96 protein-coding genes, 10 tRNA genes, 1 other RNA gene and 3 pseudogenes (1 of these 110 running past the window's edge) are annotated in these 113,970 nt (G+C 71.4%); 54 read left to right on the top strand and 56 right to left on the bottom strand.

Features of this window, described 5'->3' with window-relative positions; genetic code table 11:
• Positions 1–143 precede the first annotated feature (143 nt).
• Positions 144–998 carry a hypothetical protein gene (locus ABZV34_RS11020; protein ID WP_356273477.1) on the bottom strand — a complete coding sequence of 285 codons (855 nt, stop codon included), beginning with the start codon at positions 996–998 and terminating at the stop codon, positions 144–146.
• A gap of 233 nt (positions 999–1,231) precedes the next feature.
• Here ABZV34_RS11020 and ABZV34_RS11025 point away from each other — a divergent pair, with 233 nt between their 5' ends.
• Positions 1,232–1,687 (top strand): ATP-binding protein, encoded by a 456-nt coding sequence (locus tag ABZV34_RS11025; RefSeq protein WP_356273479.1) that lies wholly within the window; start codon positions 1,232–1,234, stop codon positions 1,685–1,687.
• Here the strand turns inward: ABZV34_RS11025 and ABZV34_RS11030 are convergent.
• From ABZV34_RS11030 to ABZV34_RS11045, 4 genes are all read right to left on the bottom strand, one after another.
• The gene (locus ABZV34_RS11030; RefSeq protein ID WP_356273481.1) at positions 1,650–2,954 is read right to left on the bottom strand and encodes an MFS transporter; all 1,305 of its coding nucleotides are present in this window, start codon (positions 2,952–2,954) and stop codon (positions 1,650–1,652) included. The two genes, ABZV34_RS11025 and ABZV34_RS11030, sit on opposite strands and share 38 nt — an antisense overlap.
• Before the next feature lie 220 nt (positions 2,955–3,174).
• The gene (locus ABZV34_RS11035) at positions 3,175–4,548 is read right to left on the bottom strand and encodes a PLP-dependent aminotransferase family protein (protein ID WP_356273483.1); all 1,374 of its coding nucleotides are present in this window, start codon (positions 4,546–4,548) and stop codon (positions 3,175–3,177) included.
• Between the two features lie 161 nt (positions 4,549–4,709).
• Entirely contained in the window at positions 4,710–6,161 is a 1,452-nt protein-coding gene (locus tag ABZV34_RS11040) for an aminopeptidase P family protein (RefSeq protein ID WP_356273681.1), read from the bottom strand.
• A 230-nt stretch (positions 6,162–6,391) separates the two neighbouring features.
• Positions 6,392–7,963: a PP2C family protein-serine/threonine phosphatase gene (locus ABZV34_RS11045; protein ID WP_356273683.1), complete on the bottom strand. Its 1,572-nt coding sequence runs from the start codon at positions 7,961–7,963 to the stop codon at positions 6,392–6,394.
• Between the two features lie 482 nt (positions 7,964–8,445).
• Here ABZV34_RS11045 and ABZV34_RS11050 point away from each other — a divergent pair, with 482 nt between their 5' ends.
• Positions 8,446–9,111 carry a bifunctional DNA primase/polymerase gene (locus ABZV34_RS11050; RefSeq protein WP_356273485.1) on the top strand — a complete coding sequence of 222 codons (666 nt, stop codon included), beginning with the start codon at positions 8,446–8,448 and terminating at the stop codon, positions 9,109–9,111.
• Between the two features lie 56 nt (positions 9,112–9,167).
• Positions 9,168–9,767 (top strand): hypothetical protein, encoded by a 600-nt coding sequence (locus ABZV34_RS11055; protein WP_356273487.1) that lies wholly within the window; start codon positions 9,168–9,170, stop codon positions 9,765–9,767.
• Between the two features lie 252 nt (positions 9,768–10,019).
• Here the strand turns inward: ABZV34_RS11055 and ABZV34_RS11060 are convergent, their stop codons facing one another.
• The 3 genes from ABZV34_RS11060 to ABZV34_RS11070 form a co-directional block, all read right to left on the bottom strand.
• A complete protein-coding gene (locus ABZV34_RS11060) occupies positions 10,020–10,985 on the bottom strand; it encodes a DUF5926 family protein (RefSeq protein ID WP_356273489.1) in 966 nt (321 codons plus the stop codon).
• A gap of 126 nt (positions 10,986–11,111) precedes the next feature.
• A complete protein-coding gene (locus tag ABZV34_RS11065; RefSeq protein ID WP_356273491.1) occupies positions 11,112–11,750 on the bottom strand; it encodes an ATP-binding protein in 639 nt (212 codons plus the stop codon).
• A 116-nt stretch (positions 11,751–11,866) separates the two neighbouring features.
• Positions 11,867–12,676: a glycerophosphodiester phosphodiesterase gene (locus tag ABZV34_RS11070; RefSeq protein ID WP_356273493.1), complete on the bottom strand. Its 810-nt coding sequence runs from the start codon at positions 12,674–12,676 to the stop codon at positions 11,867–11,869.
• Between the two features lie 267 nt (positions 12,677–12,943).
• Between ABZV34_RS11070 and ABZV34_RS11075 the strand changes: the two genes are divergently transcribed.
• Positions 12,944–14,455, top strand: coding sequence for a trypsin-like peptidase domain-containing protein (locus ABZV34_RS11075; RefSeq protein ID WP_356273495.1), 1,512 nt, complete (start codon positions 12,944–12,946; stop codon positions 14,453–14,455).
• A gap of 44 nt (positions 14,456–14,499) precedes the next feature.
• A tRNA-Ser gene (locus tag ABZV34_RS11080) sits at positions 14,500–14,590 on the top strand.
• 276 nt (positions 14,591–14,866) lie between these two features.
• Here the strand turns inward: ABZV34_RS11080 and ABZV34_RS11085 are convergent.
• Positions 14,867–15,232 (bottom strand): hypothetical protein, encoded by a 366-nt coding sequence (locus ABZV34_RS11085; protein ID WP_356273497.1) that lies wholly within the window; start codon positions 15,230–15,232, stop codon positions 14,867–14,869.
• A 353-nt stretch (positions 15,233–15,585) separates the two neighbouring features.
• Here ABZV34_RS11085 and ABZV34_RS11090 point away from each other — a divergent pair.
• A tRNA-Ser gene (locus ABZV34_RS11090) sits at positions 15,586–15,675 on the top strand.
• Between the two features lie 131 nt (positions 15,676–15,806).
• Here the strand turns inward: ABZV34_RS11090 and ABZV34_RS11095 are convergent.
• Positions 15,807–16,199 carry a hypothetical protein gene (locus tag ABZV34_RS11095; protein ID WP_356273498.1) on the bottom strand — a complete coding sequence of 131 codons (393 nt, stop codon included), beginning with the start codon at positions 16,197–16,199 and terminating at the stop codon, positions 15,807–15,809.
• A gap of 240 nt (positions 16,200–16,439) precedes the next feature.
• Between ABZV34_RS11095 and ABZV34_RS11100 the strand changes: the two genes are divergently transcribed.
• On the top strand, positions 16,440–16,931 hold the full coding sequence (locus ABZV34_RS11100; RefSeq protein ID WP_356273685.1) for a DUF2975 domain-containing protein: 492 nt from the start codon (positions 16,440–16,442) through the stop codon (positions 16,929–16,931).
• Positions 16,931–17,164, top strand: a complete 234-nt coding sequence (locus ABZV34_RS11105) for a helix-turn-helix transcriptional regulator (RefSeq protein ID WP_356273500.1) — start codon at positions 16,931–16,933, stop codon at positions 17,162–17,164. The genes ABZV34_RS11100 and ABZV34_RS11105 overlap by 1 nt, the downstream gene beginning before the upstream one ends.
• Positions 17,165–17,221: 57 nt before the next feature.
• Here the strand turns inward: ABZV34_RS11105 and ABZV34_RS11110 are convergent, their stop codons facing one another.
• A complete protein-coding gene (locus ABZV34_RS11110; protein ID WP_356273502.1) occupies positions 17,222–18,109 on the bottom strand; it encodes a bifunctional DNA primase/polymerase in 888 nt (295 codons plus the stop codon).
• A 372-nt stretch (positions 18,110–18,481) separates the two neighbouring features.
• Here ABZV34_RS11110 and ABZV34_RS11115 point away from each other — a divergent pair, with 372 nt between their 5' ends.
• The 8 genes from ABZV34_RS11115 (at position 18,482) to ABZV34_RS11150 (ending at position 26,599) form a co-directional block, all read left to right on the top strand.
• On the top strand, positions 18,482–18,787 hold the full coding sequence (locus ABZV34_RS11115) for a hypothetical protein (protein ID WP_356273504.1): 306 nt from the start codon (positions 18,482–18,484) through the stop codon (positions 18,785–18,787).
• A 329-nt stretch (positions 18,788–19,116) separates the two neighbouring features.
• Positions 19,117–20,280: an acyl-CoA dehydrogenase family protein gene (locus ABZV34_RS11120; RefSeq protein WP_356273506.1), complete on the top strand. Its 1,164-nt coding sequence runs from the start codon at positions 19,117–19,119 to the stop codon at positions 20,278–20,280.
• Positions 20,277–21,194: an OB-fold domain-containing protein gene (locus tag ABZV34_RS11125; RefSeq protein WP_356273508.1), complete on the top strand. Its 918-nt coding sequence runs from the start codon at positions 20,277–20,279 to the stop codon at positions 21,192–21,194. The genes ABZV34_RS11120 and ABZV34_RS11125 overlap by 4 nt, the downstream gene beginning before the upstream one ends.
• A 1-nt stretch (position 21,195) precedes the next feature.
• Entirely contained in the window at positions 21,196–22,269 is a 1,074-nt protein-coding gene (locus tag ABZV34_RS11130; protein WP_356273510.1) for an acyl-CoA dehydrogenase family protein, read from the top strand.
• Between the two features lie 149 nt (positions 22,270–22,418).
• Positions 22,419–22,796, top strand: coding sequence for an acyl dehydratase (locus tag ABZV34_RS11135; protein WP_356273687.1), 378 nt, complete (start codon positions 22,419–22,421; stop codon positions 22,794–22,796).
• On the top strand, positions 22,793–23,983 hold the full coding sequence (locus tag ABZV34_RS11140) for a lipid-transfer protein (protein ID WP_356273512.1): 1,191 nt from the start codon (positions 22,793–22,795) through the stop codon (positions 23,981–23,983). Before ABZV34_RS11135 ends, ABZV34_RS11140 begins: the two co-directional genes overlap by 4 nt.
• Before the next feature lie 196 nt (positions 23,984–24,179).
• Positions 24,180–24,743: a SigE family RNA polymerase sigma factor gene (locus ABZV34_RS11145; protein WP_356273514.1), complete on the top strand. Its 564-nt coding sequence runs from the start codon at positions 24,180–24,182 to the stop codon at positions 24,741–24,743.
• A 179-nt stretch (positions 24,744–24,922) separates the two neighbouring features.
• Positions 24,923–26,599: a long-chain fatty acid--CoA ligase gene (locus tag ABZV34_RS11150; protein ID WP_356273516.1), complete on the top strand. Its 1,677-nt coding sequence runs from the start codon at positions 24,923–24,925 to the stop codon at positions 26,597–26,599.
• A 142-nt stretch (positions 26,600–26,741) separates the two neighbouring features.
• Here the strand turns inward: ABZV34_RS11150 and ABZV34_RS11155 are convergent, their stop codons facing one another.
• Positions 26,742–30,893 carry a PAS domain-containing protein gene (locus tag ABZV34_RS11155; RefSeq protein ID WP_356273518.1) on the bottom strand — a complete coding sequence of 1,384 codons (4,152 nt, stop codon included), beginning with the start codon at positions 30,891–30,893 and terminating at the stop codon, positions 26,742–26,744.
• A gap of 286 nt (positions 30,894–31,179) precedes the next feature.
• On the bottom strand, positions 31,180–31,668 hold the full coding sequence (locus ABZV34_RS11160; protein WP_356273520.1) for an SSI family serine proteinase inhibitor: 489 nt from the start codon (positions 31,666–31,668) through the stop codon (positions 31,180–31,182).
• A 391-nt stretch (positions 31,669–32,059) separates the two neighbouring features.
• Here ABZV34_RS11160 and ABZV34_RS11165 point away from each other — a divergent pair.
• Together ABZV34_RS11165 and ABZV34_RS11170 are read left to right on the top strand one after the other, a co-directional pair.
• Positions 32,060–32,150: transfer RNA gene (locus ABZV34_RS11165), tRNA-Ser, on the top strand.
• A 192-nt stretch (positions 32,151–32,342) separates the two neighbouring features.
• Positions 32,343–32,415 (top strand) — tRNA-Arg (locus ABZV34_RS11170).
• A 77-nt stretch (positions 32,416–32,492) separates the two neighbouring features.
• Here ABZV34_RS11170 and ABZV34_RS11175 read toward each other — a convergent pair.
• Positions 32,493–32,852: pseudogene (locus tag ABZV34_RS11175) on the bottom strand (tyrosine-type recombinase/integrase); the annotation flags it as partial.
• 121 nt (positions 32,853–32,973) lie between these two features.
• Here ABZV34_RS11175 and ABZV34_RS11180 point away from each other — a divergent pair.
• The 3 genes from ABZV34_RS11180 to ABZV34_RS11190 all read left to right on the top strand — a co-directional run bounded on the left by ABZV34_RS11180 (position 32,974) and on the right by ABZV34_RS11190 (position 35,059).
• Positions 32,974–33,507 (top strand): SigE family RNA polymerase sigma factor, encoded by a 534-nt coding sequence (locus ABZV34_RS11180; protein WP_356273522.1) that lies wholly within the window; start codon positions 32,974–32,976, stop codon positions 33,505–33,507.
• 9 nt (positions 33,508–33,516) lie between these two features.
• A complete protein-coding gene (locus ABZV34_RS11185; RefSeq protein WP_356273524.1) occupies positions 33,517–34,350 on the top strand; it encodes a hypothetical protein in 834 nt (277 codons plus the stop codon).
• A 415-nt stretch (positions 34,351–34,765) separates the two neighbouring features.
• On the top strand, positions 34,766–35,059 hold the full coding sequence (locus ABZV34_RS11190; protein WP_356273526.1) for a hypothetical protein: 294 nt from the start codon (positions 34,766–34,768) through the stop codon (positions 35,057–35,059).
• Between the two features lie 54 nt (positions 35,060–35,113).
• On the opposite strand, the pseudogene ABZV34_RS11195 reads toward ABZV34_RS11190, so the two are convergent.
• From ABZV34_RS11195 to ABZV34_RS11210, 4 genes and pseudogenes are all read right to left on the bottom strand, one after another.
• A pseudogene (locus ABZV34_RS11195) lies at positions 35,114–35,356 on the bottom strand (tyrosine-type recombinase/integrase); the annotation flags it as partial.
• 346 nt (positions 35,357–35,702) lie between these two features.
• Positions 35,703–38,261 carry a hypothetical protein gene (locus ABZV34_RS11200; RefSeq protein WP_356273528.1) on the bottom strand — a complete coding sequence of 853 codons (2,559 nt, stop codon included), beginning with the start codon at positions 38,259–38,261 and terminating at the stop codon, positions 35,703–35,705.
• 390 nt (positions 38,262–38,651) lie between these two features.
• Positions 38,652–40,724, bottom strand: coding sequence for a PA14 domain-containing protein (locus tag ABZV34_RS11205; RefSeq protein WP_356273530.1), 2,073 nt, complete (start codon positions 40,722–40,724; stop codon positions 38,652–38,654).
• Positions 40,725–40,953: 229 nt separating this feature from the next.
• Positions 40,954–41,367 (bottom strand): DUF1398 family protein, encoded by a 414-nt coding sequence (locus ABZV34_RS11210; protein ID WP_356273532.1) that lies wholly within the window; start codon positions 41,365–41,367, stop codon positions 40,954–40,956.
• A 97-nt stretch (positions 41,368–41,464) separates the two neighbouring features.
• Here ABZV34_RS11210 and ABZV34_RS11215 point away from each other — a divergent pair, with 97 nt between their 5' ends.
• From ABZV34_RS11215 to ABZV34_RS11255, 9 genes are all read left to right on the top strand, one after another.
• Positions 41,465–41,980, top strand: coding sequence for a MarR family winged helix-turn-helix transcriptional regulator (locus ABZV34_RS11215; RefSeq protein ID WP_356273534.1), 516 nt, complete (start codon positions 41,465–41,467; stop codon positions 41,978–41,980).
• Between the two features lie 199 nt (positions 41,981–42,179).
• Positions 42,180–43,070: a Bro-N domain-containing protein gene (locus tag ABZV34_RS11220; protein WP_356273536.1), complete on the top strand. Its 891-nt coding sequence runs from the start codon at positions 42,180–42,182 to the stop codon at positions 43,068–43,070.
• 45 nt (positions 43,071–43,115) lie between these two features.
• Positions 43,116–43,988, top strand: a complete 873-nt coding sequence (locus ABZV34_RS11225) for a DUF2797 domain-containing protein (protein ID WP_356273538.1) — start codon at positions 43,116–43,118, stop codon at positions 43,986–43,988.
• Between the two features lie 162 nt (positions 43,989–44,150).
• Positions 44,151–45,089 carry an amidohydrolase family protein gene (locus ABZV34_RS11230; RefSeq protein WP_356273540.1) on the top strand — a complete coding sequence of 313 codons (939 nt, stop codon included), beginning with the start codon at positions 44,151–44,153 and terminating at the stop codon, positions 45,087–45,089.
• A 98-nt stretch (positions 45,090–45,187) separates the two neighbouring features.
• On the top strand, positions 45,188–45,928 hold the full coding sequence (locus tag ABZV34_RS11235; protein WP_356273542.1) for a response regulator transcription factor: 741 nt from the start codon (positions 45,188–45,190) through the stop codon (positions 45,926–45,928).
• Positions 45,925–47,604: a HAMP domain-containing sensor histidine kinase gene (locus tag ABZV34_RS11240; protein ID WP_356273544.1), complete on the top strand. Its 1,680-nt coding sequence runs from the start codon at positions 45,925–45,927 to the stop codon at positions 47,602–47,604. The genes ABZV34_RS11235 and ABZV34_RS11240 overlap by 4 nt, the downstream gene beginning before the upstream one ends.
• Positions 47,605–47,618: 14 nt before the next feature.
• Positions 47,619–49,157, top strand: a complete 1,539-nt coding sequence (locus ABZV34_RS11245) for a bifunctional glycosyltransferase family 2/GtrA family protein (protein ID WP_356273546.1) — start codon at positions 47,619–47,621, stop codon at positions 49,155–49,157.
• Positions 49,154–51,478 carry a glycosyltransferase family 39 protein gene (locus ABZV34_RS11250; RefSeq protein WP_356273548.1) on the top strand — a complete coding sequence of 775 codons (2,325 nt, stop codon included), beginning with the start codon at positions 49,154–49,156 and terminating at the stop codon, positions 51,476–51,478. The genes ABZV34_RS11245 and ABZV34_RS11250 overlap by 4 nt, the downstream gene beginning before the upstream one ends.
• Positions 51,479–51,747: 269 nt before the next feature.
• A complete protein-coding gene (locus ABZV34_RS11255) occupies positions 51,748–52,533 on the top strand; it encodes a TetR/AcrR family transcriptional regulator (protein ID WP_356273549.1) in 786 nt (261 codons plus the stop codon).
• 75 nt (positions 52,534–52,608) lie between these two features.
• On the opposite strand, the gene ABZV34_RS11260 is transcribed toward ABZV34_RS11255, so the two are convergent.
• The 4 genes from ABZV34_RS11260 to ABZV34_RS11275 form a co-directional block, all read right to left on the bottom strand.
• Positions 52,609–53,079, bottom strand: coding sequence for a PPOX class F420-dependent oxidoreductase (locus tag ABZV34_RS11260; protein WP_356273551.1), 471 nt, complete (start codon positions 53,077–53,079; stop codon positions 52,609–52,611).
• A gap of 58 nt (positions 53,080–53,137) precedes the next feature.
• Positions 53,138–53,959: a YceI family protein gene (locus tag ABZV34_RS11265; RefSeq protein WP_356273553.1), complete on the bottom strand. Its 822-nt coding sequence runs from the start codon at positions 53,957–53,959 to the stop codon at positions 53,138–53,140.
• Between the two features lie 90 nt (positions 53,960–54,049).
• On the bottom strand, positions 54,050–56,569 hold the full coding sequence (locus ABZV34_RS11270; RefSeq protein WP_356273555.1) for an MFS transporter: 2,520 nt from the start codon (positions 56,567–56,569) through the stop codon (positions 54,050–54,052).
• A gap of 28 nt (positions 56,570–56,597) precedes the next feature.
• Complete coding sequence (locus tag ABZV34_RS11275) at positions 56,598–57,107, bottom strand: MarR family transcriptional regulator (RefSeq protein ID WP_356273557.1); 510 nt, start codon at positions 57,105–57,107, stop codon at positions 56,598–56,600.
• A gap of 225 nt (positions 57,108–57,332) precedes the next feature.
• Between ABZV34_RS11275 and ABZV34_RS11280 the strand changes: the two genes are divergently transcribed.
• Complete coding sequence (locus tag ABZV34_RS11280; protein ID WP_153289730.1) at positions 57,333–57,533, top strand: hypothetical protein; 201 nt, start codon at positions 57,333–57,335, stop codon at positions 57,531–57,533.
• A gap of 24 nt (positions 57,534–57,557) precedes the next feature.
• On the opposite strand, the gene ABZV34_RS11285 is transcribed toward ABZV34_RS11280, so the two are convergent.
• From ABZV34_RS11285 to ABZV34_RS11325, 9 genes are all read right to left on the bottom strand, one after another.
• Entirely contained in the window at positions 57,558–57,848 is a 291-nt protein-coding gene (locus tag ABZV34_RS11285; RefSeq protein ID WP_356273559.1) for a hypothetical protein, read from the bottom strand.
• A 562-nt stretch (positions 57,849–58,410) separates the two neighbouring features.
• A complete protein-coding gene (locus ABZV34_RS11290; RefSeq protein WP_356273561.1) occupies positions 58,411–59,340 on the bottom strand; it encodes an RNA polymerase sigma factor SigF in 930 nt (309 codons plus the stop codon).
• A 244-nt stretch (positions 59,341–59,584) separates the two neighbouring features.
• Positions 59,585–60,547: an RNA polymerase sigma factor SigF gene (locus tag ABZV34_RS11295; RefSeq protein WP_356273563.1), complete on the bottom strand. Its 963-nt coding sequence runs from the start codon at positions 60,545–60,547 to the stop codon at positions 59,585–59,587.
• 234 nt (positions 60,548–60,781) lie between these two features.
• The gene (locus ABZV34_RS11300) at positions 60,782–61,075 is read right to left on the bottom strand and encodes a Dabb family protein (RefSeq protein ID WP_356273564.1); all 294 of its coding nucleotides are present in this window, start codon (positions 61,073–61,075) and stop codon (positions 60,782–60,784) included.
• A gap of 34 nt (positions 61,076–61,109) precedes the next feature.
• Positions 61,110–61,289, bottom strand: coding sequence for a hypothetical protein (locus tag ABZV34_RS11305; protein WP_356273566.1), 180 nt, complete (start codon positions 61,287–61,289; stop codon positions 61,110–61,112).
• Between the two features lie 348 nt (positions 61,290–61,637).
• Positions 61,638–61,722: transfer RNA gene (locus ABZV34_RS11310), tRNA-Ser, on the bottom strand.
• 63 nt (positions 61,723–61,785) lie between these two features.
• A complete protein-coding gene (gene tadA / locus ABZV34_RS11315; RefSeq protein WP_356273689.1) occupies positions 61,786–62,217 on the bottom strand; it encodes a tRNA adenosine(34) deaminase TadA in 432 nt (143 codons plus the stop codon).
• A gap of 82 nt (positions 62,218–62,299) precedes the next feature.
• A complete protein-coding gene (locus tag ABZV34_RS11320) occupies positions 62,300–62,851 on the bottom strand; it encodes a hypothetical protein (RefSeq protein ID WP_356273568.1) in 552 nt (183 codons plus the stop codon).
• Positions 62,852–63,091: 240 nt separating this feature from the next.
• Positions 63,092–63,331 (bottom strand): hypothetical protein, encoded by a 240-nt coding sequence (locus ABZV34_RS11325; RefSeq protein WP_356273691.1) that lies wholly within the window; start codon positions 63,329–63,331, stop codon positions 63,092–63,094.
• A 132-nt stretch (positions 63,332–63,463) separates the two neighbouring features.
• On the opposite strand from ABZV34_RS11325, the gene upp reads away from it, so the two are divergent.
• The gene (gene upp / locus ABZV34_RS11330; RefSeq protein WP_356273570.1) at positions 63,464–64,099 is read left to right on the top strand and encodes a uracil phosphoribosyltransferase; all 636 of its coding nucleotides are present in this window, start codon (positions 63,464–63,466) and stop codon (positions 64,097–64,099) included.
• Between the two features lie 157 nt (positions 64,100–64,256).
• Here the strand turns inward: upp and ABZV34_RS11335 are convergent, their stop codons facing one another.
• A complete protein-coding gene (locus ABZV34_RS11335; protein WP_356273572.1) occupies positions 64,257–64,922 on the bottom strand; it encodes a LytR C-terminal domain-containing protein in 666 nt (221 codons plus the stop codon).
• A 122-nt stretch (positions 64,923–65,044) separates the two neighbouring features.
• Positions 65,045–65,341, bottom strand: a complete 297-nt coding sequence (locus ABZV34_RS11340; protein ID WP_003955420.1) for a type II toxin-antitoxin system VapB family antitoxin — start codon at positions 65,339–65,341, stop codon at positions 65,045–65,047.
• A 162-nt stretch (positions 65,342–65,503) separates the two neighbouring features.
• Between ABZV34_RS11340 and ABZV34_RS11345 the strand changes: the two genes are divergently transcribed.
• On the top strand, positions 65,504–67,147 hold the full coding sequence (locus ABZV34_RS11345) for a helicase HerA-like domain-containing protein (protein ID WP_356273574.1): 1,644 nt from the start codon (positions 65,504–65,506) through the stop codon (positions 67,145–67,147).
• Positions 67,148–67,273: 126 nt separating this feature from the next.
• On the opposite strand, the gene ABZV34_RS11350 is transcribed toward ABZV34_RS11345, so the two are convergent.
• The 4 genes from ABZV34_RS11350 to ABZV34_RS11365 all read right to left on the bottom strand — a co-directional run bounded on the left by ABZV34_RS11350 (position 67,274) and on the right by ABZV34_RS11365 (position 69,572).
• Positions 67,274–67,453, bottom strand: a complete 180-nt coding sequence (locus ABZV34_RS11350; RefSeq protein WP_356273576.1) for a hypothetical protein — start codon at positions 67,451–67,453, stop codon at positions 67,274–67,276.
• A 51-nt stretch (positions 67,454–67,504) separates the two neighbouring features.
• On the bottom strand, positions 67,505–67,867 hold the full coding sequence (locus ABZV34_RS11355) for a hypothetical protein (RefSeq protein ID WP_356273577.1): 363 nt from the start codon (positions 67,865–67,867) through the stop codon (positions 67,505–67,507).
• 329 nt (positions 67,868–68,196) lie between these two features.
• On the bottom strand, positions 68,197–68,775 hold the full coding sequence (locus tag ABZV34_RS11360) for an HhH-GPD-type base excision DNA repair protein (RefSeq protein ID WP_356273579.1): 579 nt from the start codon (positions 68,773–68,775) through the stop codon (positions 68,197–68,199).
• Positions 68,776–68,843: 68 nt separating this feature from the next.
• Positions 68,844–69,572 carry a siderophore-interacting protein gene (locus ABZV34_RS11365; RefSeq protein ID WP_356273581.1) on the bottom strand — a complete coding sequence of 243 codons (729 nt, stop codon included), beginning with the start codon at positions 69,570–69,572 and terminating at the stop codon, positions 68,844–68,846.
• A 71-nt stretch (positions 69,573–69,643) separates the two neighbouring features.
• On the opposite strand from ABZV34_RS11365, the gene ABZV34_RS11370 reads away from it, so the two are divergent.
• Both ABZV34_RS11370 and ABZV34_RS11375 read left to right on the top strand, forming a co-directional pair.
• Positions 69,644–72,532, top strand: a complete 2,889-nt coding sequence (locus tag ABZV34_RS11370; RefSeq protein ID WP_356273583.1) for a GNAT family N-acetyltransferase — start codon at positions 69,644–69,646, stop codon at positions 72,530–72,532.
• Between the two features lie 80 nt (positions 72,533–72,612).
• The gene (locus ABZV34_RS11375) at positions 72,613–74,574 is read left to right on the top strand and encodes a copper resistance protein CopC (RefSeq protein ID WP_356273585.1); all 1,962 of its coding nucleotides are present in this window, start codon (positions 72,613–72,615) and stop codon (positions 74,572–74,574) included.
• Positions 74,575–74,589: 15 nt separating this feature from the next.
• On the opposite strand, the gene ABZV34_RS11380 is transcribed toward ABZV34_RS11375, so the two are convergent.
• Complete coding sequence (locus tag ABZV34_RS11380) at positions 74,590–75,954, bottom strand: aminotransferase class I/II-fold pyridoxal phosphate-dependent enzyme (RefSeq protein ID WP_356273587.1); 1,365 nt, start codon at positions 75,952–75,954, stop codon at positions 74,590–74,592.
• A gap of 111 nt (positions 75,955–76,065) precedes the next feature.
• Here ABZV34_RS11380 and ABZV34_RS11385 point away from each other — a divergent pair, with 111 nt between their 5' ends.
• The gene (locus ABZV34_RS11385) at positions 76,066–76,284 is read left to right on the top strand and encodes an acyl carrier protein (RefSeq protein WP_168528911.1); all 219 of its coding nucleotides are present in this window, start codon (positions 76,066–76,068) and stop codon (positions 76,282–76,284) included.
• 7 nt (positions 76,285–76,291) lie between these two features.
• Positions 76,292–77,512, top strand: coding sequence for a beta-ketoacyl-[acyl-carrier-protein] synthase family protein (locus tag ABZV34_RS11390; protein ID WP_356273589.1), 1,221 nt, complete (start codon positions 76,292–76,294; stop codon positions 77,510–77,512).
• Here the strand turns inward: ABZV34_RS11390 and ABZV34_RS11395 are convergent.
• The 4 genes from ABZV34_RS11395 to ABZV34_RS11410 form a co-directional block, all read right to left on the bottom strand.
• Positions 77,441–78,358, bottom strand: a complete 918-nt coding sequence (locus ABZV34_RS11395; RefSeq protein ID WP_356273591.1) for an SDR family NAD(P)-dependent oxidoreductase — start codon at positions 78,356–78,358, stop codon at positions 77,441–77,443. The genes ABZV34_RS11390 and ABZV34_RS11395 overlap by 72 nt on opposite strands.
• Complete coding sequence (locus tag ABZV34_RS11400) at positions 78,355–79,728, bottom strand: wax ester/triacylglycerol synthase domain-containing protein (protein ID WP_356273593.1); 1,374 nt, start codon at positions 79,726–79,728, stop codon at positions 78,355–78,357. Before ABZV34_RS11400 ends, ABZV34_RS11395 begins: the two co-directional genes overlap by 4 nt.
• A gap of 149 nt (positions 79,729–79,877) precedes the next feature.
• Entirely contained in the window at positions 79,878–80,273 is a 396-nt protein-coding gene (locus ABZV34_RS11405; protein ID WP_356273595.1) for a hypothetical protein, read from the bottom strand.
• 315 nt (positions 80,274–80,588) lie between these two features.
• A complete protein-coding gene (locus ABZV34_RS11410) occupies positions 80,589–82,010 on the bottom strand; it encodes a DUF234 domain-containing protein (RefSeq protein WP_356273597.1) in 1,422 nt (473 codons plus the stop codon).
• Between the two features lie 1,409 nt (positions 82,011–83,419).
• Between ABZV34_RS11410 and ABZV34_RS11415 the strand changes: the two genes are divergently transcribed.
• Both ABZV34_RS11415 and ABZV34_RS11420 read left to right on the top strand, forming a co-directional pair.
• Positions 83,420–83,857: a DUF6228 family protein gene (locus ABZV34_RS11415; RefSeq protein WP_356273599.1), complete on the top strand. Its 438-nt coding sequence runs from the start codon at positions 83,420–83,422 to the stop codon at positions 83,855–83,857.
• Between the two features lie 62 nt (positions 83,858–83,919).
• Positions 83,920–84,255 (top strand): annotated as a pseudogene (locus ABZV34_RS11420) (hypothetical protein); the annotation flags it as partial.
• Here ABZV34_RS11420 and ABZV34_RS11425 read toward each other — a convergent pair.
• Positions 84,226–84,313 (bottom strand) — tRNA-Ser (locus ABZV34_RS11425). The pseudogene ABZV34_RS11420 and the gene ABZV34_RS11425 overlap by 30 nt on opposite strands.
• 71 nt (positions 84,314–84,384) lie before the next feature.
• On the opposite strand from ABZV34_RS11425, the gene ffs reads away from it, so the two are divergent.
• From ffs to ABZV34_RS11455, 6 genes are all read left to right on the top strand, one after another.
• An RNA gene (gene ffs, locus ABZV34_RS11430) (signal recognition particle sRNA small type) lies at positions 84,385–84,483 on the top strand.
• Between the two features lie 116 nt (positions 84,484–84,599).
• Positions 84,600–86,924: a DNA polymerase III subunit gamma and tau gene (locus tag ABZV34_RS11435; RefSeq protein WP_356273601.1), complete on the top strand. Its 2,325-nt coding sequence runs from the start codon at positions 84,600–84,602 to the stop codon at positions 86,922–86,924.
• Between the two features lie 126 nt (positions 86,925–87,050).
• Positions 87,051–88,331, top strand: coding sequence for a phosphoribosylamine--glycine ligase (gene purD / locus ABZV34_RS11440; RefSeq protein ID WP_356273603.1), 1,281 nt, complete (start codon positions 87,051–87,053; stop codon positions 88,329–88,331).
• Between the two features lie 309 nt (positions 88,332–88,640).
• Positions 88,641–90,539, top strand: a complete 1,899-nt coding sequence (locus ABZV34_RS11445; protein ID WP_356273693.1) for a hypothetical protein — start codon at positions 88,641–88,643, stop codon at positions 90,537–90,539.
• A gap of 257 nt (positions 90,540–90,796) precedes the next feature.
• Entirely contained in the window at positions 90,797–92,305 is a 1,509-nt protein-coding gene (locus tag ABZV34_RS11450) for a N,N-dimethylformamidase beta subunit family domain-containing protein (RefSeq protein WP_356273605.1), read from the top strand.
• 134 nt (positions 92,306–92,439) lie between these two features.
• Complete coding sequence (locus ABZV34_RS11455) at positions 92,440–93,339, top strand: phosphoribosylaminoimidazolesuccinocarboxamide synthase (protein WP_356273607.1); 900 nt, start codon at positions 92,440–92,442, stop codon at positions 93,337–93,339.
• Positions 93,340–93,397: 58 nt separating this feature from the next.
• Here ABZV34_RS11455 and ABZV34_RS11460 read toward each other — a convergent pair.
• The 8 genes from ABZV34_RS11460 to ABZV34_RS11495 all read right to left on the bottom strand — a co-directional run bounded on the left by ABZV34_RS11460 (position 93,398) and on the right by ABZV34_RS11495 (position 98,367).
• Positions 93,398–93,473, bottom strand: a tRNA-Gly gene (locus ABZV34_RS11460).
• Positions 93,474–93,495: 22 nt separating this feature from the next.
• The gene (locus ABZV34_RS11465; protein WP_356273609.1) at positions 93,496–94,152 is read right to left on the bottom strand and encodes a response regulator transcription factor; all 657 of its coding nucleotides are present in this window, start codon (positions 94,150–94,152) and stop codon (positions 93,496–93,498) included.
• On the bottom strand, positions 94,149–95,525 hold the full coding sequence (locus ABZV34_RS11470) for a histidine kinase (protein ID WP_356273611.1): 1,377 nt from the start codon (positions 95,523–95,525) through the stop codon (positions 94,149–94,151). The genes ABZV34_RS11465 and ABZV34_RS11470 overlap by 4 nt, the downstream gene beginning before the upstream one ends.
• Positions 95,526–95,547: 22 nt before the next feature.
• On the bottom strand, positions 95,548–96,348 hold the full coding sequence (locus tag ABZV34_RS11475) for an ABC transporter permease (protein ID WP_356273613.1): 801 nt from the start codon (positions 96,346–96,348) through the stop codon (positions 95,548–95,550).
• Positions 96,345–97,349 carry an ABC transporter ATP-binding protein gene (locus tag ABZV34_RS11480; protein ID WP_356273615.1) on the bottom strand — a complete coding sequence of 335 codons (1,005 nt, stop codon included), beginning with the start codon at positions 97,347–97,349 and terminating at the stop codon, positions 96,345–96,347. The genes ABZV34_RS11475 and ABZV34_RS11480 overlap by 4 nt, the downstream gene beginning before the upstream one ends.
• Before the next feature lie 319 nt (positions 97,350–97,668).
• Positions 97,669–97,744 (bottom strand) — tRNA-Gly (locus tag ABZV34_RS11485).
• A 67-nt stretch (positions 97,745–97,811) separates the two neighbouring features.
• A tRNA-Gly gene (locus ABZV34_RS11490) sits at positions 97,812–97,883 on the bottom strand.
• Between the two features lie 166 nt (positions 97,884–98,049).
• The gene (locus tag ABZV34_RS11495) at positions 98,050–98,367 is read right to left on the bottom strand and encodes an Lsr2 family protein (RefSeq protein ID WP_356273617.1); all 318 of its coding nucleotides are present in this window, start codon (positions 98,365–98,367) and stop codon (positions 98,050–98,052) included.
• A 361-nt stretch (positions 98,368–98,728) separates the two neighbouring features.
• On the opposite strand from ABZV34_RS11495, the gene purS reads away from it, so the two are divergent.
• The 7 genes from purS (at position 98,729) to purM (ending at position 106,517) form a co-directional block, all read left to right on the top strand.
• Positions 98,729–98,995, top strand: a complete 267-nt coding sequence (gene purS, locus ABZV34_RS11500) for a phosphoribosylformylglycinamidine synthase subunit PurS (RefSeq protein WP_153289764.1) — start codon at positions 98,729–98,731, stop codon at positions 98,993–98,995.
• Positions 98,992–99,672, top strand: coding sequence for a phosphoribosylformylglycinamidine synthase subunit PurQ (gene purQ, locus ABZV34_RS11505; RefSeq protein WP_356273619.1), 681 nt, complete (start codon positions 98,992–98,994; stop codon positions 99,670–99,672). The genes purS and purQ overlap by 4 nt, the downstream gene beginning before the upstream one ends.
• Positions 99,669–101,945, top strand: coding sequence for a phosphoribosylformylglycinamidine synthase subunit PurL (gene purL, locus ABZV34_RS11510; protein WP_356273621.1), 2,277 nt, complete (start codon positions 99,669–99,671; stop codon positions 101,943–101,945). The genes purQ and purL overlap by 4 nt, the downstream gene beginning before the upstream one ends.
• A 119-nt stretch (positions 101,946–102,064) precedes the next feature.
• Positions 102,065–102,898 carry a sterol carrier family protein gene (locus ABZV34_RS11515; RefSeq protein WP_356273623.1) on the top strand — a complete coding sequence of 278 codons (834 nt, stop codon included), beginning with the start codon at positions 102,065–102,067 and terminating at the stop codon, positions 102,896–102,898.
• 95 nt (positions 102,899–102,993) lie between these two features.
• Positions 102,994–103,785: an META domain-containing protein gene (locus tag ABZV34_RS11520; RefSeq protein WP_356273625.1), complete on the top strand. Its 792-nt coding sequence runs from the start codon at positions 102,994–102,996 to the stop codon at positions 103,783–103,785.
• Between the two features lie 61 nt (positions 103,786–103,846).
• Positions 103,847–105,373, top strand: coding sequence for an amidophosphoribosyltransferase (gene purF / locus ABZV34_RS11525; RefSeq protein ID WP_356273626.1), 1,527 nt, complete (start codon positions 103,847–103,849; stop codon positions 105,371–105,373).
• 43 nt (positions 105,374–105,416) lie between these two features.
• Positions 105,417–106,517: a phosphoribosylformylglycinamidine cyclo-ligase gene (gene purM / locus ABZV34_RS11530; protein WP_356273628.1), complete on the top strand. Its 1,101-nt coding sequence runs from the start codon at positions 105,417–105,419 to the stop codon at positions 106,515–106,517.
• Positions 106,518–106,721: 204 nt separating this feature from the next.
• Here purM and ABZV34_RS11535 read toward each other — a convergent pair whose 3' ends face one another.
• Positions 106,722–106,976, bottom strand: a complete 255-nt coding sequence (locus ABZV34_RS11535; protein WP_037615441.1) for a DUF3073 domain-containing protein — start codon at positions 106,974–106,976, stop codon at positions 106,722–106,724.
• 323 nt (positions 106,977–107,299) lie between these two features.
• Complete coding sequence (locus ABZV34_RS11540; protein WP_356273630.1) at positions 107,300–108,388, bottom strand: Glu/Leu/Phe/Val dehydrogenase dimerization domain-containing protein; 1,089 nt, start codon at positions 108,386–108,388, stop codon at positions 107,300–107,302.
• Between the two features lie 245 nt (positions 108,389–108,633).
• Here ABZV34_RS11540 and ABZV34_RS11545 point away from each other — a divergent pair, with 245 nt between their 5' ends.
• Both ABZV34_RS11545 and bldC read left to right on the top strand, forming a co-directional pair.
• On the top strand, positions 108,634–109,482 hold the full coding sequence (locus ABZV34_RS11545; protein WP_356273632.1) for a hypothetical protein: 849 nt from the start codon (positions 108,634–108,636) through the stop codon (positions 109,480–109,482).
• 646 nt (positions 109,483–110,128) lie between these two features.
• Complete coding sequence (gene bldC, locus ABZV34_RS11550; protein WP_003949541.1) at positions 110,129–110,335, top strand: developmental transcriptional regulator BldC; 207 nt, start codon at positions 110,129–110,131, stop codon at positions 110,333–110,335.
• Between the two features lie 527 nt (positions 110,336–110,862).
• On the opposite strand, the gene ABZV34_RS11555 is transcribed toward bldC, so the two are convergent.
• The 3 genes from ABZV34_RS11555 to hrpA form a co-directional block, all read right to left on the bottom strand.
• On the bottom strand, positions 110,863–111,051 hold the full coding sequence (locus ABZV34_RS11555) for a DUF6274 family protein (RefSeq protein WP_356273634.1): 189 nt from the start codon (positions 111,049–111,051) through the stop codon (positions 110,863–110,865).
• 203 nt (positions 111,052–111,254) lie between these two features.
• Positions 111,255–111,329 (bottom strand) — tRNA-Asp (locus ABZV34_RS11560).
• 93 nt (positions 111,330–111,422) lie between these two features.
• Positions 111,423–113,970, bottom strand: the 3' portion of a protein-coding gene (gene hrpA / locus ABZV34_RS11565) for an ATP-dependent RNA helicase HrpA (protein ID WP_356273636.1). 1,421 nt of this gene lie beyond the right edge of the window; 2,548 of the gene's 3,969 nt are visible here — the last part of the coding sequence; its start codon lies off the right edge, out of view; its stop codon occupies positions 111,423–111,425.

A 113,970-nucleotide genomic window follows, 5' to 3' on the forward strand; every position in this document is an offset into this window, starting at 1 on the left:
CACTCAACACCCCATGTCTACTGTGGTTGGGGGGGGGTGCGCTCCCCCCCCGCGGGGGGGGGCGGCGCGGGGGGGGGCGGCGCCCGCCCCCCCCCCCCCCCCCCCCCCGCGGCCCCTTCGTGATCGTGAAGCGGTGCGTCGTGTCAGGCAGCGAGGACGAGAGCGGTGGAGCGTGGCGGTCCGCGCCGGACGACGGAGTGCTGAAGAGTGATGGTGCGCGGCTTGCGCGCGGCGCGCGGCGCTGTGCGCGGAGTGCGCGGTGCCGCGCCCGAAGTCCCCGGGAGTCCTGCCCGCAGGGCGCGTACGAGCGCGAGCGCGGCGCGCAACGACCGTACGAGCGCGCCTTCCGCGACCCCGTGCGCGGACAGCCGCATGAGCCGCAGCAGCGCCATGTCGCCGTGGCGCAGGACCCATCCGGCGGCGACGGCCGCGAGGAGGTGGCCGAGCAGCATCGGCAGTGAGGGCAGCAACCCCATGGAGGAGCCCGCGGTGGACGACATGGCGTCCGCGGGGTGATGCGCGGACATCGACGGCATCGACGGCATCGACGACATGGGCATGGACCGCGTCAGGTCCGTGTCGAGCCGCGCGTCGGCCAGGATCCTCTGGGCCTGGGCGGGGCTGATCGCCGCCGCGGTCGTGCCGCACACGATGCGGGCGGCGCGCTGGACGAGTGACGCGTCGGTCATCGGCATGGAGCCGGAGCCCGTTGCCATGGAACCGGACACGCCGAGTCCGAAGAGCGTGTGCAGCGCGGTCTGCCCCACGGCGAGTACCGCCGCGATGCCCGGCAGCGCCCGCTCGCGTCCCGCCAGGGGGGCGGCGACGGCGAAGACGGCGAGGAAGCCCGCGCCCAGGGTCCACAGCGGGACGGTCGTGCAGGAGGCGATTCCATGACCGGCCGCGGCCAGCACGACGCAGACCGCGGCGAACACCGCGGCCCGCAGAATCCGGAGCTCTTGTCCGGAGCGCGCCCTGCGTGAGTGGGGGGCAGTCATGGCCGGCCCATCATCGCACTGGCCGACCCCGCACCCCACGGCAGGTCCGCAAGGTGACGTCACGCGAGGTACCGATGCGAATCGGACCATATGGGTGAAACTGTCCCCACATACACCCTCCCTGACGCGCACGCATCCGCCGTATGGGCGGCATCACGTCATCCGGGCGATTGCACACGGGTACTCGCGGTAATACGTAACGGTATGTCGAGTCGCGGCCTGGAGGCTGGAGCATGAGCATCTGGTGGTCACTCCATCTGCGGCGCGAGGCTGCGAGCGTTCCGCTCGCCCGACGGCTGCTGCTCGGCACGATGGAGACGGCGGGCGTCGACCCCGACATCTCGTACGACCTCTCCGTCGCGCTCACGGAGGCCTGCGCCAACGCCGTCGAGCACGGCGGCGACACCGCGCACGGCGCGGCCACCGAGGCCTACCGGGTCACCGCCTACCTCGACGGCGAGAAGTGCCGCATCGAAGTCGCCGACTCCGGCCCGGGATTCCCCTCCGGACGCGCCCGCCCCCCGCTCCGCCCGGCCCGCGCCGACGCCGAGCACGGCCGGGGGCTGTGCCTGATCCAGGAGCTCGCCGACCACGTCAGGTTCGACAACGAGCCGGGGCGGGGCGGCGCGGTGGTCAGCTTCGACAAGGTCCTCAAGTGGCGGGAAGACGCGCCTTTGATGGCTGTGTGACCGGGCGGTTCTCCGCGACGACGGCTGTCCCGGAATCCCTGCCCCGCGCACGGCCGCGTCCCGTGTCCCCGTCCGCCGTGCGCGTGGCGGCCCACCGCGCCGCCGGCCCGGTCCCGTACGACGCGCCCAGCATCAGGACCCCGAGCAGCAGCCATCCCGGCGTTCCCCAGCCGACCAGCAGGGCCGTCAGGACCAGCGGACCCATGGTGCGGGCCACCGTGACGCCGGTGCCGAAGAATCCCTGGTACTCGCCCACGCGGTCGGCCGGGGCGAGGTCGAGCCCCAGTTGCCAGGAGCCCGCCGACTGCTGCATCTCGGCGACGACCTGGAGCACCGCGCCCGCCACGAGGATCCCGGCCGCGATCCACGGCGGGGCGCCGGACGACAGGGCGAACACCGCGCAGGACGCGAGCATGACGAGCCCCGAGCGGCGGATCGCGCGCGTGGCCGAGGCGAGGCCGGTGACACCGCGGGCCGTCCGCACCTGGAAGACCATCACCACGACGGTGTTGAGGACGAACAGCGCGGAGACCAGCCAGGCGGGCGCCGAGGTCCGCTCCGTGATCCACAACGGGACGCCCAGACTGAGCAGCGGCATCCGCAGCAGCAGCACGGTGTTCAGCAGGGTGACGAGGACGTAGGGGCGGTCGCGCAGGACCCCGGTCCCGTGCCGTCGCGTCACACCGGCCGCCGGCGGGGAGGGCAGCCGCAGCAGCAGTGCCGCACAGAGCAGGAAGCTCGCCGCGTCCAGCGCGAACACCCCGAGATACGCGGCCCGTGTCCCGGCGTGCAGGGCGAGTCCGCCGAGGCCCGCGCCCACGGCCAGACCGGCGTTGAGCGTCGACTGGAGGTGCGCGAGCAGCCCGGTCCGCTCCCCGGCGGGGACCAGGCCGGCGAGCAGCGCCTGCCGCGCCGCCGCCAGCCCCGACTGCGCGGCGGCGTACGCGCAGGCCGCCGCGACGAAGGGAACGAAACCGCGTACGACGAGGAAGGAGGCCACCGCGAGCCCGGTCGCGAGCGCCAGCAGCACCGCCGTGCCGCGCGGCCCGCGCCGGTCCGCGAGGCGTCCCAGCGGCACTCCCACCAGGGAGCCGACCGCCCATGCCAGGGTCAGCCCGAGCCCCACGCGCGCGGGGGCGAGGCCGACGACGTGCGTGAAGTAGAGCGCCGAGGTCACGTAATAGGCGCCGTCGCCGACGGAGTTGGCCAACTGCGCCAGGGCGAGGACGCGCCGGGGGCCCGCGGGCGGGACGAGGGGGTTCGTCATGACAGCGACCCTAGAAGCAGGGTGGACCCCTGGGCAGGCCCAATCGCCGCGCCGATTCATGACCCAATCGCTCACCCTCGCGGCCCGCGCGGGAAGGGGGTTGACCTCTGTGCGGCGAAGCCGGGTGCGCCGAGAGACACAACCGCGTCTTCCCGGGAGAGCGCCGCGCCTTCTCCGGGGCGGAGCCCGCCACCTTCTCCCGGACAGCCCCGCCCGCCGCTCAAGTCCCCTCCAGCACCCGCCCCAACACCTCCAGCGCTTCCGGGTACGCCCGCTCCCGTGGCGTCCCGTACCCCACGACCAGCCCTTGCGGCCGACCCGCCCCGGGCGTGTGCCAGTGGTCCCCGAGCCGCCCCACCGCGAGCCCCAGCGCCTGCGCCCGTGCCACCGCCTCCGCCTCGTCGGCGACCTCCACCAGCGCGTGCAGTCCGGCCGCGATTCCGCGCACGCTCCGGGATGCGCCGAGCCGGTCCAGGAGCTGGTCCCTGCGCCGCCGGTAGCGGAGGCGACAGGCGCGCACATGGCGGTCGTACGCGTGACCGCTGATCATCTCGGCCAGCGCCAACTGGCCGATGACCTCGGTGTGATGGTCACTGTGCAGCTTCGCGTCCGTCACCACGTCGACCAGGTGCGGCGGCAGGACCATCCAGCCGAGCCGCAGCGCCGGTCCGAGCGTCTTGGAGGCCGTGCCGAGATACGCGACCTGGCCCGGTGCCATCCCCTGGAGGGCGCCCACGGGCTGCCGGTCGTAGCGGAACTCCCCGTCGTAGTCGTCCTCGACGATCAGCGCGCCGTGTGCGCGGGCCCAGTCGGTGAGAGCCCGGCGGCGTCCCGGATGCAGGGTGACCCCGGTCGGGTACTGGTGCGCGGGCGTGACGACGGCCGCACCGGCCCCGGTCGCCGCCAACTCCTCGGCGCGGGCACCCCGTTCGTCGACCGGCAACGGAATCACCGTTCCGCCGCCCCGCCGCACCACGTCCCGGTGGAAGGGCAGCCCCGGGTCCTCCATCGCGACCACTGCGCCGCCCAGCACGCGGGTGAGGAGCGCGAGCCCCTGCACGTACCCCGAAGTGATCACGATCCGCTCGGGCGGCGCGATCACCCCCCGGGCCCTCCCCAGATAGCCGGACAGTGCCGTGCGCAGTTCGATCCGGCCGCGCGGATCCCCGTAGCCGTACGCGGAGGAGGGCGCCGTCGCGATCGCGCGGCGCAGCGCCCGCAGCCAGGCGGCGGCCGGGAACGAGCCGACGTCCGGGCTGCCCGGCCGCAGATCGAGACGAGGGGCACGCGCGCGTGCCGCTCCCTCGGAAGCCTCAGGAGAGGTGGCCGGCAACAGCGCCACCTCGGTGCCCGATCCCTGCCGCGCCGTCAGATACCCCTCGGCGACCAGTTGGTCGTACGCGCCCTTCGCGGTGCCGCGTGAGATGCCCAGCCCGGCCGCCAGCCGCCGGGTCGCGGGCAGCCGGGTACCCGGCGCGAGCCGTCCCTCGCGCACCGCGTCGCGCAGCGCGCGTTCGAGCCCCGCCCGCCGGCCCGCCGCCACGTCCGGCTCCAGATGCAGATCCACACCGACACCGGACCAGAAGTCGTCCATGGAACCGGCCCCTCCTCCTGAGTACCGCGCCCGAAGCGAGCGCGCAGGCCGCGCGGCCGCCGACCGCGGAAGTACGCCGTCAGGCCGGGTGGGACCCGGTCACCCCCGCGAACCGGAAACGGCCGGGCACCCGTGGGGGTACCCGGCCGTCCTGTTCCGGATCAGCCCTTCAGCGCGGCCATCCACGCCTCGACCTCGTCGGAGCGCCGCGGCAGTCCGTCCGACAGGTTCCGGTTGCCGTCCCGCGTGACCAGGATGTCGTCCTCGATGCGGACGCCGATGCCGCGGTACTCCTCGGGGACGGTCAGATCGTCGGCCTGGAAGTACAGACCCGGTTCGACGGTCAGGCACATGCCCGGCTCCAGCGTGCCCTCCACGTACGTCTCGGTCCGCGCGGCCGCGCAGTCGTGGACGTCCATGCCGAGCATGTGGCCGGTGCCGTGCAGGGTCCAGCGACGCTGCAGACCGAGTTCCAGGACCCGCTCGACCGGGCCCTCGACCAGACCCCACTCGACGATCTTCTCGGCCAGCACACGCTGCGCCGCGTCGTGGAAGTCGCGGTACTTGGCGCCGGGCTGCACGGCCGCGATACCGGCCTCCTGGGCCTCGTACACGGCGTCGTAGATCTTCTTCTGGATCTCGGTGTACGTGCCGTCGACCGGCAGCGTGCGCGTGACGTCGGCGGTGTAGAGGGTGTGCGTCTCGACGCCCGCGTCCAGCAGGAGCAGGTCGCCGGAGCGGACCGGTCCGTCGTTGCGCACCCAGTGCAGCGTGCAGGCGTGCGGACCGGCGGCGCAGATGGAGCCGTAGCCGATGTCGTTGCCCTCGACGCGGGCGCGCAGGAAGAAGGTGCCCTCGATGTAGCGCTCGCTGGTCGCCTCGGCCTTGTCCAGGATCCTCACGACGTCCTCGAAGCCGCGGACCGTCGAGTCGACGGCCTTCTGCAGCTCGCCGGCCTCGAACTCGTCCTTGACCAGCCGCGCCTCGGAGAGGAAGACCCGCAGCTCCTCGTCGCGCTCGGCGGTGACCTTGTCGGTCAGGGCCGTCTCGACGCCGGCGTCGTAGCCGCGCACGACGCGGACGGGACCGGTGGCCTCCTTCAGCGCCGCGGTCAGTTCGCGGACGTCCGACGCCGGGATGCCGTACAACTGCTCGGCCTCGGTGAGGGAGTGGCGGCGGCCGACCCACAGTTCGCCCTGGCCGGACAGCCAGAACTCGCCGTTCTCCCGGTCGGAGCGCGGCAGCAGGTAGATCGTCGACTTGTGGCCCTCCGACGCCGGCTCCATGACCAGGACGCCGTCCTCGGTCAGGTTGCCGGTCAGGTACGCGTACTCGACCGAGGCTCGGAAGGGGTACTCCGTGTCGTTCGACCGGGTCTTCAGGTTGCCCGCGGGGACCACCAGCCGGTCGCCCGGGAAACGCGCGGAGAGTGCGGCACGGCGGGCCGCGGTGTACTCGGCCTGCGCGATCGGCTCCAGGCCGCGCAGCTCGGTGTCGGCCCAGCCGGACTTCATGCTCTCGGCGAGTTCATCGGACACGCCCGGGTACAGGCTGTTCTTGCGCTGCTTGATCGGCTCTTCTTCGACCGCTTCGTCAGCGGCATCGTCGAGCACGGCTTCCGGGGTCTCCGGGTTGAGCGCCTCCGACACGGTCTGCCTCCTTGATACGACTCTGGACCGGTTCCATCGTACGGTCGTACGGGAGCGGGCCCGGGGCCGGAACGGCTTTACGCCGCGAGCTCACCGCGTGTGCCGGGGAACTCACCGCGTGTGCGGGACGAGGCGCCGCGCGCCCGCACACCGCGGTCCGCGCAGCGGTCACACACCGTGGTCCCGCGCCACGGTCACTCGAAGCGGGCCGCCAGCAGCACCACGTCCTCGTCGCTGCCGCCTCCCGGCCCGGGTCTCTTCGGGCCGACAGGCACCCCGGCGCCGGCGGCCCCGGACCCGCACTCGTCCGGGAGCACGGTCCGCAGGACATGGTCGGCGATGGCGCCGGGGTCCTCGCGCAGCGACCTCGGCACGCTCGCCGCCGCCGCGTGCAGCCGGGCGAAGGCACGGTCCATGGGGTCGCCGGTGCGGTGCAGCAGGCCGTCGGTGTAGAGCAGCACGGTCTCACCGGGCTCGGCGGTCAGTTCGACACTCGGCGCCTCCCAGCAGGCGAGCATCCCCAGTGGTGCGGAGAGTGAGGTCTCCACGAACTCCGTGCGCCGCGCGCCGATGAGCAGCGGCGGGCTGTGACCGGCTCCGGCGAGGGTGATCCTGCGCAGCGCGGGCTCGCAGTAGGCGAAGAGGGCGGTCGCGGAGCGGGCGGGCTCGGTCAGCCGCAGCAGCAGTTCGAGGTCGGACAGGACGGCGACCGGGTCCTCGCCCTCCATCACGGCGTACGCCCGCAGGGACGCCCGCAGCCGGCCCATCGCGGCGATCGCGCTGGGTCCGGACCCGGTGACGGACCCGACCGAGAGGCCGAGCGCGGCGTCGGGCAGGGGCAGCGCGTCGTACCAGTCGCCGCCGCCGCGCGGACCCGTGCGATGACGGGCGGCCAGCTGGATGCCGGGGACCCGGGGAAGCCGTGGGGGAAGCAGCTCCTCGGAGACGGTCGCCACGCACGCGCGGGTGCGCTCCAGTTCCACCAGCCGGGCCAGGTGCTCGCTCGCGTACCGGGCGTAGAGGCCGACGAGGTGGCGCCGGCGCTCCCCCGGTTCGGCGGGCTCGTCGTAGAGCCATACGGCGGCGCCCAGCCGGCCCGTCGTCCTGGTGGACAGCGGCACCGTGTAGCTCGCGGCGTAGCCGAGCCGGGCGGCCACCTCGCGGTGGCGGGGGTCGAGGCCGTCCTCGGAGAGCAGATCGGGCTGCGCGATCTCGGCATCGCCGCCGGGCAGGCCGTCCAGGATCCGCCCGTACGACATGGAGCTGCGGGGAATGGTCTCGATGTGGCCGAGATCGGCGCGCCCCAGACCGAGGCCGACGGTGGTGTCCGGGCCGAGTCCGTCGCCGGGCTCCAGGACGACGAGACCACGCCGCGCGCCCACGAGGGAGGCTCCGGCGCGCAGCAGTTCCTGCAGTGCCTCGCTGAGCGCCGCGGTGCGCGCCAGGCGCTCGGTGAGTTCGTGGAGCGTCGTGAGATCGGAGACCCAGCCGGCGAGACGGTCCTGGAGGACGAGCCCGGGGCCGGTGGCCGGGGCGGCCGGAGTGGCCGAAGTGGCGCCCGGGGCGGAGGATGTAGGCGCGACAGTGTGTGCGGGAGCGGGAACCGTTGAATCGATTCCGGCCACTTTCGGAAGGTGAGGGGCGTTCATGGCGTCCGGCTTTCCGACCTGTGCGTATTGCTCAATAGCATCGCAAACCCCCATGTCGTTCTGCGCCGCTGGCAGAGTCTCCACATGTACACGCACTCGTGAGGGGATGTCCAGCATTGTCCTGCTGGGATTCCTGGTGTCCATGAGACCCTCGGTAACCCTTGCGGGAAAGCAAAGTTGGCTTAAAACTGACTCGGGTAACACGTTATTGAGGTCGACTGGCCTCGTTCGACGGAGCGTCACAGCGGTCGTGGTGGGTACGTACTCGGTGAAGGCCAGGGGCGGTTGGTATCCGCTCGGAACCTGGAATCGGACCCGGGCGTCTTAACTACCGATGACCGTGCCCCATCCTCCCGTGGCGGAGGCGGCAAGCAATACGCGGGACAGCAAAACGCCAGGCGCCGCCACCCCACGCCATGCCCGTGCTTCAGACAGACGCAGTACGGACGCGGACGCAGCCAATGCTCGGCCCAGATGGGTTCCCCTTGCCGTGCGCGAGGGTGTGATGCGCCAGCAGGTACGCACAGTGAAGTGATCGACACATGACGTGATGTGATCCACGGTGTTGCCAGGCGTGCAACGGAAAGGAACGAGCGCTCATGCGCGAGATCCTCGGAAGGCGACGCAGGCTCCTGTCCAGGCGGAACAACGGGAGGCCTGAGATGCTCAGCGCGGCCCTGACCTTCGCGGCCGATTGGCACTGGCCCGTACTCCCGGGTGTGGCACCGGACCCGCAGGGGCGTGCCCGCTGCGGCTGTCCGGACCCGGAGTGCACGGTGCCCGGTGCCCACCCCTTCGACCCCGGCCTCCTCGCGGCCACCGCCGACGAGCGCATGGTGCGCTGGTGGTGGACCAACCGGCCGTCGGCACCCATCGTGCTGGCCACCGGAGGCAGGGCGCCCTGCGCGGTGAGCCTGCCCGCCCCCGCGGCGGCTCGCGCGCTCGACGCGCTCGACCGCCAGGGCATGCGCCTCGGCCCGGTCGTCGCGGCCCCCACGCGGTGGGCGATCCTCGTCGCGCCGTACTCCATGGAGCAGCTCGGCGAGCTGCTCTACGCCAAGGACTTCGTACCGGGTTCCCTGCGCTTCCACGGCGAGGGCGGTTACATCGCGCTGCCCCCGTCCGAGACCGCCCAGGGAGGGATCCGCTGGGAGCGGGCCCCGCTGCCCGGCTCGGCGGCGCCCTGGGTGCCCGGGGTGGAGGCCGTGGTGGACGCCGTGGTGGAGGCGCTCACTCGTACGGGTGTGAGCGCGCCCGAGTTGTAGGGCGCTCCGGCGCGCGGCGAGCCGCGCGCCCACCCCGGCTCGTTATCTTCCGCGGTATGCAGCGTCATCTTGGCCGACACAGAGACTCCTTGCCGCTGCGCGGCGGGCCGGGCCCCCGAAGCGTTCGGCTGGGGGCGTTGACCGCTGCCGTGGCGTTCATCGTCGCTCTGCCGCTGACCGTGGCGTCCGCGGGGCCCGTCGGGGACGAGGGTCCCGCGGTCGTCCGTACCTCCGGGCGCGTCGACGAGAAGGGGCGTGCGCCCGGCTCCGGGGGCCGCCCCGCGTCCGCGCCTCGGCTGCCGGGGCTGGGCCTGGGCCTGGCGACCGCCGCCCGGTGCGGCCCCGAACTCTCCTCGCCGGACGGCATCGAGGCGCAGACCTGTGTCCTGACCCGGGGGGCGGACACCTGGGCGCGCACGTACTACCGCAACGCGACCGGCGACGAGCTGAGCTCCGTACTGAGCCTCATGGGGCCCGCCGGCCGCACCGTGCAGATGAGGTGCGTGGTGGACGCGGAGGACGATCCGGGAGCGTGCGAGACGCCCAGGGAGCGCACGGCGGGCGGGGCGGGGGCCTACACGGCGGTCGCGGAGTTCGCGAAGGGCGCCGGTGACGGGCCGCTGCTGCTGCGCTCGGGCAGCAGTACGGGTTCGTAGCAACTTGCCTCTGTGGCAAGGGCGTTGAACGTCGTACGAGGTTCCGGGCATGAAAAAGACCCGGTTGCTGGCGACGGGGGATGCACCAGCAACCGGGCTACTCGAACGGTAACAAGAGATCGGCGGTTCGCAAATTCGATCTCGGCTATTCGGACACGGATTCCGCTGTCACAACCGGGAGTTGTGACAGGGGTCACCTGTCCCTCAAGGGCCTGGCCCGGCTGACCGGTCGGTCAGTGCCGCGACCGGGGATCAGCTCAGCGTGACCTGTCGGTTGGTGAGTCCGCCGCGTGCCCGGCGTTCGTCCGGGGTGAGCGGTGCGTCCGAGGCCAGGGCGGTCGCCAGGCGTTCGGCGAATTCGGCCGCCGGCTTCTCGACGTCGTCGGCCGTGACACCGCTCGGCAGGTCCCAGACCGGCACCGTGAGTCCGTGCGCGCGGAAGGAGCCGACCAGCCGGGTGCCCTCGCCGAGACTCGACCGGCCGGCCGCGTGCAGCCGCGCGAGCGCGTCCAGAAGCTGTTCCTCGGGGTGCGGCATGACCCAGCGCAGGTGGTTCTTGTCGGGGGTCTCGCACCAGTACGCGGCGTCGACGCCGGAGAGCCTCACGGTGGGGATGGCGGCGGCGTTGGCCCGCTCCAGGGAGGCGGCCACATCCGGCGTCGAGTTCTCCGCGTCCGGGACCCAGAACTCGAAGCCCGTGTGCACAACTGGCTCGAAGGCACCTTCGGGGTCGAGCAGTTCCTGCAGACGCGGGCCGTCGGCCGGGGCGCGGCGGCCCGGGACCGGCGTGCCGGGCTCCGCCGTGAGGGCGCGCCGCAGGGTGTCGGCGAGGTCGCGGCTGATGTCGCCGGACGCCGTGTCGTTCTGCAGGCCGAGCAGGACCGAGCCGTCGTCGCGGCGCAGCGCGGGCCAGGCCATCGGCAGAACGGTGGCGAGCGTCACCGAGGGGACGTCCTCGGGGAGGCTCTCCTTGAGCTTCAGCTCGACGGTCGCGGCGGGCACCAGCTCGCGCAGCGCGACCCAGTCGCCCTCGCTGGGCAGGCCCTCGAAGGGGCGCTGCACCAGTTCGGTCACCGCGTGCGCGGCCGCCCGGCCGTGGCAGGCCTTGTAGCGGCGGCCGCTGCCGCAGGGGCAGGGCTCGCGAGCGCCGACAACCGGGATTTCCCCGTCTTGCAGCTGAGGCCGCTGGGCCTTCGTCTGGGGTCGCTTCTTGGCCATCGTGGGTGTCTCCCGATCACGGCTCGACTCGTACGGGCGCGAGCCTAGCCGCTCGTGCGACGGCCGAAGGGACCCTGTGGACAACGCCGACCACCGCACCGGGTCCTTCCGGAGGAACGGGGGTTTTCAGTCGAGGTCGTCGAAGGCGTCCGCGAAGTCCAGCTCGGGTATCGCGGACACGGCCGGTGACGCGACGCGCGTAGCGAAGTCGTCGCGCCGGTGCCCGGTGGTCGTGTCGGTGACGTCCTCCTGGACGACGACCCACACCGTGACCTCCCCGCGGGTGTCGTCGCGGACGCCCCAGTCCTTCGCCAGCGCCGTGATGATGTTCAGCCCGCGGCCGCCGTGTGCCGTGACCGAGGGGGTGGCCGGTACCGGGCGGGTGGGACCGCCGCCGTCCGTCACCTCGACGGTGAGCCTTCCGGAGGCGTCGACGCGCCACGCGGCCCGCACGTCGCCGTCGCCCGACAAGGCGTCGCCGAGTGGCCTGCCGTGCCGGCACGCGTTGCTCAGCAGTTCGGAAAGGATCAGTACGGCGTCGTCGACGACCGATTCCGCCATTCCGCCCGTGCGCAGCTGATCCCGCATCCGACGTCTTGCCTTCCCTACGCCCGCAGGGCCATGGGGAACGGCCATGCTCGACGACGTGGGCACTTCCCGTGCCACCACCAACGCCACCCCCGAGACCTCCTTTGCCCCACGCCACGGTGTGGATGCCCCACCGGACTGGACCGGAAACCGGCCAATCCACGTCTGCTGACGCACTCGTAACGATCGAATACGGAACGAACGCGCCGGTGCACTCCCTGTCACCGAATGGCTGGATTTCGACGGCGGTTTCGGGGGTTCGATCAGTGACTTCCGGAGTGGCGCGCGCGAGGTCAGCGGCCGAGCTGGCGCAGGACCGCGCGCGGGCGGTTGGTGATGATGGCGTCAATGCCCAGTTCAACGCAGAGGTCGACGTCCTCGGGCTCGTTCACCGTCCAGACGTGCACCTGGTGCCCGGCTCGTTTCAGCCGTTCGATGTAGCCGGGGTGGCTGCGTACGATCCGCATCGAAGGGCCCGCGATCCGGACACCCGCGGGCAGCCGTCCGTCGCGCAGCCGGGGTGAGATGAACTGCAGCAGATAGACCGTCGGCATGGTCGGGGACGAGGACCGGACGCGGTGCAGGGAGCGGGCGGAGAAGCTCATGACACGGACGGGCGAGGTCGTGGCGCTCTCCGGGGAGTCCAGCCCGAAACGCTTCAGGAGCAGCAGCAGCCGGTCCTCGACCTGCCCGGCCCAGCGGGTGGGGTGCTTGGTCTCGATGGCCAGCTCCACCCGGCGGCCCGCGTCCGCGACGAGTTCGAGCAGTCGCTCCAGGGTGAGGACGGACGTGTCCTGCGGGTCCCCGGGGCCGTACTCCCAGTCGGGGGACTCGTCGCGGTTCCTCCAGACGCCGAAGTCCAGCGCGGCCAGATCGGCGAGCTCCAGGGCGGAGACCGCCCCGCGGCCGTTGGACGTACGGTTGACGCGACGGTCGTGGACGCAGACGAGGTGTCCGTCCGCCGTCAGCCGTACATCGCACTCGAGGGCGTCGGCACCGTCCTCGATCGCCTTCTTGTAAGCGGCCAGGGTGTGCTCGGGGGCCTCTTCGGAGGCCCCGCGATGGGCGACGACCTGGATCGGGTGCTGTCGTGCGTGGGTCACCGCGTCATGGTGCCACCGCTGCGGGGTGTCCGCCGGGTCGGATACGCCACAAATGAACCCATTGCGCCAGAAAAGACCTATGTAAAGAATAGACCTGGACCCACAGCCACCGCTTATGGTGCTCTGACGTCCTGTGGGAAAAGCTGACGGCGTACAAAAAGCACATGCACACCAGCACAGCTGCATCGCGCCGGACGCGTCGACAAGCATGAGCGAGCGTGACCGAGTGCGACCGAGAACAACAGCCGTGGATCGAGGAGAAGAGCTGTGAGCACCGAGAACGAGGGCACCGCAGTACCCCCGGCCCCGTCCGCACCTCCCGTGCCGGTGGAAACTCCCGCTGCTTCCGCGCAGAACGCTGCGCCCGAAGGGGGCGCGCCGACCGCTCAGATCCCGTCGGTGCCTCCGGGCGCCCCCGGCGCGCCGGGGCAGACACCGGCGTACGCGTCGATGAGCGCCGGGACGCCCGACCCGTACGGGCACGGCGCGGGGACTCCCGGTGCGCCGGGCTACGGTTCCGGGACCCCAGGGGCCGTCCCCGCGGCCGAGGCGGGCTGGCCGCCCCCGCCGCCCGCCACCCCCGCGTACGCGGACGGTGGCGGCGCCGGTGCCGGCGGGTGGGGTTCCACCTACGGGCAGCCCGCGCCGAAGCCGAAGAACGGGCGGGGCGGCCTGGTCGCCGCCATCCTGGTGGCCGCGCTCGTCGCGGGCGGAGTCGGCGGCGGTATCGGCTACTCGCTGGCCAAGGGCAACGACGGCTCCGGCGGCTCGACGACGGTCTCCGCCCCGAGCAACAGCGGCGACGTCAAGCGCGCCTCGGGCACGGTCGCGGGCGTGGCGGCCAAGGCGCTGCCGAGCACCGTCACCATCGAGGCCGAGAGCACCAACGGCGAGGGCGGCACCGGCACGGGCTTCGTCTTCGACAAGCAGGGCCACATCCTCACCAACAACCACGTCGTGGCGGACGCGGTCGACGGCGGCAAGCTCACCGCGACCTTCCCCGACGGCAAGAAGTACGACGCCGAGGTGGTCGGCCACGCCCAGGGTTACGACGTCGCGGTCATCAAGCTCAAGAACGCGCCGTCCGACCTCCAGCCGCTCGCCCTCGGCAACTCCGACAAGGTGGCCGTCGGCGACTCGACGATCGCGATCGGCGCCCCCTTCGGCCTGTCCAACACGGTGACCACGGGCATCATCAGCGCCAAGAACCGCCCGGTGGCCTCCAGCGACGGCAGCTCCAGCAGCAAGGCCTCCTACATGAGCGCCCTGCAGACGGACGCCTCGATCAACCCGGGCAACTCCGGTGGCCCGCTCCTGGACGCCCAGGGCTCCGTCATCGGCATCAACTCCGCGATCCAGTCGACGAGCGGCGGCGGTCTGGGCGGCAGCAGCCAGTCCGGTTCCATCGGTCTCGGCTTCGCGATCCCGATCAACCAGGCGAAGAACGTCGCCCAGCAGCTCATCAAGACCGGCAAGCCGGTCTACCCGGTGATCGGTGCGTCCGTCTCCCTGGAGGAGGGCACCAGCGGCGCGAAGATCACCGAGCAGGGCGCGAGCGGCTCCGCGGCGGTGACCTCCGGCGGCCCCGCCGCCAAGGCCGGTCTCAAGCCCGGCGACGTCATCACCAAGCTCGACGACCAGGTGATCGACAGCGGTCCGACCCTCATCGGCGAGATCTGGACCCACCAGCCCGGCGACACCGTCAAGCTCACGTACACGCGCGACGGCAAGGTCCGCACGACCGACGTCACCCTGGGCCAGCGCGACGGCGACAGCTGACCGGTCGGTCTTGTCCCCGCGCCACCGGTAGACGTGGGCGGCGCGGGGTGGGTTGCCCGAGCGGCCTGAGGGAACGGTCCTGAAAACCGTGAGGACGTCAAAGCGTCCCCGTGAGTCCGGGTCTCGCTCACTCCGCGGGTCATGGACGTGCTGGTCAGAAGGGGTGCCCCTCACTGAGGGGCACCCCTTCTGCGTGGGCCCCCTATCACCTTGATCCGGCCTTGTCGCGTTGTGGATCAGTGCGCGTGGAGCAGGCGTGGACCACCATTGCGAGACAAACAACAGGTCAGCACCCGGTCGGAGGATCGGCGCTGCCGTGGGCCAGGGGGCGCAGCGCGCTGTGACGTGGGAGACGACGAGCCCCCGCCCTGCGGCTCGTTCCGGGGGCGGGGGCTTCGGGTGCTCGTGTGATCAGGTGTTCTTCGTCCTGGAGCCGGATCCTCCCGGCTCCTTGGGCGCCCAGCTGGGAGCGTGGGTGGCGTCCTTGAAATCGGTCGACTTCATCAGAACCCGCCAGTCCTCCTTGCCCGCGTCGCCATCGAGCCGAACGGTGAACTCCTTGACCTGGCGGGTGTCATGGAAGTACAGGACCACGACTTGGCGTTCTGAGCCGCCGTCATAGAAATCGCCTGTCACTCCGCCACGGGCGCCGGCACCGAAGCCCTTGATCCAGCGCTCGGCGGTCTTCCCGGCGTCCGTCTCGCCGCTGTCGCTGGTCGCCAGCTTGCGGAGTTCATCCGTTGTGCCGTCGGCGATGTCCCACGCGAGCTTCTGCACCACCAGCCCGTTGGCCAGGAGGATGGAGGGGCGGATGTGCAGGTTCCCAGTTCGCCGGTTTCGAGCGGCATCGGAACCGCAGCACCTGCGTGAAAGACGGAGACGGCACCCCTTCTCAGCAGGTGGGGTGACGCCTCGGTGGCCGCAGGCAGGCTTGCTGATCCATGCCGACGAGACCGCCACAGCCCTGGGCTCGCCCGCGTTGGCCTGGGGCCGCGGGGCGGGCACTGATGATCGGCGCAGTAGGCATGGGGCGTGGAACAGAGCCGGTGGACCCGGTGTGGACCACGGCCGCTGTGAAACGCTCGGAGCCGGTACGCTGTACCCGCTCCGCCCCTGGTGGGCGGCGTAGAGGTGGGTTGCCCGAGCGGCCTAAGGGAACGGTCTTGAAAACCGTCGTGGCAGCGATGTCACCGTGGGTTCAAATCCCACACCCACCGCCAGCGGAAACGGACCCTGACCAGGTACATCGGTCAGGGTCCGTTCTCGTGCCAGGCGTCCGCCGGCGCCCGTGACTCCCCGCTGTTTCCCGACGGAACGGGCACGGAACGAGCACGGTAGGGGCACGTTGCCTTCAGCCGGCCGCGATCGTGCAGTACTCGGAGGGGACGGAGGCAAGTTCGCACACGGCAGCGTCCTGCTCGCCTTCGGTTCGGTGTTGTTGAAGGTACGCCGCTGTCGCCCGCGTCCCGGCGCCGAAACAGGTCGGATTCTGCACCACGATCAGGCTGAGGATCTTCACCTTGGTCGACTCCATCGCCCAACTTGCCGCAACGGAGTCGGAGTACTCGGCATCACGGGACTCCCGTTGCCTGTGCTTCCGGAACTGGTCAGCCCGCTTCTCGAAGTCCTGGTCGGCCTGCTCGCACGTCGCCGACCGCTCGGACGCGCCGTCGTGTCGCATCGCCCCGACGGCATAGCCGCCCGACGCGAGGGTGATTGCTCCTGCGCTGACCAGCGCGATCATCGAACGCTTCATGGCCGGGGATGGTATATGCCCAGGTGGGACGACTTGCCTCCGGCGCTCGTCGGCCTGCGGTCGACGACGTCGAGAGGTGTTCTGATCTCCGGCGCATCGTGCCATGCCACGGGAGGGGGCGGCGGCATCCCGGCATGGTGCGAAACCGCCGCCCGCCCTTCGTCCGACCCTTGCCTTGCCTATCGATATTCGATAGATTTCCATCGTAGCTCGATGGAAGGACAGGACATGGGAAAGCTGGCAGTGCGCGCGCTGCGCGCCGTGCTCGCAGTGGTGCTCACCGGCACCGTGTTCGTGCAGGCATTGATGGTGTGGGCGCTTGTCAGCGGGAGTGACCCGGAGGACGGGTCGCTCCCGCTGACCCCGCTGCGCGTGATCACGATCCTGGGCATCGGGGCGGCCCAGGTCGCCCTGGTCTGTGTATGGCGACTGGTAACGATGGTGCGACGCGGAACCGTGTTCTCTCCCGCCGCCTTCCGGTACGTGGACGTCATCATCGGCGCGATCGTCGCGGCTGCTCTCGTGTGGTTGGCGGTCACGGCCCTGAACGCGCCCGGCCAGCGGGACGATCCGGGCGTCACCCTCATCATGGGCGGGATTGCCGTGGCCATCCTGGGAGTCGCGCTCATCGTGCTCGTGCTGCGGATGCTGCTCGCCCAGGCTGTCGCCCGCGACGTCGAAGCGGCGCAGATGCAGGCCGAGTTGGACGAGGTGATCTGATGGCGATCGCCGTCGACATCGACGTGATGCTGGCCAGGCGGAAGATGTCCGTGGGCGAACTCGCGGAACGCGTGGGGATCACGCCCGCCAACCTGGCGGTACTCAAGAACGGCCGCGCCAAGGCGGTGCGTTTCGCGACGCTCGCCGCGCTCTGCGAGGTGCTCAAGTGCCAGCCGGGCGACCTGCTTCGCTGGGAGGCCGAGGACACCGCGGGCGAATGCGCCGAGTCCTAGACGTGACGTTCGCCGAAAGGGCAGCACCCCGGGGAAGCGTGACCCCTGGAGCGCGCCTCAGTTCCGGGGGAGCCCGGGTTGCCGGAACGACATGCGGGACGCCGACGCGATCGTCGAGCGGGCCTCGTGTGCGGTGAGGCCGGTGCGGACGGCGGCCTCCACGAGGGCGGGGGCCAGGTCGGGACCGATGCCGTTCTCGTAGGCGCGGCAAGCGGCCCAGAACAGGCGGGTGTTGCGCTGGCCCGCGTGGGCGGCGAGGACGAACTGGATCAGCCCCTCGCCCTGATGGCCGGTTGTGGGAGGCGTGCGGTGGCGCGTACGGGGTGGGGGCGTGAGCAGGCGCAGAAGTTCACCCGGGCAGGGCGCGGGCGCGAGGTGGGCGGTGCCCGGAGCCGTGCCGTACACACCGTGTTCGGTGCGTGAGCCGGGGCCGACCAGGTAGCCGCCGGCGCCGCGGATGTCGATGCCGGGAGCCAGCCGGCTCGCCGAGTTGGGGACGACCACGTCCGGTGGCCCGGTCAGCCAGAGGTGGCGGCCGCCGCTCGGGGTCACGACGACGACGGTGTCGGGGATGGTGAACAGGTGGCGCAGGGCCAGTTCGCGCAGCGCGGTCGAGGAGTCCGTACCGGCCTTGGTGTCGAGGTCGATGCCGATGAGGCGGTGCGGGTCGAGGCCGCAGGCGATGCCGTAGCCGGTGGACCAGGGGGCGGCGGCGAAGAGCGCGCGGATGCGTCGGGGGTCGGTGGAGGCGTCGTACACGCCGTGCCCGAAGCGGCCGCACTCGCCGTGGCAGGGCGGGGTCGTCGGGTCGGGGTCGGCGCGGTGGGGTGAGCGCAGGGCCGGGAGTTTCGTACGGGACAGCGGGATCACCGCGAGGCCGCGCTCGGCGGCGGACAGGGCATGGGCCAGGGCCACGGTCGTGGCCTGCCGGTCGATGGTGGCCATGACTCCATGTTCGTACGAGTGTTCGAAAAAGGGAAGAGTGCGCCGACCGGGAACCGCGGAGCGGGGACTCTGGGTGGCCTGGGGTGGAAATGTGACGAAACGCTTCATCCCTTGCGGCGCCCGGTTTCGAGTCGTCCGATCCCTGCTGAGCTGCGGCTTTGGTCTCACGAAGAGGGTTTATCGACTTGTCCTCACGCTTGAGGGGGAATCACGGCTTCCGGGGTGGTTCGCCGGGGATTCGGTGGGCAACTCTGGACTCGCGACGTCGTGAACGGCGACGGGGCGGTCGGCCGGCCACCTCGGAGCAGGCCGTATCCCCCGTACCGCCCGGCTCACCGCCGGTCCGTACATCCGGTTCATGGAGGAACTCACATGGCAAGCATCCGTACCGCCCGCGTTCTCGCCGCCGTCTCGGCCCTGCCCCTCGCCGCCGCCCTGTTCGCGGGTGTCGCGGCGGCGGACAACGGCGCGATCTCGGACAACGGATCGAACGCGGGTGTGGCGACCGTCAGCGGCAGCGGGGTCGGACGCGACAACAGCGGAAACTCCTCGACCACGCAGCAGCAGGCGGTGGGCTCCGGTGCCTCGAACCAGAGCAATACCGCGCAGGTGAACGGCTCCGCGTTCACAGCCATCAATCAGTCGCCCACCGTCGTCCACTTCACCAAGCTCTGGTGAGCGCCGGCTGATGAGCCCCTGTCGGGCTCATCGGTCCGGCCTCCCCTCGCGGGGGCGTGCTTCCTGGGGTCGTGACGCGTCTGCGCGACGGTGCTTCGGTGCCGTCGCGCAGACGTTTCCGCGTTCCCGCGCGCGTCCCGTCACCTCCCGGCCCGTCGCCACCCGTCACCTCCCGGCCCGTCGCGCGCGGGCGTCCCGCATGGACGACGCGCGTATGGCGGACGTTTCCCGCGGGCGTGCGCGGCCCCCTCCGCCGACCTTGACAGCCCACCGTATCTGACGGACAGTCAGAAACCCCTGTCCGTACGAGGTCCGGGAGGGCCGCCGCCGTGCACCTCGCCCCCACCGAGCGCCAGCGACGGCTGCGCGCCGAGCTGCGCGCGTACTTCCGGGACCTGATGCCCGACGGGCCCCCGCCCGCCCGTGAGCCCGACCGGCAGCGCGCGCTGCTGCGCCGCATCGGTGCCGACGGACTGCTCGGCATCGGCTGGCCGGCCGCGTACGGGGGACAAGGGCGCGGCGCCGACGAGCAGTTCGTGTTCTTCGACGAGGCGTACCGGGCCGGCGCACCGGTGTCGATGGTCACGCTGAACACGGTCGGTCCGACGCTCATCAAGTACGGCAACGAGGAGCAGAAGGAGTACTTCCTGCCGCGCATCCTGAGTGGCGACCTCGTCTTCGCGATCGGCTACTCGGAGCCCTCGGCCGGAACGGACCTGGCCGCGCTGCGCACCCGGGCGCAGCGGGACGGCACGGACTTCCTGGTCCACGGGCAGAAGATCTTCACCTCCAACGCCCAGCACGCCGACTGGATCTGGCTCGCCTGCCGCACGGACCCCGACGCTCCCCGGCACCGGGGCATCTCCATCCTCCTCGTCCCCACGGACGACCCCGGGTTCTCCTGGACTCCGATCGAGACGGTCGGCGGCCTGACCACCACGGCCACGTACTACGACGGCATCCGCGTCCCCGCCTCCCGTCTCGTCGGCGAGGAGGACCGCGGCTGGCAGCTGATCACCAACCAGCTCAACCACGAGCGCGTCGCCCTCGCCGCCATCGGCATGCAGGCCGAGGACTTCTACGCGGCCGCGCTGGAAGCGGCGCGCACACCCGATCCAGTGACGGGGCGGCGTCGTGTTGACGAGCCCTGGGTGCGTTCGCGGCTGGCCGAGGCGCATGCGCGGCTCGCGGCATCGCGCCTGCTCAACTGGCGTCTGGTGGCGGATGTGGGGGCCGGCCGCCTGGCGCCCGGCGACGCGGGCGGAGTGAAGGTCGCGGGAACGGAATCGGCCGTCGAGACGTATCGCATATGTCAGCACATCGTGGGTGCCGACGCGCTCGTGCGTTCCGGTTCACCGGGGGTGTTCGGGGACGGCGAGCTGGAGCGGATGAACAGGGCGGCGCAGATCAACACGTTCGGGGGCGGGGTGAGCGAGGTGCAGCGGGAGATCGTGGCGACCATGCGGCTGGGGATGACGAGGGGGCGGCGGTGAGCGGCGGACCGGCCGGGCCGACGGCGTGGCTCAAGGAGTACGAGGGCCGGGTGGCCACCGTCGCGGCCGTCGGCAGGGACCCGGTCAACCGGCCGATGATCCGGCACTGGTGCGAGGCGATGGACGACACCAATCCGGCGTACGAGGGACCCGACGCCATCGCGCCGCCCACGATGCTCCAGGCGTGGACGATGGGGGGCCTCTCCGGACAGGTGAGGCGCGCGGGACCGTTCGACGACCTGCTCGGACTGCTCGACGACGCCGGGTGCACCTCGGTGGTCGCCACCGACTGCGAGCAGGAGTACCTGCGGCCGCTGCGGCCCGGGGACGAGATCACCTACGACACCGTCATCGAATCGGTCTCCGAGCGTAAGACGACCCGGCTCGGCGCGGGGTACTTCGTCACGACCCGGATGGAGGTGCGGTCGGCCGGCGAGCTCGTGGGCACGCACCGCTTCCGGATCCTCAAGTACGCCCCGGCGCGGGACAGGCCGAGGAGCGCCCGACCACGGCCGGTCGTGGGCCGGGACAACGCCGGGTTCTGGGAGGGCGTGAGCCGGCACGAGCTGCTGATCCAGCGGTGCGCCGCCTGCGGGACGCTGCGCCTTCCCTGGCTGCCGGGGTGCGGCGCCTGCGGCTGCCTGGAGTGGGACACCGTCGCGGCGGGCGGTGAGGGGACCGTCTACTCGTACGTCGTCATGCACCACCCGCACTTCCCGGCCTTCGATCCTCCCTACGCGGTCGGTCTGATCGAGCTGTCCGAGGGCGTGCGGATCGTGAGCAACGTGACGGGAGTGCCGTACGACAAGGTGCGGATCGGGATGCCGGTGCGGCTGGAGTTCGAGCGGTACGACGAGGAGGTGGTCCTGCCGGTCTTCCGGGCCGGGGGCGGCACCGAGGGGGGTGGGCGCTGACATGGACTTCACGCCCACGCAGGAGCAGGCGGCGGCTCGCGACCTGGCCGCCCGGATCTTCGGGGACCTCGCCACGCACGAGCGGCTGTCCGCCGCCGGGACCGGCAGCGACGCCGAGTTGTGGAAGGCGCTGTGCGCGGCCGGGCTGATGGGCGCCGTGGCGGAGACCGGGCTCCTCGGTCTGGTGCTCCTTCTGGAGGAGCAGGGGCGGACCACGGCCCAGGTGCCGTTCGCGGCGAGCTGTGTGTACGGACTGCTGGCGGTGGCGGCGCACGGTTCGCCGCAGCAGCGGGAGCGGCTGCTGCCCGGGATCGGGGACGGGACGGTGGTGGTGTGCGGCGCGGTCTCCTCGCCGTCCCCGGTCCGCGCGACGGATTCGGGGCGGTTGAGCGGCACCGTCCCGGTGGTGCCGTGGTTGCGGGACGCCACCCATGTGCTCGTCGCCGACGACCGGCGCCGGCTGTGGCTGGTGCGGACCGTCGAGGCGCGGTGCGAGCCGGTCGAACTGACGGCGCCCTGGTCGGCGGGACGGCTCACTCTCGACGGCGCGCCGGGCGAGCGGCTGGGTGAGGGGCTCGGCGCGGGGACGGTGCGGGAGCGGGACAGGCACGCCGAGGGCGTCCACACGGACGTGCTCGCCACCGCCCGGACCGCCTTCGCCGGGCTGCAGGCCGGAGTGTGCGCGGGGTCGCTGGCGCGCGCGGTGGAGCACACCAACACGCGCGAGCAGTTCGGGCGCCCGCTCGCCACCAATCAAGCGGTGCAACTCAGGGCGGCCGACGCGTACTTGGACACCGAGGCGATCCGGGTGACGGCGTACGAGGCGGCCTGGCGGCGTGACGAGGGGCTGCCCTACGTGACGCACGCCCTGACGGCCGCCTGGTGGGCCTCCGAGGCGGGGCGACGGGTCGTGCACACGGGCCAGCATCTGCACGGCGGCACCGGAGCCGATCTGGAGCACCCCGTGCACCGGCACTTCCTGTGGGGCCGGCAGCTGGACGCCCACCTGGGATGCGGGGACGAAGTGCTGCAGGAACTGGGGGAGTTGCTCGTACGAGGCGAGGGAGGGACATGACGGCCGACGAGGACGCGCCGAGGACGGAGCGCGCCGACGATCCACCGAGGGCGAAGCCCGGTGACGAACCGCCGGCGACCAAGCCCGGTGACGAACTGGCGGCGACCAAGCTCGGTGACGTATCGCCGGCGACCAGGCCCGGTGACGAACTGGCGCCGCTGGAGATCGAGGTCACGCGCACGCTGATCGTGGCCGGCGCCCTCGCCTCGCGGGACTACCAGGACGTGCACCACGACCCGGAGCTGGCGCGGCGGAAGGGGTCCCCCGACATCTTCATGAACATCCTGACCACCAACGGCCTGGTCGGCAGGTACATCACGGACCATTTCGGACCGCACGCCGTCCTGCGTAAGGTCGTCATCCGGCTCGGAGCGCCCAACTACCCGGGAGACATCATGGTGTTGACCGGCACGGTCGAGGAGGTCTCGGGCGGCACGGCGACGGTCCGGGTCGTCGGGGCGAACGGCATCGGCAGGCATGTGACCGCGACGGTGACGGTCACCCTCCCGGCCGGGGGCGCGGCATGAGCGTACGGACGAGGGACCGCCTCGGCGGACGGGCGGCGATCGTCGGGATCGGGGCCACCGAGTTCTCCAAGGACTCCGGGCGCAGCGAGCTGCGGCTCGCCGTGGAGGCGGTGCGGGCGGCGCTCGACGACGCGGGTCTGACGCCCGCGGACGTGGACGGGATGGTGACGTTCACGATGGACACCAGTCCGGAGATCACCGTCGCCCAGGCGGCCGGGATCGGAGAGCTGTCCTTCTTCTCGCGGATCCACTACGGGGGCGGCGCGGCCTGTGCGACCGTCCAGCAGGCGGCGCTCGCGGTGGCGGCGGGCGTGGCCGAGGTGGTGGTCTGCTACCGGGCGTTCAACGAACGGTCGGGACGGAGATTCGGTGCCGGGGTGCGGCAGCGGGATCCGTCGGCCGAGGGGGTGGCGCTCGGCTGGGCCCTCCCGTTCGGGCTGCTCACCCCGGCCTCCTGGGTGGCGATGGCGGCCCAGCGGTATCTGCACACGTACGGGCTGACGCCCGACGCCTTCGGCCCGGTCGCGGTGGTGGACCGGAAGTACGCGGCGACGAACCCGGCGGCGTACTTCCACGGCAGACCGATCACCCTCGCCGAGCACGCCGCCTCGCGGTGGATCGTGGAGCCGCTGAGACTGCTGGACTGCTGCCAGGAGACGGACGGCGGCCAGGCGCTGGTGGTCACCTCGGTGGAGAGGGCCCGGGATCTGCCGCGCCCGCCCGCGGTGATCACGGCGGCCGCCCAGGGCGCCGGCCGGGCACAGGAGCAGATGACGAGCTTCTACCGGGACGATCTGACCGGGCTGCCGGAGATGGGAGTGGTGGCCCGGCAGCTGTGGCGGACCTCGGGGCTGACCCCCGCGGACATCGACGTGGCGATCCTGTACGACCACTTCACGCCGTTCGTGCTCATGCAGCTGGAGGAGTTCGGGTTCTGCGGACCGGGGGAGGCCGCGGAGTTCGTCGCCGCGGAGAGCCTGCCGCTGAACACCCACGGAGGGCAGCTCGGGGAGGCGTATCTGCACGGGATGAACGGGGTCGCGGAAGCGGTACGGCAGCTGCGGGGCACGTCCGTGAACCAGATACGGGGTGCCCGCCGCACCCTGGTCACCGCGGGTACCGGGGTTCCCACCTCGGGGCTGATCCTGGGGACGGACGGGGAGGAACGGGCGCCCGGGGTCCCGTGAGGACACTCCGGGCGCCTGTGCGGCGGCCGCCGTGCCACCGCCGTACGGGTCTCTCAGGGGTGAACCCTCAGGGTGTGGGTGCCGCTCGTCCACCCTCAGGAGGTGGAGCGGGCCCCCCTCCTACAACCTGAGGGGGACATCGCTTCGGGACCTCCGGCCGATCCGAAGGAGTAGGGGTCACTCCTAGCGTGGAGTCATGACCACACCCGTCTGCACCAGCGGTGCGAACGTCGCGACGCGGACCTTCCCGTACCCGTCGCACCCGTCCTACCCGTCGTTCGCGTCGTACATGAAGGCCCGTCAGCCGGTGCTGCTGCGTACCGCCCGGTCGCTGACCCCCAACCCGATCGACGCGGAGGACCTGCTGCAGACCGCGCTGACCAAGACGTATGTCGCGTGGGAGCGGATCGAGGACCACCGGGCACTCGACGGTTACGTACGGCGGGCGCTGCTGAACACGCGTACGTCGCAGTGGCGCAAGCGCAAGGTCGACGAGTTCGTGTGCGACGAACTGCCGGAGCCCGAGGGGGTGCCGGCCGGGGATCCCGCCGAGCAGCAGGCGCTGCGCGACGCGATGTGGCGCGCGATCATGAAGCTGCCGACGCGGCAGCGGGCCATGGTCGTCCTGCGGTACTACGAGGATCTGAGCGAGGCACAGACGGCGGAGGTGCTCGGCGTCTCCATCGGGACGGTGAAGTCGGCCGTGTCGCGGGCGCTGGGCAAGCTGCGCGAGGATCCCGAACTGGAGCCCGTGCGCTGACTCCGGACCGGTGCTCCCTGGCCCCCGCGGTCAGCTCCCTCCGGCACCCCCTCCGCGGTCCCTACTACCGTCCCTTCCACGGCCGTCCGACCCCCGTGACTTGATCGATCACCCGGACCTAGTGACATACCGAGCGGTATGTGCGCAGAATCAGCGCAACCCTTACCACCGCGTAGGCAATGTCGCCCCGGGAGGACGCCGTGCTGAGCACGATGCAGGACGTACCACTGCTGATCTCGAGGATCCTGACCCACGGGTCGGCCATCCACGGCACATCACAGGTGATCACCTGGACGGGTGAGGGAGAGCCGCAGCGCCGTTCCTACGCCGGGATCGGTGCCCGCGCGGCCCAACTGGCGCACGCGCTGCGCGAGGACCTCGCCGTCGCGGACGACGACCGTGTCGCCACCCTGATGTGGAACAACGCCGAACACGTAGAGGCGTACTTCGCGATCCCCTCCATGGGCGCGGTCCTGCACACCCTCAACCTCCGCCTGCCCGCCGAGCAGTTGGTGTTCATCGTCCAGCACGCCGCCGACCGCGTGATCATCGCCAACGGCTCCCTGCTGCCCCTGCTCGCCCCCCTGCTCCCCCAGCTGCCGACGGTGGAGCACGTCGTCGTGTCGGGTCCCGGCGACCGCACGCTGCTCGCCGGAGCGAGCGTGCGGGTGCACGAGTACGAGGAGCTCATCGCCGGGAAGCCGACCAGGTACGACTGGCCCGAGCTGGACGAACGCGCCGCCGCGGCCATGTGCTACACCTCCGGCACGACCGGCGACCCCAAGGGCGTCGTCTACTCCCACCGCTCGATCTACCTGCACTCCATGCAGGTCAACATGACCCAGTCGATGGGCCTCACCGACCAGGACACCTCCCTCGTCGTGGTCCCGCAGTTCCACGTCAACGCCTGGGGGCTGCCGCACGCCACGTTCATGTCCGGCGTGAACCTCCTCATGCCGGATCGATTCCTCCAGCCCGCGCCGCTCGCCGAGATGATCGAGGCCGAGCGGCCGACGCATGCCGCGGCCGTCCCCACCATCTGGCAGGGACTGCTCGGCGAACTGCACGCCAAGCCCCGGGACGTCTCCTCCCTCACCCAGGTCACGATAGGCGGGTCGGCCTGTCCGCCCTCGCTCATGGAGGCCTTCGACAAACTGGGGATGCGGGTCTGCCACGCCTGGGGCATGACGGAGACGTCCCCGCTGGGCACCGTCGCCCGGCCGCCGGCCCATGCCGTGGGCACCGAGCGGGAGTTCGCCTACCGCCTCACCCAGGGCCGGTTCCCCGCCGGTGTCGAGGCCCGTCTCACCGGTCCCGGCGGTGAACGGCTGCCCTGGGACGGCGAGTCCGCGGGTGAGCTGGAGGTGCGCGGCCCGTGGATCGCCGGCGCCTACTACGGCGGCCAGGGCACCGAGCCCCTCCGGCCCGCCGACAAGTTCAGCGAGGACGGCTGGCTCAAGACCGGTGACGTCGGCACCATCAGCCACGACGGCTTCCTGACCCTCACCGACCGCGCCAAGGACGTCATCAAGTCGGGCGGCGAGTGGATCTCGTCGGTCGACCTGGAGAACGCGCTGATGTCCCACCCGGACGTCACCGAGGCCGCCGTCGTCGCCGTCCCCGACGACAAGTGGGGCGAGCGCCCCCTCGCCACCGTCGTCCTCAGGGAGGGCTCCACCGCCGACTTCGCGACACTGCGCGCCTTCCTCGCCGCCGAGGGCCGGATCGCCAAGTGGCAGCTCCCCGAGCGCTGGACGATCATCGGGGCGGTCCCCAAGACGAGCGTCGGCAAGTTCGACAAGAAGGTGCTGCGCAGGCAGTACGCCGAGGGCGTGCTGGACGTGACCAGGCTCTGACCCCCGTACGCCGGGCGGACGCCTCCACGGCTCCCCGCCCGGCCTACGCACTGGTCGTCACCGTACGGACGCGGCGGCCCTGTACGAACGCGGCGGCCCCCACGGAGCCCGGAGCCAGGAGCTCGGAGCCGGGCGCGCGGGGTCAGTTGGTGCCGATCCGTGCCAGCAGGTCGACGATCCGGTCCTGTACCTCGGCGCTGGTCGAACGCTCGGCGAGGAACAGCACCGTCTCCCCCGCGGCGAGCCGCGGCAGTTCGGCCTGGTCGACGGCGGCGGTGTAGACGACGAGCGGGGTGCGGTTCAACTGCCCGTTCGCCCGCAGCCAGTCGACGATTCCGGCACGCCGGCGCCGTACCTGCATCAGATCCATCACGACCAGGTTCGGCCGCAGCTGCGAGGCCAGCGTCACCGCGTCCTCGTCCGTGGACGCCCGCGCGACCTGCATGCCGCGCCGCTCCAGGGTCGAGGTCAGCGCGAGCGCGATCTCCGCGTGCTCCTCGATGAGCAGCACACGCGGCGGGTGCTGCTCGGAGTCCCGGGGCGCCAGCGCCTTCAGGAGTACGGCGGGATCGGCGCCGTACGCCGCCTCGCGCGTCGCCTGCCCGAGCCCCGCCGTCACCAGCACCGGCACCTCGGCGGCCACGGCGGCCTGGCGCAGTGACTGGAGTGCCGTGCGGGTGATCGGACCGGTCAGCGGGTCGACGAAGAGCGCGGCCGGGAACGCGGCGATCTGCGCGTCGACCTCCTCGCGCGAGTGCACGATGACGGGCCGGTACCCGCGGTCGCTGAGCGCCTGCTGGGTCGTCACGTCCGGTGCGGGCCACACGAGCAGCCGGCGCGGGTTGTCCAGCGGCTCGGGCGGCAGCTCGTCGTCCACGGGCCGCGGGTGCGGCTGGTCGGCGACCTCTACGGCGCCGCCGGGACCGTCCAGCGGCTCGGGGCCCTCGTCGGCGTTCTTGTCAGGGGCTCCTATGGCGTACGAACGTCCGGCACCGTCGGTGGCGCCGGGCAGCCGGGCCCCGGGGGCCTGACCGGCCGACGGGTGCGCACGGGCGGCGGTCTCCGGGCGCTCGACGACGGGCTGCGGGGGCGTGCCGAGCTTGCGGCGGCGGCCGGAGCCGTTCGTCTGGTGCGGGGGAGGCGTGGCGGACTGTGCCTGCGCCGGCGATCCGTTCGCGGCGGCCTGGCGGGCGAACGGGACACCCTGCCCCAGCGTCCGCACACTGATCGCCCGGCCCTGCGTCGAGTTGGGGTCGACGGGCGCGGCGGCCTCGGCGGGCAGCGGCTGGGCGATCCGTGCCTGCGCCTGAGGCTGGGGTCGCAGCGGGGGCTGGGCCTGGGGCTGCGCGGGCAGTTCGGGCGGGAGAGGGCTGCCCGGTCCGGGGCTCTCCGGCCGGGGCTGCGGCCGGGGGGCGGCCCCGGCCGGAGGTACGGGGGCCCCGGCACCGGAGGTGTCCTCGGTGTTCGGGGCCGGCCAGGCCTGGGGAGCTGCGGGCACGGCGGCAGCGGCGGGCCGGGCCTGCGCGGGGAACCCCGGCACAGGGGGCGACTGCGCCGGAACGCCGCCTTGCGCGGGTGCGCCCACCGGACCGGGCGGGACGGCACCGCGCTGGACCTGAGCGGGCTGGACCGGCGTCGGCCGGACCTGGGGCGCCGGGAGCGCACCGGGCAGGAGCGCATGCGGCGGGATCGTGCCCGGCTGAGCCGGAGCCTGCTGTGCGCGGCGCCGGCCCGACGGTCCGGAGACGGGGTGCGGCTGGGGCGGGGTGTGCTCGTCGGACGAGCCGGCGGACATCACGTCGTGACGGCCTGCGTCGCCGCCCTGCTCCAGGAGCCGCTGCTGGGCGAGTTGGGCCTGCTGGGCCTGCTCGGCCTGGATGTACTCGGGTGAGCGGTCCGCGTCCGCGGGCGGGAGCGCGAACACGGGACGGGCACCGGTCTCCTGGGCGGCCGCGGCGCGTTCGGCCGCGGCGGCCAGCGCGCGTCGGCGCCGCGCGCCGGCCTCCGTACCGGAACCCTCGGCGGACCCGCCGGCCTCGCGAAGCCCCTGGCCGCCCGGAGTGTTCGGGGCGCCGGCGGCCACGGGCAGCGCGGGCGGCAGCGCGTGCTGTTCGCCGTCGCGCCGGGCACGCCGCCCGGACGACCCGGACCCGGACGGCACAGGCACTCCCCGCGGAGGCACCGTCCCGCCCAGCCCCGTACCCACGGCCGCGGTCCCCGCCCCGTACTCGCCCGCCATGACGACCGCGCCCTCGGAGACGGCCTCGGTCTCGCCGTCACCCGCGTCCTCGACGGCACTCGGCTGCCCGCGCCGGCGGCCGGTACCACCGGAGCCGTCGTCACCGGAGAGCTCGGCGCCCGAGCCCTGCGCGGGCACGGACGCCTCGCCGGTGTCCTGCTCGCCGGCCGCGCGCCGACGGCGCCGTCCGGTGGGTGCGACCGCGCCGCTCTCGGGCGCGACCGGCTCCGCGGCCGCGACCTCGCTCTCCAGGAAGGCGTCCACGGAGGACCGGCGGGCCCGCCGCCTGCCGCCACCCTGGTGCGAGGCCTGCTCGGGCAGCGCGACCTCGGCGCCGGTGGAGGCCGGGGCCTCGAGCTGCGGCATCGCCGTGACGGGGGCCACGACCGACCCGGCGCCGGTGCCGATGGGCACTTCCAGCACGAACGCGCTGCCGCTCATGCCGGGCACCTCGTGCGTCTGCAGCACACCGCCGTGCGCGCGCACGATCCCGCGCACGATCGGCTCGTGCACCGGGTCTCCCCCGGCGTACGGCCCGCGCACCTCGATCCGTACGACCTCGCCGCGCTGCGCCGCCGCGACCACGACGGTGTTGTCCATGTAGCCGCCCGCGGAGACCGGCGTGTTGCCGGTCGCGTCGACGCCCGCGACGTCCGCGACGAGATGCGCGAGGGCCCTCGCCAGCAGCCCGGCGTCGACCTGGGCCTCGATGGGCGGCGCGTGCACGGCGAACTGCACACGCCCGGGCCCGATCAGTTCGACGGCGCCGTCGACACCGGCCGCGACGACCGCGTCGAGCATCACGTTCGTACGGACGATCTGCTCGGCGCCGGAGTCGAGCCGCTGGTAGCCGAGCACGTTGTCGACCAGCGTCGTGATCCGCGAGTAGCCGGCGGCGAGGTGGTGCAGGACCTGGTTGGCCTCGGGCCACAGTTGACCGGCGTCGTCGGCGGCGAGCTTCGACAGCTCGCCGCGCAGCTGGTCGAGCGGCCCGCGCAGGGACTGCCCGAGCACGGCGAGCAGCTGGTCGTGCCGGGCGGCCAGCGCCTCGTAGCGGTCCTTCTCGCGTTCACCGAGTGCCGCGTACCGGTCGTCGCCCGCGGCGAGTTCCTCCTCGTGCCGCTCGCGCAGCTCGGCCAGCTCGGCCTCGTGCTGTTCGCGCAGCGCGTCGAGTTCCCCGGCGTGCTCCTCACCGAGCCGCTGGAGCTCCTCGGCGTGGAGGGTGGCCTCGGTGTCCTTCTCCTCGACGAGGGTGTCGTACGGCCGGCGGTCGGTGAAGGTCATCACGGCGCCGACGAGCTGGTCCCCGTCCCGGACCGGTGCGGTCGTGAGGTCGACCGGAACCTTGTTCCCGGACTTGGACCACAGCACCTGCCCGCGCACCCGGTGCTTGCGCCCGGAGCGCAGGGTGTCGGCGAGCGGGGACTCCTCGTACGCGAAGGTCTCGCCGTCGGCGCGCGAGTGCAGGATGAGGGAGTGCAGGTCCTGGCCGCCGAGGTCGCTGGCCCGGTATCCGAGGATCTGGGCGGCCGCCGGATTGACCAGGACGACCCGCCCGTCCGTGTCCGTCCCGACGACGCCCTCGGCCGCGGCCCGCAGGATCATCTCGGTCTGACGTTGTGAGCGCGCGAGTTCGGCCTCGGTGTCGACGGTGCCCGACAGGTCGCGTACGACGAGCATGAGCAGTTCGTCGGCGGTGTAGCCGTGGCTGTCGTAGGCCTGCTGGCCGTCCTCGAGGTTCGCGCTGGTGACCTCGACCGGGAACTCGCTGCCGTCGGTCCGCCGCGCGACCATCCGGGTCGGCTTGGTCCGCCCGCGCTCGTCGATGGTGTCGGGCCTGCGCATGGACCCGGGGATCAGCCGCGAGTCGAACTGCGGAAGCAGATCGAGCAGTCCCCGTCCCACCAGCGCGGTGCCCGGGGCCTCGAAGGCCTCCAGGGCGATGGTGTTGGCGTTGACGACGGTCCCATTGGCGTTGACCAGCACCAACGCGTCGGGCAGCGCGTCCAGTATGGCTGCGAGGCGAGCAGCGCCTCGGGATGGCCTGCTGCTCACGAGACGCTTCCTCCCTGTTACCGCACCTTGCCGACCGCGAGGGCCATCTTGCCAACCTGCCCGCAGCGTGTCACGCGAGGGAGTCTACGGGCAGAGGTTCCCCTCGCGATGCCGGATGAGAGGGAGGTCGCACGCAGAACCGACGCGGATGAGACGCAGAACCTGTGAGCGTGCGTGTCGCCTTCCCCTCCGGACCATGATCCCGCTGCGCCCCCCGCCGGGCGCCGGTACGGGCCGGCAGTGGCCACCGCGCCACCGCCCGCCGGTGTCCGGCAGCGGCACCGCGTCACTGGGCGCCGGTGTCCGGCAGCAGCGGCACCAGGGCGTCCCAGCGGGCGATCTGGCATCCGTCGGCGCGGTCGAACCGGGCGTCGACGGGCCGGCCGGCCCAGGTCCCGGTCACATGGGCGGTGGCCGGTCCCCCGTAGAGCATCGTGCAGATCGTGCCGGGCGCGACGGGGGCGAAGAGGTCCTTCCCCCAGGTCGTCCGCCGGTCGAGCGTCTCGCAGGCCTGCTCGGGGGCGGGGTGACTGCCACCGGCCGGATGACACCGCAGCTCGTACGTCCGGTCGCCGGTGCCTCCCAGGTGGCGGACGGTGACGGTCAGCCGGTCCCCGGAGTCCTCCGCGCGGACCGGCGGGGGCGCCAGGACCGCGGGGGCGGGTCCTGTACGGGATTCCTGCGGGCGGGTGGCCTCCGTGTGCGGGCCTTCTCCCGGCGCGGCGTCCGCGTGCGCGGCGGCGGGCACGGCGGACAGGACGGCGGAGACGGACACGGCGGTGGCGAGCGCGAGCCGGGAGGTGAGGGGAGGCCGATGGACGGAAGAGGGCAGGGGGACGGAAGAGGGCGGGGGGACAGAAGAAGAGGAGCGACGGCTGGGAGAGAACAGAGAGGCGAAGGAGGACAGGGGGGACAGGGGGGACAGGGAGGACTGAGAAGACAGAGAGGAGGGAGAGGCGGGGGAGGACTGAGGGGTGGGGGCGGAACGACGCGACATGACCTGACTAACGCCCCGCGCCCCGCACGGTTGCGCGACGCCCCGAGGGCCTGGGGGACTTTGCCCTGCGGCCCGCCTGCCTAGTACCGTAGGAGCCGATTGGTGACAGCCCACCCGGCTGTGTCATCATCTGCAACGCACCACTCGCGCTCGCGCGGGAGGTTGTGCTGGAGGCGTCGCCTAGTCCGGTCTATGGCGCCGCACTGCTAATGCGGTTTGGGCCTTCAAGCCCATCGAGGGTTCAAATCCCTCCGCCTCCGCAGCAAGACCCGAAGCCCCGGTCCCTCTGGACCGGGGCTTCGGCGTTACCGCCCACAGAAGTGCGTTTCCCCAGCTCACAAGGGGTGTGGCTAATGGATTTCACATGGCGGCGGCAGTCATGTAATGTTCTTCCTGTCGCCGCGAGCGGGTCGAAAGCCCGGAAGCGAGACACTGGTAGAACAAGAGAACACGCACTCGTAGCTTAACGGATAGAGCATCTGACTACGGATCAGAAGGTTGCAGGTTCGAATCCTGCCGAGTGCACACAGGTGAGAGGCCCCGGAGAGATCCGGGGCCTCTTCCGTTTCCCTGCTGTACAGCAGCGAAGTACAGCAACCGTGCTAGCCCGTACCGCCCATGGCGTCAGACAGCTTGCCGATCGCCGCGCGCACCGCTTCCTCGCTCGCCTCGGCGTAGACCTCCACCGTCATGGCGATCTGCGAGTGCCGCAGGATGCGCTGCGCCACCTTCGTGTGCACCTTGAGCGCGAGCAGGAGCGAGCTGCACGTGTGCCGGGTGTTCCGCAGCGGGATCATGCGGAGGCCGGCTCGGCGAGCACGCAGCGCGAACATGCGGGTCAGGTTGCCCGGCTCGATCGGGGTCCCGTGCTTCGTGGTGAAGATCAGGCCGTGACTGTCCTGCCAGAGCTCCCCGACTGCTGCACGGTCGCCGGCCAGCCGGCCATGACGCATCCGCAACGCGTACGGAGCGAGGTTGCGTGCAAGACAGCGCGAAAACTCGGTTTCAACCTTTGCTGCGCGGCAGCGCTCTACAGAGGGGTGACAGGACACAGCCCCTGACAGGGACCGGAAGGGAGAGCAGATGCCGCAGAACGGTCGAGGTTTCGAAGCGCCACAGAGATCCCAGGCGCCTGAGAGCTTCGAGGCCTTCGCACAGTCGCGCCAGAGATGGCTGTACCGGACCGCATACCTGCTGAGCGGAGACCCGGACACGGCCCGCGACCTGACACAGACCACGCTCGCCAAGCTTTTCCAGCACTGGGGGCGAGCGAGGGCAGCCGACCACATCGAGGCCTATGCCAGGACCGTACTGACCCGCACCTACCTCGCCGAGCGTCGCCGGCGGCTGCGGGACCTGCTGGCTCATTCCCGCCCCGACCCCCGGCCGGCGCCCGACCACACCGACCTGCGGGTGACGCTGATGTCGGCACTGGCCGGGTTGCCCCCCAGAGCACGGGCCATGGTCGTGTTGCGGTACTGGGAGGACCAGAGCGTCGAGTCCGTCGCCGAGCTCTTGAAGTGCAGCGAATCCACGGTCAAAAGCCAGTGCTCACGCTCTCTGGCAAAGCTGCGTACCCAACTGGACGAAGCCCACATCTACAACACGGGGAGCTGAGGAACCGCCATGAAGGACAACATCACCGAAGAAGACCGCCACAGCGCCCTACTGGTCCGCGATGCGATGGAAAGTGCGGTGGCGGAGCTGCCCTCGTTGCACGGCCTGGTGTCCGCCGCAGTCACCCAGGGCCGGCGCCGCAAGGCGCGTGCCCGTCTCGCGATCGCCGCCGGGAGCGCCTGTGCAGCCGGGGTGGTAGTGGTCGCCTCCTTGACGCTCTCCGGTGGGGACGGCGCCCGCTCGACAGTCCGTCCCGCCGCGACCTCGCCGCACGAGTCGCCCGGACCGGTCCGGCCGAAGCCCTACCGCACACCGGTCCACCGGTATTCGACGGCTCGGGAGGAGCAGCGCCTGAAGGGCCTGACGTCGGTCGAGCGGACTCGACAAGCGGAGTTCCAGCAGAAGGCGGCAGTTCTGCTCGACCAACTCCTGCCGGACACTGTCGGCCTGATCCGTCCGGTCTACGATGACCGCGTGGAGTACCAAGGCGAGACAGAAGGCGGCAAAGTGTTCCACGTCGATTTCTTCGTGGCGCCCTCCGAAGGTGGCTCCGGCCCAAGGCCTTGCTCCGGGAGCTTCATCAAGGGTGGAAGCTGTGAGAACGTCACTCTGCCGGGCGGTATCAAGGCCACGTCGCTTCGCTTGTTCGTCAGATCGCCTGATGTCATGTCCACCGAGGTCGCTTTCGTCTACGCGAACAGCGATGTCATCTTCACCGTTTACCCGGACGTGGGCACCTCGGGTTCGTCCCCGATCACAGGGAAGGAACTGCTGGCGGCTGCAAGCGACTCTCGGTTCCTCGGCCTGGTGCATGACGCTACCCAACTTCCCTCCTACAAATGACACACCACCCCGTAGGACGCGCGTCAGGAGCGGTTGATCCGAACTTCCAGCTGCGTTCCCGTCGATGCCCGTCAGATCGCCGACTACGAACGGCGGCTGCGACGTGAAACTCCCGCCGGAATCTGGCAGCGAAGCAAGCGGTACAGCAGCGCGGTACCGCAACTCCAGCGACTGCCCCCGCCCACCGACGTCCCTCAGAGGCATCAGAGCGACCGGAATGACCGTCGTTGACCGAACTGGCTAGATACGGATCAGAAGGTTGCAGGTTCGAATCCTGCCGCGTGCACACAGGTCAAAGGCCCCGTCAGTTCAACTGGCGGGGCCTTTGACATCAACTGGTGACATCAACACCTAGCGTGCTGGCTCCTTTGGATCTTCGCCCCCAGGGTCCCGGACGAGCGATACAGTGCGCGCCGTGGACATACCCGATTGGTTCGCCTGGATCTTTCTCGGCCTGGCCATCTTGCAGATCCTCGGTCTCGTGCCCATCATCCACCGACTGCGCGGACTCGACTCCGCGGTGCGCTTCAAGGCGCGTCTCGACCTGCTGGATGCAGTCGGTGGCCTGCTGCTCTTTGGCGGCTCGCTTCTGAGTCTCGTGGTGGCAGGACCCTGGTTGTGGATCGCGGTCCCCGGCTGGATGCTCATGGCCGCCGGCTACGGCATAAAGGGCGTCCACCGGCTCCGCGCCCGTCGGCCCGCGGCCTGATCCGGGCGACAGGCTGTAGATCGGCCTCAGTGACGACGTCATCAAGGCGTCCGGCTACAAGATCTCCTCTTCAGGCTCGTGGCCCAGTGCGTCGTCCATCCGATCGGCGGCGGCCTTGAGCGCCGTACTCATGACGTGCGCGTAGGTGTCGAGGGTGATCGTGCTGTGCCCGAGGGATTCCATGATCGTGCGAGCGTCCACGCCCTGAGCGAGCCGGAGTGACGCGCACGTGTGTCGGAGATCGTGCACACGCACGCGTCGTACGCCGGCGTCCCGGCACAGGACGGTGAGCATCCGATTGAGGCTGCGCGGTTCACCAAGGCGTCAGGCATCGCATAACAGACCACTTCGGAGGGCGACGGCCGGAGACGCGAGGAACTCGCGGATACGAGGATCAGGCTTCGGTACGGATGGCGGGTACGCGGGCAGCGCTCCCCCCTTGTTTCGCCTGCTCCACGCGTGCGACCAGACTTACGAGGTCGGCGCCGACAACGACGGCAACTCGCCGTCGATGCCGGGAATCCTGGCCGGGCGGTGAAGTGACGGCGCCGGTCCGGGCACCCTGTTCTCGGGTGTCCGGACCGGCGCCGGCTCGCTTGTCATGCGGCCCGGTCAGGGCCTGTGGCCGCAGGTGCTCAGGTGCTCAGGTCCTGACCGTCAGGTACTGCCAGCCGCCCCACGTGCTCACGTTGGTGGTGTCCTTCGAGCTGTGGACGTACTCCGAGCGCACCCGGAACTTCTGGTTGACCGCCTGGGAGAGGCTCAGCTGCGCCGCCACGGTGCTCTTGGAGTTGAGCGTGAAGCAGCCCGAGGTGCTGAGGGTGTGCCAGGCACCGCTGTAGTACTGCTGGACCTGGAAGTGCACGCACTGGCCGGACTTGTTCGGCGACACGGTCGTGGTCACCGTCGGCCGGACCGTGTGGTGGTAGACCCGGTAGGTGGTGCCGCTGTACGTGGTGGTCGTGTAGTAGCCGTTCAGGGCCTGCGCGACCTTCACCTGGTCGCTCACGGCGCGGGTGGCCGTGGCCGGGGCGTAGCGGTAGTCGCCCGCGTAGGACGCGGTGAACGTCGTGTTGGCGGCGAGCTTGTACGTGGCCGTCAGGTCGCCCTTGCTGTCCACGGTGCCCGTCTTGACCAACGTCTTCTTGCCGCCGGCGGGCGTCGCGTAGAGCGAGACCGTACGGCCGTTGTACGTGGTGCCCAAATGGGCGGTGACGGTGGCCGTCGCGCCGTACGCGTAGGTGGAGGCGTTGGCGGCCACGGACAGGCTCGTCGTGGCGCGCGAGACCTGGACGATCGCGGAGGTGGCGGCCGCCCGGTGGCTGGTGTCGCCCGCGTAGCTGACCGTGTAGGTGTTGGCGCCGCCGGTGGACGGGGTGTCCTTGACGGTGATCGTGCCGTCGGCGGCCACGGGGGCCGTCCACGTCACAGGCGTCGTGGTGTGCGCCGCGTCCGTGCGGGTCACGGTGACCGTCTCGCCGCTGTCGTACGGGCCGTCACCCAGCACGGCGCCGAAGTTCAGCGCGGCGCCGCGCGTGGCGGTGGTGGGGGCCTTCAGCGTGAGGGCCGGGGCGTAGGGGGAGATGGCGGTGCTCACGTCGTTCGCGCCCGGCTGGTGCGTGATGTCACCCCCGAACGACAGGCTGTAGGTGAACCATCCGGCCGTCCCCGGGGCGTCGGTGACCGTGAAGCGGCCGGTGGCCGGGTCGACCGGGGCCGCGGGGAGCTGCGTCGACTGGTGGGTGTCCTCGTTCGTCCGGGTCACCTGGACGGTGTCGCGCTGTGCGAAGGGGCCGCGGCTCAGGTCGGTCATGACCGTGCCGGTGAAGGCCACGTCGTGCGGCGTCGCCGAGCTGAACTCCGGGTACGGGATGAAGGTTCCGAGCCTGGACACCCCCACCGTCAGCGAGGTGGTCGCGGGCCGGTGCGTCGCGTCGCCGGCGTAGGACACCTCGTAGGTGTACGTGCCCTCGTCCTGACGGGTGTCGGTGATGTGGAACGAGCCGTCCGCGCCGACCGTGGCGTCGGGCAGATCGGTGCCGTCGCGCACGACCTTCAGCGTGGCGCCGGCCGGCGCGAAGCCGTGGCCGCCCACCGTTCCGTTCAGCGTGAACTGCTGGGTGGGGATCGCGTACGGCGACGGGTTGTTCAGGGAGAGCTGGGTGTCCGTGAGCTTGGCGTCGCCGAGGACGTCGAGGGTGTAGGACCCGTTGTCCCGGGTGACTGCGTAGAGCGTGCGGCCGTCGGCTCCCCAGGCGAGGCCGCCCGGGGCGACGGTGCCGGCGAAGGCGAAGTGGTTCTCGGCGATCTGGTCGGCCGCGTAGACGTAGGCGCCCGCGCCCTGGCCCGCGGTGCTGCCGAGGGCGATCGTGCCGTCGGAGTCGACCGCGACGGAGTCCGGGGAGGAGCCGACGCCGCCGGTGTAGTACCCGTAGGGCTTGGCGGCGCTGAGGTCCGCCGTGCTGTACACGTACACGGAGGCCGACTGCGGAACGAGCAGTTTCGTGCCGTCCGCGGTGACCTGGACGGGGCCCGTCGCGGCGCCGCCGAGGCCCATGTCGACCTTGAGGGAGGCGGTCCCGGAGGAGACGTCGTAGGTGGCGACGTGCGTCATGGAGGTCTGGGCGTCCTGCACCGCGAGCACCCCGCCGCCCGTGCTGAGCAGGGGGGTGGTCGACCAGTGCGGCATGACGGGCTGCGGGGTCGGCGCGGAGTCGGCGGCGGAGGGGTCCACCGAGCCGACGGTGCCCTTGCCGTCGTCGGCCGTGTAGCCGTACCAGACCTTGCCCCCGGCCACCGCGACGGAGACCGGGGCGCTGGCGGTACCGGTGTGGACGCGGCGGGTCTCGGTGAGCGTCGCCGTGTCGACGGCGGCGATCGCGTCGCCGTCGGTCAGGGCCGCGTACAGCGTCCTGCCGTCGGCGGACAGCGCGAGACCGTCAGCGCCCTGCTCGCCGTCGATGGTGGTGACGGGGTTGCCGGACAGATCGGTCACCACGATGCCGGTGGTGCCGGCGCCCTGGCTGAAGAAGAGGTGCTGGTGAGCGCCGTCGACCACCATGTGGGCGTAGTGCGACAGCGGCAGCGCGGCTGTGTCGGCGCCGTCCGCCCGAGCGACAGGACCGGTGAGGCCGACGGTGGCGGAGGTCAGCCCCGCGACGACGGATATCGCCGCCGCGAGCGAGACCTGCTTGAAGCGCATGGTGCTCCTGAAGGGAGGGTGAACAGGCAGCCGCACGACCACGCTTGTCGCTGACAGGGCAGCCGAGCGGGTGGACGCCGGACCCACGTGAGACCGCTGACCACTCCTATTGGTTGTACCGCTGCGTCGTCAGGCTCGGGGCTGCGTCGTCAGGCTCGGGGCAGACCGCGGTCGGATGCCAACTGCGGGGCAGCTCACCGATTTGATCGTTCAGACCGGGACCACGCGGACGTGGACCGGCTCCGGGTGATCCTGGCGGCGCCGAAGGCGTTCTCGGACTCGTCGAGGCAGCGGCCCGCGGCTTGCCCTGTCGCATACGGCGGCAACCAGCAGGGAGGCGCCCGGCCGGGAAATCCTGCCGGGCGCCTCCGCTGCTTCCTCCGGTGGGAGCTAGTCCACCGAGGCGATCGCCGTCTCGCGGGCGGCCGTCTCCGTGCCGTCGGCGAGGGTGGCGGTCACGCGGTAGTACGTGGTCGTGCCCTTGGGCATGGTGGTGTCCGCGTACAACCAGCTGCTGCTGTCACTGCGCGGCTGGACGCCGACCTTGTCGAAGACGTGGGTCGACCGGTTCCAGCGGTAGACGGTGAAGCCGGTCACCTTGCTGCCGTTGGCGCCCGTGTCGCCGGTCGACCAGAGGACCCAGCCGTGCACGTCGGCGCTGAGGTGGCCGAGCGGGTTGTCGCCGACGGCCGGGCCGGCGCCGGCGTCGGGGCGCAGGTCGAGCTCGGTGACGTCCTGGACCGGGACGCCGGTCTCGAGGGTGAGCTTGTTGCCGTACTGGTCGACGGCGATGACGCCGTAGCGGACCTGCTCGCCATCGGCGACCGTACGGTCGAGGTGGTGGGTCTCCGTGAACTCCTGGGGCCTGAGGGTCCAGGAGTCGATGAGCGGCTTGTAGACCCACTCGCCGTCGACGAGGGTGCCCCGCATGATGCGGTAGTGGTCGAGACCCGGGTCGTCACTGGCGTCCCAGCTCAGCGAGACGCCGTTCTCCCGGGGGGTGGCGGTCAGGCCCGTCACCGGGGGCGGCGGGGTGCTGTTCCCTGCGACGGCGACCGGCATCTCGACAGAGGAGGTGCCCCCGTTCCCCGCGCCGTCCACGGCCACGACCGAGTAGTAGTACGTGGCGCCCGGCGGCGGGGCCGCTTCCGTGAAGGACGTGTCCCGGACGCCGGTGGCGACCACCACGACCGTGCGCCCACTCTGCGTGCGCGGCTTGTTGTAGCGCAAGACCATGTACCCGACGAAGTCCTCGCTGGTGGCCTCGGACTTGTCCCAGGTCAGCGTGACCCCGCGCTCGTCCTCGACCGCCGTCGCGTTGTACGCGGTGTTCACGGGACCCGTTTTGTCCCGTGTGTAGAACTCCGCCGTGCCGGAAGCCGCCGACTCGTTGCCGTGCGTGTCGACCGCCGTGACGACGTAGTAGTACCTGTCCCCGGTCTGCGACAGCGGCTGCTCGTACCAGGCGCGGCTGAGCGGCTTGTCGCCGTTCAGCCGGTTCGCCGCGGTGAGCGCGACCGGCCTGCTGGTGGTGGAGCGGTACACGTTGTACCCGGCGAGGTCCGCCTCGGTGTTCCCGTACCAGAAGAGGGCCGCTTTCTCGGAGTGGCCGGGCTTCGAGGCGTCCTCGACCCCCTTCGGCGCCGCGGGAGCGATCCCGTCGAAAGTGGTGACGGACTTGTCCGCCGTACCCGCGGACTCCTTGCCCGCCTTGTCGTAGGCGCGGACCTCGTAGTAGTAGACCGCGCCGTTCTTCGGCAGCGTGGTGTCCGTGTACGAGGTGGAGGTCGTCGTGGCCAGCGGCTTGGTGCTGTACGCGGCGCCCTGGAGCCGGCGGTACACGCGGTAGCCCGCGAGGTCCATCTCCTTGTTGGCCGTCCAGTTGAAGGTGGCCCGGTACGAGGAGTTGTACGTGAGGGAGGTGCCGGTGGGCACGAGGGGCTTGACCCTGTCGACGGTGGCGGACGTGCGGGGCAGGTAGTCCGCCTTGACGTTCGCGTCGCCCGTCCAGTTGACGAAGTCGAAGCGGAGAGTGTGCGTCCCGGACGGGATGGTGATGTTGACGGTCTTCGTCTGGGTCGTCGAGACGTTCTTCCAGATGTCGACCTTGCGCGTGCCGTCGAGATAGACGCGCAGGCCGTCGCGGGTTGCGACGGGGATCGAGAACGGGCCGCCGGAACCGAAGTCCCGGGTGACCGTCCAGCGCACGCCGAAGTTGTTGCTGGGCAGCCCGGCGGCGGGGGCGCCGGTGCCCCAGTTCTGATCGATCTTCGCATCGCAGGCGGTCTTCTTCGGCGTACCGGAGAAGGTCGTGTTCGCGTAGAACTGCTGCGTGAAGACGGGCGACTTACAGGCCACGGTCGCCGTGGCGGCACCGGCGGCGGAGGTGCACGTCAGCAGGGCTCCGGTCGTCGCGAGGACGGTGGTCGCGGCGAGGGCGGACGCACGAGTGGCTCGGTTCATGCCTTCCTTCGTTCTGGGGCGGCGGTGGAAAGACACCGTCTTCCACCGCCGCCCCAGACCTCCGGGAAGGGCGGAGGGTTGTGCGGGTTCCGGGTGTGGCATCCCTCACATGTGTGTGCCGCTTCGGGTTCAGGGGCCTGGCACGGCCTGATGGCCCGAGGAGCGCGGATTGGCGCACGTCGGCCTGGCCCCGGGCGATTCGCCGTGCGGCCGCGTCCGCCGCGTCCCGTCAGATCTCGACGGCCGGATAGGTCTCGGTGTAGCTGTCGCCGTCGGCTCCGTAGTAGACGCACTTTCGCGCGTCGAGGTCGACTTCGTACCGGACGACGCCGGCCTCCCAGCAGCCCTGGACGAACTCGGGGAACGTGCTGTCGCCCGCCTGATCGACACGGAGTGCGGTGAGGAGTGCCCGGCGGTCGAACGGCGGGACGTCGACCATGCCGGTGACCAGGGGCTCTCTCTGGACGGCGACGGGTCCGGCGTCGGTGAGGTAGAGCATGGTGTTCGACGGCACGGCCATCCGGCAGTGGGTGACCCCGGCCTGCCGCAGGGCTTCTGCGAGACAGGAGAACCCGCCCTCCTTGGGGCGGATGGCGGCGGCGCGGTCCAGGGCGGCCCTCAGGCGGTCGATCGCGGTGTTCATGGCGTCTCCGGAGAGGGTGATCGGGCAGGCTTTCGCTTCCTATACTGACAGTAGGTTCACAGAGTGACAATATGTTGTCAATTGAGGATGGTGGGGCATGCCGGACGAGATCGCGCTGCTGGTGGCGGACGTGTTCGAGGCGGCCGGACTTCTGCGCAGGTCGGGTGAGGCCATCGCCGCGACCGAGGGGCAGACGCAGGCCCGCTGGCAGCTGCTGAGCGCTGTTTCCGAGAGTGCGCAGACCGTGGCACAGTCGGCCCGCCGTCTCGGCGTCACCCGGCAGGGGGTCCAGCGCGTCGCGAACGATCTCGTCGCTGAGGGCCTCGCCGCCTTCCGGCCCAATCCCGATCACCGCGGTTCGCCGCTCCTCGCCCTCACGGCCGACGGTCATCGCGTGCTCGACGGGATCACGACCCGCGCCGACGAGGTCCACCGCACACTCGCCGCCGACATTCCGCCCGGAGAGATCGCCGGTGCCCGTACGGCGCTGCGCCGTCTCATCGAGCAGGTGCGCCGACACGGAGCCGGCGATCGGCAGTCGGGAACCGGCATTCGGCAGTCCGGTGCCGGCGATCGGCAGTCGGGAGCCGACGGCCGGGCGCAGGGCGCCTGACGCCCGGCCTCCGCCCCTTCCCCACCCGGTCGATGCCTCCGGCCCCGTCCGGCGCGCCGGCCCGGCCCGGTCGGTGGGCCTCCGGGGTGGGGGTACTTGCGCCGAATCGATCCTTCTGTCGCCTATCGGGTGAACGTCATTGTTTTCTACGGGAGTTGCCTGCTTCCTCGCCTAATTTCCGGCGTGGAGGTGATGCTCGATGTACGAGCAGGACGCGATCGACATCAACGACTTCGTGTTCGCGGCGACCGGGGCGCGGGTGCGGAGGGTGACGTTGCCGGACGGGGAGCACTGGTTCCCGGCGGCGGACGTGGCCAGGGTCCTCGGGTACGCGGACACCCGCCAAGCCCTTCTCCGGCATGTCGCGGCAGAGTGCCGGCAGCGTCTGGAGGATCTCGCGCGAAGCGTCCACGGAGCGGACGCCTTGAGCGGGATCGCGGGTCACAGACTCAAGAAGTCGATGACGATGGTGAATCTGCAGGGGCTCGTCAGGCTCGTCAACGGGTGTGCCAAGCCCGAGTGCGAGCCCTTCAAGAGCTGGGCAGCCGAGGCCGTCGTGAGCATCCAGCGCGACGGCTGCCACGCCCTCGAACCGGCCTCCGTGCAACCCGCCTCCGACGGGGGCGTCGCCTACGCGGTGCCTCAGCGGGTCGCCGACGCCCTCGTACGGTTCGAGGAGCGGAACATCCTGGCGGACGAGGAACTCGCGGCGCGGGCGGCGGCGCGCAACGCCCGGGTGACCGAGCGCGACGCGCTGCCCGCCGAGGGCACCCGGCCGGCGGCCCGGCGTGAACGGTCGGCGGCGGAGGCGAACCGGCCGCTGGGGGAGTCCGGCCGTGGCGGGCGTGCCGAGCCCCGGGGCCAGGACGCGCTCGCGCGAGGCCAGGAGGCGATCAGGCGCGGACAGGAGATGATCGACCGGAGCCAGGACGCGATGGCGGCCGCCCTGGGGCGCATGGCCGAGTCGTTGGACCGGATCGCCGGGCGGATGGGGGCGGGAGCCGGGGAGAGGAGCCGCTGGCGATGCCGCGCGGGAGCGGCGTGTACGCGCGGAGGCGTCCGGGAGTGGGCACGGGCGGGCTCGGCGTGAGCGGGCCGGGCGCGTTGTCAGTGGCAGCGCCTACGCTCGTGAGTGATGGCACAGACGTGGAGATGTTCGGGTCTGCGGTGGTCGGCGGGCGGCCCCGTGCTGGTGTGGGGTGGCGGGCGGGAGAGTGCGCTGACCACGGGGAAGCGGGTCGCCTTCACCGTGGCGGACGGCGGCGGGCGGACGTGCGTGGGAGCGCGGGGCAACGCGTGCCCCGCGCGGGCGGCCGTGTCGGGGCGGAGTACGGGGGCCCGGTGCGAGGAGTGCGCGCGCCTGGACCGGGCGCATTCCGTGGCCGCCGACACGATGGCCGACGACCCGCGTCCGTACCGTGTGTACCTCGCCTGGTTCGGACCCGGCATGGTGAAGGTCGGCATCACCGGCTCGGCACGCGGCTCGGCGCGGCTGCTGGAGCAGGGAGCCGTCTGCTTCAGCTGGCTGGGAGAGGGGCCGTTGATGGCCGCGCGGCGGACCGAGGAGTTGCTGCGGGCCGCGCTCGGGGTGCCGGACCGGATCCGGTACGCCGACAAGCGCAGGGTGCGGTCGGCGCTGCCGGACGCGGCTGAGCGGCTGGAGGAGATCCGAGAACTGCACGCGCGCGTCGCGGAGCTCGACGGCTGGCCCGACTCCCTGGAGCGGGCGCCGTTCCGGGCCGTCGACCACGTCGAGGTGTTCGGGCTCGACGGAGTCCCGGCAGCCGTGGGCGCCGTGAGCGAGCTGACGGGAGGCGGCGCGGTGAGCGGAGAGCTGGTCGCCGCCGCCGGCCCCGATCTGCATCTGGCGACCCCGAGGGGAGTGGTCGTACTCGACACCCGGCTCATGACCGGGTGGGACCTGACCGCCGGGGCGAGCGGATTCACCGTACCCGTACGGGAGTTCCGCGAGGTGGAGGACGCCGTGGTGCAGGACGGGCTGTTCTGAGGGGGCGCTCGGGCGGCCGGGAGCGTGAGGTCCGGAGTCGGCCTCCTCGGGGCCCTTTTCGGAAAGGGGGTGGACCTGCGGTGACACCGACGACCATGGTGGGCGGCATGAGCGATCAACCCCGGACACCTGTCGGCATCCAGCGCGGCGGGGGGTCCGAGCATGCGCACGGCTGACGGGGAGGACGTACGGCGGTTCTGGGAGCGGCTGGGTCTCCCGGGTCTCGTCGACGTCCACACCCACTTCATGCCCGAGCGGGTCCTGCGCAAGGTGTGGGACTACTTCGACGGCCTCGGCCCGCTGACCGGCGGCATCGAATGGCCCATTACCTACCGCGGCGACGAGGACGAACGGCTCGCGCTGATCCGGGAGTTCGGCGTACGGGCCTTCACCGCGATGCTCTATCCGCACAAGCCCGGCATGGCGCGATGGCTCAACTCCTGGGCCGTCGACTTCGCCCGCCGCACGCCCGACTGCCTCCACACCGCCACCCTCTTCCCGGAGCCGGACGTCGAGGCGTATGTGCGGGAGGCGGTGGAACAGGGCGCCCGCGTCTTCAAGGCACACGTCCAGGTGGGCGCGTACGACCCGGCCGACCCGCTCCTCGACACCAGTTGGGGGCTGCTCGCGGAGGCCGGTGTCCCCGTAGTGATGCACTGCGGGTCCGGACCCACGCCCGGCAAGTACACCGGGCCCGAGCCGGCCGGCCGGGTTCTCGCCCGGCATCCCCGGCTGCGGCTGATCGTCGCGCACCTGGGGATGCCCGAGTACGAGGAGTTCCTCGCTCTAGCCGAGCGGTACGCGGAGGTGCGGTTCGACACGACGATGGCGTTCACCGACTTCAGCGAGCGGCTCGCGCCGTTCCCACCGGAGGCGTCGGCCCGGCTCGCCGCCCTCGGCGACCGGATCCTGCTCGGGACCGACTTCCCGAACATCCCGTATCCCTACGCCCATCAACTGCACGCCCTGGAACGGCTGGAGCTGGGGGACGACTGGCTGAGGGCGGTCTGCCACGACAACGGTGCGCGTCTCTTCGGGATCGCGCCCCCGCGCGCGGACGGCATCGCGGCCCCGTCCGGAGGCGCGCCGGGAACGGCGTGATCCTCCCAGGGGTTACCTGAGAGGCGCCTGTGTGTTTCTCAGAAGAATCACAGGTCTCCGAAAGGATGCTCTCAGCGTTGCCCAGCAAGGTGTCCGCTATGACCACGACCTCGCCCCAGGGGCGCACCGAACTGCTGAGGCCGGACGGGAGCCCCGTCCGAGTCCTGGTGGTGGACGACGAGCTGTCGATCACCGAACTCCTGTCCATGGCCCTTCGTTACGAGGGGTGGCAGATCCGCAGCGCGGGTGACGGACAGGGCGCGGTGCAGAGCGCGCGCGAGTTCCGGCCCGACGCCGTGGTGCTGGACATGATGCTGCCCGACATGGACGGGCTCGCGGTCCTCGGGCGGCTGCGCCGTGAACTGCCGGACGTGCCCGTCCTCTTCCTCACCGCCAAGGACGCCGTCGAGGACCGCATCGCCGGTCTGACGGCCGGCGGTGACGACTACGTCACCAAGCCGTTCAGCCTGGAAGAGGTCGTGGCCAGGCTGCGCGGACTGATCCGCCGCTCCGGTGCCGCCGACCGGCGCTCCGACTCCACGCTGGTCGTCGGGGACCTCACCCTCGACGAGGACAGCCACGAGGTGTTCCGGGCCGGGGACAACATCCACCTCACCGCGACGGAGTTCGAACTGCTCCGTTTCCTCATGCGCAATCCCCGGCGCGTGCTCAGCAAGGCGCAGATACTCGACCGCGTGTGGTCCTACGACTTCGGCGGCCAGGCCAACGTCGTCGAGCTGTACATCTCGTATCTGCGCCGCAAGATAGACGCGGGGCGCGAGCCGATGATCCACACCCGGCGCGGAGCCGGATACCTGATCAAGCCCGCGGTGTCATGAGCGGACGACGACGGCCGCGTAGACAGGGGCGGGGACGACAGCCGCGCACACTGCGGACGCGGCTCGTCGTCTCCGCGGTGACGCTGATCGCGGTGGTGTGCGCGGTGATCGGCACGGTGACGACGTTCGCCCTGCGGTCGCATCTGTACGAGCAACTGGACGGCACGCTGGGCGAGGTCGCCAAGCGTGCCACCGGCCTGTTCACACCGGGGGGCGGGGACCACGACGGTGACACCGGCGTACCCCCGAACTCCAGGTCCGAGGGCGCCGGCATCGTGTCGGGCGGCGTCTTCGACTTCCTCACCAGGGGGCCGAACCAGGAGGACACCGTCGGCGCCGTCGTGTCGAACGGCGTGATCACCCGCGCGGTCGTCTCCAAGCTGCCGAAGACCACCACCGTCGGCGGTGTCTCGGACATGGGCACGAAGGAACTCGGTGCCGCCCAGAAGGCCGCGCTCGCCGCCGTGCCGAGGACAGGCGCGCACAACGTGGACATCCCGGGCCTCGGCGAGTACCGCGTCGAGTACCAGGAGGGCTTCCGGGGCGCCTACTACGTCGGCATCCCCACCCGGACCGTCACCAACACCGTCAACACCCTGATCCTCGTAGAGGTCAGCGTCACCGGCGCCGGTCTCATCGCCGCGGGCATCGCAGGCAGTGTCCTGGTCGGACTGGCCCTGCGCCCCCTGCGCAAGGTCGCCTCCACCGCCACCCGCGTCTCCGAACTGCCCCTGCACACCGGCGAGGTCACCCTCTACGAGCGGGTCCCGGAGTCGGAGGCCGACCCGCACACCGAGGTCGGCCAGGTCGGCGCCGCGCTCAACCGCATGCTCGACCACGTCCACGGCGCGCTGCACGCCCGTCAGCAGAGCGAGACACGGGTACGGCAGTTCGTCGCGGACGCCAGTCACGAACTGCGTACACCGCTGGCGTCGATCCGCGGGTACGCCGAGCTGACCCGACGCGGACGTGAGGAGACCGGCCCCGACACGCGGCACGCCCTCGGGCGCATCGAGTCCGAGGCCGGCCGGATGACCGGGCTGGTGGAAGACCTGCTGCTGCTCGCGCGCCTCGACGCCGGGCGCCCGCTCCAGTACGACGGCACCGATCTCGTACCGCTCGTCATCGACGCCGTGAGCGACGCACGGGCGGCCGGCCGCGACCACGACTGGCGGCTGGAGCTGCCGGACGAACCCGCGCTCGTCCTCGCGGACGCCGCCCGTCTGCAACAGGTCATGGTCAACCTGTTCGCGAACGCCAGAACGCACACCCCACCCGGTACGACGGTCACCGCACGCGTGCACCGGCACGGACCGTGGCTGTGCGTGGACGTCCAGGACGACGGACCCGGCATCCCGCCCGGCCTGCTGCCCCGCGTCTTCGAACGCTTCGCGCGCGGCGACTCCTCGCGCTCCCGCGCCTCCGGCTCGACGGGCCTGGGGCTCGCCATCGTGCAGGCCGTCGCCTCCGCGCACGGCGGCGCCGTCACCGTCGACAGCGTGCCGGGCCGGACGGTGTTCACCCTGCACCTGCCCGCGCTCCCCGGCGACCCGATCGTGGAAACGACCGGGAACACGACCGGGACGACGACCGGGACGACGACCGGGGAAGCACGGGCGCGGCGGCACTCACAGGCACAGCACAGCACCACCACATGGGTGCAACAGGGCGTCTGACCAGAGTCGTTCCCATGCGAACCGACTCTTCTCCCGGCAACCTGCCGGCGCGGGAGCACCTCCCGGCCGGGTCCGCCGGTACGCCTGTCCTGGACGTAGTGATCCCCGTCTACAACGAGGAGAAGGACCTCCAGCGGTGTGTGGTGAGACTCCACGAGCATCTCAAGCGCACGTTCCCGTACGCGTTCCGCATCACGGTCGCGGACAACGCGTCGACGGACACCACTTCCCGGGTGGCCGCGCGGCTGGAGTCGCGGATACCGGAGGTCCGGTCCTGCCGGCTCGAACAGAAGGGCCGCGGACGCGCGCTGCGCACCGTGTGGTCGGCCTCGGACGCCCCGGTCCTCGCCTACATGGACGTGGACCTGTCCACCGATCTCAACGCCCTGCTGCCGCTGGTGGCCCCGCTGATCTCGGGCCACTCCGACCTCGCCATCGGCTCACGGCTCGCCCGGAGCTCCCGGGTGGTGCGCGGTGCCAAGCGGGAGTTCATCAGCCGTGGCTACAACCTGATCCTGCGCGGCTCGCTGCAGGCGCGCTTCTCGGACGCGCAGTGCGGTTTCAAGGCGATCCGCCGTGATGTCGCGCAGGTGCTGCTGCCGCTGGTCGAGGACACCGGCTGGTTCTTCGACACCGAGATGCTGGTCCTCGCCGAGCGTGCCGGACTGCGTATCCACGAGGTGCCGGTCGACTGGGTCGACGACCCGGACTCGACCGTGCACATCGTGCGGACCGCGACCGACGACCTGAAGGGCGTGTGGCGCGTGGGGCGCGCCCTCGGCACCGGATCGCTGCCGCTGGACCGGCTCGCGCGCCCCTTCGGGGACGACCCGCGCGACCGCGACCTGACCGACGTTCCGGGGGGCCTCGCCCGCCAACTGGTCGGCTTCTGCGTGGTGGGCGCCCTGTCCACGCTCTTCTACCTGCTGCTCTACAGCGGCTTCCGGTCCTTCTCCGGCTCACAGACCGCCAACGCGTTCGCCCTGCTGGTCTCGGCGGTCGCCAACACCGCCGCCAACCGGCGGCTGACCTTCGGGGTCCGCGGCCGGGGCGGCGCGGTCCGCCACCAGGCGCAGGGCCTGGTCGTCTTCGGTATCGGCCTCGCGCTCACCAGCGGATCGCTCGCGGCCCTGAACGCGGCCACGAGCAGTCCGGCGCACTCCACCGAGCTGGCGGTACTGATCGCCGCCAACCTGGCGGCGACGGTGCTGCGGTTCCTGCTCTTCCGCGCCTGGGTCTTCCCCGACCGGCGCGACGGAACGAGTGACGGTACGTCGTCCACGGTGGTGGCGTCGCACACCCCGGCCCCGGACCCGTACGCGACGGTCCCGCCCCGGCAGGGTCGCCGGCATCCACAGGGGTCCCCTCTCCGGGCGGCGACGCGATCACCGCACGACAGCGCGCACGACAGCGCCTACGACAGCGCCTACGACAGCACCCACGACACCGACGAGTTCCGCGCCCGTGACGCCGCGGACCGCACCTGGGGGGACGCCACCATGCAACTGCAGCCGGTGCGCCCGCACGATCACGATCCGAGGGACGCACGATGACCACTCAGCCCGACACGAACTATCAGCCCGACACGAACCGTCAGTCCGACACGGACCGTCGGCCCGACACGCATCCCTCCGCGGACCCGGCTCCCGTGCGACGCCCGCCGACCGGCCAGGGTGATGCGCCCCCGCGAGACCCCTCCGCACCGGGCGTTCTTCCCGGGCCCGGTGAACCCGGGCGGCCCTTCCTCCACCGCGTCCGGCGAGGCCGGCCCGAGGACCCGCGCTGGGTACGCCCCGCCTTCGCCGGCCTGCTCGTCGCCACCGCGCTGCTCTACCTCTACGACCTGAGCGCCTCCGGCTACGCCAACTCCTTCTATTCGGCGGCCGTCCAGGCCGGCAGCCAGAGCTGGAAGGCCTTCTTCTTCGGCTCGCTCGACTCGGCCAACGCCATCACCGTCGACAAGCCCCCGGCCTCGCTGTGGCCGATGGCCCTGTCGGTGCGGGTCTTCGGCCTCAGCTCGTGGGCGATCCTCGTCCCCGAGGTGCTCATGGGCGTCGCCACGGTCGGTGTCCTGTACGCGGCCCTGCGCCGCCGGTTCGGCCCGGCGGCCGGTCTGATCGCGGGCGCGGTCTGTGCGCTGACTCCCGTCGCCGCGCTGATGTTCCGGTTCAACAACCCGGACGCGATGCTCGCGCTGCTGATGACCGTCACGGTCTACTGCGTGATCCGCGCCCTGGAGGACGGCCGGACGAAGTGGCTCGTGTGGGCGGGCGTCGCGGTGGGCTTCGCGTTCCTCGCCAAGACGCTCCAGGCGTTCCTGATCCTGCCGCCGCTGGCCGTGCTGTACGCGGTCTGCGCGCCGGTGAGTCTGCGGAAGCGGTTCGCGCAGATCGGCCTCTCGGCGGGCGCGATGCTCGTCGCCGGCGGCTGGTGGGTCGCGATCGTCGAGCTGTGGCCCGCGTCCTCCCGCCCGTACATCGGCGGCTCGCAGAACAACTCGTTCCTGGAGCTGACCTTCGGATACAACGGTCTCGGCCGCATCAACGGCGACGAGACAGGCAGCGTCGGTGGTGGTGGCGGTGGCGGCGGCACCGGGATGTGGGGCGAGACCGGCTGGAACCGGATGTTCGACTCCGAGATCGGCGGCCAGATCTCCTGGCTGCTCCCGGCGGCCCTGATCCTGCTGGTGGCCGGCCTCGTCCTCACCCGGAAGGCGGGGCGGACCGACCTGACCCGCGGCTCGTTCCTGGCCTGGGGCGGCTCGCTGCTGATGACCATGGCCGTCTTCAGCTACATGGCCGGCATCTTCCACCAGTACTACACGGTGGCCCTGGCCCCCTACCTCGCTGCCGTCGTCGGCATGGGCGCGACGGTGCTGTGGGAGGAGCGGGGGAAGGTGTGGGCGTCGCTCACCCTGGCCGGTGCGGTCACCGCGTCCGCGGCCTGGGGGTACGTCCTCCTCAACCGCACCTCCGACTACCTGCCCTGGCTCAAGTGGCTGGTCCTCGTCGGTGGTCTGACGGGCGCGCTCGGCCTGGTCTTCGTGACCAGGCTCGGACGCCGACTGGCGCTCACGGCCGCTGGGCTGGGCCTCGTGGCCGCGGTCGCGGGACCGACGGCGTACACGCTCTCCACGGTGAACACCGGGCATTCCGGCTCCATCGTGACGGCCGGTCCGTCCGGGGCGAGCACGATGGGCGGCCGCGGCGGTCCCGGCGGCGGCGGTATGCGGGGCGGTTTCCCCGGCGGCGGCCAGAACCAGCCGAACGGCAACGGCACCCAGCAGAACGGCCAGCAGAACGGCCAACAGAACGGGCAGCAGGGCGGTGGCACGGGCGGGCCCCCGACGGGCGGCACCGGTGGCTTCCCCGGCGGGAGCCGGCAGGGCAACGGGAACACCCAGGGCAACGGCGGTACCCAGGGCCCGAACCAGCAGGGCGGCATGCCCGGCGGTGGCACGGGCGACGCCCGCATGGGCGCGGGCGGCGCGGGCGGTCTGCTGAACGGCGCGAACGTCAGCTCCGCGGCGAGGACGCTGCTGTCGAAGAACGCCGACGACTACACCTGGGCGGCCGCGGCCGTCGGCTCCCAGAACTCGGCGAGCTACCAACTGTCCACCGGAAAGCCGGTGATGGCGATCGGCGGCTTCAACGGCACCGATCCGTCCCCGACCCTGGCCCAGTTCAAGAAGTACGTGGCCGACGGCAGGATCCACTACTTCATCTCGGGCGGTGGCATGGGTGGCGGTATGGGCGGCGGCGCCTCGGGCACCACCTCCGCCTCCTCCCGGATCAGCTCGTGGGTCACGGCCAACTTCAAGAAGGTGACCGTCGGTTCGGCCACCTTCTACGACCTGACGCGGCCGACGAGCTGACGAACCGACCCCGACGGCCCTCACCGGGCGGTGGCCCGGAGCGTTCGAGCTCCGGGCCACCGCTCGCTTCCGTTCCGTGCCTCGCCGGCGGCACCGGGATCGGGATCGGCGGGACTGCCCGGCCGCGGCGTTGCTACGGCGTACGGAGAGGGCAGATTCCGCGAGGGCGGCTTCCGCGCGACGCGCGCTTAGCATCGGGGAGGACGGACCCGAGCGTTCCGGACCGCCGTCGCGAGTGACCGCAGTCCCCGTTCCGAGGAAGGTACGCCATGGTGAGGGCAGCCGGCCGGGCCGAGCGCCCGGCGCGGACCAGTGTCTGGCTGGAGGGAAAGGCCCCCCGGGGCGGTGCGGCACGCGGCGGTGGTCAGCCCTCGGGGCTCGACCGGGACCGGATCACCGAGGTCACGGTACGGCTGCTGGACGCCGAGGGGATGGCGCGGTTCTCCATGCGACGGCTGGCCGCCGAACTGAACGTCACCGCGATGTCCCTCTACTGGTACGTGGACACCAAGGACGACCTGCTCGAACTCGCCCTCGACGCGGTCTTCGGCGAACTGGGGCTGCCCGAGGCCGGGTCGGGCGAGGACTGGCGCGACCAGCTGCGGTCCGTGGCCGCCGGCTACCGCGCGCTGCTGGTCCGGCACCCCTGGGTGTCACCGCTCATCGGCACGTTCCTGAACATCGGCCCGCACTCCATGGCCTTCTCGCTCTGCGTCCAGAAGGTGGTCCGCAGCACGGGCCTGCCCCCGCACGGCCAGATGGGCGCACTCTCGGCGGTCTTCCAGTTCGTGTACGGGTTCGGCACCATCGAGGGCCACTTCGTGCAGCGCTGCGCCTCGGCGGGCATGAGCCAGGAGGAGTACTTCCGCCAGGCCATGAGCACGATCAGCGAACAGCCGCGGTTCTCGGTCACCTTCGAGAGCGCCGCGGACCTGATGGAGGCCCGCGGCGGCGACACGGTCGAGGAGATGCGCGAACGGGACTTCACGTTCGCCCTGGAGACGCTGATCGCGGGCATCGAGACCATGGTGGCCCGCGGCGCGGACACCGCCTAGGACCGGCGCGGACACCGCCTGGTACCGGGGCGGACCTCGCCCGCCGCGGCACCCGCGGCTCCGGAGTGCTCCCGGCTACTCCTGGGACGCCAGACGCGCGGGGAAACCGCCCGTCGCGACCGGACCCCACTTCTCGGGCGTGATCCGGATGATCGACTTCCCCTGCTTGAGCATCGCCGCGCGGTACTCGTCCCAGTCCGGGTGCTCGCCCGCGATGTTCCGGTAGTACTCGACGAGCGGTTCGACGGAGTCCGGCGGGTCGATGACCTCGGCGGTGCCGTCGATCTGGACCCACGGCCCGTTCCACTCGTCGCTCAGCACGATCAGGCTGACCCGCTCGTCCCGCTTGGCGTTGCGGGTCTTGGCGCGCTCGGGGTACGTCGAGAGGACGACGCGGCCGGCGTCGTCGACCCCGCAGGTCAACGGCGAGCCCTGGGGGCTGCCGTCGGCCCGGCGGGTGAGCAGGACGGCGCGGTGGCGGGGGCGGACGAAGTCGAGCAGTTCGTCGCGGGATACGGAGGTGTTCGTCGCGATGTTCGGTGCCATGAGGGCAGCCTAAGGGCTGTCCCGCGCCCGGGAACGGGGCGCCGCGGGGGGTGTCACCTCACATCTGGGGCAGCGTCCCGCCCTGCACCGCCTGTACGTCCAGCTCCACCTTCAGGGTGGTGCCGATCGCGGAGATGCCCGCCTGGACGACCTGGTTGTAGTTCATCGCGAAGTCCTCGCGGTGGAGTTGTGCCGTCGCCCGGAAGGCCGCGCGGGTGCCGCCCCACGGGTCCGCGCCGGTGCCCAGATAGGCGAGGTCCAGGTCGACCGGGCGCACGACGCCGTGCAGGGTGAGTTCGCCGTGGACGGTCCAGCGGTCGGAGCCGGCCGGGGTCAGGCCGCTGGAACGGTAGGTGATCAGCGGGTACGTCTCGACGTCCAGGAAGTCGGGGGACCTCAGGTGGCCGTCGCGCATCCCGTTGCCGGTGTCGATGGAGGCCGCCTGGATCACCGCCTCCACCCGGGACTTGGCCACCTCGTCCGGGGCGATCTCGATGGTGCCCGCGAAGTCGGTGAACCGGCCGTGCACGCTGGAGATCCCCAGGTGCTGGGCGACGGCCCCCACCGAGGAGTGGGCGGGATCGACGGTCCACGGGCCGGGCGGCGGCAGCTCGGTGCCGCCCTGCCGGGCGAGGACCACGGTGCCGACCTCGGCCCGTCCGCCCGCCGTGACGATCGCGCTGGAGGCGGCGGGCGCGTACCCGACCGCGGTGACGATCACGGTGTACGCGCCGGGCGTCAGCGCACCCGCGTCCCGTACGGCGCCCTCGGCGTCCGCCTCCGCCCGCAGCACCTGTGTCCCGGTCATGTCGGTCACCGTGACGACCGCGTGCGACACGGCCCATCCGTCCCGCGTACGAATCCGTGCGGTCAGTCCCATCCCGTTTCTCCTGCCTGTCTTGCACATGAACCGGCCCGTGGGAGCACGGCCTCCGTTCGGAGCGCGCGTCCCACGGGCCGGGGTTTCCTGTTACTCGCCGGGGTGGGCGAGTTCGATGTCGTGGTCGTCGACCCCGCGACCGCCGACGGTCAGCGCGGTGGCCACCGGCGGGTAACCCGTCGCGATGACCGTGTACTCGCCGCCGTCCAGGTCGGTGAAGGCGTACGCGCCGTCCGTGCCGGTGCGCGCCGTACCGATCACGTTCCCGGCCGCGTCGACCAGCGTGACCCGCGCGTCGGGCAGCGGGCCGCCGGGCGCCCGTACGACGCCCTGGAGCTGGGCGCCGGCGCGGAGTTCGACCTCGACCCGGGTGACTCCGGCGCCGCCGACCTCGACGGGCAGCGCCTGCGGACGGTGTCCCGCCGCGTTCGCCGCGACGGTCACGGGTCCGGGCACCAGCTCGGCGAAACCGAACTCGCCCTGCTCACCGGTGGTCCCGGTGGCCAGCACGTCGCCGCGCACATCGGTCACGATGACCATGGCGTCCTTGACCGGGGTCCCGGTGCCGGCGGCCCGCACGAGCCCGCTCAGACCGCTCGTGCCGCTCAGCAGGATGTCGTACGCCACCGGTTCGCCGTTCACGACGACCGTCGAGGCCTGCGGCTGGAAACCGTCGGCGGAGGCGATCAGGACGTACGAACCCGTGCCGGGCGCGTCCACCGCGTAGGAGCCGTCGGCCTGTGCGACCGACCGGCCCAGCTGCCGTCCCGCGAGCGAGATCAGCGTGACCGCGGCCCGCGGCACCGGCGCGCTCTCGGCGCCGCGGACGTGACCGCGGACCGGGATTCCGGCGGAGGGTGCCGGGGCGCTCTCCCGTGTCGCCGTGGCGACGGCGGCGAGCCGCTGGGTGCCCTCCGGCGCGGACTCGGTCCGCGTGCCGGTGCCCGTCGCGGGGACGGCGCGGCCCGGCGCCTCCTGTTCGGCGGCGACGGCGGGAACCCCCGCGTCGGCCTGCGCGGCCTGGGCCGCCTGCGCCAGCGCGCCCGAGGTCCGCAGCGGGACCTCCTTGATGAACAGCATGACGAAGAAGGCGAGCAGCGCCAGCGCGGAGGCGATCATGAAGACGTCCGCGATGCCGTGGCCGTACGCGCTCTCCAGGAGGGTGCGCAGCGGGGCGGGCAGGGCGTCCATGTCCGGGATGGTGCCGGTGCCGGAAGAGGCCGCCGCGGCCGCGTACTTGGGGTCGAGGCCGGTCAGGCCGTCCTTGACGTAGTCGGTGATCCGGGTGGACATGATCGCGCCCAGCGCGGAGACGCCGATCGCGCCGCCGAGGGAGCGGAAGAACGTCACCGTGGAGCTGGCGGAGCCGAGGTCGGACGGCGCCACCTGGTTCTGCGTGGACAGCACCAGGTTCTGCATCGTCATACCGATGCCGAGGCCCAGCAGCGCCATGAAGATCGCGACGTGCCAGTAGGCCGTGTCGTAGCGGATGGTGCCCAGCAGGCCCAGGCCCGCGGTGATCAGGGCGCCACCGCTGACCAGCCAGTACTTCCAGCGGCCGGTCTTGGTGATGACCTGGCCGGAGACCGTGGAGGCGATGAACAGGCCGCCGATCATCGGGATGGTCATGACGCCCGACATCGTCGGGGACTTGTCACGGGCCAGCTGGAAGTACTGGCTGAAGAAGACCGTGCCGGTGAACATCGCGACGCCCACGAAGAGCGAGGCGAGGGAGGAGAGGGTGATGGTGCGGTTGCGGAACAGCCGCAGCGGGATGATCGGCTCGCTCGCCTTGGACTCGACGAGCACGAAGAGCGCGCCGAGGAGGATCGCGCCGCCGACCAACGCGGCGGTCTGCCACGACATCCAGTCGTACTTGTCGCCGGCGAAGGTGACCCAGACCAGCAGCAGCGAGACCGCGGCCGAGACGAAGAACGCGCCGCCCCAGTCCACCTTCACCTCCCGCTTCACGACGGGCAGGTGCAGGGTCTTCTGCAGCACGATGAGCGCGATGACCGCGAACGGCACACCGACGTAGAAGCACCAGCGCCAGCCGAGCCACGAGGTGTCGGTGATGACGCCGCCGAGCAGCGGACCGCCGACGGTTGCGACGGCGAAGGTCGCGCCGAGGTAGCCGGAGTAGCGGCCGCGCTCGCGCGGGGAGATCATCGCCGCCATGACGATCTGGGCGAGGGCGGACAGACCGCCGACGCCGATGCCCTGGACCACGCGGCAGGCGATCAGCATGCCGGCGTTCTGCGACAGGCCCGCGGCGGCGGATCCGAGGACGTAGATGATCAGGGCTATCTGTACGAGCGCCTTCTTGCTGTACAGGTCGGAGAGCTTGCCCCACAGGGGCGTGGCCGCGGTCATGGAGAGCAGTGCGGCGGTGACGACCCAGGTGTAGGCGGACTGGCCGCCGCCCAGGTCGCCGACGATCTCGGGCAGGGCGTTGGTGACGATCGTCGACGACAGGATCGCGACGAACATGCCGAGGAGCAGCCCGGAGAGCGCCTCCATGATCTGCCGGTGTGTCATCGGAGTGCCGTCGGAGGACCCACCTCCGTGCTTGGCGTGAGCCCGCACACCGGCTGGTGTGGTCGTTGCCATGGGCTTCCTTCTCTAGTGCTTCGTGCGCTTACGCGGGTGTACGGGTGGTGGTCGGTGCGGGTGCGTGGACTGTCTGGGCTTCCGCGGGCCAGGGGGGCCGCTGGGTGGCGCGGCAGTCGCCGAAGCTCTCGCGCAGCCGGCCCATCAGGTGGCTGAGCAGCCCGACCTCCTGGTCGGACCAGTCGCTGAGCCGGTCGGCGAAGAGCTGTGAGGAGCGCTGGGAGAGCTCGTCGAGGCGCGCCTGCCCGGCGCCGGTGAGACGCAGGATGCGTGAGCGCTTGTCGGCCGGGTCGGGGAGGCGTTCGATCCAGCCCCGGTCGGCGACATGCGCGACATGGCGGCTGGTCACGGACATGTCCACGGAGAGCAGCTCGGCGAGCTTGCTCATCCGCATGTCGCCGTGGCGGCCCAGCAGCGTCAGCACGGCGGCGGAACCCGCCGGGCAGTCGTGCGGCAGGATCCGCGCCAGCTCCCTCTTCACGGCGCCGATGGCACTGAGCTGACGAGCCAGCTCCTCGTACTGCGCCCGCTCGGCCATCGCCCCTCCATATTCGTTGCTTGGGGCAACCATAAATGCAGTTGGTTGCTGCAGGCAAACGAAACGGTCCCCGCCGGGATAAAAACATGGCAAAGGCACGTATTGGCGAACGTAAACTTGCTGGTCGAGGGGGTGCCGAACTGAGAGTCCACTGTGAGGCCCGGTCGCGCACTGGAGGGGCCCCGCACTTGGGCGAGCTCCGGCTATTCGCTAGGGTCCTGGGCCATGGCAAACACCCAGGGCCCCGAGGGCAACTACGACCCCGCGGGTAGCACCCAGATGTTCCGCGCTTTCGTCGACGAGGGCCCCCAGGCCCGTCAGCAGCAGCAGGTGGCCGCTCCGGCGGGTCCCCGCATCGGCCTCATCATCGGCATCGTCGTCGCCGTGGCGGTCGTGGCCGCCGTGGCATGGCTCGCCCTGTCGTGACGGCGCCCCGCCGGTAGCGGCGGGTCACTTCCACTGGACGGACACGTCCAGCGTCTCGACGTGCATGCCCCACGGCACACGCCAGGCGTCGACGCACACCGTCCAGGAGTTCGTCCTGCCCGCTCCCGGGGCGATCGGCGCGGGCAGGTCCCGCGTCGACCCGATCGTGGCCCAGTCGATCCCGAGCGCCCCGATGATGTGTGTCCCGAGGGTCACCGTGCCCGAACGGACCGCGGTGCCCCCGGTGTTGCGGAAGGAGAGGGTCACCTTCTCGCACCAGCGCGGACCGGCGGCCTCCCGCTCGGGCGCGCTCACCACGACGGCGGCGGGCGACGGCGTGGACGGTGCCGAGCGCGTCGGCGGGGCAGGCGTCGGTGTACTGCCGGAGCTCGCCCGCGCGTGCCCCGGGCCGCCGCCCGCGCCGGGAGGCGCCGGAGTACCGCCGTTCCCGGCGCCACTGCCCGCCCCCTTTCCCGTGAGGCCCTTTCCCGTGAGGCCCTTTCCCGCGAGGCCCGGTGGCGGTCCCGGACTCCCGGCGGCCGGAGCCGTCCCGTCGCCGGCCGCCCCGGTGCCGGCGGGGGCCCTTCCCGGGCCCGAAGCTCCTTCCCCGGCCAGGGGGGCCAGGGAGACGTCCCCGGTGGGGGCCACGGCCCTCCCGGACCCCCCGGGCACTCCCGCCGCGACATGGCCGCCGCTCCCGCCGCTCCCGCAGGCGGTCAGCACGGCGCCCAGACACACCAAAGCCGTCGAGGCGCCCACCAGGGCGCCTCGACGGCCAGGATCACAAGTCGCTCGACCCGCTCGACGCATCGCGCCAGTGTGACTGACGGTGCGTCAATTATGAAGACTCGGAGGGTTGTTCTTCCGTGCCGGCTCCTCAGTCGGAGATGAGTCCTTCCCGCAGCTGGGCGAGGGTCCGGGTGAGCAGCCGGGAGACGTGCATCTGGGAGATACCGACCTCCTCGCCGATCTGCGACTGGGTCATGTTCGCGAAGAAGCGCAGCATGATGATGCGGCGCTCGCGGGGCGGGAGCTTGGCGAGCAGCGGCTTCAGCGACTCGCGGTACTCGACGCCCTCCAGGGCCGTGTCCTCGTAGCCGAGGCGGTCCGCGAGGGAGCCCTCGCCGCCGTCGTCCTCGGGGGCCGGCGAGTCCAGCGAGGACGCCGTGTACGCGTTGCCCACGGCCAGGCCGTCGACCACGTCCTCCTCGGACACGCCGAGTACGGTGGCGAGTTCGGCGACCGTCGGGGAGCGGTCGAGCTTCTGGGAGAGCTCGTCGCTGGCCTTGGTGAGGGCGAGCCGCAGCTCCTGGAGGCGGCGCGGCACCCGGACCGACCACGACGTGTCGCGGAAGAAGCGCTTGATCTCGCCCACGACGGTGGGCATCGCGAACGTCGGGAACTCCACCCCGCGTTCGCAGTCGAAGCGGTCGATCGCCTTGATCAGGCCGATGGTGCCGACCTGGACGATGTCCTCCATCGGCTCGTTGCGGGAGCGGAAGCGGGCCGCCGCGTACCGGACGAGCGGGAGGTTCAGCTCGATGAGTGTGTCCCGTACGTAGCCGCGCTCCGGGCTGTTCTCACCGAGTGCGGCGAGCCGCAGGAACAGGGAGCGGGACAGGGTGCGGGTGTCGATGGCTTCCGAGGTCGGAGCGGCCTGGGCGGCCGGAGCGGCCGGGACGGCGTCCGGGGCCGGAAGGGCCGATACGTCGACCATGTCGACGACGTCGACTGCGTGAAGCGCGTCGGGCTCCGAGTCGCTCTTCGTGAGCGTGAGCACCTTCGAGCTGCCCTGGTCTGCGGACATGCCACCCCCTTTGGGTCGCGGACGGTCGCGGCGGACGCTCCCGTCGGAGGAACGCAGCCTCCACCTGAATACCGGTCGGGAGGCCACGGCAAACGCGCTTCCGGCAGAATGTCACATGTCGGCAACGCGCTGTAGTGACATGTCGACATGGAGAGGGTGAATCGGCCCTGGAAAATGGGGGTCTGACTGCTTTTCGCGGGTGAACGGACGGAAAAGGAACCTCTGAGCGATTCGCTCTTACCGGTTACGCCTCGATCCTGTTTGCGGATCGGAGTCGTGCGAAGCTGCGGGCGAGGAGTCTTGACACATGCATCTGGGAAACGCCCAGCTCGGCGCTGATCTGTGACTGCGTCAGATTGCTGTAGTAGCGCAGCAGGAGGATCCGCTGTTCGCGTTCGGGCAGTTGCACGAGCAGGTGCCGGACGAGGTCGCGGTGTTCCACCCCGTCGAGCGCGGGGTCCTCGTAGCCGAGCCGGTCGAGCAGTCCCGGCAGTCCGTCGCCCTCCTGGGCCGCCTCCAGGGAGGTCGCGTGGTACGAGCGCCCGGCCTCGATGCAGGACAGCACCTCCTCCTCGGTGATGCGCAGCCGCTCGGCGATCTCGGCGGTCGTGGGTGTGCGCCCGAAGGCCGTCGTCAGGTCCTCGGTGGCGCTGTTCACCTGCACCCACAGCTCGTGCAGCCGACGGGGTACGTGGACGGTGCGGACGTTGTCGCGGAAGTACCGCTTGATCTCGCCGACGACCGTCGGCATCGCGAAGGTCGGGAACTGCACGCCCCGCTCCGGGTCGAAGCGGTCGATCGCGTTGATGAGGCCGATGGTCCCGACCTGGACCACGTCCTCCATGGGCTCGTTGCGGCTGCGGAAGCGGGCGGCGGCGTAGCGGACGAGCGGCAGGTTCGCCTCGATGAGCGCCCCGCGTACGCGGTCGTGCTCCGCGGTGCCCGGCTCCAGCGTCTTGAGGCGGCCGAAGAGCACCTGGGTGAGAGCCCGGGTGTCGGCACCGCGGCGGCGCTCGGGGGCGGCTTCCTGGAACGGGGCCTGCTCCTCCTCAGGGGCGCGCTCCTGCTCCGGTGCCCGCTCCTGGAGCGGCGACGGCTGTTCCAGGACCTGGGCCCGCTCCTGGGGAGGCGCCGGCTGTTCCAGGAGGGGGGCCCGCTCCAGGGGAGGCGCCTGTTCGTGGAGCGGGGCCCGCTCCGGAAGCGCCATCGGTTCCTGGGGCGGTGCTTGAGGCGCAGTACTGGCCGGCACGGTCAACTCCACCTCTGTCATCCGTCAGATCCGTCAACTCATCCGTCAAAAGCGGTCATAGCATCACAAGACATGTGCACTGTGTGCAAGCACCGCATAAAGCCGTGTTGAGCGGGAATGGTGGAGAGTTGGGGGCCCGTGACGCGGAGAAGCCCCCCGCCGGTCGTGGCGAGGGGCTCCGGGGCGCGTGGCTCAGAACGGGTAGTCGGCGATCACCCAGGTCGCGAACTCGCGCCACAGCGCGACGCCGGCCTGATGCGCCGGATGCTCCAAGTACCGCTGCAGGGCGTCCGCGTCGTCGACCGCGGAGTTGATCGCGAAGTCGTACGCGACGGGCCGGTCGGTGATGTTCCAGCCGCATTCCCAGAACCGGAGATCGGGGATCAGGTCGCCGAGCGCGCGGAAGGCGGCCGCGCCCTCGACGACGCGCGGGTCGTCGCGTTCGACGCCCTCGTCGAGCTTGAAGAGGACCAGATGGCGGATCACGGGCACTCCCTGGTGGCGCGGCGCGGGTCCCCGCTCAGTTCTTGGCTCCGTCGGCGATCCACGTCATGAAGTCGCCGACGGACCGAGCGGCGGTCGAAATGCCCTCAAATCCTATCTGGACGTAGTCGGCCGCCTTCGCCGGATCCGTGATGATCACGTACAGCGCGAAGACCACGACCACATAGACGGCGATCTTCTTCGAATTCACCGCCATCGCGGCCTCCCCTGTGACTGCTGCGCCCGGTGGGCCCCCTGTTGCCGGCGGCGAGTGTAACCTTCACGCCCTTTTTATGGACCAACGGCCTGCTGGCCGGGACCTTTTGCCGGTCCCGCTCGCGGCCGTCGAGGCGCAGGATGGAGCCGAGTCCGGCGGTCGGGAGCCCGCAGGGCCGGGGACGGACCTCACTGCGGGGTCCACGCCACGGGATTCCTCCGAACCCGCGGCGCGGACTCGAGGCCCGCCCTCGCCGGGGCGGCGGCGTGTCCCGCACGTCGCTTCCCCCGGCCCCCAGTGGCGGGATACGCACAAAGGGCCCCGTCTTTCGACGGGGCCCTCATCAAGCGGTAGCGGAGGGATTTGAACCCTCGGTGACTTGCGCCACACTCGCTTTCGAGGCGAGCTCCTTCGGCCGCTCGGACACGCTACCGAGGAAGACCCTACCCCAAGGTGGGCCGTGGTCCGAAATCCGTTTCAGGCACCCCCGGGGGGTTCAGCGGGAGCGGAAGAATCCGGTGAGAAGACGCCCGCACTCCTCGTCGAGGACACCGCCGATCACCTCGGGCCGGTGGTTGAGCCGGCGGTCGCGTACGAGGTCCCAGACGGAGCCGGCCGCGCCCGCCTTCTCGTCGCGGGCACCGTAGACCACTCGCTCCACCCGGGACTGCACCAACGCGCCCGCGCACATCGCGCAGGGCTCCAGGGTGACGACGAGCGTGCAGCCGGACAGCCGCCACTCGCCGAGCCGCTGGGCGGCCCTGCGGATCGCGAGCACCTCGGCGTGCGCCGTCGGATCACCGGTGGCCTCACGCTCGTTGTGTCCGGCCGCGAGCACCGTCGTACCGTCCGTGGACAGCACGACGGCGCCGACGGGGACGTCCCCGCCCTGGACGGCCCGGTCGGCCTCGTCCAGGGCGAGCCGCATCGCGGCCCGCCAGCGGTCGCGTACCGGATCTCGTGGAAAGGTCTCTGTTGTGCCGCTCACCCGGGAAACCTAACCCGGGGAACTAGCGGACGGTCTCCAGGACCTCCGCCGCCCCCAGGGCGTCGGCGATCGTGCTGAGCGCGTCGCCTTCGTCCAGGGCGAGCAGTTCCTTCTCGCTCACCCCGAGGTCGGCGAGGATCTCGCGGTCCCCGACGGGGCTGTGCGAGACGGCCTCGCCGGCCACGGTCTCGCCCCCGTCCCCGTCCTCGTCGTCGGAGTCGTGTACGTCGTCGGGCTCACCGTCCTCGGTGCCGTCCAGGTCGAGGGAGTCCAGGTCGGCGTCGTCGTCGCCCGGATCCCGTCCTAGTAGTTCGTCCGTGAGCAGGATCTCGCCGTACGAGCTGCGGGCGGCGGCTGCGGCATCCGAGACGTAGATACGAGGGTCCTCCTCGCCGTCCACGCGGACGACGCCGAACCACGCGTCCTCCTGCTCGATGAGTACGAGCACCGTGTCCTCCTCCGAGGCTTCACGGGCCAGGTCGGTCAGATCCGACAGGCTCTCCACATCGTCGAGCTCTGTGTCGCTCGCTTCCCACCCGTCTTCGGTGCGCGCGAGCAGTGCGGCGAAGTACACCGTGACTCTCCCACTGGTCGTAGGCGTGCCGGTTGGGGGTCCCCCCGGCGGAGGTCGATGGGCGGGGAGTGCTGCTCCGAGACCCCACCCACTCGGAATCGTGGCAGAAACAGAGCGCTCAGGGGATGTCTTCGGCCTGCTGTGTCTGCCTGTTTTGATCGCTACCAGCGGATCGTACGCGGCACTCGGCGTCGCGCGTGCATGTCTACGCCCTCACGGCGTGGGCGGATCCCCGCGGAGCTACCAGCGGAAGGTGCGCATGCGCATGGCGTGGCGCAGGCGGGCGACCTTGGCGCGGCGTGGCTGGACACGGTCGCGCAGCTCGCGCGCCTCGGTGAGTTCACGGAGGAACTGGGCCCGGCGTCGCCTGCGCTGGGCGTCCGTCTCCTGCTCCGGCCGCTGGACCGGCCGCTCCGGCCACCGCGCCGGCGGCTCGGGCCGCTCGGGTCGCGCCGGGCGTTTCGGCTGCTTCGGCTGCATGGACTGCTCCGGGGACTTCTCTCCGCGGTCCGGCATACGCACACCACCCCAGGTTCGTCCTTCCCGCCTTCCCTCGGACGGGCGGTTTGATGCCAGCGCGAGCGAGACGGGGGCCCGGCTACTGTTGTGGGCATGCGTCTCCACGTCGTCGACCACCCCCTGGTCGCCCATAAGCTCACCACCCTGCGCGACCGGCGCACCGACTCCGCGACCTTCCGGCGGCTCGCCGACGAGCTGGTCACCCTGCTCGCCTACGAGGCCACCAGGGACGTACGCACCGAGCAGGTCGACGTCGTGACCCCGGTGGCCTCCACGACGGGCGTCAAGCTGTCCTATCCGCGCCCGCTGGTCGTGCCGATCCTGCGCGCGGGCCTCGGCATGCTCGACGGCATGGTGCGGCTGCTGCCGACCGCCGAGGTGGGCTTCCTGGGCATGGTGCGCGACGAGGAGACCCTCCAGGCGTCCACGTACGCGACCCGGATGCCGGACGACCTCTCCGGGCGCCAGGTCTACGTCCTGGACCCGATGCTGGCCACCGGCGGCACGCTCGTCGCGGCGATCCAGGAACTGATCAAGCGCGGTGCCGACGACGTCACCGCTGTCGTGCTGCTCGCCGCCCCGGAGGGCGTCGAGCTCATGGAGCGCGAGCTCGCGGGGACGCCCGTCACCGTCGTCACGGCGTCGGTCGACGAACGTCTGAACGAGAACGGCTACATCGTGCCCGGCCTGGGCGACGCCGGCGACCGGATGTACGGGGCCGCCGAGTAGGACCGGCCCGTCGGCCGGGCCGCCGCGCGCGGTCTGCCGCCGTCCGCGGGGCCCGTGAAGCCGTCGAAGGTCCCGCGTCCGACGCGGGACCTTCTTTTTGTTCGAGGTGTTCGGGGTGTTCGGCGCAGTCGGCGGCGCGGGTCGCGCCGTCCGGCGGTCAGCAGTTCTTCGGCTTGGTGGAGGAGTCCGGGTTCGGCTCGGCCAGGAGGGCCAGCGCCTTGTCGGCGTCCTCCTTCTTCGTGAGTGACGTGAAGCCGGTACCGATGATGAGGTCGACCCGGTCCGCCTGCGTCCGGCCGTCGGCCTTCAGCTGGGCGCCGGTGAGCTGGGTTCCCAGGACCGGCAGCGCGGCCTTGACGGCCGCCGTCGAGCCGAGGAGCAGACCGGGGCCGGCGACCTTCTTGTCGTACGCCTTCGGCGCGTTGCCCACGTCACCGATGCGGAACCCGCGCTTCTTCAGCTCGTCGGCGGTGGTCTTGGCGAGCCCGCTGCGGGGCGTGGCGTTCAGGACGTTGACCGTGATCCCGCCGGGCCGGGGCAGGGCGCCGGCGGCGGTGGACACCGAGGCCGTGGACGCCTTGGCCGACGGACCGGGACCGGTCGCGCAGTGCGCCTTCGTGCCGGCCGCCGTGGCCTTGTCACCGCCGCCGGTGAAGACGTCGATGAGCTGCAGGGTTCCCCACCCGATCAGCCCGAGCGCGGTGACGCAGACGACGACCAGGAACACGAGCTTGCGGCGCCCTCGGGGCCGGCGCATCCGTGGGTACTTGTCCCCCGTGATCCGGTACTGGCCGCCCATGCCAGGGGGAGTGAGCATGCTCATGGGCGCAGCGTAGTGTGCCGCGGCTGTGATGCCTACTAAATGATCATTGACCCGCACCCAGTCCAACCCAAAAGGGTCAACCTTCCCCCGCTCGAGCGGGTGGGACCCCGGTCCGGCGGGTGCTAGCCCAGCTCGAGGACGCGGGCGTGGAGCACCTGGCGCTGCTGCAGCGCGGCGCGGACGGCGCGGTGCAGGCCGTCCTCGAGGTACAGATCGCCCTGCCACTTCACGACGTGCGCGAAGAGGTCGCCGTAGAAGGTGGAGTCCTCCGCGAGGAGGGTCTCCAGATCCAGTTGGCCCTTGGTCGTCACGAGCTGATCGAGGCGGACCGGGCGCGGTGCGACGTCCGCCCACTGCCGGGTGCTTTCCCGGCCGTGGTCGGGGTATGGCCGGCCGTTGCCGATGCGCTTGAAGATCACACGGAAAGCCTACCGGCCCAGACCTTCCGGGCGCAGCCATGGCGACGGAGTGCGACGCTGGAAAAGACGTGGTAAATCCGGGCGAACCGGTAACTCTCCCTGTCCGCCCGGAACCTGCCGGGCACACCCGGACCGGGAAGCGACGGGGAACAGGGGCCTGACATGAGTGACAGCGACACCGGGTCGGGGACGCCTCCGACAGCAGCACCTGAACGGGTGAGCGGCGAAGCGGCCATCGGTCCGGAAGCGGTGAGCGGGGGAGCCGCGCTGCCCGCCGAAGCCCTGAGGATCGCCGCCGGATACGCCTTCGCAGGACCCGCTCTCGACCTGGGCGCCCTGCTCTGGGAAGGGCGGTGCCTGCCGGACGCGCGGATCCGCATCCCGCTGCCCATGCTCAACCGGCACGGCCTGGTCGCCGGTGCCACCGGCACCGGCAAGACCAAGACGCTGCAGCTGATCGCCGAACAGCTCTCGGTCCAGGGCGTGCCGGTGTTCCTGGCCGACGTCAAGGGCGACATGTCCGGGATCTCGGAGCCGGGCGTGCCGCAGGAGAAGGTGCGGGCGCGGGCCCAGGAGGTCCACCAGGCGTGGACGCCGGCCGGCTGCCCGGCCGAGTTCCTCGCGCTCGGGGGTCTGGGTCACGGCATCCCCGTACGGGCCACGGTGACCAGCTTCGGCCCGGTGCTGCTGTCGAAGGTGCTCCAGCTCAACCAGACCCAGGAGCAGTGCCTCGGCCTGATCTTCCACTACGCCGACCAGAAGGGCCTCGAACTGGTCGACCTCAAGGACCTGCGCGCGGTCGTCGCGTTCCTGAGCTCGGACGAGGGCAAGCAGGAGCTGAAGGGGATCGGCGGACTGTCGACGGCGACCGCCGGGGTGATCCTGCGCTCCGTCACCGCGTTCGAGGCACAGGGCATGAGCCCGTTCTTCGGGGAACCGGAGTTCGACACCGGCGCGCTGCTGCGGACGGCGCCGGACGGGCGCGGCCTGGTCTCCGTCCTCGAACTCCCCGAGGTCCAGGACAGACCGCAGCTCTTCTCGACCTTCCTGATGTGGATGCTCGCGGACCTCTTCCACGACCTCCCGGAGGTCGGCGACGTCGACAAGCCGAAACTGGTCTTCCTCTTCGACGAGGCCCATCTGCTCTTCACCGGAGCGTCGAAGGCCTTCCTGGAGTCCCTCACGCAGACGGTCCGTCTCATTCGCTCGAAAGGGGTCGGCGTCTTCTTCGTGACCCAGACCCCGAAGGACGTGCCGGCCGACGTCCTCGCGCAGCTCGGCAACCGTGTCCAGCACGCGCTGCGCGCCTTCACGCCGGACGACCAGAAGGCGCTGAAGGCGACGGTGAGGACCTTCCCGGACTCCGGGTACGACCTGGAGGAGGTCCTCACCGCGCTCGGCATCGGCGAGGCCGTGGTGACCGTGCTGAGCGAGAAGGGCGCGCCGACGCCGGTCGCGGTGACCCGGCTGCGGGCCCCGGGGTCCCTGATGGGCCCGGTCGACGCGGACGCGCTGGACCGGGCGGTGCGGGAGTCCTCGCTGTACGGGCGGTACGCGCAGATGGTCGATCGCGAGTCCGCGTACGAGAGGCTCACCGCTGAGGAGGCCGCACGCGCGGGGGCTGCCGGGGACGTCGCGCCTCCGCCGGGGAAGGCGCCCGCGAAGGGCCGCCCCGAGGAGGAGAAGTCGGTCGTCCAGCAGGTCGTCGCCAGCGGTGTGTTCAAGTCCCTGGCGCGGTCGGTGGGGACGCAGATCGGGCGGGAGATCACCCGCTCCCTCTTCGGGACGGCCCGCCGCAGACGGTAGGACGTGTCCACCCCTTCGCGCCCTTCGCGGCCTCCGCGCCCTTCGCGCCGCCCGGCCACAGGGGCAGGACACGCTGGAGGGACGGCCGCCCCGGCGCGGGGCGGCCGTCCCGGTCTCCGTGGGCGCCTAGCCGCGCCCGCGCTTCCTGGGTGCGAGCGCCGGGGATGCCGGAGCCGAGGGGGACGCGGTGTCCCGGACCTCGTCCGGTCGGGGCGGCCGGACGGCGTCCGGGTTCGGCTTGGGCGCGTTGCGTGCGGCTTCCGCGCGCAGCAGGGCGCGCAGGACCGCGTACGGGTCGTTGGTCATGACGGTGTCCTTGCGTTCGCTGGTACCTGATCCGCTGGTCGGCCGGATCTGTCAGCAGCGCAGGACCACCGAGCGCGGGACGTGCGGGGCGGCCGTGGGGGAAGCGGCGGCGGGGCCGGGCCGGGACGCGGGGTCCGGGTGTCCGGGGGCGGTGCCTCGGGTGGGGCGCGGCGGGATGACGCGGTCGTGTCCGGGCCGGCCCGGCGGGCGGAGCGCCGTGTCGGGTACGTCGGGTTCGGCGCCGTGGCCCGATGCGTCGGCGACCGTCACGGCGACCGCCACGGGGGCCGCCGCGGAGAGCGCCCCGGCCTGCGCGCCCGCGGCGAGGAACGCGACGACGAGCAGGGCCAGTACCCGCATCCACGCGTGCCGGTTCCGCGGGTGCGGGGCGCGGCGCGGCGGGGCGGGACTCATGTCAGGTCATGTCCCCTCAGCGGGGTGGTGTTCATCGGGGGGCGGGGAGATCCGCCCTCATGGCGTACGGATGAGGTGTGTGGTTGACGGCGGGGGCGGTGTGGGGTGCGGCGGCCCTGTCTCATGCTTCGGCTGTGGGGGTCACCCCGCCGGCCGGGTGGCCCACCCGGCGGACCCCGTCCCTGGGACTTCGCCTCCGACCCCGCCCAAGGGCATGTCTTTCGGCCCGTCCGGCGTGTGAGGACGAGGCCGTTCAGGCCGAACGGGGGTCTGGGGGGCGGAGCCCCCGGGGGACGGCGCAGGCCGGCGGCCCGGCCGAAGCGTGCCGGTCAACCGCCGGAGGCCCTGGCCTTCAGCTCCTGTTTGTGGGCCCGGACCTTCGCCAGGGACTCGGGGCCGGTGATGTCGGCGACCGAGCGGAACGCCTTGGGTTCGCCGTAGGCGCCCGCGGCCTCGCGCCAGCCCTTGGGGTGCACGCCGAACTGCTTGCCGAGGAGGGCGAGGAAGATCTGGGCCTTCTGGGCGCCGAAACCGGGCAGTTCGTTGAGGTGCCGGAGGAGCTCCGCGCCCGTGCCGGTGTCCTTCCAGACGGCGGCGGCGTCTCCGTCGTAGTGCTCCACGAGGTACTGGCACAGCTGCTGGATCCGCTTGGCCATCGAGCCGGGGTAGCGGTGCACGGCCGGCTTCGCCGAGAGCAGCGCGGCGAACTTCTCCGGGTCGTACGCCGCGATCTCGTGTGCGTCCAGATCGTTCGTGCCGAGGCGCTCGGCGATCGTGCGGGGTCCCTTGAACGCCCATTCCATCGGTACCTGCTGGTCGAGCAGCATCCCGACCAGGGCGGCGAGCGGGCTGCGGCCGAGCAGTTCGTCGGCGTCGGGATCCTGGGCGATGTGAAGGCTGATGTCCATGCGTAGATGATCCGGCGCGGACGGCCCCGCCGCCTCTTCGCGGGGCACCGTCCTCGCAGGGGACACCGTCAGGTCGTACGCCAGTAGCCCATGGCGTTGACCCGCTGCTTCGGGAGGGCGAGCTCCTTACGGACGTACGTCGTCAGGGAGCGGGTCGTGGCGGTGTCGCAGGCGATCCAGACGTACGGGTCCGACTCGCCCTCCAGCAGGCCGGGGAGGTCCGCCTTGACCTCGGCGACGAGGTGGGCGCCCTGGTCGCGGCGGGGCACCGGGCGCACGGTGTGGCGGGCCGAAGCGGTCCGGAGAGGGAGCCCGTCCACGCCATGGTCCGTCTCGAACCAGACCGTCGCGGGGGCCTGCCCCATCGCGTCCAGGAGGGAGTTGAGGGCGGGGAGCGAGGCCGGGTCGGCGACGGCGAAGACATGGGAGGGGGCGGGGTCCGGATCCGTGAAGGCGGTGCCGTGGACCGTGGCCTCGATGGTGTCCCCGGGACCGGCCGCCCGTGCCCAGTCCGAGGCGCGGCCCTCGTGCAGCGCGAACTCCAGTCCGAAGGTGCCGGCCGCCGGATCGGGGTCGACCAGCGTGTACGCCCGCTGGTGCGGTTTGCCCGCGTTGTCGAACCACAGCCGGACCCACAGTGTGGGGTGCACCCCGGTCGCCGCGAGCATGCCGCCGTCGGTGAACCGCAGCCGCCGGTAGCGCGGGGTCACGTCCTCGGCCCCGGTCACGGTGAACGTGAAGTCCTTGCCGCGCAGCAGCTTGAGTACCGCGCCCTCCCAGCCGTGCCCCTGGCCCATCCTGTCCCCATCCCTCACGTACGATTTCGCCTCAACTGAAGTTAGGTTAGCCTAACCTGAGAAGAGTGGGGATGACCGTGACCGCCGAGCTCTACCGTGACCCCTGGGGAATTCCCCATCTGCGCGCCGGGAGCGCACACGAACTCGCCCACGCCCAGGGCCGTACCACCGCCGTCGACCGCGCGTGGCAGCTGGAGGTCGAACGGCACCGCTCGCGGGGCACCTCCGCCGCGTTCCTCGGCGCCGGGGAGGCCACCTGGGACGTGTTCGCCCGCCGGGCCCGGCTCGACGACACCGCGAGACGTTGCTTCGCCGCCCTGGAGAGCGGGGACCCGGAGACCGCCGAGTGGGTCGTCTCGTACGTCGACGGAGTCAACGAAGGGCTCGCCGAAGGCGCCCGCCGCACACCGGAGTTCACCCGCTCCGGACTCGTACCGGGCCGGTGGGAGCCCTGGACCCCGCTCGGCGTCTGGCTGGCCACCCACATCCTGTTCGCCGGGTTCCCCGCCAAACTCTGGCGCGAGGAGGTCGTCCGGCGGCTCGGCGCCGACGCCGTGCAGCTCTTCGCCACCGACGGACCCGGCACCTCCGGCAGCAACGGCTGGCTCGTCACCGGCGAACGGACCGCCACCGGGCAGCCGGTCATCGCGGGCGACCCCCACCGCTTCATCGAGGACCCCGGCGTCTACCAGCAGATCCACCTCTCCTGCCCCGAGTTCGACGTCGTCGGCCTCGCCGTCCCCGGCGTCCCGGGCATCGCCCACTTCGCCCACACGGGCACCGTCGCCTGGGCCATCACCAACGCGATGGCCGACTACCAGGACCTGTACCGGGAGCGGCTGCGCCGGAGCGGGGACGGCGGGGAGACTCTGGAGGCACTGGACCCGGACGGTCGGTGGCGCCCGGCGACCCGGCACGTGGAGACGGTCGAGGTCGCGGGCGGCGCACCGGTCGAGGTCGAGGTGATCGAGACCGCGCGGGGACCGGTCGTCATCGGGGGGAGCGACACGGACCACGGCGCGGCCGAAGGGCGCGACGCGGTCGCCGAGGAGAGCGAAAGGGACGCTGACGGCCGTGGCGCCGTCGGCCCCATCAGCCTCCGCTATCCGCCCCGCGTCACCGGGGACCTCGGCTTCAGCGCCCTGCTCCCGCTTCTGCGCGCCCGTGAAGTCGCGGACGTGGACCGGGCGTTCGACCTGTGGGCCGAGCCCGTCAACGTCGTCCAGGCCGCCGACACCGTGGGCGGGGTGCTGCACCGGGTCGCGGGCCGGGTTCCGGTCCGCGGCGAGGACAACCGCACCCGGATCGTCGCCGCCTGGGAGCCCGGACACGAGTGGCGGGGCTGGCACGAGATGCCGTACGGCACCGTCGAGGACGGCATCGCCGTGATGGCCAACCAGCGCGGCCCCGCGACCCCGCTCGGCGTCGAGTTCGCCCCGCCGCACCGTGCCGCGCGCATCCGCGACCTGCTCGTCTCCAGGACGGCCTGGCCGGCCCCGGACATGGCGGCCGTCCACATGGACACCCATCTCGCCTCGGCCGCACCCCTGTTGGAGCACCTAGCCACCCTCGACGGACTGACCCCGCCGGCGGCGGCCCTGCGCGACCGGCTGCTGCTCTGGGACCGCCGCATGGAGGCCGACAGCACGGACGCGGCGGCCTACGCGGCGGTCCGCGGCGGGGTCGCACGACGGCTCGCCGCCCACCCCGTCTTCGCCGCACTGGCCGACCCGCCCGAGTACCCCGAGGTCCTCCGCCCCTGGCTCGCCCTCCTCCCCCGCATCGGCCTCGCCCTCGAAAACCTGCTCAGGGCCGAGGAGTTGTACGGCATCGACCGCGCCGGGCTCGTGCGGGCGGCCGTCGAGGAGGCGGCCACGCGGCCGCCCGGCGTCTGGGGCGACAGCCACCGCCTCGCCCCCTGGCGGGCGCTGGCCGGCGACGCGTACGACGAACCGGGGCTCGCCGGCGACCACGACTGCGTGCTGTGCACCTCGGCCGTCCCCGGCCTCACCGACCTGAGCGCGCGCGGTCCGGCCGCCCGCTACGTCTGGGACCTCGCCGACCGCGACAACAGCCTCTGGGTGGTGCCGTTCGGCGCCTCCGGGGTCCCCGGCTCGGCCCATCACCGCGACCAACTCCCCCTGTGGCTCGCGGGAGAGCTGGTCCCCGTCCGCACCGACTGGAACCGGCTGACCGAGGAGCGGGAACCGGCCCCGCATGACACCCCGGAATCCACCCGGGACGCCCGGGACACCGGGATGACAGGGATGACCGGGATGACGAGGAGAACCATGACCACTGAGCCGTACGCACCCGACCGTGAGGCCGTCCACGAACAGGAGATCGACGGCTTCGGCGCCGTCCGCGTCCTGCCCGTCGACCCTCCCGCCGACCTGGACGTCATCCACCGGTGGGTGACACAGGAGCGCGCCGCCTTCTGGGGCATGACCGGGTTCACCAGGGAGCAGGTCCTGGGGACCTACCTCCATCTCGACTCGCTCGACACCCACCACGCCTTCCTCGTGGTCAAGGACGGCGAGCCCGCCGCGCTGTTCCAGACGTACGAGCCCGAGGCCGACCGGGTCAGCGAGTGCTACGAGGCCGAGCCCGGCGACATCGGGGTCCATCTGCTGATCGGCCCCGCGGGAGCCGAGGGTCCCCGGCCGGGCTGGTCCTCGAAGCTGCTGACCGCCTTCACCACGTACGTGCTGATCGGCCTCGGCCGTCGGCGGGTGGTGGTCGAACCCGACGCACGCAACGCGAAGGCGATCTCCCGCCTGGTCCGGCAGGGCTTCGAACCGGGTCCCGAGATCGTGCTTCCCGAAATCGACCTTCCCGGGGTCTACTTGCCCGAGAAGCGCGCCCGGCTCGCCTTCCTGAGCCGGGAAGCGGTGTTCGGGACCGGTCTGCCCGGCGACCCGGGCGCCCCGGCCGGACCGCGCGCTTCGCCGGTGGAGTGAGCATGGCGCCGGATTCGTCCGTACGTATCCGTGACTCCGGAAACGCGGAGACTCTGGAAACACGGAGACGGAGACGGCGTGTGAGCGGACGAGGACAGCGGGAGCGACGGCGCGTGGCCCGGGGCCTGGCCCTGCTGGGTACGGTGCTGGTTCTGGTCCTCTTCGGCGGTGTGGGCGGCGCGTCCGCCCACGCGGCGCTGACCGGTGCCGATCCCCAGGACGGCAGCGTGCTGAAGACGGCTCCCCGCCAGGTGACCCTGACGTTCACCGAGTCGGTCGGGCTCCTCGACGACTCCTTCCGCGTGCTCGACCCGGGCAACCGGCGCGTCCACACCGGCGAGCCGGGGCACGCGGACGGACGGTCCGACACCGCCCGCGTGACCCTGCCCAGAGGTCTCGGCACCGGCACCTTCACCGTGGCCTGGCGGGTCGTCTCGGCGGACAGCCACCCGGTCTCCGGCGCTTTCACCTTCTCCATCGGCAAACCCTCCGCGTTCGTCGCGCCGGTCCCGGTCGACCCCGCCGGGGACACCGTCTCCGCCACGCTCTACGACATCGCGCGCTACGTCGCGTACGGCGGTCTCGCCCTGCTCATCGGGGCCGCCGCCTTCGTCCTGGTCTGCGGATTCCCGGGCCAGGTACGGCGGCTGCTCCTCGCGGGCTGGTGGACGCTGTTCCTGTCGACCTTCGCGCTGCTCCTGCTGCGGGGACCCTACGAACGCGGCAGCGGCCCCGCGGACGCCCTCGACCCGTCGGTCCTGAACGAGACACTGGCCGGCCGGCCGGGCCTCGTCCTGCTGGCCCGGCTGGTGCTGCTGGCGGCGGTGGCCTTCTACCCGGTACGCGCGGACCGGCGGGAGCGCGCCGTCCTCGCCCTCGGCGCGCTGCTCACCGTCTCCCTCGCCGTCACCTGGGCCGCCGCCGAGCACGCGTCCGCCGGTATCCAGGTACCCGTCGCGATGGTCTCCTCCGTCCTGCACCTGCTGTCCATGGCGGTGTGGCTGGGCGGACTGACGGCGCTGCTGACCGCGCTGTACCGGTCGGCCGAGCCGCTCCCCGCGGCCACCGTCAACCGCTTCTCCCGGCTCGCCCTCGCCTCCGTCGCCGTCCTGGTCGTCACCGGCGTCTACCAGTCCTGGCGCGGCCTCGGCTCCTGGGACGCCCTCACCTCGACCTCGTACGGGCGCCTCCTCGTCGTGAAGCTGATCGCGGTGCTGTGCCTGCTGGCCGGGGCGGCGTACTCGCGACGGTGGGCGGGGCGGCTGATGGTGGCGGCGCAGGAGCGTGCCGCGGTGGCGGTGGCCGAGCGCGTGCCGGAGACCGTCGGGGCAGCGGCGGTCGTGGGCGGGGGCGGGACACCGGCCGTCGTGGACAGGGACGGGGCCGACTCCGGGGCCGTGTCCGGTGCTTCGACGACGGGGGACGCGTCCCTCGATTCCCCCGATTCCCCCGATTCTGCCGACTCCGCCGGTGTGTCCGCCTCGGCCTCCGACATCCCCGGCGGCGGTCCGGGCCCGGATCCGGACGCGCCTCCTTCCGACGAGACCGCCCGCTACCGGAGGGCCCTGCGGGGCTCGGTGCTGGCCGAGGTCACCGTCGGCATCGTCGTGCTGGTGATCACCACCCTGCTCACCGGGACCCAGCCGGGCCGCGCGGCCACCGAGGCCGCCGCGGCCTCGGCGTCCGCGGACGCCGGGCAGCAGGAGGGAACCACGACGAACATCCCGTTCGACGTGGGCACGCCGGGCGGTCACGGCAAGGTGCAGATCCAACTGGCGCCGGGCCGGGTGGGCGAGAACTCCGTGCAGGCCGTGATCTTCGGCCCCGACGGAGGGATCGCGACCGTGCCCGAACTGCGCCTCACCTTCACCCTGGAGTCCCAGCGGATCGGTCCGATCGACGCGGAACTGGCGAACCGGGGCGGCTACTGGGGGGCCGACGGTGTCACCCTCCCGGTGGCCGGCACCTGGACGATGAAGGCGACGGTCCGCACCACCGACATCGACCAGGTCACGGCCTCGAAGACCGTGAAGATCGGCTGATCCGCGGCACCGGCCCTAAGCGGTGGGCCGCCGCACTCCCGCGCCGGTGGACCTGCCGTCGTGCGCGGCGGTCAGGGGGCCGCGCGGGCGGGCGATCCGTACCGGGGTGTGCGAGGCCGGCGCGGAGCCGGGGATGACCCCCTCGACGCGGCCGACGTAGGCGAACGCGGCCAGGACCCGCTCCAGTTGGGCATCGGTGTGCGCGGCGGTGAGAGTGACCCGCAGTACCTCGCGGCCGGTCCTGACGACCGGGTGGACCATGGGCGCGGCGAACACTCCCGCCTCGAACAGCTCCCGCCACATGCGCATGCACCGCTCGCGCCCCGTCACCAGTACCGGCACCACCGGTGTGACGGACGCCCCGGTGTCGAAGCCGAGCGCGCGCAGGCCGTTGTGCAGTCGCTCGGCGAGATCCAGGACCCGTACGCGCCGTTCGGGTTCGGCGCGCAGGATCCGCAGCGCGGCCAGCGCGGCGGCGACGTTGGCCGGTGCGGCCGCCGCGGTGAACAGCGACGTGCGCGCGTGGAACCGCAGATAGCGGATCACGTCGGCGGGGCCGGCGATCACCCCGCCCACCGAGGCCAGGCTCTTGGACAGGGCGCCGGTGACGAGGTCGGGTCGCAGTCCGAAGTGCTCGCCGGCGCCCGCTCCGGTCGGGCCGAGCACCCCGAGGTCGTGCGAACTGTCGACGACGACCCGCGCCCCGTGCGCGCCCGCCAGCTTCATGAGGCCGGGAAGGTCGCAGACGTCCCCGTCCACCGAGAAGACCCCGTCCGTGAGGATCAGCTTTCCGCCGGTTCGGGTCCCGTCGCCTCCGGTACCGTCGCTTTCGGTTCCGTTTCCTCGGGTTCCGGTTTCTTTGTTTCCGATTCCGTTTCCGTCCGCGGTGCGGAGCAATTCATCGAGATGATCAAGGTTGGCGTGCAGGAATTTGCGTTCCTTCGCCCTGCCGAGGCGGACGGCCTCTTCCAGTGAAACGTGATTGGAGAAGTCGCTGAATACCAGGTCCCCCTCACCGAGGAGCGGGGCCAGCATCAAATTCGCCTGATATCCGGAGGGAAGGACGGCGGCCGCCTCGTGGCCCAGGAACGCCGCCAGCCCGTCCTCCAGTTCCTCGTGCAGTTCCAGCGAGCCGCTCACCGCCCGGGACCCCCCCAGTGAGGTGCCGAAGCGCCGTACCGCGGTGACGGCGGCCTCCCGCACCCGGGGCTCCGCGGAGAGCCCCAGATAGTCGTGGGAGGCCGCGACGATCACCCGGCGGCCCTCGAAATCGGCCTCCGTGCCGTCGAACGTGTCGCCGATCGCCCGGAAGTAGCAGTCCCGTCCCGTCGCCCGCAGATGTTCCGCGGTCCACGGCCGGCACTTTTCCAGAATATCCATTCCTGCGTTCGCCCATCGCTCGCCTGTCGCATTAATTCTCTCGGAGAATTCGGTTCCCTTGGAGATGGTACTTTGAGGTGTCTGCCCTGCTATCCATGCGACGGAGAAAAAGTGTCATACGAAGAACTCAAAAACGTTCTTGTTTCTCTTGGGCTTTCCGAGGATGACATCAGCCCGGACGCCACGCGCGAGGAAGCCGGTCTGGACTCCATCGCCGTCGTCGAACTGGCCCTGGTCCTGCGCCGCGAGAAAGGGGTGGCGGTGACGGAGGAGGAGATCGGCGCCACCCTCACCGTCGCGGACGTGGCCGCCCTCGTCGGAGCCAGGTGACCTCCCTATGACCGGCCGACAGGACGTCCGCGTCACGGGCCTCGGACTGGTGACCCCGGCCGGCGACGGCTGGGCCCCCAGCTGGGAGCGCGTCTGCAAGGGGCTGCCGACCGCCGTACTGGCGTGGGAGCAGGAGACGGTTCCGGCACATCTGGCCTGCCGGGTGGGCGGCTTCGACCCGGCCCGGCTCGGCTCGGCCCGCGCGCGCAGACCCGACCGCTGTGCGCAACTGGCGCTGCTCGCCGCGCGGGAGGCGCTGGCCGACGCCCGCCTGGACCCGGCACGGTGGGACGGCGCGCGCGTCGCGGTGATCGTGGGCTCCGGCACCGGCGGCGCCCAGACCCTGGAGTCCGAGCACCGCGCGCTGCTGACGGCCGGCCCGCAGAACATGTCGCCCTACGCGGTGCCCGCCTCGCTGGGCAACTCCCTGGCCGCCCAGCTGACCATCGAGTTCGGTGCCTCGGGCGCGAGTTGCACGGTCAACACCGCCTGCGCGTCGGGCGCGTCCGCCCTCGGTATGGCACGGGACCTGCTGGCCCTGGACCGGTGCGACATCGCGCTGGCCGGTGGCGCAGACGCCGCCATCACACCGTTCTACGTCGCCGGGTTCGACCGGATCGGCGCGCTGTCCCACCGCTTCGACGACCCCACCGGAGCGCCGCGCGCCTTCGACCGGGGCCGGGACGGCTTCGTCATCGGCGAGGGGGCCGGGATGCTGGTCCTGGAGCGCGCCGCCGACGCCCGGGCCCGCGGCGCCCGGACCCGCGCCTGCGTCCGGGGCTTCGGAGCCTCCTCGGACGCGCACCACGTGGTGCGCCCCCATCCGGACGGCACCGGGCTCGGTACGGCCGTCCGCGAGGCCCTCGCGCAGGCCGGCGCGAGCGCGTGCGACGTGACCCACGTCAACGCCCACGGCACCGGGACCCCGGCCGGCGACCGGGCGGAGGCCGCGGTGCTGGCCGGACTCTTCCCGCACCGCCCGCCGGTGACGTCCACCAAGCCGGTGACCGGGCACCTGCTGGGAGCGGCGGGCGCGGTGGAGGCGGCGTTCACCGTCCTCGCCGTCGAGCAGGGGCTCGTTCCGCCCACCGCCAACCTGGAGGAACCCGATCCGGCGATCGACCTCGACATCCCGACCGAGAGCCGCCAGGGAAGGCTAGGGCTGGCGCTCTCGCTGTCCATGGGCTTCGGCGGCCAGAACGCCGTCCTGGCCGTCACTCCCGACTGACTCCCGCCCGCCGGTCGGCGCCCCGGCCCCGTACGGCGGCCGCGGCGCCTCGTACGAGGTGACGGTGAAGTCGTCGGCGAGGTGGGGCAGGGCGACGACCCGGCGCGGGAGATGGCGCAGCAGCCCGGCCAGCAGTTTGTAGCGGACGCTCGGCACGCAGACGACGGGCGGGCGGCGCCGGAGGATGGCCCGCACCGCCCGCTCGGCGACGTACGGCGACGCGAGGGTGAGCGACGGAGGGGACGCCGGGATACCGGCCCGCTCGTGGAACTCCGAGACGGTGTGCCCGAGGACGAGGGCGGTCAGCGCCACCGGCGAGGTGCGGATACGGCGCGTGTGGGCCAGCGACTCGGTCAGTGTCAGGGCGTACGCCTTCGAGGCGCTGTACGAAGTGCCCAGCCAGACCGGCGCGGTGGCGGCCACCGAGGAGACGTTCAGGATGCGTCCCCGGCCCCGGCCGAGCATTCCGGGCAGTGCCGCGTGGACGAGCCGGGAGGGAGCGATGACGTTGAGGGCGAGCATCCGCCGCTCCTCCTCCCACGCCGTGCGCTCGAAGGACAGACCGAGTCCCGCACCGGCGTTGTTGACGAGGATGTCGGCGTCGCACGCGAGCGCGGCGGCCAGATCCATGCCGGCCTCGGTGCTCAGGTCGGCGGCCAGCGGGCGGGCACTGATCCCGTACTCGGCTTCGAGGGCGGCCGCGAGCCGGTCCAGGGGCTCGGCGCTACGGGCCACCAGGACGAGGTGGTGGCCGCGGGCGGCGAGGGCGCGGGCGATGTCGGCGCCGATGCCGTAACTGGCGCCCGTGACCAGGGCGGTGGACCCTTCTCGGCCGGTCGTGCTCATGAGTTCTCCCTGGAACGGGACGCGTGCGCATCTCTGTTACTGGCGCTACTGACGGGGCTGGTAGGGCTGAGGGGGGTGACGTCGCGCCACAGCCGCTCGACGGCTTCGGCCCACAAGGCGGCGAGATCACCGACGTCGTCCAGCGCCCGGTCGACGGTGAAGCTCACCTGGACCTGTCCCTGATACGAGAGGAACGACACCGCGAAGAGGTGGTCGCCGTGCAGGAACAGCGTGGGCACCACCCCCTCGACCGGATCCGCCCCGACCGCCAGCCGGCGGGGAACACGCAGCAGTCCGGAGGTGTCCACCGCGCTGCTCGCGGCGCAGGACTGCCGGACGAAGCGGTAGACGAGCCACTCCGGAAGGCACTCCAGCTGTGCCCGCAGCACCCGGCGCATCCCCTCGGTCCTGACCCGGCGGGTCGCGCGGGCGACGGCGACCACCCGGTCGGCGGGGGACTGCGACCAGTAGGACAGCGGAACGCGTACGGCCGAGACCCTGTTGCCCACCGCGAACCGCTCCTCTGGAAGACGGAGGCTGACCGGCAGTCCCACATGCAGCTCCCGGCCGCGCCCGGGGCGGGCCCGCCACTCCGCGGGCACCCAGTCCCGTACCGCCTCCGCCAGCGCGGCCAGGCAGACGTCGTTGGGCGTGGCCCCGAGGGCCTTCGCGACATCCCGGGGCCAGGCCACCGGCACGGCCGCCGACAGCAGCCGCGTCCGGCCGGTGAGGGGGCGGTGCGGCGCCCAGGTCAGGGTGGACCGCAGGCCGCGTACGGTGTCGGCCGCGTTCTGCGCGATCGCCCGCGCCGGGATGTTCCTCACCCACGTGAGCGGATCCCGGTCCCCGCCGGTGTCACGGGCGCCGGGCGCCTCGTCCAGGGCCTGCCGGCGAGGAACGGCGGGACCCACCCCGAACAGCGCCGTGAGCGCGTCCAGCACCGCCTGCCCGTCCTGGGCGGCGTGATGGGCGCGGTAGAACAGGGCGTACCCGTCGGGGGAGTAGCCGTGGATGAGCCAGACCCCCCAGCGGGGCGCGCCGGCGCTGATCGGCTCACCGAGCAGCGCGTCCACGGCCCGGCCGAGCGAGGGCCGGCCGTCCTCCACGAGGATCTCGTGCACATGGCGGCGCGGGTCGAAGCCGGGATCGAGCTCCCAGACCGTCCGGCGGCCCTGACGGGTCACCTTGCAGGCGAGGCTCGGCATGCGGGCCACCCGGTCGGCGATCTGCTCGCCCACCGGACCCGGACCCGGGCAGGAGCCGGTCACCTCCAGGACCGCTCCGACATAGGGCCGGAACCGGGGCTCGTCCCGCTCGTAGCTGAGGAAGCAGCCGTCGACCGCGTTAGGGCTCGGAACCGTCGTCGTCACGGGTGCACCGCCGGACGCGGCCTGGTCATCTTCATGAGGGCTCCCCTGGCGCAGGTGGGCTGCGGGCAGAGTCGCTAACAGGGCGCGCGGCGTAAAGGTCACGGCGTGTCTTCCGTGTACCCGGCGGTGGCCGACCGCGCGGGGCGGCCCTACCCGGGACGGTGCCGGAGACGGCCGGTGCCGGGGACGGACCTGTCGGCGCACTCCGGAAGGCCTGCGTCCTCCCGGCGCGCGAGGGGCAGGAAGAGGACGGGGCGGGCGGTCCAGGTGAGCCGGGTGGTCTTGTTGTCGACCGACACCGAACACGGTTCCGAGCGCAGCAGGGCCTGTCTCATCTCGATGCGGCCGTCGTACAGCCAGTCCCAGGCCTCGTCCGCCGCCGCGGGGCCGAGCGCCGGGGTGATGGTGCGCAGGGCGACCGCTATCCACCGGTCGGCCTGCGCGGCCGAGTAGGCGTCCATCGACGCGAGCAGTGCCGGCGGACCGCCTGCCGTGAGGTCCTCGGTCCGGCACTCGCACCAGTAGCCGCGGACGGTTTCCTTCATCGAGGCGCCCCCGGCGGCCAGTTCACGGACAATTCGCGGGTCTTCTCGTCGTACATGGCTGAGTGAGCGGGCCGTTCTCGTGGTCGGGACGGACGCGAGCACCTACGTACTCGGGCTCATTCGCCGCCGAGGGGCACCGTGGATGCGGTCGCGGGGAACGGAGTTGACGGAAGGCGGGTTCCCCGTGGAAGTCCCTCCGCGGAAGTTCGGCGTACGGGGAGTCCTCACCGCCTGCGCCTGCCCCTCCGGTGATCAGGTCACTGTTCCAGCGGTTGGCAGTCGCCGCGACGCCTACCGCTCACGCTTCGCGCCTGTTCACGGTCGGCGCCAGGCGCCGAGCAGTTCCTCGGGGCCGTACGCCGCCTGGAGCCCAGAACAACTGGTCCCGTTGCGGGAGACCGCCACGAGCGGCAGCGGCTCGTCGGTGATCGCCGCCCGGTGCTTCTGCAGCGCGGCGAGGTCGTGGCTGTCGAACGGGGAGTTCTCCAGCCACTTGACCGAGCCGAGGAAGAGCAAGTGCTTGGCCACAGGCTGCCTGTCGGCGCCCACCAGGTCGATTTCGACGTCGTTGCTCCGGGTCCAGTACCCGCCGATCGCCGGAGTGGCGGGCAGGAGTCCGTCCGGCAGGAGGCGGGCGAGGGATTCCCGGACGAGGGGCTCGATCGCGCGGCCCCGCCAGCTCGTCCACTGCTCCTTGATCCGGCTCAGAGTCAGATCTCCTCGCATCCGCTCGATCTCCGCCATGTGCGGATCCAGAAACGCCAGCCAGAACCGCAGATAGGGGTCTGCCACCCGGTAGCGGCGTTCCTTCGACGGTCGCGGGGAGAGGGGCAGTTCGGCTGCCACGACCCGCTTCTCGGTCAGGACCTCCGTGGCACGGGTGAGAGTGGTGTGGGCGATGCCGCCGGCGGCGCGCGCGATGTTGGTGAAGGTCCGCTCCCCGCTGCCGATGGCCCGCAGGACTTCCCTGCTCATCGCCTGCGGTGGAAACTCCGCGGCCAGTGAGCGCTCGGCGGAGACCAGCAGCGCCGAGATCGGGTTGTCCAGTGAGTCGCGGAGGAACTCCCAGGCATCCGCTCCGGGCCGCCACTCCGCACAGATCAGCGGGAGACCGCCCGTGATCAGGGCGGCGTCGAAGGCGGCCGCCGGCGGAAGGTCGAGCATCTCGCCGATGTCGGCCGCGTTCAGCGGCCCCACGACCATTTCCCGGCCGCGCTGGTGGAAGGGGCGGTCATAGCTGTTCAGCGCCTCCATCATCGACAGGTCGGATCCGACCAGGAGGAGGAGTACGGGCTTGCGGCTGAGCAGGCGGTCCCATGCCCGCTGGAGCATGCCCTCGAACGCGTCGAGGCGGTCCATGAGATACGGAACCTCGTCGAGGACGATCACACTCGGAGTGTCGTCGGGCAGGATCTCCGCAAGCAGCCTGAATGCGGCATTCCATTGTCCCGGGGTCTCCTCCGAGAACAGTTCCCGCTCCGGGAGGGTGGATCGGGCGACGGCGTCGAGCAACTCCGTCAGCTCGTCGTCCGCCGTGCCGCCCGCCGCGGTGAAGAAGAGGTACGGAGTCTCCGTGCGCCGGAGGAATTCCTCGACGAGGCTGGACTTGCCGACCCGCCGCCGTCCGCGCATGAGGAGGCACTGGCCCGGTTTCGCCGACCCGACGGCATCTTGAACCACCTGCAAGACGTTGCCGAGCACGTCCAGCTCGTGGTCCCGCCCGATGAAGCGGCGCATGGCAAGACTCCCGTCGGTAATAGTATCGACAGAGATACTATCCCTATCGATACTATCGCCTCTTTTGGTTCGGACGGGACGTTCATCATGAGGCTGTGGCTGCGGGAGAGGCTGAAATCGGGCTCGGCGTCCCGAAGGCGGCGCCAGGCTTCCGGACAGGACAGGACAGGACAGGACGGGGCGAGCGTGAGGCGGCTGAGGGGGTACACGGTCCGGTTCCCCGAGGCGGCGACGGAAGATCGCACAGCAGGTCGGACAAGCCCCGGTGAGGCACTGGCGGAGGATACGAGATTCGAACTCGTGAGGGGTTGCCCCCAACACGCTTTCCGACTGTGGTGGTGGGGCCTTTGGCTGGGTGCAGGGGCGTTCACCTGCGTTCATGGGCGGCTGGCTGTCGACGCGGCGATGACTGAGGGTCTCGCCTCAACGGCCGTGAACGGGGCTGAATGAGACGGAAACTGAGACGGCCGCCCATGGTCCTAGAGCTGACCTTGCCACCATGGCACGTCCAGGCTGTCAGCCGGGATGACCTTGGCCCTTGCCAGAATCTTCCGGTCGAGGGCCCACACGAGGGCGCGCAACTCACGCGCGCTCTTTCTGGGCAGTGCGTGAAGCACGGCTGCGAGGTGTTCGCGGAAGCCGGCGCCGTAACACCCGCACCTATGGATCCCGCAACCGGGAACTGTGAGTGGGTCTACAAGTTGTCTGAGGGGGCCATGGGCATAGGCCTGCCAGTGTCAGAACGTCTCTTCTGCGGCTTCGGGCCAGAAGCGGGTCCGCTCCAGCCGACGCAGGTCAGCTGTGCAAGATCCTGAAAGGCGATCGATGAACGGGTACCGCCGCCGTCTCCAGGGGCGGATGGAGAGGTCGCCCCGCAGGGCTGACGGGCGCCTACGCGGCATTGCCCCTTCGGTTGTCGGTCATGGGGGCAAGTTACAGAACCACGCGTCAGGTGGCCACCGCGTATCCGGTGGCCGCAGCCCTGAGCTGGGGAAGCTGTGGGTACTGACGGGCTGTCCAGGCGCTGACCTGGGTAAACGGTGAAGACGCGGGCCTCGACGGGCTCGGCCGCCTTCACCGTGCTGCCCCGCTGCTCCCCGCCCGTTCTGGTGCGCTTGTGGGACGGCCGGTGCAAGTCCCACCACCTTCTGATCCGTGGCTCTATGTGGATCGGTCATCGACGGTCGTATCGGACGTGCAGCGGTCCGGTGCGGCTGCCGAAGTACGGGACTGGTCGTTGCGGTTGCTGTACTTCGCTGCTGTACGGCCGGATCCCAAAGGCCGTCAGGAACCAGATCGTGTGCAGGATCCACAGCAACGGTGGATGATCGCGTCTGGAGGAGCCGTTCCCGACGCTGCCCGTCTGAGCGTGGCGACTGCCCGCCAGTCCGGTCTTCTAACCTGTTCGCGTGATCGACTACGACGATTCCGGACGCCCATTCGTCCAGGTGGGAGACCCCGGTCCCGTCCGCCTGCTGCTGTCGGAGCCGGACCGCCCGTTCGAGGATGAACCAACGCTCGACTTCCTCATCAGGGCCTGCGGGCCCTGGGGAAGTGTGGAGACCTCGGTGGAGACCTGGGACGGCGACGGCCTCGACACCTTCCTCGCCTCGCTTGCCGAAGACTTCCGGGGCTGGGAAGGCGTACGTACCTGGCACTCCGTCTGCTACGACCTGACCCTCTCGGCAGAGCACCGCGGTAGCCACGTCCAACTGACCTGGGGCATCCGCGATCGGGCGCCCTCCGAGGAATGGCATTTCGAGACCACCACGGCGCACGCGGCAGGCGAGGACATGCGCAACCTCGCCGCCGACATCCACACGTTCATTGCGAGCGCGGCCAAGTAACCGAAAGAGTCCCGGGTCGGTGCGCATCGTCCTTGAAGTACGGCCGGCAACCGCAATTGCTACGGAACGGCCGACTGCATGACGCACGTCACACGGCCGCCACCGTGCTCATGCTGCTCGGTGTCCCGGCTCGCGTCATTGATCAGATCATGGGGTGGGAGCCGGGCACCTCCGCGAGCATGCGGGCGCGGTACCTGCACGTCCCGGACGCCAGGCTCAAGGACGTCGCCCGGAAGATCGCCGATGCCATCTGGGGAGTCCCGGAAGAACCCGCTGTGGACAAAAAACCAGGACAACAAGGGCTGAGGACAACGAAGAAGGGCCCCACCTCGCGGTGGGGCCCTTCGACATCGTGCCCGGTGAGGCACTGGCGGAGGATAGGGGATTCGAACCCCTGAGGAGTTGCCCCCAACACGCTTTCCAAGCGTGCGCCCTAGGCCACTAGGCGAATCCTCCGGGGCAAACAATACAAGACGTTGAGGAGTGCTCGCGAACTCGTTCCCCCCGCCCGGATCAGGTACTGTGAGCGCAGCCCCTCACGTGGCGCTATCTGACTGAACTCCCCCAGGGCCGGAAGGCAGCAAGGGTAGGTTGGCTCTGGCGGGTGCGTGGGGGGCGCTTGCGTCTGCCGGGGATGTGAGGCCAGCCGTCCCCGTCGCGGTCCGCAGTGCGCGGTCCGCCGTCATCGCACTGTCATCGCGGGCGGTCCTTCTTGTCAGTGGGCGCCTATAACCTCGTATGTGTGTCGTCTCTCGCGCTGTACCGCCGCTATCGCCCGGAGTCGTTCGCCGAGGTCATCGGGCAGGAGCATGTCACCGACCCGTTGCAGCAGGCGCTGCGGAACAACCGGGTCAATCACGCGTACCTGTTCAGCGGTCCGCGCGGGTGCGGCAAGACCACCAGCGCGCGCATCCTCGCCAGGTGTCTCAACTGCGAGCAGGGACCCACGCCGACGCCCTGCGGGGAGTGCCAGTCCTGCCGCGACCTCGCACGCAACGGCCCGGGTTCGATCGACGTCATCGAGATCGACGCCGCTTCGCACGGTGGTGTCGACGACGCCCGTGACCTGCGGGAGAAGGCGTTCTTCGGCCCCGCGAGCAGCCGGTACAAGATCTACATCATCGACGAGGCCCACATGGTCACGCCGGCGGGATTCAACGCGCTGTTGAAGGTGGTCGAGGAGCCGCCGGAGCACCTCAAGTTCATCTTCGCCACCACCGAGCCCGAGAAGGTCATCGGGACGATCCGGTCCCGTACGCACCACTACCCGTTCCGGCTGGTGCCCCCGGGGACCCTGCGCGAGTACCTCGGCGAGGTCTGCGGGCGCGAGGGCATTCCCGTCGAGGACGGGGTGCTGCCGCTGGTCGTGCGGTCCGGCGCGGGGTCCGTGCGTGACTCCATGTCCGTCATGGACCAACTCCTCGCGGGAGCGGCCGACGCCGGTGTGACCTACGCCATGGCCACCTCGCTGCTGGGCTACACGGACGGGTCGCTGCTCGACTCGGTCGTCGAGGCGTTCGCCTCGGGGGACGGCGCGGCGGCTTTCGAGGTCGTGGACCGCGTGATCGAGGGGGGCAACGATCCGCGGCGGTTCGTCGCCGACCTGCTGGAGCGGCTGCGCGACCTGGTGATCCTGGCGGCCGTGCCCGACGCCGCGGAGAAGGGGCTCATCGACGCCCCGTCCGACGTGGTGGAGCGCATGCAGGCCCAGGCCGGGGTCTTCGGCGCCGCCGAGCTCAGCCGCGCCGCCGATCTGGTCAACGAGGGACTGACGGAGATGCGCGGCGCCACCTCGCCGCGGCTCCAGCTCGAACTCATCTGCGCGCGCGTGCTCCTGCCCGCGGCGTACGGGGACGAGCGGGCCCTCATGGCCCGGCTGGACCGTATCGAGCGCGGCGTGAACTTCTCCGGCGGTGGCGGCGCCCCCGCCATGGGATACGTGCCCGGTCCCGACGTGCATGGAGGGGCCGCGGCGGCCCCGGCCCCCGCCGGCCCCGGGGTCCCGCCGGGCGGTGGACCCTCCGCGGTCCGGGCCGCCGTACGGGCGCAGGGTCCCGGTGGCGCCGGCGCCGAGGGGTACGGGGGGTACGGGGGGTACGACACTGCCGGTGCCGGTGCTCCGGTGCAGGGTGTGGGGGCTCCCGCCCCGGCCGCACCCTCCGCCGCGTCCCCGGCGCCCCCGGCTCCCGTTCCGACGTCTCCCACTCCGACGGCCCCCGCTCAAGCGGCCGAGCCGGCTGCCCCGTCGGGGCCCGCGCCCGGTGCGTGGCCCGCCGCGACGGCCGCCGGCAGCGGCAGGCGGCCCGGTGGCTGGCCGACGCCGGCTTCCGCGGGCAGCGGGCAGGCTCCGGCCGCGCCCGCGGCACCCCCGACGCCTTCGGCGCCCGCCGCCCCCGCCACCCCGGCGGCACCCTCCGCCGCGCCGACGCAGGCGCCCGCCACCGGCGGCCCCGACCCGCGCGTGCTGTGGCCGAACATTCTGGAGGCGGTCAAGAACCGCCGCCGCTTCACCTGGATCCTGCTCAGCCAGAACGCCCAGGTGACCGGGTACGACGGCACGACGCTGCAGATCGGTTTCGTCAACGCGGGCGCGCGGGACAACTTCGCGAGCAGCGGCAGCGAGGACGTTCTCAAGCAGGCGCTGGCCGAGCAGTTCAACATCCAGTGGAAGATCGAGGCGATCGTCGACACCTCGGGCGGCTCGGCACCGCCGCCGATGACGGCACCCGGCCCCGGGTTCGGCGGCGGTGGGACCGGTGGCGGGTACGGCGGTGGCGGCGCCGGATACGGCGGGGCGCCGGCCGCACCGCGTCCCGCGGCCCCGCAGTCGTCCGCCCCGGCCTCGCGTCCCGCCGTGCCGCAGGGACCGCCCGCGGGCCAGGGCCCGGCCGCGCCCGCGTCGAGACCCGGTGGACCTCCCGCCCCCGAGCCCCCGCCCCCCGTGGCCCCCGAGGACGACATTCCCGAGGACGACGACCCCGACCTCGACGAGTCCGCTCTCTCCGGCCACGACCTGATCGTCCGCGAACTGGGCGCGACGGTGGTCGAGGAGTTCTCGAACGAGTAGCCCGGTTCCCCGGCTGCCCGAGGAACCGGAACCCCAGGATCGCTTGGAGGATCCCACCAACCCCGCGGACCCCCCGCTTCGGAAGCCCCCACAAAGGCACTCGCCTCCGGCGGTTAGGCTGACCCCGTGAAGGTCCTTGTCATCGGCGGCGGCGCCCGCGAACACGCCCTGTGCCGTTCCCTGTCCCTCGATCCCGCCGTCACCGCCCTGCACTGCGCCCCCGGGAACGCAGGCATCGCGGACGTGGCCGAGCTGCGCGCGGTCGACGCGCTCGACGGCGCCGCGGTGGCCGCGCTGGCCACGGAGCTCGGTGCCGAGCTGGTCGTCGTGGGCCCGGAGGCACCACTCGTCGCCGGGGTCGCCGACGCCGTGCGCGCCGCGGGCATCCCCTGTTTCGGCCCTTCCGGGGAGGCCGCGCGGCTGGAGGGCTCCAAGGCCTTCGCCAAGGACGTGATGGCCAGGGCGGGCGTTCCGACCGCCCGCTCCTACGTCTGCACGGCCCCCGAAGAGGTCGAAGAGGCGCTGGACGCCTTCGGCGCCCCCTACGTGGTGAAGGACGACGGCCTCGCGGCCGGCAAGGGCGTCGTCGTGACCGACGACCTCGCGAAGGCCCGGGAGCACGCCAACGCCTGCGAACGCGTCGTCATCGAGGAGTTCCTCGACGGCCCCGAGGTCTCCCTCTTCGCGATCACCGACGGCGTGACGGTCGTCCCGCTGCAGCCCGCCCAGGACTTCAAGCGCGCGCTCGACGGCGACCAGGGCCCGAACACCGGCGGCATGGGCGCGTACTCGCCCCTCCCGTGGGCGGACCCGAAGCTGGTGGAGGAGGTCATGGAGACCGTTCTCCAGCCGACCGTCGACGAACTGCGCCACCGCGGCACCCCGTTCTCCGGGCTTCTCTACGCGGGCCTGGCGATCACCAGCCGCGGCGTACGGGTGATCGAGTTCAACGCCCGCTTCGGCGACCCCGAGACACAGGTGGTCCTCGCCCGTCTGAAGACCCCGCTGGCCGGCGTCCTGCTCGCCGCCGCCGAGGGCACCCTCATCGACCTGCCGCCGCTGCGCTGGAGTGACGACGCGGCGGTCACCGTGGTCGTGGCCTCGCACAACTACCCGGACACCCCGCGCACCGGCGATCCCATCACCGGGCTCGACGAGGTGGCGGTCCAGGACGCCCCGCACGCGTACGTCCTGCACGCCGGGACGAAGCACGACGGTGACGCGGTCGTGAGCGCCGGGGGCCGCGTGCTGTCCGTCACGGCGACCGGCACCGGCCTCACCGAGGCGCGCGCCCGCGCTTACACGGCGGTCGCCCGTATCGGCCTCGACGGTTCCCAGCACCGGACGGACATCGCCGCGAAGGCCGCGGCGGACTCCTCGGCGGGGGCCGCGGCGACGACGGCGTAGGACCCGGTCCACGACCTGCCCTCGGGCCCCGGATTCTGTACGGAATCCGGGGCCTGATCATTGCCCACGGTCATCCACCTTTCCCCAAAGCCATTCCATCGAGTGAGCGATGCCCCAACCGCCTGACGGGGACCGAGGCCCCAACTAGGGTGCGGCGAAAGCATTCCGGCACTTGGCCCACCGGCATTGCGATGTCGGTGGCGGGTGCCACAGTGGGGGAGTGAGCAAAGCCAGGGCATCCGCCGGCGCGGGCTGTCGAACAGCCCCGTACGAGCGGACAGTAGGGGGTGACCTCCGGTCGTGACCGGTATGGGTGTGGAGGTGGGCGCGCAGGCCGCGCGCTCCCGGGCTCTCGCCGTGCTGCGGATCCGCAGCCGGGCGCTGGCCGTAGCCCTGCTGCCCGCGGCTGTCGCCGTCGTGCTGCTCGTCGGCGGCTCGACCGGCCACCTCACCGGCGGACCCTGGCCCGTCACACGCTGGGTCGTGACGGTTCTCGCCGGCTTCGTCCTCCTCGCGGCCGCGGGTATCGCCCTCGTGGTCGCCCGCGCCCGGCCCGCCGTGAGTCCCACGGTCGCGATCGCGGAGGAGTCCGCCCCCGACCTGTACCGCATGGTCCGGGACCTGGCCGACCGCCTCGACGTCCCGCCCCCCTCCGCGATAGCGCTCACCCCGGACTGCGACAGCTGGCTGGAGGACCGCACCCACCCCGCGCACGGCCCGCCGCCGACCGAGGCCAGGGACGAGATAGCGGGTGTACGAGGGTCCTCGGCGCACGTCCGCCGGACCTCGGCCGCTCCCGTCCTCGTCATCGGCTCGCCCTTCCTGTGGTGGATGCGCGTCGGCGAGCTGCGCGCGGTCCTCGCCCCGGTCGTCGCCGGTACGGGTCCCTCCGCGCACCCCGACATAGCCGCCGCCCGCCGTTTCGTACGCGGGCTGGACGCGGCCGTGGCCGTGACCTCGGCGCCCGCCCACGGCCCGGTGGTCCGCACGGTGCTGGCCGGTGTCGGCTGGGTGACCCGCCTGCTGCTGCGCAGCTGCCGGGGGCACGCGGCCGAGATGGAGCGGGGAGTGGCGGCCGCCGCGGCCGAGCGCGCACAGGCCGTGGACTACGGCCTGCGGATCGTCGCCCAGGAACAGGTGGGCCTGGCCTACGCGGGCTGGGACCGGCTGCTGAACCGCGTCGCGCTGCCCGCCTGGCGGATGGGCCGCTGGCCGTCCCGGCTGGACGCGGGCGTCGTCGCGGCCCTCACCGAGCTCTCCCGCCGCGACCGGCTGGCCGAGGGCTTCACCTCACGCCTCGGCGAGCGCCCCGCCTGCGACCTGCTCGAAGAGCCCGGCACGGTGGACGAGGCGGCCTCGCTGCTCGCCGCCCGGCTCTTCCACGGCGGGCCCGCGGAGACCGGACCCGACTGGGCTCCGGTGGACTGGCAGGAGTATCCGGACGAGGTCGTCGACCGGACCTGGCGGGCTGACGCGGCCCGCCTGCACCGGGTCCTGGACGCGCTGGGCGTCCGTCACTCCTCGGACCCGACCGTGCCCGACCGTGGCGGCCCGACACTGGCGCGCGTCCTGGACCATCTGACCGCGCCGCCGGCCGAGGCCGCCACCGGCGCAGACGCAGACGCAGTCACTGGCACCGGCGACGGCACTGGCACCGGCGGCGACACCGACACCGGCGCCGGTACACGCGCCGCCTCCGGGACGGCCCCGGAGCCGGATTCCGTCCCCTTCGTCACCAAGCGGTGCGGAGCGTACGAGCGGATGGGCGCCGACGAGGACGACGGCGGTCTCGGCCTCGGGAGCGAACGGACGGCGGCGCTCGCGGCCGGGCTCAGCGCGGAGCTGGCCCGCGACGAGGCCTCGGTGCCGGTCTCCGTACCGAGTGGCGGCGCGGAGCAGCCGGGTCCCGACCTGGCGTTCTGGGAGGACGGGATGCTGCCGCTCTTCCCGCTCCAGCCGCCACGCACCGGACGCGAACTGCTGGCCGACCACGTCACCGCGATGGTCTGCTGCGCCGCGATGGACACCGCGGGCGCGGCGCCGGGGCTCGACTGGCTCGACGGACCGTCCCTCCTGGTCGGCGGCGAGCGTGCCGCGGATCTCGGCCCGCGCGTCCTGACCCTGGTCGAGGACGGTGACCCGGCCCCCCTGCGCGACTGGCTCCGCCGCCTCGGGGTCCGCCCGGAGAAGCCGGTCCGGCTGGTCTGAGCACGACGGCGACGCGCCGGTGCCGAGCCGAGTACCGGGCCCGGCACCGGGTGAGTGGGACCCTTCCCACTCACCCCGGTCCGGATTCTTCCGCCCGGGTCCGGATTCCCCCGTTCCGTTCACGTCAATTCGCGACGAACGGTGACGGAGTGCGTGCGTAATGTGATGTGCTGGGACCGATCGCGCGCAGGGCAGAGGCTCGCGCGCGGAACAGGGACTTACAGAACCGACGGGGGCATCGAGGGAGGGGAACAGGCATGGGATCGGAGCAGATCCGCCGCTGGGAGTCGGGAGCTCTCGCGCACGCCGTGACGGACCCCTTCGGTCAGGGACCCGTTCCCTGGCTCCGCGGCGACGAGCAGTACTTCGACGACACCGGGCACGTCGTCCCCTGGTACATCGACCACGCTCCGGGCGCCACCCTGCTGCGGGACGCCTCGAAGCCGGTGAAGGGTGCCATCCCGCAGCCCAGGATCGGGGGTCCCCGCTCCGCGGACGACGTGCACCGCCAGATCAAGGGCTTCGCCTCCACCGGCGCGGCCGCCCCGGGCGAGGCCATCGACTTCCATGTCACCGTCGACCCGCCCCAGGAATTCAGCGTCGACATCTACCGCATCGGGCACTACGGAGGCGACGGCGCCAGCAAGATCACCACCAGCCCCCGCCTCTCCGGGATCGTCCAGCCCCCGCCGCTCACCGCCGACAGAACCGTTTCCTGCCACCACTGGTGGCTGTCCTGGCGCCTGCAGATCCCGAGCTACTGGAACATCGGCGCGTACGTGGCCGTACTGACCACCGCCGACGGCTACCGCTCCCACGTCCCCTTCACGGTCCGCGACAACCACCCCGCCGACCTGCTGCTCCTGCTCCCGGACGTCACCTGGCAGGCGTACAACCTCTACCCGGAGGACGGCCGTACGGGCGCCAGCCTCTATCACGCGTGGGACGAGAACGGCCGGCTCCTCGGCGAGGCGGACGCGGCGACGACGGTCTCCTTCGACCGCCCGTACGCCGGCGCGGGCCTCCCGCTGCACGTCGGCCACGCCTACGACTTCATCCGCTGGGCCGAGCGCTACGGCTACGACCTCGCCTACGCCGACGCCCGCGACCTGCACGCCGGCCGCGTCGACCCCACCCGTTACCGCGGCCTGGTCTTCCCGGGCCACGACGAGTACTGGTCGCCGGCCATGCGCCGCACCGCGGAACTCGCCAGCGCGCACGGCACTTCGCTGGTCTTCCTCTCCGCCAACACCATGTACTGGCAGGTGGAGTTGGGTCCCTCACCGTCCGGTGTCGCGGACCGCCTGCTGACCTGCCGCAAGCGCAGGGGCCCCGGAAAGCCGTCGCTGTGGCGGGAGGTCGACCGGCCCGAGCAGCAGCTCATCGGCATCCAGTACGCGGGCAGGGTCCCCGACCCCCACCCCCTGGTCGTGCGCAACTCCGACCACTGGCTGTGGGACGCCACCGGCGCGCACGAGGGCGACGAACTCGAGGGCATGGTCGCGGGCGAGGCCGACCGCTACTTCCCCCGCGCCCCGCTGCCGGAGCACCACGGCCGCATCCTCCTCGCCCACTCCCCGTACCGGGACAGCGAGGGCGCCGTCCGCCACCAGGAGACCTCCCTCTACCGGGCACCCTCCGGCGCGCTGGTCTTCGCATCCGGGACGTTCGCCTGGTCCCCGGCCCTGGACCGGCCGGGCCACGTCGACACCCGTGTCCAGCGGGCCACGGCCAACCTGCTCGACCGCATCTGCAAACGCGACTGAGCACGCGGCGCGGCGCGCACCCGCCGCGCACCCCGTGCCGCACCTCCCCGCCCCCGTCCGGGCACCCCGTGGCCGGACCCGCTCCCCGCATACGGGAGAATCGAGCCACTTGGACAGAAATACGGGGAGGAACCGTGTCCGGATTCGTCGAAAAGCCCGAGCCCCTCCAGGTCCCGGGTCTGGTGCATCTGCACACCGGCAAGGTGCGCGACCTGTACCGGAACGAGGCGGGCGACCTCGTGATGATCGCCAGTGACCGTCTTTCCGCCTACGACTGGGTGCTGCCCACCGAGATCCCCGACAAGGGCCGGGTCCTCACCCAGCTCTCCCTGTGGTGGTTCGACAAGCTCGCCGACCTGGTCCCTCACCATGTCCTGAGCACCGAACTCCCGCCCGGTGCCCCCGCCGACTGGGCCGGCCGCACCCTGATCTGCAAGTCGCTGCGGATGGTCCCGGTCGAGTGCGTCGCACGCGGCTACCTCACCGGCTCCGGCCTCGTGGAGTACGACGCCTCCCGCACGGTCTGCGGTCTCGCCCTCCCGGAGGGGCTCGTCGACGGCTCGGAACTCCCCGCGCCGATCTTCACCCCCGCCGCCAAGGCCGAGGTCGGCGAGCACGACGAGAACGTCTCCTACGAGGAGGTCGCCCGCCAGGTCGGCGCCGAGACCGCGGCCCAGCTGCGCCGGACGACCCTCGCCGTCTACGGCCGCGCCCGCGACATCGCGCGTGAACGCGGGATCATCCTCGCCGACACCAAGTTCGAGTTCGGCTACGAGGACGGGACCCTCATCCTGGCCGACGAGGTGCTGACCCCGGACTCGTCCCGTTTCTGGCCGGCCGACACGTGGGGGCCGGGCCGTGCCCAGCCGTCCTTCGACAAGCAGTTCGTCCGCGACTGGCTGACGTCCGCCGAGTCGGGCTGGGACCGCGCGAGCGAGCAGCCGCCGCCCGCGCTCCCGGCGCATGTGGTGGAGGCGACCAGCGCCAAGTACATCGAGGCGTTCGAGCGGCTGACCGGCACGAGCTGGAGCTGAGGGCGCCGGCGGGCACACGAAGAAGCCCCCGGCCTGAGGCCGGGGGCTTCTTCTTCGCTGGAGCGGACGACCAGGTTCGAACTGGCGACCTCAACCTTGGCAAGGTTGCGCTCTACCAACTGAGCTACGTCCGCATGCGCTGTGGTGCGAGAGCAACTATACCCAACCTCGCTCCCGTGCGAGACGCACTGCCGCGTGGCGGTTCTCCGCCCCGAGTTTGGAGACGGCGGACGACAGATAGTTCCGTACCGTCCCCTGTGACAGCGCGGCCCGCTCCGCGATCTCCGCGACGGGCGCCCCGTCGGCGGCGAACTCCAGCACCTCGGCCTCCCGCGCGGTCAGCGGAGAGTCCCCGGCGGAGATCGCGTCGGCGGCCAACTCGGGGTCAACGTAGCGGTTTCCCGCGTGCACGGTGCGGATGATCTCGGCGAGCCGTCGCGCGCTGACGGTCTTCGGGACAAAGCCGCGTACACCGGCCGCGAGCGCCCGCTTCAGATGGCCGGGGCGCCCGTGACTCGTCACGATCAGCACCCGGCAGCCGGGCAGTTCGGCCCGCAGCGATGTGGCCACGCTCACACCGTCGGCCCCTGGCATCTGGAGATCGAGCACGGCGACATCGGGAGCGTGCGCTCGTGCCATCGCCAGCGCCTCGGGCCCGGTCGCCGCCTCGGCGACCACCACGAGATCGTCCTCCAGCGCCAGCAGCGCGGCGAGCGCTCCCCGGATCAGATGTTCGTCGTCGGCGAGCAGCAGGCGGACAGGTGGTGCGGGTGGTGCTGGTGGTACGGGTGAGGGGGAAGGTACGTGCGTCATGATCTGACCTCGTTCGCTCGACGCGGCACGGGCACCGCCGACGGATAAGGCTCGGACGGATCCGCTTCCGAGGGATCCGCTTCCGAGGGATCCGCCTCCGACGGAGGCGCCCCGGGCAGCTCCGGCATCGGGATCTCGGCCGTCAGACGGAAGGTGCCGCCGTCGGCCGGTCCGGCCCGCAGGGTCCCGTCCAGCGCGGCCAGCCGCTCCCGCAGGCCCACGAGCCCGGTGCCCCCGCCCGGTCCGGTGCCCCCGCCCGGTCCGGTGCCTTCTCCCGCTTCGGGACCGGCGGCGACCGCGTCCGGCACCCCGTCGTTCTCCACCGTGAGGGTGACCTTCCCGTCCGCCACCCGCAGCGAGACCCCGCACCGTCGCGCGTCCCCGTGCCGCAGCACGTTCGTGGTCGCCTCCCGTACGACCCAGCCGAGCGCCGACTGAACCTGCGCGGGAAGTCCCGGCGCGGAACCGGTCACCTCGCAGGCGATGCCGGCGGCCGTCAGCACACCCTGGGCGCCCGCGAGTTCGACGGTGAGGTCGGCCTCGCGGTAGCCGCGTACGACCTCGCGCACCTCGCGCTGGGACTCCCGGGCTATCCGCTGCACCTCGGTCATCTGGTCCACGGCCTCGGGCCGCCCGCGCCGGGCCAGCTGGACGGCGAGTTCGCTCTTCAGCGCGATCACCGCGAGGTTCCGTCCCATCACGTCGTGCAGATCGCGCCCGAAGCGCAGCCGTTCCTCGGCGACCGCGAGGCGGGCCCGGGTCTCGCGGGCCGCGTCGAGTTCGTACACGGCGTTGAGCAGCCAGACGGAGAAGGCGGCCGTGAAGGCGAGGGATCCGGCGGTGAGCAGGACCGTGCCGGCGATGATCACCGCGGCGGGACCGGGGAAGCCGAGCGGGAACGACGCCGCGCCGGCACCCACCGTCGCCCCGGCCACCACATGTGTCATCCGGCGCCGGTCCCGCGTGCCGAGCGCGAGGGTCCCGGTGCCGAAGGCGATGACGCCGACGAACATCGAGGCGCCCTGGCGCACCTCGACGTCGGTCGCCGGACGCCAGTGGGTGCCCGAGAGGGTGAGAGCCACCACGGCGACCAGGGCGGTGACCGCCGCCAGCGCGGTCAGCATCCGCCGCGGGCGGTCGCGGGTGCCGCGTACCCAGTCCAGCGCCCTCGACGCGGTCACCGCGCAGAGCACGGAGTGCCCGCACACCAGCGCGAACAGCCACCAGGACAGGGTGCCGGCCGCGTTCGCGAACAGGGGCAGTCCGATCGAGGTGATCTCGATCAGGGCGAAGACGTGGAACGACCACCGTGTGTAGGTCTCGACCTTCGCCGGCGTGCTCTTGCCCAGCCACCAGCCACCCGGCCTGCTCATGCCGACCTCCGCGAGTCCGTGGTCACCGCCGCGGCTCCCAGCGGAACCACCGCCGTACAGCAAACACCGCGAAGACGATCCAGGCCACCGCCGTCCCGACGGCTCCCAGGGTGTCGTGCGCGGACAGGCCGCCGGTCCAGCCGCCGCGGACCAGGGTGATCACCGGGGTGAGGGGCAGCAGTTCACAGGCCGAGGCCAGCGCGCCGGGCATCGTCTGGAGGGGGAAGAAGGTGCCCGAACCGAGCAGGGACAGCAGCATCAGGGGCATGGCGGCCACCTGGGCGCCTTCCACACTCCTGCTGAGGCTCGCGGTGACGGCCGCGAGCGGAGGCCACATGGCCAGGCCCAGAAGCAGCCCGAGGACGGCGAGATGGGGGGCCGCGGGTGCCCCGACGTCCAGCAGGGCGGTACACGCGACGGTCAGGGCCAGGCACTGTACGAGACCGATCGCGACCGAGGGCAGGGCCGCGCCCGCGAGGATCTCCGCGTCCCGCAGCTCCCCGGTGCGCAGCCGCTTGAGGACGAGCTCCTCGCGGCGGGCCGCGTACACACTCACCAGCGAGCTGTAGACCGCGAAGAGGAGGGAGAACCCGACGGAGGACGGCAGGACGACCGAGCCGGCCGAGAGCCCGGTGCCCTTCAGATCCATCTGGCCGACGGTCGAGCGCAGGCTGAACGGCAGGGCCAGCGGCACGAACACGGCGGCGGCGAGTGTCGCCTTCGTACGGCTCAGGAGGGTCAGTTCGGCGCGCGCCAGCGCCGCCATCCGTCCCGCAGCCGTGGTGGTGCCCGTACGGGGGCCGGTCACGGTCGCCGCGCTCATGCCACGGCCTCCTTCTCCGTCGTCGCCGCCGTGGCACGGTCACCGGAACCGGCCCCCGAGCCTCGATCGGTACCGGCGGCGTCCCGCGCGATCCGCAGGAACGCCTCCTCCAGCGAGGCCGACCGCACGTCGAGTCCCCGCAGTTCGACCCGTTCGTCCCGGGCCCACAGCAGCAGTCCGGTCGCGGTCCGCTGGAGATCGTCGGTACGCAGCCTGACGGTGCGGCCCGTCGTCTCGTGGCCGGTCACGCCGAGCGGGGCGAGCGGCGGCAGGTCCCCGGGGAAGTAGCCGGCGGGCAGTTCGAAGGAGATCCGGGACGGCTGGGACGCGGTCACCTCGGCGAGGGTGCCGGAGGCCGCGATGTGCCCCTCGTGGAGGACCGCGAGCCGGTCGGCGAGCTGCTCCGCCTCCTCGAGGTAGTGCGTGGTCAGCAGTACGGTCGTGCCGGTGTCGCGCAGTTCCCGCACCAACTCCCAGGTCTCCCGGCGCCCTTCGGCGTCCAGCCCGGTCGTCGGCTCGTCGAGGAAGAGGACCTCGGGGCGGCCGAGGAGGGCGAGCGCCAGGTCCAGGCGCCGCTTCTCGCCTCCGGACAGCTGTTTCACCCGTACACGGGAACGCCGCGTGAGCCCCACCAGGTCGAGTGCCTCGGCCGTGGGCCGTGCTCCGCTCGTGCAGCCCGCCCACATCCGTACGGTCTCCGCGACCGTCAGTTCGGAGGGGAAGCCACCCTCCTGCAGCATCACGCCGATCCGGGGCCGGACGGCGGCGCGCTCCTCGTAGGGATCGTGCCCGAGGACCCGGACGCGTCCGCCGGCGGGCGGGGCGAGGCCTTCGAGCAGTTCGACCGTGGAGGTCTTGCCTGCGCCGTTCGTTCCCAGCAGGGCGAAGAGCTCACCGCGGCCCACGGCGAAGGTGACCCCGCGCACGGCTTCGAAATCTCCCCCGTACACGCGCCGCAGATCGGTGACCTCAATCACGTCATCGTGCTCGTTCGTGTTCATGAGATCAGCGTCCCCGCGGACCGGACGCGGGAGCAGTGCGCGGTGTCATCACTCCGCATGACAAATGTCAGAAGCCCGCGTGCCGGTGCCTTCTCGCTGTTCCTTCTCGCCGGGATCCACCGGCACACGCCTTCGGCACAAGCGTGGGACACACGCCCTGGACACACGCATGGGACACGCGACTTCGGCACACGCTTTCGGCACGTGCGTCAGCGGTGCGACGGGCCACGGGCATGGTGGACAGGCGAGTGTGCCGGGGATACGAGCGTGACGGGCATACGAGAAAGACCCCGGTCGACTGACCGGGGTCTTTGCTTGCTGGAGCGGACGACCAGGTTCGAACTGGCGACCTCAACCTTGGCAAGGTTGCGCTCTACCAACTGAGCTACGTCCGCATTTGCCCCCGACCGGCTTTCACCGATCGGTGCCAGCACCACCCTACCTGATCGGTAAGGGCTGCAGAGCGGGTGACAGGAATTGCACACTGCGCCTTCCCCCTGGAAGGGGGATGTTCTGCTACTGAACTACACCCGCGTGACTCCTCGGGGTTCGGGCCTTTCGGCCTTGCCCCTCGGCGTGTTCCAGACTCTAGCTGATCTCCTGGGGGTCTGCGCAAGTCGGTTGCCGCCAAGGCCCGCTGACGGGCCCTCGCGGGCGCCCCCGGCGGTGGGGGCGCCCGGTGTGGAGGAGAGCGCGGGCCTCAGTGCGCTTCGGCGAACGCCTCGTAGACCTTCTTCGGGATGCGGCCGCGCGGCGGTACGTCCAGCTTGTTGGAGCGGGCCCAGGCGCGGACGGCGGCCGGGTCGGGCGTCAACGCGGTGTGCGTGTAGGCCTTCCCGGACTTCGACTGCTTGCGGCCGGCCTCGACGTAGCGGGCGAGGGCCTTACGCAGTTTCTTGGCATTGGTTGGATTGAGGTCGATCTCGTACGACTTGCCGTCGAGTCCGAAGGCGATCGTTTCCGCCGCTTCCGAGCCGTCGATGTCGTCAAAGAGAGTGACCACGACACGCTGCGCCACGAATATCGGTCCCTTCGCGCGGCACCTCTGCGATCACACCCCATGACGTGCGCGGACGCCACGGAGTTGTCGGGGAGATGCCGACTGTCCGGCTGTTATTGGGCAAAGTATCGGCTATTGCCAATTCCTTTGTACAGTGCCGGGCATTGCATTGTGAAGCCCGACTAAATCCTTCCGCGTGTCAGGAGGCAATGGGGTCCCCGCGCTCTTCTGCGGTTTTTCCCAGGATTTTCCGTGCAGGCCCCCGCGTCGATGCGGGATCGTGATCGGGCTCACGTAGGATTCTACGAATCTACGCGGGTAGAAATTTTGTACGGGTAGTCTGAAGGGACCTGCTCAGCACCACACACCGGGAGTGCCAGTGGCACGCGTCGTAGTCGACGTCATGCTCAAGCCGGAGATCCTCGACCCCCAGGGCCAGGCGGTGCAGCGTGCACTGCCGCGTCTCGGTTTCGAAGGCGTCTCCGACGTACGTCAGGGAAAGCGATTCGAACTGGAAGTGGACGGACCGGTCGACGACGCCGCGCTCGCCCGCATCCACGAACTGGCGGAATCCTTCCTCGCCAACACCGTGATCGAGGACTTCACCGTGAAGGTGGAGGACGAGAAGGTGGAGGCAGGAAAGTGACCGCTCGTATTGGAGTCGTCACTTTTCCGGGCAGCCTCGACGACCGTGACACCCAGCGCGCCATCCGGCTCGCGGGCGCCGAACCCGTCGCCCTCTGGCACAAGGACAAGGACCTCAAGCAGGTCGACGCCGTGGTGCTGCCCGGCGGTTTCTCGTACGGCGACTATCTGCGGGCCGGCGCCATCTCGCGCTTCTCGCCCGTGATGGAGACCGTGATCGGGCAGGCGAAGGCCGGAATGCCGGTTCTCGGCATCTGCAACGGCTTCCAGGTCCTCACCGAGGCGCATCTCCTCCCCGGCGCGATGCTCGGCAACAACCACCTCCACTTCATCTGCCGCGACCAGAAGCTGCGGGTGGAGAACGCGGAGACCTCCTGGACGGCCGACTACGCGTCGGGCCAGGAGATCCACATCCCGCTGAAGAACATGGACGGCCGGTACGTCGCCGACGAGCACACGCTCGACATGCTGGAGGCGGAGGGCCGGGTCGCGTTCCGCTACGTGGACGTCAACCCGAACGGCTCGCTGCGCGACATCGCCGGCATCACGAACGAGGCGGGCAACGTCGTCGGTCTGATGCCGCACCCGGAGCACGCCGTCGAGCCCCTCGTCGGCTCCGGCCGCACCGACGGCCTCCCCTTCTTCACCTCGATCCTCAAGAAGCTGGTCAGCGCATGAGCCGCACTCCTCTGGACACGGTCGAGAACGCGGCCGCGACCCCCGACGTCGACCTGCCGTGGGCCGAACTGGGCCTGAAGAAGGACGAGTACGAGCGGGTCGTCGAGATCCTCGGCCGCCGCCCGACCGGCGCCGAGCTCGCCATGTACTCCGTGATGTGGTCCGAGCACTGCTCGTACAAGTCGTCGAAGGTGCACCTGCGCCAGTTCGGCGAGAAGGCCCCGCAGTCCGACGCGCTCCTCGTGGGCATCGGCGAGAACGCCGGTGTCGTCGACGTCGGCCAGGGCTACGCCGTCACCTTCAAGGTCGAGTCGCACAACCACCCGTCGTACGTCGAGCCCTACCAGGGCGCGGCCACCGGCGTCGGCGGCATCGTGCGCGACATCATCGCGATGGGCGCCCGGCCGGTCGCCGTCGTCGACCCGCTGCGGTTCGGCGCGGCCGACCACCCCGACACCAAGCGCGTCCTGCCGGGCGTCGTCGCCGGCATCGGCGGCTACGGCAACTGCCTGGGACTGCCCAACATCGGCGGCGAGGTCGTCTTCGACTCCTGCTACCAGGGCAACCCGCTCGTCAACGCCGGTGCCATCGGCGTCATGCGGCACGAGGACATCCACCTCGCGAAGGCGTCCGGCGCGGGCAACAAGGTCATCCTCTACGGGGCCCGCACCGGCGGCGACGGCATCGGCGGCGCCTCCATCCTGGCCTCCGAGACCTTCGACGACGCCAAGCCGTCGAAGCGTCCCGCCGTCCAGGTCGGCGACCCCTTCCAGGAGAAGCTCCTCATCGAGTGCACCCTGGAGGCCTTCGCCGAGAAGCTGGTCGTCGGCATCCAGGACCTCGGCGCGGCCGGACTGTCCTGCGCCACCAGCGAGCTGGCGTCCAACGGCTCCGGCGGCATGCTCGTGACGCTGGACGACGTACCCCTGCGGGACTCGACGCTCTCTCCCGAGGAAATTCTCATGAGCGAGTCGCAGGAGCGCATGTGCGCGGTCGTCGAGCCGGAGAAGGTCGCCCGGTTCCTGGAGATCTGCGACAAGTGGGACGTCATCGCCACCGTCATCGGTGAGGTCACCGACGGCGACCGGCTGGAGATCTACTGGCACGGCGGCAAGATCGTCGACGTCGACCCACGCACGGTCGCGCACGACGGCCCGGTCTACGAGCGCCCCTACGCCCGCCCCGAGTGGCAGGACGCCCTCCAGGCCGACGACGCGAACAAGCTGCCGCGTCCGGCGACCGGCGAGGAGCTGCGGGACCAGGTCCTCAGGCTGGTGAGCTCTCCCAACCAGGCCTCCAAGTCCTGGATCACCTCCCAGTACGACCACTTCGTACAGGGCAACACGGTGCTGGCGCAGCCCGAGGACTCGGGCATGATCCGCGTCGACGAGGAGACCGGACTCGGCGTCGCCATCGCCACGGACGGCAACGGCCGGTACGCGAAGCTCGACCCGTACACGGGTGCGCAGCTCGCGCTCGCCGAGGCCTACCGCAACGTCGCGACGACCGGCGCCAAGCCGCTCGCCGTCTCCGACTGCCTGAACTTCGGCTCGCCCGAGGACCCGGCCGTCATGTGGCAGTTCGCCGAGACCGTCCGCGGTCTCGCCGACGGCTGCCTGCAGCTGGGCACCCCGGTGACCGGCGGCAACGTCTCGCTCTACAACCAGACGGGCGAGGCCGCCATCCACCCGACCCCCGTCGTGGCCGTGCTGGGCGTCATCGACGACGTCGCCCGCCGCACGCCCGTCGCCTTCCAGGAAGAGGGACAGCTCCTCTACCTGCTCGGCGACACTCATGAGGAGTTCGGCGGTTCGGCCTGGTCGCAGGTCGTCCACGACCACCTCGGCGGCCTGCCTCCGCGGGTCGACCTGGAGCGCGAGCGGCTGCTCGGCGAGATCCTCATCTCCGCCTCCCGCGACGGCATGATCGACTCCGCCCACGACCTGTCCGACGGCGGCCTGATCCAGGCCGTGGTCGAATCGGCGCTGCTCGGCGGGAAGGGCGCGCGGCTGGTCGTGCCCGACGGTCTGGACGCCTTCACCTTCCTCTTCTCGGAGTCGGCGGGCCGCGCGGTCGTCGCCGTCCCGCGCTCGGAGGAGCTCCGCTTCAACGACATGTGCGGTGCGCGGGGCCTGCCCGTCACCCGTATCGGTGTCGTGGACGGGACCGAGTCCGACGCGACCGCGGTGGTCGAGGTGCAGGGCGAGTTCACGCTCCCGCTGACGGAGCTGCGCACGGCGCACGAGGAGACGATCCCGGCGCTCCTCGCGTAGCACCGCGGGACGTACGAGCGTCAAGGCCCCGTCCGGGGAGGGGAATTCCGGGCGGGGCCTTCGCGCGCGCCCGCGCCGGTGTCCCGCGCCCGTGCCCGTCCACCGCCTAACCTGGGATCATGCCCCCGGCCAGGAAACGCGCCCGCACCTACGACCCCGTCAAGACGCGCGCGGCGGTGCTCGCGCAGTTCGCGCACGTACGCGAAGGCGTACGCGGCCTCGACGAGGAGCGGCTGGCGCGGGCCTCGGGCCTCGGGGACTGGAGTGTGCGGGAACTGGCCGCGCACCTCACGACGGCCCTGGAGAACGTCAGCCGCAACCTCGACCTGCCGGAACCCGCGAGCCGGGAAGTCGCCCTGCTCGACTGGCCGTTCGCCACCGCCGGGCGGGCGGGGGACATCGCCGACGGCACGCGCCGCCTGGCCGCGGACCACCCCGACCTCGACGCGCTCTACGCCCGCACCGGGGAGCGGTACGCCGAGCGACTGGCCGGCGCACCCGACGGCCGGCTGCTCGCCACGCTCCGCCGGACCCCCGGCGCCGTCCCGGAGGCCGGGGCCCCCACCGGCGCCATGACCCTCGCCGACTACCTCGTCACCCGCACGGTGGAACTCGTCGTGCACACCGACGACCTCAACCGCGCCGCCGGGACGGACATCCCCTTCGACCGCCAGGCCCTGGCCACCTGCACCCGGCTGCTGGCCGACGCGCTCGCCGTGAAGGCACCCGGCGCGTCGACGGAGGTGCGGATCCCGCCGTACGCCGTCGTGCAGTGCGTGGAGGGCCCCCGGCACACCCGGGGCACGCCGCCGAACGTCGTCGAGACGGACCCGCTGACCTGGCTCCGGCTCGCGACGGGACGGGTGGACTGGCGGACGGCGCTGGACGAGGCCAAGGTCGGCGCGAGCGGCGAGCGGGCGGATCTCGGCTCGCTCCTGCCGCTCATGGGCTGACGCGTCCGCCGCGCGGCGGGCCCGCGGGCGACGGCGACGGAGCCGCCCTCCCGGCCGGAGGGAACCGACCACCCCACCCGTCCCGTCCCATCGCCATGGACAAGCAGCGACTGACCCTCAGCGTGCTGACCCTGCTTCCGCTCGCCGTGGCCTGCGGCACCGGGACGGGCTCGTCGTCCGTCACCGCGGCGCACGCCACCGGCGTCACCGGCGTCCACTGGAACGTCGACAGCCTCACCGTCGACGGGAGGACCACCCGCTCGCCAGGCGGCGCCTACCTGCGGATCGACCGGGACGGCCGCGTCAGCGGGAACCTCGGCTGCAACGGCTTCGGTTCGAGAGCCACCCTCGAGGACGACCACGTCGACTTCGGCGACGTCCGGATGACCGAGATGGCCTGCGGGAAGACCCCGATGGCCTTCGAGAGGAGCATGGTCCGCGTGTTCGGCCAGGACACGTTCACCACCGCGGTCAAGGGCGACAAACTCACCCTCACCACCCGCGACGGCGACCGGATCGGCCTCTCCAGGGAGGCGGACATCCCGCTCCGTGGCACCAAGTGGACCATCACGTCCGTCGGCGTCGGCGACGTGGCCCGGCCCGTGCCCGCGGGAGCCGCGGCGTACTTCGTCCTGGACCAGCGCCGGGGGGCACTTTCCGGCCGTCTCGGCTGCAACAGCGTCTCCGCGCGAGCCACCGTCCGCGACGGACATATCACCCTCGGCGCCCCCAGGACCACCCGGATGGTGTGCGACGCCTCACTCATGGACACCGAGCGCGCTCTGCTGGGCCTCTTCGACAGCACGGTCGACTACGTGCTGGATCACCGCAGTATCGCTCTGACCAGCACAAACGGCACGCACGTGACGGCGTCCGCCGACAAGTGAGCCGCCGCGGCCCCGTATCCCCAATTCGGACCAGTGGTCGATCTCGCCTACACTCGGAACCGTGCCACGTGGTGACGGTCGACTCAATCATGATCTGCTCCCCGGCGAGAAAGGCCCCCAGGACGCTTGCGGCGTCTTCGGAGTCTGGGCCCCGGGTGAAGAGGTCGCCAAGCTCACTTACTTCGGGCTCTACGCCCTCCAGCATCGAGGCCAGGAATCCGCGGGTATCGCGGTCAGCAACGGCTCCCAGATCCTCGTCTTCAAGGACATGGGCCTCGTGTCCCAGGTCTTCGACGAGACCTCGCTCGGTTCGCTCCAGGGTCATATCGCGGTCGGTCACGCCCGCTACTCGACCACCGGCGCCTCCGTCTGGGAGAACGCCCAGCCGACGTTCCGTGCCACCGCGCACGGCTCCATCGCGCTCGGCCACAACGGCAACCTGGTCAACACGGCGCAGCTCGCCGAGATGGTCGCCGACCTCCCCAAGCAGAACGGCCGCACCACCCGGGTGGCCGCCACCAACGACACCGACCTGCTCACCGCGCTCCTCGCGGCCCAGGTCGACGACGACGGCAAGCCGCTGACCGTGGAAGAGGCCTCCGCGAAGGTCCTCCCGCAGGTCAAGGGCGCCTTCAGCCTCGTCTTCATGAACGAGCACACCCTGTACGCGGCCCGCGACCCGCAGGGCATCCGCCCGCTGGTCCTCGGCCGGCTGGAGCGCGGCTGGGTGGTCGCCTCCGAGTCCGCCGCCCTCGACATCTGCGGTGCCGCGTACGTCCGCGAGATCGAGCCGGGCGAGTTCGTCGCCATCGACGAGAACGGCCTGCGCACCTCGCGATTCGCAGAAGCGAAGCCCAAGGGCTGCATCTTCGAGTACGTGTACCTGGCCCGGCCCGACACGGACATCGCCGGCCGGAACGTGTATCTGTCCCGTGTCGAGATGGGCCGCAAGCTCGCCAAGGAAGCCCCTGTGGAGGCTGATCTGGTGATAGCGACTCCGGAGTCCGGGACGCCCGCCGCGATCGGTTACGCGGAGGCCAGCGGAATCCCGTTCGGCGCCGGGCTGGTCAAGAACGCGTACGTCGGCCGGACCTTCATCCAGCCCTCGCAGACCATCCGGCAGCTGGGCATCCGCCTGAAACTGAATCCCCTGAAGGAAGTCATCAAGGGGAAGCGGCTGGTCGTCGTCGACGACTCGATCGTCCGCGGCAACACCCAGCGCGCGCTGGTGCGCATGCTCCGCGAGGCCGGCGCGGCCGAGGTCCACATCCGGATCTCCTCGCCGCCCGTGAAGTGGCCCTGCTTCTTCGGCATCGACTTCGCGACCCGCGCCGAGCTGATCGCCAACGGCATGACCGTCGAGGAGATCGGCACCTCCCTCGGCGCCGACTCCCTCTCGTACATCTCTCTCGACGGCATGATCGAGGCCACCACCATCGACAAGCCGAACCTGTGCCGGGCCTGCTTCGACGGCGAGTACCCGATGGAGCTTCCCGACCCCGAACTGCTCGGCAAGCAGCTTCTGGAGACCGAGCTGGCCGCGGGTCCCGCAGCCACGGCCGCGGCTGACGCCATCCGTCGCCCGTAAGTGCCGCAGAGCCCCGTTTCACCAACCCGAAAGATCCCAGGCAATGTCTTCTGTCTCTGATCAGTCACCTCCGGCGACGGGCAGCCCTTCCGGCGCTTCCTACGCGGCCGCCGGCGTCGACATCGAAGCGGGCGACCGCGCCGTGGAGCTGATGAAGGAGTGGGTGAAGAAGACGCGGCGCCCCGAGGTTCTCGGCGGCATCGGCGGCTTCGCCGGTCTCTTCGACGCCTCCGCCCTCAAGCGGTACGAGCGTCCGCTGCTCGCCTCCGCCACGGACGGCGTGGGCACCAAGGTCGACCTGGCCCGGCAGCTCGGCGTGTACGACTCCATCGGTCACGACCTGGTCGCGATGGTCATGGACGACATCGTGGTGTGCGGCGCCGAGCCGCTCTTCATGACCGACTACATCTGTGTCGGCAAGGTCCACCCCGAGCGTGTCGCGGCCATCGTGAAGGGCATCGCCGAGGGCTGTGTCCTCGCGGGCTGCGCCCTGGTGGGCGGCGAGACGGCCGAACACCCGGGTCTGCTGGGTCCGGACGACTTCGACGTCGCGGGCGCCGGCACGGGCGTCGTCGAGGCGGACCGGCTGCTCGGGGCGGATCGTATCCGCACGGGTGACGCGGTGATCGCCATGGCGGCCTCCGGGCTTCACTCGAACGGGTACTCCCTCGTCCGGCACGTCCTCTTCGAGCGGGCGAACCTCAGCCTCGACCAGCACGTCGAGGAGTTCGGCCGTACGCTCGGCGAGGAGCTGCTGGAGCCCACCAAGATCTACTCGCTGGACTGTCTGGCGCTCACCCGGACCACCGAGGTGCACGCCTTCAGTCACATCACCGGCGGCGGGCTCGCGGCGAACCTCGCCCGGGTCGTCCCGGACGGTTTGCACGCGATCGTCGACCGCGAGACCTGGACCCCGGCCCCGGTCTTCGACCTGGTCGGCCGGACCGGTCAGGTCGAGCGGCTGGAGCTGGAGAAGACGCTGAACATGGGCGTGGGCATGATCGCGATCGTCCCGGAGGAATCGGCGGACGCGGCGCTCGCCACCCTCGGGGACCGCGGTGTGGACGCCTGGATCGCCGGTGAGATCACCGAGCGCGGCGAGCACACCACGGGCGCGGCCCTGATCGGCGACTACGCGAGCTGATGGCCCCGGGGCAGCACAGAACCCGGTCCGGCGCTGACGCCCCGGACCGGGTGGAGTGCGGTTGTCCTGAGAATTCTGGTTGTCATGAGAATTCTGCCGACAGAACCCGCCGACGGAGAACCGCCGGCGAAGATCTGTCGGCAGAAGTCCGCCAACAGGAATCTGCTACGAAAGATCGCGGAAACCGCGAGGGACGCTGTTGCGTCAAGCGCCGCGACGTTGGGACTGGGGACCGGATTGGTCGTCCTCGTCCTCATCGTCGTCGTTGTAGAGATCCGCGTACTGGGCGTACGGGTCGTCTTCCTCGTCGTCGTCCTCGAACGGCTCGCCATTCGGCGGCTGGCTCGAAGTCGAAGCGCCCAGCTCATTGGCCAGGCGCGAGAGGTCAGTCCCGCCGCTGCTGTACTTCAGCTGGCGGGCGACCTTCGTCTGCTTGGCCTTTGCCCGGCCGCGCCCCATGGCTCGACCCCCTCGGATACGGGGCTCGGTGGCCCCAGAGTCTTGACACGCGTTCATGATCTGGAACGGGCTCTCCGTGGAGAGACCGGTCCGTAGGGGTTCCACGGTACCTGAGCCCGCGCCCATACGGTACGTCGCCCGCAGGACGCGCCTACGCCCAGAACCCGCGAGGTGCCCTGTCCCCGCTGGTCAACCGCGATTTTAACCTCTTCTTGGCCTACGACCCGCCGACAGGAGTGAGAGTTCTCTCCAAGTCTTCCTTCGGCGGGTCCCTGACAAGCATGAAACGAGCCGGAACGAGGGGTTCCGAATGGCCGCTTCCGTCAGCCGCGGCGACGCGCCTCCGCCATCCGCTGCTCGGCGATCCGGTCGGCCGCGGCGGCCGGCGGAATCCCGTCCTCCTTCGCACGTGCGAATATGGCCAGCGTGGTGTCGAAGATCTTCGAGGCCTTCGCCCTGCACCGGTCGAAGTCGAAACCGTGGAGCTCGTCGGCGACCTGGATGACCCCGCCCGCGTTCACGACGTAGTCGGGCGCGTACAGGATCCCGCGGTCGGCGAGGTCCTTCTCGACGCCCGGGTGCGCGAGCTGGTTGTTGGCGGCGCCGCACACGATCCTCGCCGTGAGGACCGGCACGGAGGCGTCGTTCAGTGCCCCGCCGAGCGCGCAGGGGGCGTAGATGTCCAGCCCCTCCACACGGATCAGCGCCTCGGTGTCGGCGACGGCGGTGACCCCGGCCGGGTGCTTGTCCAGGATCCGCCGCACGGAGTCCGCCCGCACGTCGGTGATGACGACCTCGGCGCCGTCCTGGCGCAGATGGTCCACGAGGTGGTGGCCCACCTTGCCGACGCCCGCGACGCCCACCCTGCGCCCCCGCAGCGTCGGGTCGCCCCACAGGTGCTGGGCGCTCGCCCGCATGCCCTGGAAGACCCCGTAGGCGGTCAGGACCGACGAGTCGCCCGCGCCGCCGTTCTCCGGCGAACGGCCGGTCGTCCAGCGGGACTCCCGGGCCACGACGTCCATGTCGGCGACGTAGGTGCCGACGTCGCAGGCCGTGACGTAACGGCCGCCGAGCGAGGCCACGAACCGGCCGTAGGCCAGCAGCAGCTCCTCGCTCTTGATCTGCTCGGGGTCGCCGATGATGACGGCCTTGCCGCCACCGTGGTCGAGACCGGCCATGGCGTTCTTGTACGACATCCCGCGCGAGAGGTTCAGCGCGTCGGCGACGGCCTCCTCCTCGCTCGCGTACGGGTAGAAACGCGTCCCGCCGAGGGCGGGGCCCAGAGCGGTGGAGTGGATGGCGATGACGGCCTTGAGGCCGCTGGCCCGGTCCTGGCACAGCACGACTTGCTCATGACCCCCCTGGTCCGAGTGGAACAGGGTGTGCAGGACGCCGTCGGTTACGTCGGTCACTGTGGTGACTCCCAGGTAAGTAGCGGCGGTTGACGACGGTGCCCGTGCGGATGGCGGGCTCCCGTGGGCACGAGGGTAGAGCCTGCGCCCGGTCACCATCCGCGCAGTGTTCAGGATCACCTTCTCCCGGAGTACGTTTCCGCACGGCCGTGGGACGATTTGCAGTGTTTTCCCGGTCGCTCGTGTGCCGGCTGAACACGTTCCCGTCCGGGTTTCGTGTTCGGCCCGATGGGGAGGGAGCAGAGGTGCCCAAGGTGTCCTCGGTGGTCGTCCCGTACGCGTCGTATCTGCGCGTCTACGAACCGCTGGCCGCCTTCGCGGAGCCGGAGCGCGGCCACTGGGCGCGCTACGCCCGGCGCGCGGAGCGTCCGTCGTACCAGGACGAACTGCGCCGCTCCCTGGCCGATTTGCTTCCGACGCCGCCGATCCCCGTGCCGGTGCAGGAGAGCGCCGACGCGTTCGTGCTGGACGTCGACGGGGTGCTCTGCGTCTGCCCCTGGCGCACCCGGCTGCGGGGCTGGCAGGCGCTGGGCGAACTGGGCGAGGAACTGCCGGTGCCGGTCCTGGACGCGGTGCTGCCCCCGCTCGTCCGCCGCCAGGCCGCCCTGGACTACGAGCGCTGGCTGGCCCGCAACCCCGACGCCCGCCCCTGGATCCGCAGCTCGACCTGGCAGGTGCCGCTGAACTGGTTCGTGCTCGTCTCCGACGAGGAGCGGGAGTACGAGAAGGGGGCGGGCGGCGACGGAGCGGCGCCGGTGCTGCGGTACCGGACGCCGATGGTGCAGGCGCGCCGGCGGACCGCGCGGGCGCTGAAGACGCTCCGGGACACCCTCGACGAAGGGCCGCTCATCGACGGCCTGGTGGACGTGGGGCGCTGGCTGGAGGAGTTCCACCCGCGCTCGCTGGTCGAGCTGGACTACGGCGGGCTGGTGCACGCCCTGCCGGCCGGGCACCTCGAGGACGATCACTCGGCGGCGGACGTCGCCGAGGGCATCGAGGCGCTGCGCGACGGGGACGGGGCCGCGGCGGGCGAGGCGTACGGGCGGCTCGTGGAGCGCTGGCGCTCGGTCAGGGACCGGCAGTCCTCGAACTGAGGTCCGCCGGGTGGAGCGGGTGGTTCACGTGGGACGGGCGTGTCACGGGGGATGGGCGAGGGCGGGCGGGGCGGGTGCGTCCCGTGGTCAGGTCCGGGACATGTGACGCGTATCTCAGGCGACAGCAACCGAACTGACGTATGGTCCTCGCACGCCGAAGAGGTGCCACTGTAGGACGTAGGTCACGACTACGGGACGTAGGTCCCGATCCGGTCTTTTGCGTCAACGGTGCGTCAAGCGTGACGGATGGCACTTACCTGGCTCTTGCGTCGCTTACCCCTCCCCGTGCCAAAATAGGACAAGGAGTCCGGGGAGGGCTCCTTCTACCCGTGTTTGGGTGGAATCTCCGCATTGCACGCTATGGGGGGTCTGGTGACTCCTGATCGTCCTGTGACTGATCGTCACAGTGTCGTGACTGTCCGCTATGGCATGGTCCATCGGCTTCCGTCGCTGATGAACACCTGGGAGGGCAATTCCATCGGTTTGGCCGACGCGGCTGGACGGATGGTGTAGTTGTAGTGCCGAGGACAAGCCGTTCGTCCTATAACCGACTCGACTCGCGTCCGCCATTTCGGGCAACGCGGGTCAAGGTGCAGAATTTAGAGGAAAGAACCGAGAAGGTTCGGTTCTCCCGAGGAGGCCGCTCATGACCGCTCGCACCCCTGATGCCGAGCCGCTGCTGACCCCCGCTGAGGTCGCCACCATGTTCCGCGTCGACCCCAAGACGGTCACACGGTGGGCGAAGGCCGGCAAGCTCACGTCCATCCGCACGCTCGGCGGGCACCGCCGCTACCGCGAAGCGGAGGTCCGTGCACTGCTCGCGGGCATCCCGCAGCAGCGCAGCGAGGCCTGAACAACTACATAAACGGACAATCCGGCAGCTCCCCCAACCCGCCGGAACGTCTGAACCACAGCTTCAAGCGATGCGGGTCCTGCCCCAACAGGGCTCACGCCCGACCCAGTTCCACTTATGACAAGGGTGCGTCGTCGATCGCGCTGGACTCCGCCGGGTCCAGCGCGATTTTTTTGTGCCCTGCCGGGCCCTGCGGAGCCCTGACGCCGCTCCGCCCGCGCTCCACCGAGGCCTCGGGCGCGCCCCTTTGACGCTTCGCCCGTGCGCCGGGCGGTCGCGGGAGTGGGCGGCGCGGAGGGTCTGTGAGCGGCCTTGTGGGAGTCTGGGGAGGGCTGTCGGATCTCCTGTGGGAGTCCTCGACAGGTGGTGCAATGGCACATATTAAATTGACTAGTTGTAGGTGGGGTGTAAGTTTCGCTGTTCTGAAAACTTATGCGGTGACACCCGTCACATGCCAGAGTCCTTGTCGCTCACGACCCCCCTGCGCTAAAGGAGTTCGGAGCGAGGTGTATTCCCGGCGCGCCGGCTCACGCCTTGGAAGGACTCTCGTCCTCGGCCGCCGTCTCGTCCTCCTCGCCGTGCGGAGCGGGTTCCATGGCCAGCCTCAGGAGTTGGTGGCAGATCGGGCAGTGCCGCGTCAGATGGCGGTACCCGGAAGCGGCCGCCAGGTGGGCGCGGAGCAGGGCACGCGTCTCGTGCCGGGCCGATGCCGCCATGGGCCACCTCCAGAGGGTCGAGAGCTCTGGTTTCTGGGGTACCCGGGGAATGTGGCGTCGTCAAGACGCGGGAGCCCGGGGGCGGGGGCGGAGCGGGACGCGCGAGAGGGCGGGAGTGCCGGGTACGCGTCCCGTGCCGGGCGCGTGAGGATGTCGGACGCACGAGAGCCCGGGTCCGAAGACCCGGGCTCTCGTATCTACTGCGGTCCTGACGGGATTTGAACCCGCGGCCTCCACCTTGACAGGGTGGCGAGCACTCCAAGCTGCTCCACAGGACCAGATTTCGCAGTCACTTTCGTGCGCTGTGCTGCGAGAACAGACTGTACAGGAGGGTGAGCTCAGGGTCGAACTCACCCACCGTACGGGCGTCGTTACGGTGCCACGGCGTCGATCGCCTTCACGATGCGCTTGTCGGAGACGGGGTACGCCGTACCGAGCGCGTGGGCGAAATAGCTGACCCGGAGCTCCTCGAGCATCCAGCGGATGTCCAGGACCTGCTGCGGTACCGGACGGCCCTGCGGCATCTGCTCCAGGAGCCAGGCGTACTCGTCCTGCATCTCGTGGACCTTCGCCATCCGGGTGGTGTCCCGTTGGACGCTGGTCGGCATCTGCTGCAGCCGGCGGTCCGCGGCCACCAGGTAGCGCATGAGGTCGGCCAGCCGCCGCAGACCGGTCGCCGTCACGAAGCCGGGCTTCACGAGGGCGTCGAGCTGGTTGCGTACGTCCGTGAGGTTCGCCAGCAGCACGGGGCTCCTGGCGTCCTTCAGGCGGCGCTCACAGGCCTGCCAGGCGGCCAGCACCTGCTGCACCTGTCCGACCGTACGCACCGTCGTGTCGACGATCTCGGCGCGCACCCGGTCGTACAGCTTGCGGTACGACTCCTCGTCCCACGCCGGGCCCCCGAAGTCGCCGATCAGCTTGTCCGCCGCCGCCGTCGCGCAGTCGTCGAAGAGGGCCTGCACGGTGCCGTGCGGATTGGCGGACAGGGCGAGCTTCTGGGCGTTCGTCAGCTTGTCCGAGGCGAACTTGCCCGGGTTCACCGGGATGTTCCGCAGGATCAGCCGCCGGGTGCCCCTCCACATGGCCTGCGCCTGCTCGGCCTCGGTGTCGAAGAGGCGTACGGAGACCGTGTCGCCGTCGTCCACCAGGGCCGGGTAGGCCTTGACCGGCTGACCCGCCCGGCGCGTCTCGAAGACGCGCGCCAGCGAGCCGATCGTCCAGTCCGTGAGGCCCGTGCGCTCCAGGGACTCGCCGCCCTCGCGCTCCGCCGTCGCCGCCGCGGCCTGCGAGATCGCCTGGCGGGCCTTCGGCTTCAGCTGGAGCCGCAGCGCCTGGAGGTCCTTGTCCTCGGCGAGGTTGCGGCGCCGCTCGTCGACGATCCGGAAAGTGATCTTCAGGTGGTCGGGGACCCGGGACCAGTCGAAGTCGTCGGCGGTGAGCGTGACACCGACCATCCGCTTCAGCTCGCGGGCCATCGTCGTCGTCAGCGGCTCCTGGAGGGGGACCGCACGGTCGAGGAAGGCTCGCGCGACGTTCGGGGCCGGCACGTAGTGGCGGCGGATGGGCTTGGGGAGGGAGCGGATCAGTTCCGTCACGACGTCCTCCCGCAGACCCGGGATCTGCCAGTCGAAGCCCTCGTCCGTCACCTGGTTCAGGACGTGCAGCGGGATGTGGACCGTCACACCGTCCGCGTCCGCGCCCGGCTCGAACTGGTACGTCACGCGGAACGTGAGACGCCCCTGACGCCACGAGTCGGGGTAGTCGTCCTTGGTGACGGCCCCCGCCTTCTCGTTGATGAGCATCGAACGCTCGAAGTCGAGCAGCTCGGGCTCGTCGTGGCGCTTGTGCTTCCACCAGGAGTCGAAGTGCGCCCCGGACACGACGTGTTCCGGCACCCGCTGGTCGTAGAAGTCGAAGAGCGTCTCGTCGTCGACCAGGATGTCCCGGCGCCGGGCGCGGTGCTCCAGCTCCTCCACCTCGGTCAGCAGCCGGCGGTTGTCGGCGAAGAACTTGTGGTGCGTGCGCCAGTCGCCCTCCACGAGGGCGTTGCGGAGGAAGAGTTCGCGGGACGTCTCGGGGTCGATCCGCCCGTAGTTGACCTTCCGCTGGGCGACGATCGGCACGCCGTAGAGCGTCACCTTCTCGTACGCCATCACGGCCGCCTGGTCCTTCTCCCAGTGCGGTTCGCTGTACGTCCGCTTGAGGAGGTGTCCGGCCAGCGGTTCGACCCACTCGGGCTCGATCTTCGCGTTGACCCGCGCCCAGAGGCGGGAGGTCTCCACCAGCTCCGCCGACATCACGAAGCGCGGGGGCTTCTTGAAGAGCGCCGAACCGGGGAAGATCGCGAACTTGGCGCTGCGGGCGCCCAGGTACTCGTTCTTGCCGGTGCCGCGCCCGCTCTCGCCGCCGGTCTCCTTCACGTCCTTCATGCCGACGTGGGAGAGCAGGCCGGCCAGGAGCGAGACATGGACGCTCTGGGCGGGCGCGTCGTCCTCGCTCGGGTGGATGCCCATCTGCTTGGCCACCGTGCGCAGCTGGCTGTAGATGTCCTGCCACTCGCGGATGCGCAGGAAGTTCAGGAACTCCTGCTTGCACATGCGGCGGAAGGCGGAGGAGCCCCGCTCCTTCTGCTGCTCGCGGACGTACCGCCACAGGTTCAGGAACGCGAGGAAGTCGCTGGTCTCGTCCCTGAAGCGGGCGTGCTGCTGGTCGGCCTGCGTCTGCTTGTCGGAGGGGCGCTCGCGCGGGTCCTGGATGGACAGCGCCGCGGCGATGACCATCACCTCACGCGCGCAGCCGTTCTTGTCGGCCTCCAGCACCATCCGGGCCAGCCGGGGGTCGACGGGGAGCTGGGCGAGCTTGCGGCCGGTGTCCGTGAGCCGCTTGCGTACGTCCTTCTCCGTCGGGTCCAGCGCGTTC

Origin of the sequence: Streptomyces sp. NPDC005195 (assembly GCF_040608315.1) — a bacterium.
Lineage (GTDB): Bacteria > Actinomycetota > Actinomycetes > Streptomycetales > Streptomycetaceae > Streptomyces > Streptomyces kaempferi.

What these genes read in the sequence shown, in the direction of transcription:
- ABZV34_RS11210 (WP_356273532.1), bottom strand. Translation starts at nt 41,367, where the DNA reads ATGAACACCGCGATCGACCGCCTGAGGGCCGCCCTGGACCGCGCCGCC.
- ABZV34_RS11030 (WP_356273481.1), bottom strand. Translation starts at nt 2,954, where the DNA reads ATGACGAACCCCCTCGTCCCGCCCGCGGGCCCCCGGCGCGTCCTCGCC.
- purM (WP_356273628.1), top strand. Translation starts at nt 105,417, where the DNA reads ATGTCTTCTGTCTCTGATCAGTCACCTCCGGCGACGGGCAGCCCTTCC.
- ABZV34_RS11240 (WP_356273544.1), top strand. Translation starts at nt 45,925, where the DNA reads ATGAGCGGACGACGACGGCCGCGTAGACAGGGGCGGGGACGACAGCCG.
- ABZV34_RS11520 (WP_356273625.1), top strand. Translation starts at nt 102,994, where the DNA reads ATGGACAAGCAGCGACTGACCCTCAGCGTGCTGACCCTGCTTCCGCTC.
- ABZV34_RS11450 (WP_356273605.1), top strand. Translation starts at nt 90,797, where the DNA reads ATGGGATCGGAGCAGATCCGCCGCTGGGAGTCGGGAGCTCTCGCGCAC.
- ABZV34_RS11150 (WP_356273516.1), top strand. Translation starts at nt 24,923, where the DNA reads ATGTCGCCCCGGGAGGACGCCGTGCTGAGCACGATGCAGGACGTACCA.
- ABZV34_RS11205 (WP_356273530.1), bottom strand. Translation starts at nt 40,724, where the DNA reads ATGAACCGAGCCACTCGTGCGTCCGCCCTCGCCGCGACCACCGTCCTC.
- ABZV34_RS11215 (WP_356273534.1), top strand. Translation starts at nt 41,465, where the DNA reads ATGCCGGACGAGATCGCGCTGCTGGTGGCGGACGTGTTCGAGGCGGCC.
- ABZV34_RS11100 (WP_356273685.1), top strand. Translation starts at nt 16,440, where the DNA reads ATGGGAAAGCTGGCAGTGCGCGCGCTGCGCGCCGTGCTCGCAGTGGTG.
- ABZV34_RS11140 (WP_356273512.1), top strand. Translation starts at nt 22,793, where the DNA reads ATGAGCGTACGGACGAGGGACCGCCTCGGCGGACGGGCGGCGATCGTC.
- ABZV34_RS11050 (WP_356273485.1), top strand. Translation starts at nt 8,446, where the DNA reads ATGCGCGAGATCCTCGGAAGGCGACGCAGGCTCCTGTCCAGGCGGAAC.
- ABZV34_RS11480 (WP_356273615.1), bottom strand. Translation starts at nt 97,349, where the DNA reads ATGAACACGAACGAGCACGATGACGTGATTGAGGTCACCGATCTGCGG.
- ABZV34_RS11045 (WP_356273683.1), bottom strand. Translation starts at nt 7,963, where the DNA reads ATGCTGGACATCCCCTCACGAGTGCGTGTACATGTGGAGACTCTGCCA.
- ABZV34_RS11225 (WP_356273538.1), top strand. Translation starts at nt 43,116, where the DNA reads ATGGCACAGACGTGGAGATGTTCGGGTCTGCGGTGGTCGGCGGGCGGC.
- ABZV34_RS11130 (WP_356273510.1), top strand. Translation starts at nt 21,196, where the DNA reads ATGGACTTCACGCCCACGCAGGAGCAGGCGGCGGCTCGCGACCTGGCC.
- ABZV34_RS11145 (WP_356273514.1), top strand. Translation starts at nt 24,180, where the DNA reads ATGACCACACCCGTCTGCACCAGCGGTGCGAACGTCGCGACGCGGACC.
- ABZV34_RS11345 (WP_356273574.1), top strand. Translation starts at nt 65,504, where the DNA reads ATGAGTGACAGCGACACCGGGTCGGGGACGCCTCCGACAGCAGCACCT.
- ABZV34_RS11365 (WP_356273581.1), bottom strand. Translation starts at nt 69,572, where the DNA reads ATGGGCCAGGGGCACGGCTGGGAGGGCGCGGTACTCAAGCTGCTGCGC.
- ABZV34_RS11305 (WP_356273566.1), bottom strand. Translation starts at nt 61,289, where the DNA reads ATGGCGGTGAATTCGAAGAAGATCGCCGTCTATGTGGTCGTGGTCTTC.
- ABZV34_RS11290 (WP_356273561.1), bottom strand. Translation starts at nt 59,340, where the DNA reads ATGTCCGCAGACCAGGGCAGCTCGAAGGTGCTCACGCTCACGAAGAGC.
- ABZV34_RS11265 (WP_356273553.1), bottom strand. Translation starts at nt 53,959, where the DNA reads ATGGGACTGACCGCACGGATTCGTACGCGGGACGGATGGGCCGTGTCG.
- ABZV34_RS11250 (WP_356273548.1), top strand. Translation starts at nt 49,154, where the DNA reads ATGACCACTCAGCCCGACACGAACTATCAGCCCGACACGAACCGTCAG.
- ABZV34_RS11275 (WP_356273557.1), bottom strand. Translation starts at nt 57,107, where the DNA reads ATGGCCGAGCGGGCGCAGTACGAGGAGCTGGCTCGTCAGCTCAGTGCC.
- ABZV34_RS11445 (WP_356273693.1), top strand. Translation starts at nt 88,641, where the DNA reads ATGGGTGTGGAGGTGGGCGCGCAGGCCGCGCGCTCCCGGGCTCTCGCC.
- ABZV34_RS11270 (WP_356273555.1), bottom strand. Translation starts at nt 56,569, where the DNA reads ATGGCAACGACCACACCAGCCGGTGTGCGGGCTCACGCCAAGCACGGA.
- ABZV34_RS11220 (WP_356273536.1), top strand. Translation starts at nt 42,180, where the DNA reads ATGTACGAGCAGGACGCGATCGACATCAACGACTTCGTGTTCGCGGCG.
- ABZV34_RS11245 (WP_356273546.1), top strand. Translation starts at nt 47,619, where the DNA reads ATGCGAACCGACTCTTCTCCCGGCAACCTGCCGGCGCGGGAGCACCTC.
- ABZV34_RS11280 (WP_153289730.1), top strand. Translation starts at nt 57,333, where the DNA reads ATGGCAAACACCCAGGGCCCCGAGGGCAACTACGACCCCGCGGGTAGC.
- ABZV34_RS11260 (WP_356273551.1), bottom strand. Translation starts at nt 53,079, where the DNA reads ATGGCACCGAACATCGCGACGAACACCTCCGTATCCCGCGACGAACTG.
- ABZV34_RS11200 (WP_356273528.1), bottom strand. Translation starts at nt 38,261, where the DNA reads ATGCGCTTCAAGCAGGTCTCGCTCGCGGCGGCGATATCCGTCGTCGCG.
- ABZV34_RS11395 (WP_356273591.1), bottom strand. Translation starts at nt 78,358, where the DNA reads ATGAGCACGACCGGCCGAGAAGGGTCCACCGCCCTGGTCACGGGCGCC.
- tadA (WP_356273689.1), bottom strand. Translation starts at nt 62,217, where the DNA reads ATGCGGCTCGCCCTGGACGAGGCCGACCGGGCCGTCCAGGGCGGGGAC.
- ABZV34_RS11325 (WP_356273691.1), bottom strand. Translation starts at nt 63,331, where the DNA reads ATGCAGCCGAAGCAGCCGAAACGCCCGGCGCGACCCGAGCGGCCCGAG.
- ABZV34_RS11380 (WP_356273587.1), bottom strand. Translation starts at nt 75,954, where the DNA reads ATGGATATTCTGGAAAAGTGCCGGCCGTGGACCGCGGAACATCTGCGG.
- ABZV34_RS11350 (WP_356273576.1), bottom strand. Translation starts at nt 67,453, where the DNA reads ATGACCAACGACCCGTACGCGGTCCTGCGCGCCCTGCTGCGCGCGGAA.
- ABZV34_RS11515 (WP_356273623.1), top strand. Translation starts at nt 102,065, where the DNA reads ATGCCCCCGGCCAGGAAACGCGCCCGCACCTACGACCCCGTCAAGACG.
- ABZV34_RS11355 (WP_356273577.1), bottom strand. Translation starts at nt 67,867, where the DNA reads ATGAGTCCCGCCCCGCCGCGCCGCGCCCCGCACCCGCGGAACCGGCAC.
- ABZV34_RS11060 (WP_356273489.1), bottom strand. Translation starts at nt 10,985, where the DNA reads ATGGCCAAGAAGCGACCCCAGACGAAGGCCCAGCGGCCTCAGCTGCAA.
- ABZV34_RS11180 (WP_356273522.1), top strand. Translation starts at nt 32,974, where the DNA reads ATGCCGCAGAACGGTCGAGGTTTCGAAGCGCCACAGAGATCCCAGGCG.
- ABZV34_RS11360 (WP_356273579.1), bottom strand. Translation starts at nt 68,775, where the DNA reads ATGGACATCAGCCTTCACATCGCCCAGGATCCCGACGCCGACGAACTG.
- ABZV34_RS11390 (WP_356273589.1), top strand. Translation starts at nt 76,292, where the DNA reads ATGACCGGCCGACAGGACGTCCGCGTCACGGGCCTCGGACTGGTGACC.
- ABZV34_RS11020 (WP_356273477.1), bottom strand. Translation starts at nt 998, where the DNA reads ATGACTGCCCCCCACTCACGCAGGGCGCGCTCCGGACAAGAGCTCCGG.
- ABZV34_RS11185 (WP_356273524.1), top strand. Translation starts at nt 33,517, where the DNA reads ATGAAGGACAACATCACCGAAGAAGACCGCCACAGCGCCCTACTGGTC.
- ABZV34_RS11025 (WP_356273479.1), top strand. Translation starts at nt 1,232, where the DNA reads ATGAGCATCTGGTGGTCACTCCATCTGCGGCGCGAGGCTGCGAGCGTT.
- ABZV34_RS11055 (WP_356273487.1), top strand. Translation starts at nt 9,168, where the DNA reads ATGCAGCGTCATCTTGGCCGACACAGAGACTCCTTGCCGCTGCGCGGC.
- ABZV34_RS11465 (WP_356273609.1), bottom strand. Translation starts at nt 94,152, where the DNA reads ATGACGCACGTACCTTCCCCCTCACCCGTACCACCAGCACCACCCGCA.
- ABZV34_RS11295 (WP_356273563.1), bottom strand. Translation starts at nt 60,547, where the DNA reads ATGGCGCTTCCGGAGCGGGCCCCGCTCCACGAACAGGCGCCTCCCCTG.
- ABZV34_RS11035 (WP_356273483.1), bottom strand. Translation starts at nt 4,548, where the DNA reads ATGGACGACTTCTGGTCCGGTGTCGGTGTGGATCTGCATCTGGAGCCG.
- purL (WP_356273621.1), top strand. Translation starts at nt 99,669, where the DNA reads ATGAGCCGCACTCCTCTGGACACGGTCGAGAACGCGGCCGCGACCCCC.
- ABZV34_RS11535 (WP_037615441.1), bottom strand. Translation starts at nt 106,976, where the DNA reads ATGGGGCGCGGCCGGGCAAAGGCCAAGCAGACGAAGGTCGCCCGCCAG.
- ABZV34_RS11410 (WP_356273597.1), bottom strand. Translation starts at nt 82,010, where the DNA reads ATGCGCCGCTTCATCGGGCGGGACCACGAGCTGGACGTGCTCGGCAAC.
- ABZV34_RS11555 (WP_356273634.1), bottom strand. Translation starts at nt 111,051, where the DNA reads ATGGCGGCATCGGCCCGGCACGAGACGCGTGCCCTGCTCCGCGCCCAC.
- ABZV34_RS11110 (WP_356273502.1), bottom strand. Translation starts at nt 18,109, where the DNA reads ATGGCCACCATCGACCGGCAGGCCACGACCGTGGCCCTGGCCCATGCC.
- ABZV34_RS11230 (WP_356273540.1), top strand. Translation starts at nt 44,151, where the DNA reads ATGCGCACGGCTGACGGGGAGGACGTACGGCGGTTCTGGGAGCGGCTG.
- bldC (WP_003949541.1), top strand. Translation starts at nt 110,129, where the DNA reads ATGACCGCTCGCACCCCTGATGCCGAGCCGCTGCTGACCCCCGCTGAG.
- upp (WP_356273570.1), top strand. Translation starts at nt 63,464, where the DNA reads ATGCGTCTCCACGTCGTCGACCACCCCCTGGTCGCCCATAAGCTCACC.
- ABZV34_RS11470 (WP_356273611.1), bottom strand. Translation starts at nt 95,525, where the DNA reads ATGAGCAGGCCGGGTGGCTGGTGGCTGGGCAAGAGCACGCCGGCGAAG.
- ABZV34_RS11335 (WP_356273572.1), bottom strand. Translation starts at nt 64,922, where the DNA reads ATGAGCATGCTCACTCCCCCTGGCATGGGCGGCCAGTACCGGATCACG.
- ABZV34_RS11105 (WP_356273500.1), top strand. Translation starts at nt 16,931, where the DNA reads ATGGCGATCGCCGTCGACATCGACGTGATGCTGGCCAGGCGGAAGATG.
- ABZV34_RS11095 (WP_356273498.1), bottom strand. Translation starts at nt 16,199, where the DNA reads ATGATCGCGCTGGTCAGCGCAGGAGCAATCACCCTCGCGTCGGGCGGC.
- ABZV34_RS11255 (WP_356273549.1), top strand. Translation starts at nt 51,748, where the DNA reads ATGGTGAGGGCAGCCGGCCGGGCCGAGCGCCCGGCGCGGACCAGTGTC.
- ABZV34_RS11405 (WP_356273595.1), bottom strand. Translation starts at nt 80,273, where the DNA reads ATGAAGGAAACCGTCCGCGGCTACTGGTGCGAGTGCCGGACCGAGGAC.
- ABZV34_RS11475 (WP_356273613.1), bottom strand. Translation starts at nt 96,348, where the DNA reads ATGAGCGCGGCGACCGTGACCGGCCCCCGTACGGGCACCACCACGGCT.
- ABZV34_RS11235 (WP_356273542.1), top strand. Translation starts at nt 45,188, where the DNA reads ATGACCACGACCTCGCCCCAGGGGCGCACCGAACTGCTGAGGCCGGAC.
- ABZV34_RS11370 (WP_356273583.1), top strand. Translation starts at nt 69,644, where the DNA reads ATGACCGTGACCGCCGAGCTCTACCGTGACCCCTGGGGAATTCCCCAT.
- ABZV34_RS11115 (WP_356273504.1), top strand. Translation starts at nt 18,482, where the DNA reads ATGGCAAGCATCCGTACCGCCCGCGTTCTCGCCGCCGTCTCGGCCCTG.